This is a genomic window from Promicromonospora sp. NPDC019610, assembly GCF_044389365.1.
In the GTDB taxonomy this organism is placed as follows: Bacteria; Actinomycetota; Actinomycetes; order Actinomycetales; family Cellulomonadaceae; genus Promicromonospora.
Genome location: NZ_JBIRXX010000004.1, coordinates 56,553 through 170,583, shown reverse-complemented (window position 1 = coordinate 170,583; position 114,031 = coordinate 56,553). Strand labels below are relative to the sequence as shown.

General features: G+C 73.5%; 101 protein-coding genes, 2 tRNA genes and 1 riboswitch (2 of these 104 only partly in view). Of the genes, 39 read left to right on the top strand and 64 right to left on the bottom strand.

Features of this window, described 5'->3' with window-relative positions; all coding sequences use genetic code 11:
* Positions 1-152, top strand: partial view of an isochorismatase family protein gene (locus tag ACH45N_RS25645; RefSeq protein WP_397398791.1) — the 3' portion only. 406 nt of this gene lie to the left of the window's left edge; the window shows 152 of its 558 coding nt (coding positions 407-558); its start codon lies beyond the left edge, outside the window; its stop codon occupies positions 150-152.
* 203 nt (positions 153-355) lie between these two features.
* On the top strand, positions 356-1,588 hold the full coding sequence (locus ACH45N_RS25640) for an MFS transporter (RefSeq protein WP_397398790.1): 1,233 nt from the start codon (positions 356-358) through the stop codon (positions 1,586-1,588).
* Positions 1,589-1,593: 5 nt separating this feature from the next.
* Here the strand turns inward: ACH45N_RS25640 and ACH45N_RS25635 are convergent, their stop codons facing one another.
* Positions 1,594-2,073: an SRPBCC domain-containing protein gene (locus ACH45N_RS25635; RefSeq protein ID WP_397398789.1), complete on the bottom strand. Its 480-nt coding sequence runs from the start codon at positions 2,071-2,073 to the stop codon at positions 1,594-1,596.
* Positions 2,074-2,340: 267 nt separating this feature from the next.
* Here ACH45N_RS25635 and ACH45N_RS25630 point away from each other — a divergent pair, with 267 nt between their 5' ends.
* The 4 genes from ACH45N_RS25630 to ACH45N_RS25615 all read left to right on the top strand — a co-directional run bounded on the left by ACH45N_RS25630 (position 2,341) and on the right by ACH45N_RS25615 (position 5,018).
* The gene (locus ACH45N_RS25630; protein WP_397398788.1) at positions 2,341-3,024 is read left to right on the top strand and encodes a YceI family protein; all 684 of its coding nucleotides are present in this window, start codon (positions 2,341-2,343) and stop codon (positions 3,022-3,024) included.
* A gap of 95 nt (positions 3,025-3,119) precedes the next feature.
* Positions 3,120-3,623 carry a sigma-70 family RNA polymerase sigma factor gene (locus tag ACH45N_RS25625; protein WP_397398786.1) on the top strand — a complete coding sequence of 168 codons (504 nt, stop codon included), beginning with the start codon at positions 3,120-3,122 and terminating at the stop codon, positions 3,621-3,623.
* Positions 3,620-4,408, top strand: a complete 789-nt coding sequence (locus tag ACH45N_RS25620; RefSeq protein WP_397398784.1) for an anti-sigma factor family protein — start codon at positions 3,620-3,622, stop codon at positions 4,406-4,408. Before ACH45N_RS25625 ends, ACH45N_RS25620 begins: the two co-directional genes overlap by 4 nt.
* 160 nt (positions 4,409-4,568) lie before the next feature.
* Positions 4,569-5,018: a PIN domain-containing protein gene (locus tag ACH45N_RS25615; protein WP_397398783.1), complete on the top strand. Its 450-nt coding sequence runs from the start codon at positions 4,569-4,571 to the stop codon at positions 5,016-5,018.
* A 116-nt stretch (positions 5,019-5,134) separates the two neighbouring features.
* Here the strand turns inward: ACH45N_RS25615 and ACH45N_RS25610 are convergent, their stop codons facing one another.
* A complete protein-coding gene (locus ACH45N_RS25610; RefSeq protein ID WP_397398782.1) occupies positions 5,135-5,905 on the bottom strand; it encodes an SDR family NAD(P)-dependent oxidoreductase in 771 nt (256 codons plus the stop codon).
* A gap of 65 nt (positions 5,906-5,970) precedes the next feature.
* Here ACH45N_RS25610 and ACH45N_RS25605 point away from each other — a divergent pair, with 65 nt between their 5' ends.
* On the top strand, positions 5,971-6,555 hold the full coding sequence (locus ACH45N_RS25605; RefSeq protein ID WP_397398781.1) for a TetR/AcrR family transcriptional regulator: 585 nt from the start codon (positions 5,971-5,973) through the stop codon (positions 6,553-6,555).
* 44 nt (positions 6,556-6,599) lie between these two features.
* On the opposite strand, the gene ACH45N_RS25600 is transcribed toward ACH45N_RS25605, so the two are convergent.
* From ACH45N_RS25600 to ACH45N_RS25560, 9 genes are all read right to left on the bottom strand, one after another.
* Positions 6,600-8,108, bottom strand: coding sequence for a sulfatase-like hydrolase/transferase (locus ACH45N_RS25600; RefSeq protein WP_397398780.1), 1,509 nt, complete (start codon positions 8,106-8,108; stop codon positions 6,600-6,602).
* Between the two features lie 16 nt (positions 8,109-8,124).
* On the bottom strand, positions 8,125-9,126 hold the full coding sequence (locus ACH45N_RS25595; protein ID WP_397398779.1) for an aliphatic sulfonate ABC transporter substrate-binding protein: 1,002 nt from the start codon (positions 9,124-9,126) through the stop codon (positions 8,125-8,127).
* Positions 9,127-9,133: 7 nt separating this feature from the next.
* The gene (locus ACH45N_RS25590) at positions 9,134-9,976 is read right to left on the bottom strand and encodes an ABC transporter ATP-binding protein (protein WP_397398778.1); all 843 of its coding nucleotides are present in this window, start codon (positions 9,974-9,976) and stop codon (positions 9,134-9,136) included.
* On the bottom strand, positions 9,973-10,797 hold the full coding sequence (locus ACH45N_RS25585; protein ID WP_397398776.1) for an ABC transporter permease: 825 nt from the start codon (positions 10,795-10,797) through the stop codon (positions 9,973-9,975). The genes ACH45N_RS25590 and ACH45N_RS25585 overlap by 4 nt, the downstream gene beginning before the upstream one ends.
* Complete coding sequence (locus ACH45N_RS25580) at positions 10,794-12,065, bottom strand: ROK family protein (protein WP_397398774.1); 1,272 nt, start codon at positions 12,063-12,065, stop codon at positions 10,794-10,796. The genes ACH45N_RS25585 and ACH45N_RS25580 overlap by 4 nt, the downstream gene beginning before the upstream one ends.
* Before the next feature lie 175 nt (positions 12,066-12,240).
* Entirely contained in the window at positions 12,241-14,700 is a 2,460-nt protein-coding gene (locus ACH45N_RS25575) for a family 43 glycosylhydrolase (RefSeq protein ID WP_397398773.1), read from the bottom strand.
* Between the two features lie 149 nt (positions 14,701-14,849).
* Complete coding sequence (locus ACH45N_RS25570; RefSeq protein ID WP_397398772.1) at positions 14,850-15,686, bottom strand: carbohydrate ABC transporter permease; 837 nt, start codon at positions 15,684-15,686, stop codon at positions 14,850-14,852.
* Positions 15,687-15,688: 2 nt separating this feature from the next.
* The gene (locus tag ACH45N_RS25565) at positions 15,689-16,636 is read right to left on the bottom strand and encodes a sugar ABC transporter permease (protein WP_357482351.1); all 948 of its coding nucleotides are present in this window, start codon (positions 16,634-16,636) and stop codon (positions 15,689-15,691) included.
* Positions 16,633-18,039: an ABC transporter substrate-binding protein gene (locus tag ACH45N_RS25560; protein WP_397398771.1), complete on the bottom strand. Its 1,407-nt coding sequence runs from the start codon at positions 18,037-18,039 to the stop codon at positions 16,633-16,635. Before ACH45N_RS25560 ends, ACH45N_RS25565 begins: the two co-directional genes overlap by 4 nt.
* 162 nt (positions 18,040-18,201) lie before the next feature.
* Between ACH45N_RS25560 and ACH45N_RS25555 the strand changes: the two genes are divergently transcribed.
* Positions 18,202-19,131, top strand: coding sequence for a sugar-binding transcriptional regulator (locus ACH45N_RS25555; protein ID WP_397398770.1), 930 nt, complete (start codon positions 18,202-18,204; stop codon positions 19,129-19,131).
* 50 nt (positions 19,132-19,181) lie between these two features.
* Here ACH45N_RS25555 and ACH45N_RS25550 read toward each other — a convergent pair whose 3' ends face one another.
* Both ACH45N_RS25550 and ACH45N_RS25545 read right to left on the bottom strand, forming a co-directional pair.
* On the bottom strand, positions 19,182-20,678 hold the full coding sequence (locus ACH45N_RS25550) for a mannitol dehydrogenase family protein (RefSeq protein WP_397398769.1): 1,497 nt from the start codon (positions 20,676-20,678) through the stop codon (positions 19,182-19,184).
* An 81-nt stretch (positions 20,679-20,759) separates the two neighbouring features.
* Complete coding sequence (locus ACH45N_RS25545) at positions 20,760-21,644, bottom strand: SDR family NAD(P)-dependent oxidoreductase (RefSeq protein ID WP_397398768.1); 885 nt, start codon at positions 21,642-21,644, stop codon at positions 20,760-20,762.
* A gap of 59 nt (positions 21,645-21,703) precedes the next feature.
* Between ACH45N_RS25545 and ACH45N_RS25540 the strand changes: the two genes are divergently transcribed.
* Positions 21,704-22,399 (top strand): TetR family transcriptional regulator, encoded by a 696-nt coding sequence (locus ACH45N_RS25540; RefSeq protein ID WP_397398766.1) that lies wholly within the window; start codon positions 21,704-21,706, stop codon positions 22,397-22,399.
* Between the two features lie 6 nt (positions 22,400-22,405).
* On the opposite strand, the gene ACH45N_RS25535 is transcribed toward ACH45N_RS25540, so the two are convergent.
* From ACH45N_RS25535 to ACH45N_RS25525, 3 genes are all read right to left on the bottom strand, one after another.
* Entirely contained in the window at positions 22,406-22,753 is a 348-nt protein-coding gene (locus ACH45N_RS25535; RefSeq protein ID WP_397398765.1) for a hypothetical protein, read from the bottom strand.
* 19 nt (positions 22,754-22,772) lie between these two features.
* The gene (locus tag ACH45N_RS25530) at positions 22,773-23,462 is read right to left on the bottom strand and encodes a hypothetical protein (RefSeq protein ID WP_397398763.1); all 690 of its coding nucleotides are present in this window, start codon (positions 23,460-23,462) and stop codon (positions 22,773-22,775) included.
* A gap of 135 nt (positions 23,463-23,597) precedes the next feature.
* A complete protein-coding gene (locus tag ACH45N_RS25525; protein WP_397398761.1) occupies positions 23,598-24,548 on the bottom strand; it encodes a helix-turn-helix transcriptional regulator in 951 nt (316 codons plus the stop codon).
* A gap of 91 nt (positions 24,549-24,639) precedes the next feature.
* Here ACH45N_RS25525 and ACH45N_RS25520 point away from each other — a divergent pair, with 91 nt between their 5' ends.
* Entirely contained in the window at positions 24,640-25,785 is a 1,146-nt protein-coding gene (locus ACH45N_RS25520; RefSeq protein ID WP_397398760.1) for an epoxide hydrolase family protein, read from the top strand.
* An 88-nt stretch (positions 25,786-25,873) separates the two neighbouring features.
* Here ACH45N_RS25520 and aztD read toward each other — a convergent pair whose 3' ends face one another.
* A complete protein-coding gene (gene aztD / locus ACH45N_RS25515) occupies positions 25,874-27,151 on the bottom strand; it encodes a zinc metallochaperone AztD (RefSeq protein WP_397398758.1) in 1,278 nt (425 codons plus the stop codon).
* Between the two features lie 147 nt (positions 27,152-27,298).
* Positions 27,299-28,189, bottom strand: coding sequence for an alpha/beta fold hydrolase (locus ACH45N_RS25510; RefSeq protein ID WP_397398757.1), 891 nt, complete (start codon positions 28,187-28,189; stop codon positions 27,299-27,301).
* Positions 28,190-28,297: 108 nt separating this feature from the next.
* On the opposite strand from ACH45N_RS25510, the gene ACH45N_RS25505 reads away from it, so the two are divergent.
* Positions 28,298-28,954 carry a TetR/AcrR family transcriptional regulator gene (locus tag ACH45N_RS25505; protein WP_397398755.1) on the top strand — a complete coding sequence of 219 codons (657 nt, stop codon included), beginning with the start codon at positions 28,298-28,300 and terminating at the stop codon, positions 28,952-28,954.
* Here ACH45N_RS25505 and ACH45N_RS25500 read toward each other — a convergent pair.
* Entirely contained in the window at positions 28,939-29,562 is a 624-nt protein-coding gene (locus ACH45N_RS25500; protein WP_397398753.1) for a DUF6518 family protein, read from the bottom strand. The two genes, ACH45N_RS25505 and ACH45N_RS25500, sit on opposite strands and share 16 nt — an antisense overlap.
* Positions 29,563-29,645: 83 nt before the next feature.
* Positions 29,646-30,131, bottom strand: coding sequence for a MarR family winged helix-turn-helix transcriptional regulator (locus ACH45N_RS25495; RefSeq protein ID WP_397398752.1), 486 nt, complete (start codon positions 30,129-30,131; stop codon positions 29,646-29,648).
* Positions 30,132-30,177: 46 nt separating this feature from the next.
* On the opposite strand from ACH45N_RS25495, the gene ACH45N_RS25490 reads away from it, so the two are divergent.
* On the top strand, positions 30,178-31,578 hold the full coding sequence (locus ACH45N_RS25490) for an MFS transporter (RefSeq protein WP_397398751.1): 1,401 nt from the start codon (positions 30,178-30,180) through the stop codon (positions 31,576-31,578).
* Positions 31,579-31,742: 164 nt separating this feature from the next.
* On the opposite strand, the gene ACH45N_RS25485 is transcribed toward ACH45N_RS25490, so the two are convergent.
* Positions 31,743-32,378, bottom strand: coding sequence for a GyrI-like domain-containing protein (locus tag ACH45N_RS25485; RefSeq protein ID WP_397398750.1), 636 nt, complete (start codon positions 32,376-32,378; stop codon positions 31,743-31,745).
* A 154-nt stretch (positions 32,379-32,532) separates the two neighbouring features.
* Between ACH45N_RS25485 and ACH45N_RS25480 the strand changes: the two genes are divergently transcribed.
* Both ACH45N_RS25480 and ACH45N_RS25475 read left to right on the top strand, forming a co-directional pair.
* Positions 32,533-34,884: a glycoside hydrolase family 3 N-terminal domain-containing protein gene (locus ACH45N_RS25480; protein ID WP_397398749.1), complete on the top strand. Its 2,352-nt coding sequence runs from the start codon at positions 32,533-32,535 to the stop codon at positions 34,882-34,884.
* A 36-nt stretch (positions 34,885-34,920) separates the two neighbouring features.
* Positions 34,921-34,993: transfer RNA gene (locus ACH45N_RS25475), tRNA-Ala, on the top strand.
* Positions 34,994-35,078: 85 nt separating this feature from the next.
* Here ACH45N_RS25475 and ACH45N_RS25470 read toward each other — a convergent pair.
* Positions 35,079-36,020 carry a cupin domain-containing protein gene (locus ACH45N_RS25470; protein WP_397398748.1) on the bottom strand — a complete coding sequence of 314 codons (942 nt, stop codon included), beginning with the start codon at positions 36,018-36,020 and terminating at the stop codon, positions 35,079-35,081.
* An 85-nt stretch (positions 36,021-36,105) separates the two neighbouring features.
* Here ACH45N_RS25470 and ACH45N_RS25465 point away from each other — a divergent pair, with 85 nt between their 5' ends.
* Positions 36,106-37,086, top strand: coding sequence for an NADP-dependent oxidoreductase (locus ACH45N_RS25465; RefSeq protein WP_397398747.1), 981 nt, complete (start codon positions 36,106-36,108; stop codon positions 37,084-37,086).
* A 146-nt stretch (positions 37,087-37,232) separates the two neighbouring features.
* Positions 37,233-37,859 (top strand): superoxide dismutase, encoded by a 627-nt coding sequence (locus ACH45N_RS25460; protein WP_397398746.1) that lies wholly within the window; start codon positions 37,233-37,235, stop codon positions 37,857-37,859.
* 49 nt (positions 37,860-37,908) lie between these two features.
* Here ACH45N_RS25460 and ACH45N_RS25455 read toward each other — a convergent pair whose 3' ends face one another.
* Together ACH45N_RS25455 and ACH45N_RS25450 are read right to left on the bottom strand one after the other, a co-directional pair.
* Positions 37,909-39,318, bottom strand: coding sequence for a hypothetical protein (locus ACH45N_RS25455; RefSeq protein WP_397398745.1), 1,410 nt, complete (start codon positions 39,316-39,318; stop codon positions 37,909-37,911).
* Positions 39,319-39,428: 110 nt separating this feature from the next.
* The gene (locus ACH45N_RS25450) at positions 39,429-40,394 is read right to left on the bottom strand and encodes an alpha/beta hydrolase family protein (protein ID WP_397398744.1); all 966 of its coding nucleotides are present in this window, start codon (positions 40,392-40,394) and stop codon (positions 39,429-39,431) included.
* A gap of 87 nt (positions 40,395-40,481) precedes the next feature.
* Between ACH45N_RS25450 and ACH45N_RS25445 the strand changes: the two genes are divergently transcribed.
* Positions 40,482-41,327, top strand: coding sequence for a helix-turn-helix transcriptional regulator (locus ACH45N_RS25445; RefSeq protein WP_397398743.1), 846 nt, complete (start codon positions 40,482-40,484; stop codon positions 41,325-41,327).
* 133 nt (positions 41,328-41,460) lie between these two features.
* Here the strand turns inward: ACH45N_RS25445 and ACH45N_RS25440 are convergent.
* From ACH45N_RS25440 to ACH45N_RS25385, 12 genes are all read right to left on the bottom strand, one after another.
* A tRNA-Ala gene (locus ACH45N_RS25440) sits at positions 41,461-41,533 on the bottom strand.
* 92 nt (positions 41,534-41,625) lie between these two features.
* Positions 41,626-42,291 carry a histidine phosphatase family protein gene (locus tag ACH45N_RS25435; protein ID WP_397398742.1) on the bottom strand — a complete coding sequence of 222 codons (666 nt, stop codon included), beginning with the start codon at positions 42,289-42,291 and terminating at the stop codon, positions 41,626-41,628.
* A complete protein-coding gene (rsfS, locus tag ACH45N_RS25430; protein ID WP_397398741.1) occupies positions 42,288-42,725 on the bottom strand; it encodes a ribosome silencing factor in 438 nt (145 codons plus the stop codon). Before rsfS ends, ACH45N_RS25435 begins: the two co-directional genes overlap by 4 nt.
* The gene (locus ACH45N_RS25425; RefSeq protein WP_397398740.1) at positions 42,722-43,909 is read right to left on the bottom strand and encodes a hypothetical protein; all 1,188 of its coding nucleotides are present in this window, start codon (positions 43,907-43,909) and stop codon (positions 42,722-42,724) included. Before ACH45N_RS25425 ends, rsfS begins: the two co-directional genes overlap by 4 nt.
* Positions 43,902-44,516: a nicotinate-nucleotide adenylyltransferase gene (gene nadD / locus ACH45N_RS25420; RefSeq protein ID WP_285108607.1), complete on the bottom strand. Its 615-nt coding sequence runs from the start codon at positions 44,514-44,516 to the stop codon at positions 43,902-43,904. Before nadD ends, ACH45N_RS25425 begins: the two co-directional genes overlap by 8 nt.
* 45 nt (positions 44,517-44,561) lie before the next feature.
* A complete protein-coding gene (locus ACH45N_RS25415; RefSeq protein ID WP_397398739.1) occupies positions 44,562-44,714 on the bottom strand; it encodes a hypothetical protein in 153 nt (50 codons plus the stop codon).
* Positions 44,715-44,840: 126 nt separating this feature from the next.
* A complete protein-coding gene (locus ACH45N_RS25410; protein WP_397398738.1) occupies positions 44,841-46,232 on the bottom strand; it encodes a glutamate-5-semialdehyde dehydrogenase in 1,392 nt (463 codons plus the stop codon).
* Between the two features lie 190 nt (positions 46,233-46,422).
* Positions 46,423-47,610, bottom strand: a complete 1,188-nt coding sequence (gene proB / locus ACH45N_RS25405) for a glutamate 5-kinase (RefSeq protein WP_397398737.1) — start codon at positions 47,608-47,610, stop codon at positions 46,423-46,425.
* 338 nt (positions 47,611-47,948) lie between these two features.
* Positions 47,949-49,466: a GTPase ObgE gene (obgE, locus tag ACH45N_RS25400; RefSeq protein WP_397398736.1), complete on the bottom strand. Its 1,518-nt coding sequence runs from the start codon at positions 49,464-49,466 to the stop codon at positions 47,949-47,951.
* Between the two features lie 200 nt (positions 49,467-49,666).
* Positions 49,667-49,924: a 50S ribosomal protein L27 gene (gene rpmA, locus ACH45N_RS25395; RefSeq protein ID WP_020013784.1), complete on the bottom strand. Its 258-nt coding sequence runs from the start codon at positions 49,922-49,924 to the stop codon at positions 49,667-49,669.
* Between the two features lie 87 nt (positions 49,925-50,011).
* Positions 50,012-50,320, bottom strand: a complete 309-nt coding sequence (rplU, locus tag ACH45N_RS25390; protein ID WP_377228594.1) for a 50S ribosomal protein L21 — start codon at positions 50,318-50,320, stop codon at positions 50,012-50,014.
* 252 nt (positions 50,321-50,572) lie between these two features.
* Positions 50,573-53,287 (bottom strand): glycine betaine ABC transporter substrate-binding protein, encoded by a 2,715-nt coding sequence (locus tag ACH45N_RS25385; protein WP_397398735.1) that lies wholly within the window; start codon positions 53,285-53,287, stop codon positions 50,573-50,575.
* 117 nt (positions 53,288-53,404) lie between these two features.
* Between ACH45N_RS25385 and ACH45N_RS25380 the strand changes: the two genes are divergently transcribed.
* Together ACH45N_RS25380 and ACH45N_RS25375 are read left to right on the top strand one after the other, a co-directional pair.
* Positions 53,405-53,995: a protein-L-isoaspartate O-methyltransferase gene (locus tag ACH45N_RS25380; protein WP_397398734.1), complete on the top strand. Its 591-nt coding sequence runs from the start codon at positions 53,405-53,407 to the stop codon at positions 53,993-53,995.
* A 209-nt stretch (positions 53,996-54,204) separates the two neighbouring features.
* Positions 54,205-55,314 (top strand): fatty acid desaturase family protein, encoded by a 1,110-nt coding sequence (locus tag ACH45N_RS25375; protein WP_397398733.1) that lies wholly within the window; start codon positions 54,205-54,207, stop codon positions 55,312-55,314.
* A gap of 55 nt (positions 55,315-55,369) precedes the next feature.
* Here ACH45N_RS25375 and ACH45N_RS25370 read toward each other — a convergent pair whose 3' ends face one another.
* Entirely contained in the window at positions 55,370-55,975 is a 606-nt protein-coding gene (locus tag ACH45N_RS25370) for a thymidine kinase (protein WP_397398732.1), read from the bottom strand.
* A 35-nt stretch (positions 55,976-56,010) separates the two neighbouring features.
* Here ACH45N_RS25370 and ACH45N_RS25365 point away from each other — a divergent pair, with 35 nt between their 5' ends.
* A complete protein-coding gene (locus tag ACH45N_RS25365; protein WP_397398731.1) occupies positions 56,011-56,673 on the top strand; it encodes an alpha/beta fold hydrolase in 663 nt (220 codons plus the stop codon).
* Positions 56,674-56,703: 30 nt separating this feature from the next.
* Here ACH45N_RS25365 and ACH45N_RS25360 read toward each other — a convergent pair whose 3' ends face one another.
* Together ACH45N_RS25360 and ACH45N_RS25355 are read right to left on the bottom strand one after the other, a co-directional pair.
* Positions 56,704-57,858 (bottom strand): acyltransferase family protein, encoded by a 1,155-nt coding sequence (locus tag ACH45N_RS25360; RefSeq protein ID WP_397398730.1) that lies wholly within the window; start codon positions 57,856-57,858, stop codon positions 56,704-56,706.
* Between the two features lie 185 nt (positions 57,859-58,043).
* Entirely contained in the window at positions 58,044-61,922 is a 3,879-nt protein-coding gene (locus tag ACH45N_RS25355) for an Rne/Rng family ribonuclease (protein ID WP_397398729.1), read from the bottom strand.
* 450 nt (positions 61,923-62,372) lie between these two features.
* Between ACH45N_RS25355 and ACH45N_RS25350 the strand changes: the two genes are divergently transcribed.
* The 4 genes from ACH45N_RS25350 to cydC are packed head-to-tail and all read left to right on the top strand — an operon-like array spanning position 62,373 to position 69,130.
* Positions 62,373-63,869 carry a cytochrome ubiquinol oxidase subunit I gene (locus tag ACH45N_RS25350; protein ID WP_397398728.1) on the top strand — a complete coding sequence of 499 codons (1,497 nt, stop codon included), beginning with the start codon at positions 62,373-62,375 and terminating at the stop codon, positions 63,867-63,869.
* Positions 63,870-63,913: 44 nt separating this feature from the next.
* Complete coding sequence (cydB, locus tag ACH45N_RS25345) at positions 63,914-64,963, top strand: cytochrome d ubiquinol oxidase subunit II (protein WP_397398727.1); 1,050 nt, start codon at positions 63,914-63,916, stop codon at positions 64,961-64,963.
* Positions 64,964-64,997: 34 nt separating this feature from the next.
* Entirely contained in the window at positions 64,998-66,929 is a 1,932-nt protein-coding gene (gene cydD / locus ACH45N_RS25340; protein ID WP_397398726.1) for a thiol reductant ABC exporter subunit CydD, read from the top strand.
* Positions 66,926-69,130, top strand: coding sequence for a thiol reductant ABC exporter subunit CydC (gene cydC / locus ACH45N_RS25335; RefSeq protein ID WP_397398725.1), 2,205 nt, complete (start codon positions 66,926-66,928; stop codon positions 69,128-69,130). Before cydD ends, cydC begins: the two co-directional genes overlap by 4 nt.
* 108 nt (positions 69,131-69,238) lie before the next feature.
* Here cydC and ACH45N_RS25330 read toward each other — a convergent pair whose 3' ends face one another.
* Positions 69,239-70,336, bottom strand: coding sequence for a sensor histidine kinase (locus ACH45N_RS25330; RefSeq protein ID WP_397398724.1), 1,098 nt, complete (start codon positions 70,334-70,336; stop codon positions 69,239-69,241).
* Positions 70,337-70,376: 40 nt separating this feature from the next.
* Complete coding sequence (locus ACH45N_RS25325) at positions 70,377-71,057, bottom strand: response regulator transcription factor (RefSeq protein WP_397398723.1); 681 nt, start codon at positions 71,055-71,057, stop codon at positions 70,377-70,379.
* Positions 71,058-71,145: 88 nt separating this feature from the next.
* On the opposite strand from ACH45N_RS25325, the gene ACH45N_RS25320 reads away from it, so the two are divergent.
* Together ACH45N_RS25320 and ACH45N_RS25315 are read left to right on the top strand one after the other, a co-directional pair.
* On the top strand, positions 71,146-71,949 hold the full coding sequence (locus ACH45N_RS25320; RefSeq protein WP_397398722.1) for an ABC transporter ATP-binding protein: 804 nt from the start codon (positions 71,146-71,148) through the stop codon (positions 71,947-71,949).
* On the top strand, positions 71,949-74,495 hold the full coding sequence (locus ACH45N_RS25315) for an ABC transporter permease (RefSeq protein WP_397398721.1): 2,547 nt from the start codon (positions 71,949-71,951) through the stop codon (positions 74,493-74,495). Before ACH45N_RS25320 ends, ACH45N_RS25315 begins: the two co-directional genes overlap by 1 nt.
* 151 nt (positions 74,496-74,646) lie before the next feature.
* Here ACH45N_RS25315 and ACH45N_RS25310 read toward each other — a convergent pair whose 3' ends face one another.
* On the bottom strand, positions 74,647-76,452 hold the full coding sequence (locus ACH45N_RS25310; RefSeq protein WP_397398720.1) for a phytoene desaturase family protein: 1,806 nt from the start codon (positions 76,450-76,452) through the stop codon (positions 74,647-74,649).
* A 128-nt stretch (positions 76,453-76,580) separates the two neighbouring features.
* Positions 76,581-76,760, top strand: a riboswitch (cyclic di-AMP (ydaO/yuaA leader).
* Here ACH45N_RS25310 and ACH45N_RS25305 point away from each other — a divergent pair.
* Complete coding sequence (locus ACH45N_RS25305) at positions 76,761-77,645, top strand: C40 family peptidase (protein ID WP_397398719.1); 885 nt, start codon at positions 76,761-76,763, stop codon at positions 77,643-77,645.
* Positions 77,646-77,766: 121 nt separating this feature from the next.
* Positions 77,767-78,744, top strand: a complete 978-nt coding sequence (locus ACH45N_RS25300) for an NAD(P)-dependent oxidoreductase (RefSeq protein ID WP_397398718.1) — start codon at positions 77,767-77,769, stop codon at positions 78,742-78,744.
* Positions 78,745-78,839: 95 nt separating this feature from the next.
* Here ACH45N_RS25300 and mutM read toward each other — a convergent pair whose 3' ends face one another.
* From mutM to ACH45N_RS25255, 9 genes are all read right to left on the bottom strand, one after another.
* Positions 78,840-79,958: a bifunctional DNA-formamidopyrimidine glycosylase/DNA-(apurinic or apyrimidinic site) lyase gene (mutM, locus tag ACH45N_RS25295; RefSeq protein WP_397398717.1), complete on the bottom strand. Its 1,119-nt coding sequence runs from the start codon at positions 79,956-79,958 to the stop codon at positions 78,840-78,842.
* The gene (gene rnc, locus ACH45N_RS25290) at positions 79,951-80,691 is read right to left on the bottom strand and encodes a ribonuclease III (RefSeq protein ID WP_397398716.1); all 741 of its coding nucleotides are present in this window, start codon (positions 80,689-80,691) and stop codon (positions 79,951-79,953) included. The genes mutM and rnc overlap by 8 nt, the downstream gene beginning before the upstream one ends.
* A gap of 1 nt (position 80,692) precedes the next feature.
* Positions 80,693-80,887, bottom strand: a complete 195-nt coding sequence (gene rpmF, locus ACH45N_RS25285) for a 50S ribosomal protein L32 (protein WP_108495103.1) — start codon at positions 80,885-80,887, stop codon at positions 80,693-80,695.
* 2 nt (positions 80,888-80,889) lie between these two features.
* Positions 80,890-81,444 carry a YceD family protein gene (locus ACH45N_RS25280; protein ID WP_397399497.1) on the bottom strand — a complete coding sequence of 185 codons (555 nt, stop codon included), beginning with the start codon at positions 81,442-81,444 and terminating at the stop codon, positions 80,890-80,892.
* A gap of 186 nt (positions 81,445-81,630) precedes the next feature.
* Complete coding sequence (gene coaD, locus ACH45N_RS25275; RefSeq protein WP_397398715.1) at positions 81,631-82,143, bottom strand: pantetheine-phosphate adenylyltransferase; 513 nt, start codon at positions 82,141-82,143, stop codon at positions 81,631-81,633.
* Positions 82,140-82,949 carry an RsmD family RNA methyltransferase gene (locus ACH45N_RS25270; protein ID WP_397398714.1) on the bottom strand — a complete coding sequence of 270 codons (810 nt, stop codon included), beginning with the start codon at positions 82,947-82,949 and terminating at the stop codon, positions 82,140-82,142. The genes coaD and ACH45N_RS25270 overlap by 4 nt, the downstream gene beginning before the upstream one ends.
* Before the next feature lie 173 nt (positions 82,950-83,122).
* Positions 83,123-84,088 (bottom strand): endonuclease/exonuclease/phosphatase family protein, encoded by a 966-nt coding sequence (locus ACH45N_RS25265; protein WP_397398713.1) that lies wholly within the window; start codon positions 84,086-84,088, stop codon positions 83,123-83,125.
* Positions 84,089-84,191: 103 nt separating this feature from the next.
* Positions 84,192-86,477 carry an ATP-dependent DNA helicase RecG gene (locus ACH45N_RS25260; protein WP_397398712.1) on the bottom strand — a complete coding sequence of 762 codons (2,286 nt, stop codon included), beginning with the start codon at positions 86,475-86,477 and terminating at the stop codon, positions 84,192-84,194.
* A complete protein-coding gene (locus tag ACH45N_RS25255) occupies positions 86,474-88,243 on the bottom strand; it encodes a DAK2 domain-containing protein (RefSeq protein ID WP_397398711.1) in 1,770 nt (589 codons plus the stop codon). The genes ACH45N_RS25260 and ACH45N_RS25255 overlap by 4 nt, the downstream gene beginning before the upstream one ends.
* A 359-nt stretch (positions 88,244-88,602) precedes the next feature.
* Between ACH45N_RS25255 and rpmB the strand changes: the two genes are divergently transcribed.
* Complete coding sequence (rpmB, locus tag ACH45N_RS25250; RefSeq protein ID WP_119143026.1) at positions 88,603-88,800, top strand: 50S ribosomal protein L28; 198 nt, start codon at positions 88,603-88,605, stop codon at positions 88,798-88,800.
* 152 nt (positions 88,801-88,952) lie between these two features.
* Positions 88,953-89,462 carry a GNAT family N-acetyltransferase gene (locus ACH45N_RS25245; protein ID WP_397398710.1) on the top strand — a complete coding sequence of 170 codons (510 nt, stop codon included), beginning with the start codon at positions 88,953-88,955 and terminating at the stop codon, positions 89,460-89,462.
* A 278-nt stretch (positions 89,463-89,740) separates the two neighbouring features.
* On the opposite strand, the gene ACH45N_RS25240 is transcribed toward ACH45N_RS25245, so the two are convergent.
* A complete protein-coding gene (locus ACH45N_RS25240; protein ID WP_397398709.1) occupies positions 89,741-90,820 on the bottom strand; it encodes a thiamine-phosphate kinase in 1,080 nt (359 codons plus the stop codon).
* Positions 90,821-90,957: 137 nt separating this feature from the next.
* Here ACH45N_RS25240 and ACH45N_RS25235 point away from each other — a divergent pair, with 137 nt between their 5' ends.
* Together ACH45N_RS25235 and ACH45N_RS25230 are read left to right on the top strand one after the other, a co-directional pair.
* Complete coding sequence (locus ACH45N_RS25235) at positions 90,958-91,449, top strand: DUF3515 domain-containing protein (protein WP_397398707.1); 492 nt, start codon at positions 90,958-90,960, stop codon at positions 91,447-91,449.
* Positions 91,446-92,225, top strand: coding sequence for a TetR/AcrR family transcriptional regulator (locus ACH45N_RS25230; protein WP_397398706.1), 780 nt, complete (start codon positions 91,446-91,448; stop codon positions 92,223-92,225). The genes ACH45N_RS25235 and ACH45N_RS25230 overlap by 4 nt, the downstream gene beginning before the upstream one ends.
* A 13-nt stretch (positions 92,226-92,238) precedes the next feature.
* On the opposite strand, the gene ACH45N_RS25225 is transcribed toward ACH45N_RS25230, so the two are convergent.
* The 4 genes from ACH45N_RS25225 to ACH45N_RS25210 form a co-directional block, all read right to left on the bottom strand.
* A complete protein-coding gene (locus ACH45N_RS25225; RefSeq protein ID WP_397398705.1) occupies positions 92,239-92,772 on the bottom strand; it encodes a hypothetical protein in 534 nt (177 codons plus the stop codon).
* Between the two features lie 93 nt (positions 92,773-92,865).
* A complete protein-coding gene (locus tag ACH45N_RS25220) occupies positions 92,866-94,047 on the bottom strand; it encodes a D-alanine--D-alanine ligase family protein (RefSeq protein WP_397398704.1) in 1,182 nt (393 codons plus the stop codon).
* A 24-nt stretch (positions 94,048-94,071) separates the two neighbouring features.
* Positions 94,072-95,670, bottom strand: a complete 1,599-nt coding sequence (locus ACH45N_RS25215) for an AMP-binding protein (RefSeq protein WP_397398703.1) — start codon at positions 95,668-95,670, stop codon at positions 94,072-94,074.
* 69 nt (positions 95,671-95,739) lie between these two features.
* Positions 95,740-97,443: an aldehyde dehydrogenase family protein gene (locus ACH45N_RS25210; protein WP_397398702.1), complete on the bottom strand. Its 1,704-nt coding sequence runs from the start codon at positions 97,441-97,443 to the stop codon at positions 95,740-95,742.
* A gap of 168 nt (positions 97,444-97,611) precedes the next feature.
* Here ACH45N_RS25210 and ACH45N_RS25205 point away from each other — a divergent pair, with 168 nt between their 5' ends.
* Together ACH45N_RS25205 and ACH45N_RS25200 are read left to right on the top strand one after the other, a co-directional pair.
* Positions 97,612-98,886: a PucR family transcriptional regulator gene (locus tag ACH45N_RS25205; protein ID WP_397398701.1), complete on the top strand. Its 1,275-nt coding sequence runs from the start codon at positions 97,612-97,614 to the stop codon at positions 98,884-98,886.
* Between the two features lie 9 nt (positions 98,887-98,895).
* Positions 98,896-100,071, top strand: a complete 1,176-nt coding sequence (locus ACH45N_RS25200; RefSeq protein ID WP_397398700.1) for an acyl-CoA dehydrogenase family protein — start codon at positions 98,896-98,898, stop codon at positions 100,069-100,071.
* A gap of 164 nt (positions 100,072-100,235) precedes the next feature.
* Here the strand turns inward: ACH45N_RS25200 and ACH45N_RS25195 are convergent, their stop codons facing one another.
* Both ACH45N_RS25195 and ACH45N_RS25190 read right to left on the bottom strand, forming a co-directional pair.
* Entirely contained in the window at positions 100,236-101,486 is a 1,251-nt protein-coding gene (locus ACH45N_RS25195) for a trans-sulfuration enzyme family protein (RefSeq protein WP_397398699.1), read from the bottom strand.
* Between the two features lie 117 nt (positions 101,487-101,603).
* Positions 101,604-102,926, bottom strand: coding sequence for an MFS transporter (locus ACH45N_RS25190; RefSeq protein WP_397398698.1), 1,323 nt, complete (start codon positions 102,924-102,926; stop codon positions 101,604-101,606).
* A gap of 83 nt (positions 102,927-103,009) precedes the next feature.
* Here ACH45N_RS25190 and ACH45N_RS25185 point away from each other — a divergent pair, with 83 nt between their 5' ends.
* Together ACH45N_RS25185 and ACH45N_RS25180 are read left to right on the top strand one after the other, a co-directional pair.
* Positions 103,010-104,095, top strand: coding sequence for a GlxA family transcriptional regulator (locus tag ACH45N_RS25185; RefSeq protein ID WP_397398697.1), 1,086 nt, complete (start codon positions 103,010-103,012; stop codon positions 104,093-104,095).
* 179 nt (positions 104,096-104,274) lie between these two features.
* Positions 104,275-104,997, top strand: coding sequence for a hypothetical protein (locus tag ACH45N_RS25180; RefSeq protein ID WP_397398696.1), 723 nt, complete (start codon positions 104,275-104,277; stop codon positions 104,995-104,997).
* Positions 104,998-105,007: 10 nt separating this feature from the next.
* Here the strand turns inward: ACH45N_RS25180 and ACH45N_RS25175 are convergent, their stop codons facing one another.
* The 3 genes from ACH45N_RS25175 to murA form a co-directional block, all read right to left on the bottom strand.
* Positions 105,008-106,057 carry an NAD(P)H-dependent glycerol-3-phosphate dehydrogenase gene (locus ACH45N_RS25175; RefSeq protein ID WP_397398695.1) on the bottom strand — a complete coding sequence of 350 codons (1,050 nt, stop codon included), beginning with the start codon at positions 106,055-106,057 and terminating at the stop codon, positions 105,008-105,010.
* Positions 106,054-106,782 (bottom strand): lysophospholipid acyltransferase family protein, encoded by a 729-nt coding sequence (locus ACH45N_RS25170; protein ID WP_397398694.1) that lies wholly within the window; start codon positions 106,780-106,782, stop codon positions 106,054-106,056. The genes ACH45N_RS25175 and ACH45N_RS25170 overlap by 4 nt, the downstream gene beginning before the upstream one ends.
* Before the next feature lie 133 nt (positions 106,783-106,915).
* On the bottom strand, positions 106,916-108,232 hold the full coding sequence (gene murA, locus ACH45N_RS25165; protein WP_020013735.1) for a UDP-N-acetylglucosamine 1-carboxyvinyltransferase: 1,317 nt from the start codon (positions 108,230-108,232) through the stop codon (positions 106,916-106,918).
* Positions 108,233-108,514: 282 nt separating this feature from the next.
* Between murA and ACH45N_RS25160 the strand changes: the two genes are divergently transcribed.
* Positions 108,515-109,897 carry an MFS transporter gene (locus ACH45N_RS25160; protein ID WP_397398693.1) on the top strand — a complete coding sequence of 461 codons (1,383 nt, stop codon included), beginning with the start codon at positions 108,515-108,517 and terminating at the stop codon, positions 109,895-109,897.
* Between the two features lie 80 nt (positions 109,898-109,977).
* On the opposite strand, the gene ACH45N_RS25155 is transcribed toward ACH45N_RS25160, so the two are convergent.
* From ACH45N_RS25155 to ACH45N_RS25145, 3 genes are read right to left on the bottom strand one after another with little or no spacing between them, the layout of a single operon-like run.
* Positions 109,978-110,877 carry a hypothetical protein gene (locus tag ACH45N_RS25155; RefSeq protein WP_397398692.1) on the bottom strand — a complete coding sequence of 300 codons (900 nt, stop codon included), beginning with the start codon at positions 110,875-110,877 and terminating at the stop codon, positions 109,978-109,980.
* Positions 110,874-111,926, bottom strand: a complete 1,053-nt coding sequence (locus ACH45N_RS25150) for an ABC transporter ATP-binding protein (protein WP_397398691.1) — start codon at positions 111,924-111,926, stop codon at positions 110,874-110,876. Before ACH45N_RS25150 ends, ACH45N_RS25155 begins: the two co-directional genes overlap by 4 nt.
* Positions 111,923-113,110 carry an outer membrane lipoprotein carrier protein LolA gene (locus ACH45N_RS25145; protein WP_397398690.1) on the bottom strand — a complete coding sequence of 396 codons (1,188 nt, stop codon included), beginning with the start codon at positions 113,108-113,110 and terminating at the stop codon, positions 111,923-111,925. The genes ACH45N_RS25150 and ACH45N_RS25145 overlap by 4 nt, the downstream gene beginning before the upstream one ends.
* 154 nt (positions 113,111-113,264) lie before the next feature.
* On the opposite strand from ACH45N_RS25145, the gene ACH45N_RS25140 reads away from it, so the two are divergent.
* On the top strand, positions 113,265-113,948 hold the full coding sequence (locus tag ACH45N_RS25140) for a response regulator transcription factor (RefSeq protein WP_397398689.1): 684 nt from the start codon (positions 113,265-113,267) through the stop codon (positions 113,946-113,948).
* Positions 113,948-114,031, top strand: partial view of a sensor histidine kinase gene (locus tag ACH45N_RS25135; RefSeq protein ID WP_397398688.1) — the start only. 1,263 nt of this gene lie beyond the right edge of the window; only the first 84 of its 1,347 coding nucleotides appear in the window; its start codon is at positions 113,948-113,950; its stop codon lies beyond the right edge, outside the window. The genes ACH45N_RS25140 and ACH45N_RS25135 overlap by 1 nt, the downstream gene beginning before the upstream one ends.

Here is a 114,031-nt window from a genome sequence, read left to right as displayed (position 1 = left end):
CCACCGGCGACACCGTGTGGGACGGCGTGGCGATCACCGGCGATCAGATCGTGGCCCACACCAACATGTACTTCTCGGGCCTGCGGTACCCGGGCCGCGCGTTCGGCGTCGCCCGGCACGACGAGGTTCCGCTGACCAGCCAGGCCTGCTAGCGTCCCTGGCAGTCGTCCGGGTCCGCATCGGCCCGGGCACCACGTTTGTACCGCCCGGTGTCGGGGGCGGCGGCAGGGGCGCGTGTCCCGTCCCACCGCAGTCCTGGATGTCCCCTGGCGGGCCACGGGTCGCACCCCATCGCAGTTTCAGGCGCCGGCGACCCTGGGTGGCCCGTCCCGCCGGGCGGCGACGAAGGACACCCATGCCTGCGGCCGGCTCCGGCTACCGTTCCCTGCTGCGCGCGCCCGGCGCCGCCGCCTTCTTCCTCGCCGCGACCACCGGCCGGGTCGGCATCGCCATGACGGGCCTCGGCCTGGTGTGGCTGCTGCACGACCGCACCGGCTCGTACGCCACGGCCGGCCTCGCCGCGGCGGCCTTCGCCCTGGCCGAGGCCGTGGTCGGCCCGCAGCTCGCCCGTCTGGTCGACCGGTTCGGCCAGACCCGCCTGCTCCCGCTCCACCTGGTCGCGCACGGCGCCGCCGTCGTCGGCATCCTCCTGGCGACGACGCCGACGGCGGCGGTGATCGCCGCGGGCTGCGCGGGCGCGGCCGTCCCCCAGCTCGGCGCCCTGTCCGCCGCCCGCTGGGCGCACCTCCTGCGGGGCGATCGCGCCGACGACCTGCCCGGCGCGTTCTCCCTGGAGTCGCTGGCCAACGCCACCAGCTTCCTGCTCGGGCCGGTGCTGGTCACGGCGCTGGGCGCGGCGGGCCACGCGACGGCGGCCACCCTCACCGCGGCGGCCCTGATCCTGGGCGGCGGCACCGCCCTGACCCTCCAGCGCCGCACCGCGCCCCCGCCGCGCGCCGACGCCGGGCGCGCCCGCGGCGCACGGTCCGGCCTGCTCGCGCCGGCGTTCCTGCTCCTCGCGCTCCTGAACCTCGCGATCGGCCTCTACTTCGGCACCATGGGGGTGGCGGTCACCGCCTTCGCCGTCGGCCACGGGACGCCCGCGGCGGCGGCGCCGGTCATCGCCGCCGGGAGCGTGGCCGGCCTCCTGTCGGGCTGGCTCTACGGACGACGACGCCGCAGCACCCCGGCCCCGCTCCAGCTCGTGGTCGTCACCGCCTGGCTGACGGCGGCCGCCGCGCTGCTGCCGTTCGCGCCGTCCGCCGTCTGGCTGGGTCTCGCCCTGGTGCTCGCGGAGGCCGCCGTGCCGCCGACCCTGGTGCTGCTCACCGTGCTGACGGAGCGGGCGGTCCGCCCGGCGGTGCTCACGCAGGCGTTCACCTGGAACAACTCCGCGAGCGCCGCCGGATCCGCGCTGGCGGCGTCGCTCGCGGGCCGGGCCGCGGACGCCTGGGGCGCACCGGCCGCACTCGCCCAGGCGCCGGCGGCCGGGGTGCTGCTCATGGCCCTCGCGATCGTCCTGCTCCGTACCGGACGCGGGGGCGCGGGACGCCGGGGAGCCGGACGCCGGGGCGAGAGGCGCCGGTGACGGCGTCAGCGGCCCGCCACGAACCCGGCCATCTTGTCGAGGCACGCCTCCAGGCCCTGCTGCGACATGTCGCGGGCCGCGGCGGACGTGTACCCGTGCTCGACCATGTGGATGCGGCTGCGCCCGTCGCCCAGGCCGGTGATCTCGACCTCGTGGTGCCCCTCGGAGGGCACGTCGTCCATGGGCGGGTCCTGCGGCGCGCCGTCGCCGTCGCTGAACCGGAACGTGTACTCGATGCGCCGGACCGGCTCGACGAGCGTGAAGTCCCAGGTGGACCAGGTGTCGCCGCCGCCGTACTCGGCGGGGGCGCGCATCGCGATGAGCGCGCGGCCGCCCACCCGCAGGTCGACCTCGGCCGCGGGGCAGGTGAACGGGCCGGGCCCCCACCAGGCGCGCAGGCCCTCGGGGGTGCTCCACGCGGCCCAGGCCGCCTCGACGGGTCCGTCGAGGTCGCGGGTCACGTCGACGTCGAAGGTGTCGGTCATGATGCCTCCAGGTGTGGTCGTGCGGGCGCGCGACACACGCCCTTACGGCTACAGACGGCCCGGTGCGGCGGAACTCATCACGGGGGGCAGACGAGATCGGTCGGTTGCCCTGACACCGGTCGCACGATGGACCGGTCTCAGGGCAGGAGACCGAGGTCGATCAGTCGGCCCGAATCTGATCCGACCCGATTGAACCGATACGCCCTTTCACCCGTCGTACGGGGCAGAGGCCGATATCCGGTCGGCCTGCGAACGAGAGGGGCGGACGTGCGCACTGGGGCAAAGGTAGGCATCGGCGTCGGAGCGGCCGTGGTCGTGATCGGCGGGGCGGCGGCGATCTTCGGTCCGGGCCTGTACGCGGACTGGGCCAACGAGGCTGCCGCGGAGGCGCCGAGCCTGGCGACGTCGGCGGCACCGCTGCCCGACGCCGAGGCGGCCGCCGGGACCTGGACGGTGACCGACGGGTCGTTCGCCGGCTACCGCGTCGAGGAGGTGCTGCAGGGCGAGGACGTGACCGTGACCGGGCGCACCGAGGACGTCACCGGGTCGGTGACCGTCGCGGACGGCGCGATCAGCGCCGCCGACATCGAGGTGGACATCGCGAGCGTGGCCACCGACGAGGCCAACCGCGACGGGTACTTCCGCGACACCGCGATGGAGGTGGGCCAGTTCCCGACCGCCACGTTCGTGCTCACCGAGCCGGCTCCGATCGAGGCGGGCGCCACGGCCGTGGAGCTGACCGGCGACCTCACCGTGCACGGAGTCACGCAGTCGGCCACGTTCGACGCCGAGGTCGCGGGCGACGCGACCAGCGGCGACCCGGTGCAGGTGGTGGGCAGCGTGCCGATCACGTTCGAGGACTTCGGCGTCGAGGCGCCGGACCTCGGGTTCGTGACGGTGGAGGATGAGGGCAGCATCGAGTTCTCGCTGCAGCTGGCCCCCGGCCAGTGACGCGGTAGCGAACCGACCGCCGGACGAACACACCGGGCAACCGACACACCAACAGCCGGCACACCAGCAATCGACACACACGGAAGGAGCCGCTCGTGGGTGCCGAGGACGAGCTCCTCGAGGCGGTGCACGACACGCACGCCGACGCGCTGTACCGGTACGTCGTGCGCCGCACGGGCGACGAGGAGGAGGCGCGCGACGTGGTGCAGGAAACCCTGCTGCGCGCGTGGCGCCACCCCGAGGTGCTGGAACGGTCGGACGACTCCGTGCGCGCCTGGCTGTTCACGGTGGCGCGGAACCTGACGGTCGACCACCTCCGCAGCGCCCGCCGCACCCGCGAGCACTCCACCGGGCACCTGCCCGACCGCGAGGAGCGCGACACCACCCAGTCCGTGCTGGACTCGTGGCTGGTGGCGGACGCGCTGCTGTCGCTCTCGCCGTCGCACCGGGCGGTGGTGGTCGGCGCGTACTACGGGGGACGTTCGGTGGCCGAGCTCTCGACCGAGCTGGGCGTCCCCGCCGGGACCGTCAAGTCGCGGCTGCACTACGGGCTGCGGGCGCTGCGCCTGGCCCTGCAGGAGAAAGGAGTCACGGCATGATCCCCGCGGCAGAGTCAGGGGGTGGCGGCGACCGGTACGCCGAGTGGGACGCGGCCTACGTGCTCGGCGCCCTGAGCCCGAGCGACCGGCGCGTCTACGAGCGGCACCTGGCCGAGTGCGCCGCGTGCCGCGCGGCGGTGGCGGAGCTCGCGGGCCTGCCGGGCCTGCTCGGCACCATCAGCCCGGCGCACGCGGAGGCGCTCGTCGCCGAGGCGCCCGGGACGCCGGCCGACGTCGTGCCGCTCACGAGCCTCGCCCGCGTCGCCCGCCGGTCCCGGTTCCGGCGGCGGGCGCTGGGCGCCGTGGCCGCGAGCGCCCTGGTGGTCGCCGGGGCGGTGGGCGGTGCGGTGCTCACCGGCGGCCTGTTCGGCGCCCCGGACGGCGGGGTGCCGGACGCCGGGGGCGCCACCCCGCCGTCGGCCACCGCCACTACCGCCACCACGGCCCGGACCATCGAGCTGCGGCCCGTGGCCGGGGCGGACATGCGCGCGGAGGTGGTGGCGACGCCCACCACCTGGGGCACCAAGTTCCGGTGGAGCTGCCACTACCCGCCCGATCCCGGGCAGCAGCCGCCCGAGAGCGCCTACGTGCCGCGGGAGCCCGTCAGGTACGAGCTCGTGCTGGTCGGCCGGGACGGCGCGCGGACGGTCGCGGCGACGTGGTCGTGGTCGGGCGGTCAGACGACGGGCCTGGACGCGTCGACGGCCGTGTCGCTCACCGACATGGACCGCATCGAGATCACGCTGGACGGGCACGAGGAGGCGCTGGCGTCGGCCACCCTGTGACGGCGGGGGGGGTTCCGCGGTCCGAAGCTGCGCCCGCTGCGGCGCCAGCGTTTTGTCTCTGCCCAGGCCGCGGTGGAGCTGTTCCGTCACGCGCCGAAGCTCGACTGGGGCTCTGTCCGGGACGACGTCGACGAGTACGTGGACCAGGACATCGAGCCTCGTGGCTGAGCGACTGCCTCAGGGACTCCTCGACACCTCGGTGGTGATCGACCTGGAGAACATCCCGCCCGCCGATCTACCTGTCGAGGTAGCGATCTGCGCGATCACGCCGGCGGAGCTCGCGGCGGCGCCCGCGGCCACGACCGAAGCGGCCGAGCGGGCTCGCCGTCAGGATCGGCTCCAGAGAACCGGAGCCGCGTTCGACCCCATCCCGTTCGACCTCGAAGCCGCCCGCAGCTACGCCAGGGTCTATGCCGCAGTTGTCGCTCAAGGGCGCAAGCCCCGCCGCCGCCTCGCTGACCTGCTCATCGCCTCTGTCGCGCTCACCGAGGGCCTTCCGGTGATCACGCGCAACCCCGACGATTCGTCGGGCTGGAGAAGCTCGTCGACGTCGCGACCGTCTGCGACCCGGACGGAGACCGGGTTGCGGTTGTGCTGGAGCTGCTCGTAGACGACGTCGTTCCGGTTCGCCTCGACGGAGGAGACCGCCGCTCACCATGCACGTGCTGCCAGAACCAGGCAGATCCTGGCAGCAGGTGCATGGTCCCCGCCCGCGCTCAGCGGCGCTCAGCCGGCGACGACCGCCACGTTGGCGCGGCCGCCGTCGACGTCGAGCGTCGCGCCGTGGACGAAGGCCGCGTCGTCCGAGGCGAGGTAGACCACCGCCGCGCCGATCGCTGCCGGGTGCCCCGGGGCGCCCGCCGGGGTGCCGGCGGTCATCGCGCCCGCGAAGTCGGCGGCGGGGTCCAGCTCCGGCGGCCGGATGACGCCCGGCGAGACGGCGTTGACCCGCACGCCCTGCGGGCCGAACTCGGCGGCCCACGAGCGGGTCAGCGACTCCAGCGCGCTCTTGGTGGAGGCGTACAGGCCGCCGAGCGGCGTGGCGAGGCGGGCCACCCACGAGCCGAGGTTGATGATCGTGCCGCCGCCGTCGGCCACCATGCGCGGCGCCACCACCTGGGTGAGGAAGTAGGGCGCCTTGACGTTGACGGCGTAGTAGCGGTCGAACGTCGCGGAGTCGGTGCCGGCCAGGTACACGGTGGGCGCGTAGATCCCCGCGTTGTTCACCAGGATGTCGAGCCGCCCGCCGAGCGCCTCGGTGGCCGCGGCGGCCAGGCCGTGGCTGGCCTCCGGGCTGCCGTCGAGGTCGGCCGCGACGAAGTCGGCCTTGCCACCCTGAGCCCGGATCCCGGCCACGACCTCCTCGCCGCGTTCCGCGCTGCGCCCCGAGACGACCACGTGCGCGCCCTCCGCGGCGAGCGCCTGGGCGATCGCGCGGCCGATGTTGCTGGTGGATCCGGTCACCAGGGCCGTGCGGCCCTGCAGTCTCTGTGTCATGCCCGCGACGCTAGGAACCCGTTTTTGGACTAGCAAGTCCAGAAGATCGGCCGTACCGTCGCCGTGTGAAGCTCACCCCGAAGGGCCAGGCGACCCGGCAGCGCATCATCGAGGGCGCCGCCGCGTACCTGCGCGGCAACAGCCCGGGCAGCGTCACGCTGGACGACGTCGGCGCGGTGACCCGCACCAGCAAGGGCCAGATCTTCCACTACTTCCCGGACGGCAAGGAGGGGCTGCTGCTCGCCGTCGCCCGGTACGAGGCGGACGGCGTGCTGACCGACCAGGAGCCGCACCTGAGCGCGCTCGACTCGTGGGAGTCGTGGACGGCGTGGCGCGACAGCGTGGTCGCCCGGTACCGCGCGCAGGGCCGGCACTGCCCGCTCGGCGCCCTCATGGACCAGATGTCGGGCTCGCCCGGCACCGCCGAGGTGATCACGGAGCTGCTCGGCCAGTGGCAGCGCGCGATCCGGGCCGGCGTCGTCTCGATGCAGCGCAGCGGCCAGGTGCGGGCGGACCTGGACCCCGACCGGACGGCGGCGGCCTTCGTCGCCGGGATCCAGGGCGGGGTCCAGGTGCTGCGCGCCACGGGCCGGTCCGATCAGCTCGAGGCGGCGTTCGACCTGCTGATCGACTACCTGCGCCGGGCCTGAGCGGCACGCGGTCCAAGCGCACGCGCACCCACCGTGCGCCCGGTCTACCGCGCCGCGTACGTCGTCTCGTCCAGCCCCGACTGGGTGGGGTCGTGGTCCACCTCGCCGACGTCGTACATCGTGGTCATCCAGTGGTAGAAGTTGTCGCCGCGGTCGCGGAGCAGCCGGTACAGCCGCCCCATCATGCGGTGCCGCACGTCCGCGAGCGCCGGGTCGCCGTAGGCGTTGGTCAGCTCGTCCGGGTCGGCGTGCAGGTCGTAGAGCTCGTTGACGGAGTCCGGGTTGACCACGAGCTTGTACCGGTCCTCCCGCAGCATGCGCTGCGGGTAGGGGAAGTGGTGGCCGTGGAACTCGCACACGATGTCCGGCTGCCACTCGACGTCGTCCCCGTGAGCCAGCGGCAGCAGGCTGCGCGAGTCCACGGCGGGGGCCGGGTCGATCCCGGCGAGCTCCAGGATCGTGGCCGTGCAGTCCAGCAGGCTCACGAACTCGGTGCGCACCTGGCCCGCCGGGCCGCCCGGGACCCGCAGCAGGCCGGGCGTGCGGTAGATGTCCTCGTACATGGCCGGGCCCTTGTCGTGCAGCCGGTGGGCGCCGGTGAACTCACCGTGGTCGCACGTGAAGAACACGGCCGTGTCGTCCACGAGCCCGAGCCGCTCCAGGGCGTCGAGCACGCGGCCGATCTGCTGGTCGATGAGCGTCACGTAGCCCCAGTAGACCGCGACGAGCTTGCGCGTCACCTCGATCGGCATGGTGTCGAACGTCCAGTGCGCGCTGTAGTTGGCCTGCACGGGCGGCTTGCCCTCGAACGTCTCGGCGATCGAGGCGGGCAGCTCGACGTCGGCCGGGTCGAACAGGTCGAAGTACTCGTACGGCACGATGTACGGCAGGTGCGGCCCGAAGAAGCTCAGCTCCAGGAAGAAGGGCCGTTCCCCCGACCGGAAGTCGTCGGCGTACCGCTCCAGCAGCTCGATGGTGCGCGTGGCCAGGTAGTGCTCGAACGTGGCCTCGACGGGCTGGTGCAGCCGGGCCGCCAGCAGGTTGCCCGGGCCGCCGTTGGGCAGCGTGCCGCGCACGCGGTCGCTGATCTCGTACGGCGGCAGGTCGCGTTCGGCCAGGTAGGCCAGGTAGTCCTCGTTGTCGACCGGGTTGTGCCAGCCCGGCAGGTCCGGCCCGTCGAACCCGAACGACGCCGCGTTCCGCTCCGTGCCGGCGTGCCACTTGCCCACGAGGCCGGTGTTGTAGCCGTGCTCGCGCAGCGCCTCGACGAACGTGAACGTGCCGTCGGCCAGGTCCTCCTGGTAGCCCACGTTGCGCTCGTGGTTGGCCAGCACCCGGTGCCGGAACGGCGCCTGGCCCGTGAGCAGGCTCGCGCGCGACGGCGTGCAGATCGCCGTCGGCGTGTACCACCGGTCGAACCGGGTGCCCGACGCCGCGAGCCGGTCGAGCACCGGCGTGGACGCGCGCGGGTTGCCGTAGGCGCCCAGTGTGTCGGCCCGGTGCTGGTCGGTCATGAGGAACAGGACGTTCCTGGCCCCCACCACTTCACTCACCGCGTCACCCACCGCGTCACTCACCGGCCGCGACGAACTGGTCGCCGAGGTAGAACTCGGAGGGGTCCACGGCCTCGGGGAGCTGCCCGGAGCCCACGAAGTAGTCCTGCATGCCGGTCAGCCAGGTGTCGGCGGTGCCGTCCTGCGTCAGCGCGTCCACCTCCTCCGCCGAGAGGACGTCCACGTTGGCGGCGTCCGCCTCGACGTCGGCCGGCTCGAGGTCGTTGAAGGCGGCGGTGAGCGCGATCGCCTCGTCCAGGTGCTCCGAGCGGTAGTCCATGGCCTCGCGCAGCACCTGCAGCACGGCGTCCACCTTCTCGGGCTCGTCGGCCACCACGTCGTTCCCGGCCACGAACGCCGTCGGGAAGGCGACCGTCTCCTCGAAGTCGGTGTTCTGGGCGAGCTCGACCAGGTCCGGCACCTGCTCCTTGACCGTGGCGAGGGCCGGGTACCAGAAGCCCGCGGCGTCGACCTGCCCGGACGACAGCGCGGCCACGATGGCCGGCGGCTCCATGGGCACCAGCTCGACGTCGTCCTTGGTCATGCCGGCCTCCGCCAGGGCGAGCGTGAGGATCATGTCGCCCGACGTGCCCTCCGGCACGGCGACGGTCTTGCCCTGGAGGTCCTCGACGGAGTCGATGCCGGGCTGCGCCACCACGCGGTCGGCCCGGCCGAGGGTGTTCAGCGCGACGATCTTGGCCTGCCCGGAGGCGGGCAGCCAGAACGCGCCGGGGCCGATGTAGCCGAAGTCGAGGTCGCCCGTGCCGAGGGCCTGGATCTGGAGCGGGCCGTTGGTGAACGACGACGTCGTCACGTCGATGCCGTGCTCCTCCCACAGGCCCTGGTCCTCGGCGATGGCCAGCAGGCTGGTGCCGTTGAAGTCGGGGATGTAGCCGAAGTTGACCTCGACGGCGCCGTCCTCGCCCGCGGCGGCGCCGCCGGACGAGCAGGCGGCCACCGACAGCACGAGGGCGAGGCCGGCGGCGGCCGCGCCGAGGGTCTTCCTGGTCAGTCGCATGAGGTCCTCAGTTCTGGGTGGGGTTCGGGGTCCGGGTCTCGGTGGCCGACGGCGGCGCACCGGGGGTCTGGTGGTACACGGCCCGCCACACCCGGTTGCGCAGCTCCGCGAACTGCGGGCTGAGCCGCACCTCCTCGGTGCGCGGGTAGGGCAGGCCGACGTCGATCACCTCGTGGATACGGCCCGGCCGGGCGGCCATGACCACCACCCGGCCCGCGAGGAACACGGCCTCGTCGACGTCGTGCGTGATGAACAGGACGGTGCGCTTCTCGGTGCTCCAGGTGTCCAGGAGCTGCTCCTGGAGACGCACGCGCGTCAGGGCGTCCAGCGCCCCGAACGGCTCGTCCATCAGCAGGATCGACGGGTTGACGGCGTAGGCCCGGGCGATGGCGCACCGCTGCCTCATGCCGCCCGAGAGGGTCTTGGGCAGCGCGTCGGCGAACTGCTCCAGGCCCACGAGGCGCACGTAGTGCTCGGCGCGCTCGCGCCGCTCGGCGGCGGGCAGGCCCGCGACCTTGAGCCCGAACTCGACGTTCTTGCGCACGGTCAGCCACGGGAACAGCGCGTACTGCTGGAAGATGACGCCGCGCTCCGGGCCGGGCCCGGTCACGTCCGCGCCGTCCACGAGCACCCGGCCCGACGTCGGCGTCTCCAGGCCCGCGACGATGTTCATCAGCGTGGACTTGCCGCAGCCGGAGGGGCCGACGACGGTGACGAACTCGTTGTCGGCCACGTCGAGGTCCACGCCGTCGAGGGCGACGAACTCCTGGTCCTTGAGGGCGAAGGTCTTGCGGGTGTCCCGCACGGAGATCTTGGCGGTCCCCGTCAGGGTGGGGGTGTCGGTGGTCATCGTCGTTCCTGCCATCCGGTCAGCCGGGTCTCCGCGAGCAGCAGCAGCCGGTCCATGACCAGGCCGAGCACGCCGATGGCGACGATGGAGACGAAGATCGTCGCGAGGTCGTAGTAGGTCTGGGCCTGCTGCATGCGGAACCCGAGGCCCGCCTGCGCGGCGAGCAGCTCGGCGGCCACGAGGGTGGCCCACGCCGAGCCGAGGCCCACGCGCATGCCGACGAGGATGAACGGCGAGGAGGCCGGCACCACGACGCGCAGGAAGATCGTGCCGTCCTTGGCCCCGAGCACCCGGGCCGCGTTGATGAGCGTGCGGTCCACGCTCACCACGCCCTGGTAGGTGGAGATCACGCAGGCCAGGAACGCCGCCAGGAAGATGACGAACACCTTGGGCAGCTCGCCGATGCCCATCAGCACCAGCACGAGCGGCAGCAGGGCCAGCGGCGGGATGGTGCGGAAGAACTGGATCCACGGCTCGAACAGGCCCCGGGCCGCGGTGTACCAGCCCATGAGGAACCCGACCGGGACCGCGGCGGCAGAGCCGAGCAGGAACCCGGCCAGCACCCGCCCCAGGCTGGCCAGCAGGTCCTCGGCCAGCGTGCCGCTGACCGCCAGGTCCACGGCCTTGGCCAGCACCTCGGGCGGCGTCGGGAGCTGGAGGCCGCTCAGGGACAGGACCCACCAGATCCCGATGCCGCCCACGATCGAGACGACGTTCAGCGCGAGCAGCGTGGTGCGCTTCCCCGCCCGGCGGCGCGGCGGTGAGACGTTCCGCGCGGGGGTCGGGGTCGACGGCGCCGCCGACTCGGTGGACGTGGTCACAGGGCTCTCCTCAGGCGTGCGTGCAGGGGTGCGGGCGTCGGGGTGCGCAGCGTGCCGCGCAGGTCCCCGACGTCGTCGGCGGCCTCGGGCCGGGGGTAGCCGGCCAGCAGCGGGGACAGGTGGAAGGCGGCGGCCAGCGCGCCGAGCGCGCCGTCGGTGTCGCGCAGGCGCCCGGCCCGCACCACGAGCGGCTCGTCCGTGGGCAGCGGGTGCAGCTCGTAGCGCAGCGTGGCCGCCGCCTGCTCGACGATCACGGGCGCCACGTGCACGATCTCGCCGCCGATCACGATCTCGTCGGGGTCCAGCGTGAGGGCCGCGGTGCTGAGCACCCGGCCCACGGCCGCGCCGACGTCGCGCAGCACGCCCTCGACCACCGGGTCGCTGGTCGCGACGGCGGCGGCCAGGTCGTCGAACGTGGTGACGTCGGCGCCGCGGGCGCGGCACGCCGCGAGCACGGCGGGCGCGGACGCGGCGGTCTCCAGGCAGCCGCGCTTGCCGCACCGGCACCGGCTGCCCGCCGGGTCCACGCAGATGTGGCCCAGCTCGCCGGCGAACCCGTGCGCCCCGGTGCCGATCCGCCCGCAGACGACGAGGCCGCCGCCCACGCCGTCCGACAGCCGCACGTACAGCAGGTCGGTGGTGCCCTCGGGCTGGGACACGGCCTCCGCGAGCGCCGCCAGGCGCGTGTTGTTGTCGACGACGACGGGCGCGCCGAACCGTTCGGCGAACGCGCGGTGCACGTCGTGCGGCGCGGAGCGGCGGGCCCACGAGACCTGCCGGCTGTCGACACGCCAGCCGCCGTACGGGCCGACGACGCCGATGCCGACCGCCTGGAGCTCGCCGAAGTGCAGGTCGTGCTCGCGCGCGAGCCGGTCGACGAGCCGGAAGGCGAGGTCGAGACGCTGCGGCCAGGGCGTGTCGTCGTCGTAGTGCTCGACGCCGGAGGCGACGGTCTCGCGGGCGGCGTCCGCCACGGCGGCGCGCACGCGGCGGTGGCCGAAGTCGACGCCGAGGTACTGGCCGGAGCCGGGGTCGAGCGCGAGCCGTTCGGCGGGTCGGCCGCTGCCGCGCCGGGTCGCGGCGTCGGTGTCCACCACCACGACGGCGCCCCGGCGCAGCAGCTCGGCCGTGGTCTCGGAGAGGGTGGTGCGGGACAGGCCCACGCGGCGGGCGAGCTCGGCGCGGCTCAGGGGCCCGTCGCGGAGCGCGGCCAGCACGCGGCCCTCGTGGGCGCGGCGCGCGGAGCTGCCAGTTGTCGTCGTCGACATGCTGACGACCATAGGAACCTCCACATTTTTCCGTCTACGACCCGACAAAAAACCAGACCAATTCGGTCGGATCCAATCAGAACCCGCTCCCCGCCCTCGTTGAGTGCTGGGTATTTGTTGCCTGACGGCCGGAAAATCAACAAATACCCAGCACTCAACGAAGCGGGTGGACTGGTCAGGGCTGGGTGTAGGTGCGGACGTAGTCGAAGGTCGCCGTCGCGCCGGCCGTGTTCATCGAGACGAGGCCGATGCGCAGGGGCTGGTCGTCGGGCAGGGTCCAGACGCCGCCCCACCGCCAGGTCTGCCCGTCGGTGCTGGACGCCATGCGCACCTCGTACTCGCCGTTGGCCGCGTCCCGGTGCACGGCCAGCCGCAGCCACGTGGTCCCGCCGGGGGCCGCGCCGAACATCGGCGCGCTGTACGCGGCGACGGGCGGGTTGCTGGTGGTCCGCGCGGCCTCCTTGGTGAACTCCACCATCTGGGCCACGCTGCCGGGCTTGCGCAGCAGCCCGAGCTGGGAGTGCACCAGCTTCACGAACTGGTCGTCGTCCGCAAAGAGCACCAGCCCGGCCTGCCGGTTCACGCCGACGCCGTCGAGGTCCAGCTTGGTCTCCACCAGGTAGTCCCCCGCGGGCGCGGCCCGCGTCAGCACGGACGCCGTGTTGGTGCCCTGGTAGAGCTCGGCGTTCTGGGTCGGCCACACGAGGGCGCCGTCCTCCAGGCGGACGCCGGACGCCGGGCCGCGCACCCAGTCCCAGCCGGTGTCCCCCGCGCCGGGGCCGCCAGCCCCGGGCACCACGTCGCCGTCGAACTCGTCCGAGCTCTCCGGCACCAGCTCACCCGGCTCGGGGTCGGGAACACGCTCGGTCACGGGACGCGCGGCCCGCACCAGGCTCACGTTGTCGGCGTCGGCCCCGCCGCGGGCGGTGACGCCCACCGGGACGCGGCCGGCGCTCCCGCGCACGTCGAGGGTGACCGTGCCGAGCGGCTCCTTGAGGTTGTCTGCGGAGACGGCGGCCGTGTACGTGCCCGACCGCGCGTCCCGGTCCAGGGTCACGACGTTCCAGTCGGCGTACGGGAAGTCCGGCGGCAGCGGCGCCGCGGCACGCTCGGCCCGCGGTCCCCGGCCCGACTCCACGCGCAGCTCACCCGCGGCGCGGTCGACCCACGCCGTCACCCGGCCCGCGCCCGTGCCCGCACCCGTGCCCGTGCCCGTGCCCGTGCCCGTGCCCGTGCCCGTGCCCGTGCCGAGGATGAGCCCCGCGGCGCCGTCGCCGTCCGTGATCCGCAGGTCCGCCTGGGCGCGCAGGTCGCCGGCAGCCCGCTCCCGGCTGGTCAGGGTCGAGTCCGCCAGGGCCGCGTACGGCCCCGCGTCCGGTTCCTCCCCGACGACGACGTCGCCGTCGGCCCGCCAGCCGGCGAGGGTGCCGGCCACGAACGTGGTGCGCACGGCGCCGTCCGCCACGGGCGCGGCCTGCGGGGACGACGACGGCCCGGCGCCCGCGTTGACGACCGGCCAGCCGTCGATCCAGTCGAGGCGGTCGATCATCAGGGGGCGCTTGGTCAGGTTCAGCACGCCGTTGCGGGTGTCCACGGGCGGGAAGTCGGGGTCCGCCGTCGGGATCGCGTGGTACGCCATCCAGTCCTGGCCGGCCAGGTCGGTGACCACCGAGTGGTGGCCGGGGCCCGCGAACCCGTTGCCGTTCGACGTCAGCACGTAGCCGCCCTTGCTGGACTCGGCCATGAGGTCGGTGCCGTCGTCGTCCACGAAGGGGCCGCGCGGGCTCGTGCTGCGGCCCACCTTGACGGTGTAGCCGCTGAACGCGCCCTCGCAGCAGCCCGCGTCGGAGTACATCAGGTAGTAGAGGTCGTCGTGCCGCACCACGTACGCGCCCTCGGCCCGTCGCCCCTGCGCCACCTGGGTCACGGGTCCGGTGAGCTCGCCCGCGCCGGGTGTCAGCTCCGAGACGCAGACGACGTCGTAGCTGCCCCAGTACAGGTAGAGCGTGCCGTCGTCGTCGGTGAACAGGGCCTGGTCGATGTTGCCCGTCGGGCAGCCGTCGATCGGCGCCGACGGGACGAGCAGCTCGTCGCGGTGGGTCCACGGCCCCGTGGGCGTCGGCGCGGTGGCGACGGCGAGGCCGCCCGTGGACAGCCCGTAGGTCAGGAGGTACTCGCCGGCGACGTAGCGGATGTCGGGCGCCCAGGCGCGCGAGTTGGCGCGCCACGTGGGCGGGATGTCGTCCGGCTGGATCACCTCGCCCGCATACTCCCAGCTCACCAGGTCCGTGGAGCGCAGGATCGGCAGGATCCGCTCCCCCGCCTCGCCCTGGCTGTTGAACACCGGGTTCTGCGTGCCGTAGGCGTACCAGGCGCCGTCCTTGCCGCGGATCACCGCGGGGTCGGGAAAGGTGTCGGCGACCCCGGCGGTGACGGGGTTGGTATAGGTGTCGGGCGTGGTGGTCGGCGGGGCGGCGGACGTCGCGACGTCGGCGGTAGCGATGCCGACGTCGGCGGCATCGACGTCGGCGTCAGCGACGGCGGCCGGGGCGAGGCCGCCGGCCAGCACCGCGGCGGCGCATGCCGCGACCCACCCGGTCCGGACCGGTCTCCGTTGATCTGATCCAAGGCGCATGCCACCCATCGAACGAGCGTCGATTTTCTCCGGCAAGTACCCGACAGAAAAAGTAGGGAATTCTGCCGACATCCGGCACTTCGACCCCACCGCGCGGGGCCCGAAACCACCGTGGTTCCGGGCCCCGTCACGGGGTAGGCGGCCAGCTCCTACTTGATCGCGCCCATCGACAGCCCTCGCACGAGCTGCTTCTGCGCCACCCAGCCCGCGATGATCACGGGCAGCGACGCCAGCAGCGCCGCCGCGCACAGCCGGGCGAGGAACAGGCCCTCGCTCGTCATGGTCGACACGATGAGCACCGGCACGGTCGCCGCCCGCGAGGCGGTGAGGTTCAGGGCGAAGAAGAACTCGTTCCACGAGAAGATCACGCAGATCAGCGCGGTCGCGGCGATGCCGGGCGCCACCATCGGGATGAGCACGGACCGCAGGGTCCGCAGCAGCCCGGCGCCGTCGACGGACGCCGCCTCCAGCACCTCCCCCGGCACCTCCAGGAAGAACGACCGCATCATCCATACCGCGATCGGCAGGTTCATCGCGGTGTACAGGACCACCAGGGTCCAGATGTTGTCGAGCACCTTGAGCTGCCCGGCCACCACGTAGATGGGCACGATGACGGCCACGACGGGCAGCATCTTGGTGGAGATGAAGAAGAACAGCACGTCGCTGACCTTCTCCACCGGCCGGATCGACAGCGCGTACGCCGCCGGGATGCCCAGCAGCAGCACCAGCACGGTCGAGACGCCGGTCGCGATGGCCGAGTTGGCCACGTAGACCCCGGACCCGCCCTCGATCACGGCCCGGAACTGGTCGAGCGTGGGCGTGAAGAACCAGGTGGGCGGGTCGGACGCCGCCTGGTTCTCCTGCTTGAAAGCCGTCATCGCCATCCAGGCGACCGGGAAGAAGAAGGCGAGCGCCAGCAACCAGGTCAGCGTCGTCAGCACACCACCGGTGGTTCGACGGCGGTACGCGCGCGTCACGTCGGACATGCTCACTCCTTGACCTCGAAGCTGCGGAAGATGAGGCGCAGCGCGGCGGAGGCCACGATGATCGTGGCGATCACGACGACGACGCCCATGGCGGCGGCCTGCCCGATGTCGAACCCGAGGAACGCGCGCTGGTAGATGTAGAACGGCAGGTTGGCGCTGGCGGTACCGGGGCCACCCGCCGTCATGAGGTAGATCTGGTCGAACGTGTTGACCACGTAGATGACGCCGAGCAGCACGCCCAGCTCGATGTACCGCCGCAGGTGCGGCAGCGTGATCGAGCGGAAGGTGCGCCACGGGCCGGCGCCGTCCACGGACGCGGCCTCCAGCACGTCCTTCGCCTGGGCCTGGAGCCCGGCGAGCACGAGCAGCATCATGAACGGCGTCCACTGCCAGACCAGCGCCATGAGGATCGCGATGATCGGGTAGGTCGAGGTCCAGTCGACGGCCTCGATCCCGAACAGCCCGAGCGTCCAGTTGAGCAGGCCGTAGGTGGGGTTGAGCAGCGCGACGGACCACAGCACCGACGTCGCCACCGGCATCACCAGGAACGGCGTGATGAGCATGGTGCGGGCCACGCCCCGGCCGAGGAACGGGCGGTCCAGCAGCAGCGCCAGCACGATGCCGAGCACCATCGCCACGAGCACGCAGCCGAGGGTGATGACCACCGAGTTCAGCGCCGTCTGCCGGAACGTCGAGTCCTGGGCGATGTCCACGTAGTTGGACAGGCCCACGAAGAGGTCCTCACCCGGCCGCAGCAGGTTCTGCGAGCGCAGCGAGTACCAGATCGTCACGAGGAACGGCAGCTGCGTGACGATGACGGTGAAGATCAGGGCCGGCAGGAGCGGGCCGCGGCGACGCCACCCCTCGGCCTTGCTGATCGAGCGTTCGGACGCCGACGCGCGGGCCGCCCGGCGCGAGCTCTCCAGCCGGTCGATGGTCGAGGTGCTCATTTCCCCTCCTGGGCCCGGTAGGTCTCCGCCACGGTCTCGGCGTAGCGCTGGGACTGTGCGATGGCCTCGTCCACGGTCACCTGGCCGGCGATCGCCGCCGACATCTGCTGGCCCACGCGGGTGCCGAGGTCCTGGAACTCGGGGATGCCGACGAACTGGATGCCCGGGTAGGGCACCGGGTGGGTCATCGCGGCCTCCTGCGTCGCCCCGCCCATCGACTCCAGCGTGGCGTCGGCGTAGGCCTGCGAGACCTCCGCGTACTCGGGGATCTCGTAGGTCGACAGGCGGCTGCCCGGGGGCACCCGCTCCCAGCCGATCGTGTTGCCGACCAGCTCGATGTACTCCTTGTTCGTCATCCAGGACACGAAGTCCCAGGCGGCGTCCTTGTGCTCGCTCGTGGACGGGATGGCGAGCGACCAGCTGTAGAGCCAGCCCGCCGACTCGGTGTCCGCCACGGGTGCGGGCGCGTAGCCGACCTTGCCCGCCACCGTGGACGACGCCGGGTCCTCGATGGAGGAGACCATCGACGTGGCGTCGTACCACATGGCCGACTGGCCCTGGGCGAACCGGGTGAGGCAGTCGCCGAAGCCGGACGTCGCCGCGCCGGGCTGCCCGGAGGTCTGCACGGTGTCGACGTAGGTCTCGATGGCCTCGCGGCTCTCGGGCGAGTCGAGGGTGGCGTTCCAGTCCTCGTCGAACCAGCCGCCGCCGAACGTGTTGATCGCGGTGCTCATCGGGGCCATGACCTCGCCCCAGCCGGCCAGGCCGCGCAGGCAGATGCCCGAGAAGTCCGCGGCCGGGTCGTTCAGCTCCGCGGCCAGCTCCTGCACCTCGTCCCAGGTCGGGTGGGCGGGCATCTCCAGCCCCGCCTCCTCGAACAGGTCGGCGCGGTAGGCCAGGAACGACGACTCGCCGTAGAACGGCACCGAGTACATGTCGCCGTCGCGCGAGAGCGCCTCGCGGACGCTGGGGACGAAGTCCTCGGCGTCGTAGCCCTCCGTGGCGTCGATGTACGGCTGCAGGTTCTCGATCCAGCCGTTCTCGGCCCACATCGGCGTCTCGTAGTTGGAGATCATGACGACGTCGAACTCACCGCCGCCGGTCGCCACGGACGCCGTGATCTTGGCGCGGGCCTCGTTCTCGGGCAGCGACACGAAGCGCACGTCCACGCCCGGGTGCGCGGCACGGAACTCGTCCTGCAGCGAGATCGCGTCCTGCATCTGCGGGTTGGAGACGATCGCGACCACGATCTGCTCGCCGTCGTCCCCGCCCACGGCGCCCGCCCCGGCACAGCCGGACAGGGCCAGCGCGACGGTGGCCGCCGCGGCGGTCGCCGCCGAGCGCACCGGAGAACGTCGTGCCGAGCTGCCTCGCGCCGAAACACCCCTTGGAGGTCGGAACATCCTCGTCCTCTCCTCGGCGCAGCCTCTCCGCCACGCTCATTTGAGAATATGGAACTGCTCATCTGCATCCGCAGAGTAGTTGGGTATGCTCAGGTGAGCAAGGCCCCCGCTCAGAAGTCGCTCGAATGGTTCCCGCTGCCGCCTGCGGGAGTGAGGACGCAGGTGCCCCAGAACGACACGAACCTCATGGTCGAGGTGAGTACGGACTACTATCTCGACGGCAAGTCCAAGGTGGACATCGCGCGTGACCGCGGCATCTCCCGCTTCCAGGTCGCGCGCCTGCTCGCGCAGGCCCGCGAGCAGGGCGTGGTGCGCATCGAGATCACCGCGCCCCGGGCCGACGGCGAGCGCGGGGCCCGCCTCGCCGCCCGGCTCGGCGCGCGCGAGATCCTCGTCGCGCCCAGCGGCGCCGACCCCGTCGCGACCCGCGAGAAGGTCGCGGTCGAGCTCGCCCGCGCGGTCCGGGAGCACATCGTCGAGGGCATGACCGTGGGCGTCTCGTGGTCGCGCACGGTCGAGGCCGCGGTGCGGCACATCGGGCAGCTCCCCCAGTGCGACGTCGTCCAGCTCGTCGGGGCCCTGCCCGTCGAGGGCAGCGGCAACTCGCTGGCCCTCATCAGCACGTTCGCCCAGATGCCGGGCGTGCGCACGTGGCCCGTCTGGTCGCCGCTGCTCGTGGCCGACGCCGCGACGGCCGCGGGCCTGCGCCGGCAGCCCGAGATCGCCGACGCCCTGGAGCGGGCCGACCACCTGGACGTCGCCGTCGTCGCGATCGGCCACTGGTCGGAGCGCAGCTCCACCGTGTTCCCGCAGATCAGCGCGGAGGAGCAGCGGGCAGCCACGGCGGCCGGGGCGATCGCCGAGTGCTCGGGCCGCCTGTTCGACGCCGCGGGCCGGCCCGTCCGGACCAGCCTCGACGAGCGCGTGGTGGGCGTGACGCTCGAACAGCTCGCCGCCACCCCCCGCGTGATCGCGATCGGCTACGGGTCCGCCGTCGCGCCCGGCCTGCTGGCCGCGGTCAACGGCGGCGTCGCCGACACCCTGGTGGTGGACGACGCCGCCGCGACCGCGCTGGAGGCCCTCACCCCCTGACGTGTCAGACGTACAGGTCCCCCGGGGGACCTGTACGTCTGACACGGGGGTCAGGTGCGGGCGACGAGCTCCTCGACCGTGGCGCGCGCGCCCTTCTGGTGCAACGAGTCCAGCGCCGCGAGGTAGGCGGCGGTGAACCGCTCGTCGTCCACCAGGTCGCCGAACACCTCGCGGTCGCGCAGGAACGCCAGCGGGTCCTCCGCCTGCGCCAGGGCGGCCCGGTGCAGGCGGTCGGCGAGGCGGTCGACGATCTCGATGGGCTCGCCCGCCTCGTCGACGCCCTCGTCGTACCGGGCCCAGGAGGCCACGACCAGCGCCGCGTGCTCGATCGGCCCGCCGTGCTCCAGGTGGTACCGGACCACGGGCAGGAGCCACTTGGGGATGCGGTCGGACGACTCGGCGCACAGCCGCGCCAGGGTGTCGGCCACGTGCGGGTTGGCGAACCGCTCGATCAGCGTGGCCTTGTACCGGTCCAGATCGATCCCGGGCACCGGCTCCAGCGTGGGCGTGCCCTCCCGGTCCATGTACCCGCGCAGGAACCGGGCGAACACGTCCTGGCCCGCGACCTCGTGCGCGTACCGGTGCCCGGCGAGGTAGCCCACGTAGCACAGGGCCTGGTGGCTGGCGTTGAGCAGGCGCAGCTTCATCAGCTCGTACGGCTCGACGTCCGAGACCACCTGCACGCCGGCGTCCTCGAACGGCGGGCGACCGGTGGGGAAGGTGTCCTCCAGCGCCCACTGCTCGAACGGCTCGGCCACCACGGGCCAGGCGTCGTCGACGCCGAAGCGTTCGGCCACCATGGCGCGGTCGGCGTCCGTGGTCACCGGGGTGATGCGGTCGACCATGGAGCTCGGGAAGGCGACGTTCTCGTCGATCCAGGCCGCCAGGTCGGCGTCCTTGGCGCGGGCGAACGTGGTGAAGGCGCGACGCGCCACCTCGCCGTTGCCCTGGATGTTGTCGCAGCTCATCACGGTGAACGGCGCAACGCCCCGGTCGCGGCGGCGGCGCAGGGCCTCGGTGACCAGGCCGAACGTCGTGGCCGGGACGGCGCCGTCGGCCAGGTCGGCGGCGACCGCCCGGTCGGCAAGGTCGAACTCGCCGGTCACGTGGTGGATGTTGTACCCGCCCTCGGTGACGGTGAGCGAGACGATGCGCACCTCGGGCGAGGCCATCTTCTCCAGCACCGCCTCAGGGTCGTCGGGGACCAGCAGGTACTCCTTGACCGACCCGATGACGCGCGCCTCCAGGCGCCCGTCCGGGTGCTTGAGCACCAGCGTGTAGAGGCCGTCCTGGGCGGCCAGCGCGTCGCGCATGCGGGCGTCGCCCGGTAGCACGCCGACGCCGCAGACCGCCCAGTCGAGCGCCTTGCCCTGCGCCATCAGCCGGTCGAGATACATCGCCTGGTGCGCGCGGTGGAAGCCGCCCACCCCCAGATGCACGATCCCGGTGGTGAGCCGGGACCGGTCGTAGGTGGGCACCGTCAGGTCCGCGCCGTCCGGCGCAGACGCCACCAGGCTGCCCACGGTCTCCTCGTCGAGTGCCGTCATCGTGCTCCTCCGCCGCCCTTCGACTCCGTTGAACAGCCGTCAGGCTAACAGATGAGCACGATGACCATCACAGATGAGCACTCATGCGACGGGGAGCCCCACGGACGGCTCCGCGGGGAGCTCCGCCGGGAACGGCTCGGCGAAGTCGGCGGACCGGCTCACGGCGCTCCAGCGCTGGTCCGACTCCAGGAGCCGGCGGTCCTGCGCCACGGACATCTCGGTGGCGTTCACGCCGAGCGGCAGGTTGTCGGGCAGGTCGTCGCGCGAGGCCAGCGCGACGAGGATCTGGGCGGCCCGCGCCGGGTCGCCCGCCGCACCCGCGCCGGCCTGGCGCATGCGGGCGTTCATGGCGCCCACGGTGGACTCGTACCCGGCGGGGACGTCGTGCACGGTCATGGACGCGCCGGCCCAGTCGGTGCGGAACCCGCTGGGTTCCACGACCAGCACCTTGACGCCGAACGGCGCGGTCTCGGCGCGCAGCACCCGGCTGAAGCCGTCGATGGCGAACTTGGCGGCCTGGTAGGACGCGATGCCCGGCGAGCCACCGACGCGCCCACCCACCGAGGAGAACTGGATCACGAGGCCGCCGCCCTGCTGCCGCAGCAGCGGGATCGCCGCCTTGGACACGTTGTAGACGCCCCAGAAGTTGGTCTCGAACTGGGTGCGGACGTCGGCGTCGTCCGCCGTCTCGATCGGGGCCACGTTGGCGTAGCCGGCGTTGTTGACGATGACGTCGACGCGCCCGAACCGGGCGGCGGCCTCGGCCAGCGCGGCGCGGGCGCCGTCCTGGTCGGTCACGTCGAGGCGGAGCGGGAGGATCCGCTCGCCGTACTCGGCGACGAGGTCGTCGAGCTGTTCGGGGCGGCGCGCGGTGGCGGCGACCCGGTCGCCGGCGGCGAGCGCGGCGAGGACGAGGGAGCGGCCGAAGCCGCGGGACGAACCGGTGATGAACCATGTCTTCTGCATGCCGTTAATAAAACACCGTTGCTCTAACTTACGCAACCCCGTTGCGCTAAGATGTGAGCATGACGACTCCCGACTTCCAGCGCGCCCGCTCCCCCGAGGCCAAGCTGCTGCGCGAGGCCGCCATCCTGGACGCCGCCCGCCGGCTCGGCGCCGAGCGGGGCATCCGGGAGGTGACGCTGACCGACATCGCCTCCGCCGTCGACATGCACAAGTCCGCGATGCTGCGGTACTTCGAGACGCGCGAGGAGATCTTCCTGCGGCTCACCGCCGAGGGCTGGCAGGACTGGGCCCCGGCCCTCGCCGCCCGGGTGCGCGCCCTCGCGCGACCGGACGCCGACGCACACGCCGCCGATGCCGCAGACGTCGTCGACACGGCCGATGCCGTCGCCGCCGCGTTCGCCTCGACCCTCGCGGAGCGCGGGATGTTCTGCGACCTGCTCGCGCAGACGCCGCTGAACCTCGAACGGAACGTGTCGGTGGAGAAGGTGCGGGAGTTCAAGCTGACCACCCGCGACGGCCTGGGCCAGATCGTGCCGGCGGTCCGCGCCGCGCTGCCCGGCCTGACGGAGCAGGACGGCGTCGACCTGGTCGCGGCCGCCACCTCGATGGCCGGCACCTTCCACCAGATCGCCACGCCTGGCCCGGAGGTCGCCGCGCTCTACCGCTCCGACCCGCGACTCTCCCACGCCCTGGTGGAGGTAGAGCCGCGCCTGGCCCGGATCCTCGGGGCGATGCTGCGGGGGCTGCTGACGTAGGCCGGGCTAGTTGTCGAGGGCGAGCCAGACCACCCCGTCATCGGCCGACCGGACGCCCCGCTCGACGCCACCGGTCAGATACTCCTCGGCGACGGCCTGCACGACGGCGTACATCACCCATTCCTCCAGCCCCGTTGTCGGATCCCACCTCGTCCAGAGCGGATCCGCGGCATCACGAGGCACAGGAATACGCGCGCCATAGGGTCCTGCGGTGTCGTCCGACGCACCCGCGAATCTCACGCGAAGAGTGGAGTCCTTGATCTCGGCGTCGAGCAGACCCAGTTCGCGGCCTGAGGGCGTCGATTCGAAGGCTCGACGCACCTCGTCGAGCAGCGTCGATGCATCTACGATCACGAAAGTAGCCCAGTTCCGATCAGGCGTTGACGGCATTCTTGACCCAGTTCGGGCACCAGGTCACTCCTTCACAATAGGCCGTGATCACGCCCTTGGCCTTACCGTCGGTCAAACGGATAGGGTTCGCGATCACTCGCACGGTCCTGGTTTCCACGATCCGGCAACCGATTCTGCCCACGGCACACTCCACCCGATGAACCGGAGTCCTGTACCGGATCGCACTCGGGCTCTCCACGACACGCGACTCGGGGTGCTTGGTCGTCGTGCGCGCCGCCGCAGTCGTGAGGTTGTGCTTGTTGGAGACCTTGAGCCAGCCCCAGCTGGGACTTCCCCAACGCATCGAGAGCGCCTTACCCGTGTTGTCGTTCCACGTCGCGACGATCTGGTACGGGTTGTTCGGGTCCGCCTTCGGCGCTGCAAGGGTCAACGATCGAGAAGGAACGACACCACGCGTAATCTGCGCCACCGCATCGTCGGTTACGCCGACCTGCCGAAACTCGTCTGCGGCAAACGGCTCCCGCGGCAATTCCCCGATCACTGAAAATCTGACGATCTCGCCCGGTGCCGACTCCGCTTCGGCCGAAGCGGAAACCGCGCCCAGGACAGCCATGAAGACGACGAGCGCCGCCGCCGCGCCGATCCTCCACCCCATCGCCCCTGCGAGTCCCTCCCGGCCAGACAGGTCACCTATCGCGACATCGCTATTCATCCCGCACCCCCGCGTTCCCACAGAACGATTCCCAGCGAATCACTCTCATCTCTATCCGAGAACTGCACCGACCACAACACGAACTCGTTGCACCCCGGGCGAAGGCCTGCCACGTTCTGATCTCCGCCGGACAGGTCAGCCCGACGCCGCCGCCGCGTACCGCCGGGACAGCACGTTCAGGTGGTCCAGGAGGCCCTGCGGTCCGGTGACCGTGAAGTCGAGGCCGAGCATGCCGATCCACACGGCCACCGTCTCGATGCTGTCCCCGCCGGTGACCAGCAGGCAGGACCGCTCGTCCCGCGGCTCCACCGTGCCCACGGCCGGGTTGATGCGGTCGAGCACCTCGTGCGCCGGGGCGTGCACGACGATCCGGGTGTGCACCGCCCAGCCCGTCCGCGCCACCTCGCGCACCACGAACTCGGTCAGGTCGAACGGCGGCTCCACGGGCATGAAGCGGCGTCCGCCGGGCCGGCGCAGCTCCAGCCAGTCCACGCGGAACGGCTCCCAGCGCCCCGAGCCGACGTCGCGCCCCACGAGGTACCAGCGGCGCTGCCACGCCACGAGCCGGACCGGCTCCACCTCCCGCGGCTCCTCGCGGTACCAGAAGCGCAGGCCCTGGTGGTCGCGGATCGCGGCGGCCAGCTCGGTGAGCAGCGCGGGGTCGACGGCAGGGTCCTCGACGTTGCTGTCCGTGTTCACCGGCCCGGCCTCCGTCGCGTCGCGCAGCGCGGCGACCTGACGGCGCAGCCGGTCGGGCAGCACCTGCTCCAGCTTGCCGAGCGCGCGGGCGCTGGACTCCTCGATGCCCGTCACGGCGGTCGCGGCCCGCAGCCCGACCGCGATGGCGACCGCCTCCTCGTCGTCGAGCACCAGCGGGGGCAGCTTGCCGCCCACCCCGAGGCGGTACCGCCCGCCCGGTCCCCGGACGGCGTCCACCGGATACCCGAGGTCGCGCAGGCGGGCGACGTCGTTGCGCACCGTGCGATCGGTGACGTCGAGGCGCGCCGCGAGCTCCGGCCCGGTCCACTCGGCACGCGACTGGAGCAGGCCCAGGAGGGCGAGCAGCCGCCCCGCCGTCGTCGTCATCGTGACTCCTCACCGGCAGCTGAAAAAAGGTCGGGAACCCGGTCAGAATAGAGGAAAGAACCGTTCCTGAACCGCTCGTAGTGTCGGAGACATGAACACCAACGACACCAGCATCCGCCCCTTCCGCATCGACATCCCCCAGGCCGACCTCGACGACCTGAACGACCGTCTCGCCCGCACCCGCTTCGCCCCGGCCGCGCCCGGCGACTCCTGGGACTACGGCACGCCCGAGTCCTACCTGCGCGAGTCGGTCCAGCAGTGGCGCGACGACTTCGACTGGCGCGCGGTGGAGCAGCGCGTCAACGCGTTCCCCCAGTTCCTGACCGACATCGACGGCCAGAACGTCCACTTCCTGCACGTCCGCTCGGCCGAGCCCGGCGCGCGGGCGCTGCTGCTGACCCACACCTACCCGGGCTCGGTGCTCGACTTCCTCGACATGATCGGCCCGCTCACCGACCCCGTGGCGCACGGCGGGCGCGCCGAGGACGCGTTCGACGTGGTGATCCCGTCCATCCCCGGCTTCGGGTTCAGCACCCCGCTGAGCGAGCCGGCCGACGGCGGCACCTGGACCATGGCGCGCGTCGCCCGCACCTGGGACACCCTGATGCGCCGGCTCGGGTACGAGTCCTACGGCACCCACGGCAGCGACGCCGGCGCGATGATCGGCCGCGAGCTGGCGGTGCTCGACCCCGAGGGCTTCCAGGGGGCGCACCTGCTCCAGCTCTTCTCGTTCCCGTCGGGCGCCGAGGGTGAGATGGACGGGTTCGGCCCCAAGGAGTTCGCGGCGCTGGAGCACCTGCAGTGGTTCCAGAGCGTGGGCGCGTACAACACGATGAACGGTTCCCGGCCGCAGACCGTGGCCGCGGCCCTGAGCGACTCGCCGGTCGGGCAGCTCGCGTACAACGAGCTGTTCGAGAGCTTCGGCAACGGCACGAGCCTCGTCTCCCGCGACCAGGTCCTGGCGCAGGTCAGCCTGTACTGGCTGACCAACACGTCGGCCACCTCCGTGCGGTACCACTACAGCGAGGCACGGTCCGGTGCGGAGCCGGTGGTGAGCCAGGGCCGGATCGGCGTCGCCGTCTTCGCCGACGACTTCAAGACCATCCGGGCCTTCGCCGAGCGCGACAACGCCCGCATCGAGCACTGGGCCGAGTACCCGACGGGCGGCCACTACGCGGCAATGGAGGTCCCGGACGTCCTGGTCGAGGACATCCGCACCTTCTTCGCCCAGCCCTGACCCACCCAACAACCCGTTGAGTGCTGGCTATTTGCGCCTCCCGAGGCTCGGGAGGCGCAAATAGCCAGCACTCAACGGGTTGTTGGGGTCAGTGGGTGTGGGGCTCGCCGCCCGTGACGCCGTTCAGCTCGTTCGGGGTGACGCCGAGGTCGGCCGACTTCCAGACCTCGCCCGTCTCGACGTCGACCGCGTGGATCGAGTCGGTCGCGGGGTCGGTCACGTAGACCGAGCCGTCCAGCGCGAGGATCGCCGGACGCGGCTCCTGCCACTCGGTCGGCTCCTCCCACTCGTCGATCACCGGGATCGACTGCGTGAGCTTGCCGGACCCGGGGTCGATCACGTGCACCTGGCCGTCGGTGCCGAGCACGAGGGCCTCGCCCTCGTCACCGCGCGCGAGCGACCGGAAGGTGTACGACGACGGCAGGTCGACCAGCTGGAGGTCGCCGGTCCGCGTGTCGATCAGCGACACCTGCGTGGGCCGCTCCAGCTCGGCGTCCTTGTCGGTCTTGTAGTCGCCGAGCACCACCGGCGACGCCTCGGTGCCGGCCTGGTTGCCGATGCGGCCGTAGTCGTCCGGAGACTGGACCTTGGTGATCTTGCCGTCCGCGTAGACGACGGCGCCGTCCTCGCAGCCGATGACGACGGCCTCGTCGGCGGCCACGGCCTCCCCGTGCACGCCGGGGCACTCGTCGGACGCCGCGATCTCCTGGTTGTCACCGTCGAGCGCACGGATGCCGGTGCGCGCGTCCTCGGTGCCCTCGGAGACCACCAGGGTGTCGTCGGTCAGCTCGACGGCCACACCGTGGTGGGCGGACGGCGTGGTGTACTCGCGGGCCGCCGCGTCGGCGTCGGCCACGTGCGCCGAGTCGAGCACGCGCACCAGGCCGGTGCCATCGTCGAACAGCGCGGTGCGGCCCTCGTGGACCACGACGTGACCGGGCTCGGACGCCTCGTACGTGACGTCGGTCAGGGTCGGCTCGGCCGTCCAGTAGTGGGAGTGGTCGCCGTGCGCCTCGGCCCAGGAGCCCAGGTCGAGGGCCTGGAACCCGCCGGTCGTGGAGACCATCAGGTGCCGCTCGTCGCCCGCCGCGTTGAGGCGGGTGAAGCCCTCCAGCTCGATCTCGCCCACGGGTTCGAGGCTCATCGCGTCGAGCACCAGGACGCCGCCGTCGTACGTGACCGCGACGCGGGGCGTGCGCGCCTGGGCCTCGGTGGCGTCGGGTGCCGCGTGCTCCTCGTGCTCGTCGGCCTCCGCGGACTCCGAGGCCGAGCCGGACGCCGAGCCCTGCGCGGCGCAGGCGCTGAGCAGGACGAGGGACAGTGCCGCGCCGAGGCCTGCGGCCGCGCGGGTGGGGTGATTTCTCATCGTCGGTCGGGCGGCCGGGGCCGCCCGCTCCTTCCATCTAGAATGACAATCATTCTCGTTACCGAGGAGGAGTCAACCAGAAGTGAGAACGATTCTCAAACAGCCGTGAACGACTCGCCGACCCCCAGGCCTGGAAGCCCCTGAGGCTCAGCCGTCGACGCGCACCGACGGGTCGTGCTGCCCGACGAACCGCGCGACCCGCGCGCTGACCTGGCCCGGGACCTGGCCGCGCACCCCGTGCCCGCCGCCGGGGACGATCTCGACCTCGGCCCCGGGGAGGCGTTCGGCGAGCCGGCGCCGCGCCGCGTCCGGCTCCGAGAGCACCGACTCGGCGCCGTAGACCGCCAGCAGCGGCGCGGCGATCGAGGCCAGCTCGGCATCCTTGAGCGGGCGCGCCCAGCCGGCGGCGGTCCGGTAGCCCTGGGCGGCCTTCAGGCACGCCAGCTCGACGTCGGTCGGATCGGTCCCCGGGGTGAGCCACTCGCGCATCCGGCGCCAGCCCTCGTCGGTGGAGCCCGTCGCCCCGAACCGGAGCATCCTGAACAGGGCCCGGACCGGCGTCCGCGTGAACACGCCGTTGGGCTCGATCAGGGACACGCTCGCCACCCGGTCGGGCGCGTGCAGCGCCGTCAGGGTCGCATGCCAGGCGCCCAGGGACTCCCCCAGCACGTGGGCGCGGTCCAGGCCGAGGCCGTCCAGCACCTGCGCGAACCAGGCGCCGTAGTCCGCGTCGCGCGCCAGGGGCGCGGCCTGCACGCTCCGCCCGGCCGAGCCGACGGTGTCCAGGGCGACGACGACGCGGTCGCGCGCCAGGTCCTCGACGACGTCGTACCAGTACAGCCCGTTGCCGCCGAACCCGTGGAGCAGCACGAGCGGCAGCCCGGCACCGGCGCCCGAGCGCCGCACGTGGGTGCTCCCGTAGGCGGTCGGGACGTCGGACACCGTCGACGGCAGCGGCCAGAGCCCCTCCATCGCCGCGTAGGCGCGCAGGTACTCCTCGCGCGCCGTCTCGTTCCTGAACCGTCCGATCCTGGCCATGGTGCCTCCCGCCCGTCGCCTTGGTGGTACGAACGTATCACTTATGATGGTGCAGGCATACCACTACCGGTCCGGACGGGCCGCGCAGAGCAGGAGAGGACGGACCGCATGCCCCGGCTGGCCGACCACGATCAACGGCGTACCCAGATCACGGACGCCGCACGACGCGTCGTCGCCCGCGCCGGGCTGGAGGCCGCGACCTTCCAGTCGGTGGCCGCCGAGGCGGGCATCTCGGTGCGCCTGGTCCAGTACTACTTCGGCACCAAGCGGACGTTCCTCCTGGCCACCCACCAGGCCGTCGTGGCCGACGCCGGCACCCGGTTCACCCGCCGCCTCGGCACGCTCGGCGAGGACCCGGTGCCGCGCGAGGTCGTCCGTGCGCTCCTCGTCGAGCTGCTGCCGACCGACGACGCCCGGCGGCAGGACACCGTGGTGCTCAACGCGTTCCACACGGCCGCGCTCACCGCCTCCGACGTCGACGGGGAGGACACGCTGGGCGCACCGCGCTATCTGGTCGCGGCGATCGCGGACCAGCTCCGCCGCGCCCGCGCGGGCGCGGCGCCGTCCGACGACGGTGCGGAGCACCGCGCAGGCCAGGACGGGGACCGGGGCGCGGACCTGGACGCCGAGCTGATCGTGGCCGCGGCGAGCGGGCTGGCCCAGACCCTGCTGGTCGACGAGAGCGCCGGCGAGCGCGTGGAGCAGCTCCTCGACCGGCTGCTGGACCGGCTGGTCGCGCCCCCGGCGTCCTACAAGCTGGAGTAGGCCAGGTAGAAGGCCGCCGCGACGAGCACCGTCCCGCCCCCGGCCAGGGCCACGGGCAGCGCGCCGCGAACCCGGCGGACCAGCTGACCGGCCAGGAGCGCGAGCCCCGCGACGCCGATCACGGTCCAGTAGACGGGGCTGGTCGTCTCCCGGATCACCGTCAGCCCGTAGGCCGCCTCCCCCACCCCGATGCCCGCGAGCAGGGCGGTGCCGAGGGCAGCGCGGACGCCGGTGGCGCGCAGCCAGGACGCGGCGACGCCCACGAACGGGCCGGCGACGACGCCCACCACCGAGAACAGGAGCGGGTCGTACACGTAACCCCGCACCTGGGCCGCGACCGTGTACCCGAGCACGAGCAGCACGAAGCTCACGGCACCGAGCACGGCGGCGGGCGCGGTGCGGAGCCGGGACCAGAAGACGAGCAGGGCCGTGAGCACCGTCCAGCCGCTGGCCGAGTTGGCGAACGACGCGAACGCGTCCGGCAGGAACCCCTGGGCGTACGACGTCAGCCCGCCGAGCACGAAGCTCAGGGCCACGACGACCCCGGCGCGCGCCAGCGGGTGGGTCGGGCGGGCGTGGGCGGTCGGGGTCCGGGTGATCGCGGTCATGGCCACGAAGCTACCGACCGGCGGCGCCGCCGGCATCGGGCCCAGGGTGGACGTCGCCGTCGTCCCCAGGGTGGACGTCGCCGTCAGTCGCCGGCGGGCGGCGGGCCCGCGGCGTCGGCAGCGGCCGCGTCGTCGGCGAGCAGCACCCGGCGCAGGAGCTCCGTCAGCGTCGCCAGCTCGTCGGCGCTGAGCACGGCCAGGTCGGCCGCCTCGCCGGCGCGAGCACCCTCGATCAGCTCGGCCGTGAGCCGCTCGCCCGCGGGTTCGAGCCGCACCTGCTGACGCCGGCGGTCCCCCGGGTCGCGGAGCCTGCTGACCAGGCCCGCCTCCTCGAGCCGGTCGAGGTATCCGACCAGATGGCTGCGGTTGAGGCCGAGCCGGTCGGCGAGCTCGTGCTGGCCGAGCGGGCCGAGGTCGTGCAGCCCCGTGAGCACCGCGAAGTGCGGCAGCCGGAGCCCGTGGCGCGCGAGGTCCCCGACGAGCGCGCGATGGCCGATGCGCGAGACGTGCCCGGCGAGATACGACGGCAGGCCCAGCAGCGTCGGGGGTCGGCCAGCGGGTTGTTCCACGGGGGGACACTATCACTCTGACGTTACGTAGTGTAATGATGTCGCCATGACATCAATTCGTGGGGCGGCCCGCCGAGGCACCGCCGGACCGTTCGTCGCACTGCTGCTGGCCGTCCTCTCGTTCTCCCTGCTGCAGACCATGGTCGTGCCGGCGCTGCCCGACCTGCAGCGAGAGCTCGACGTCTCGCCGACGACGACGGCGTGGCTGATCAGCTCGTTCCTGCTCACGTCGTCGGTGGGCACGGTGATCATCGGCCGCCTGGGCGACATGTTCGGCAAGCGCCGCCTGCTGCTCGTGAGCCTGGCGATCCTCGCGGCCGGGACGCTGCTGGCCGCCCTCGCCGGCGCGCTGCCCGGGTCGATCGGTGTACTCGTCGCCGCCCGTGCGGTCCAGGGTCTGGGCGCCGGGACGTTCCCGCTGGCGTTCGGGATCGTGCGCGAGACGTTCCCCCGGGACCGCGTGCCGGTGGCGATCGGGACCGTCAGCGCGATCTTCGGCATCGGTTTCGGGGTGGGTCTCGTGGTGCCGGGCCCGATCATCGACGCGCTCGGCTGGCCGTGGCTGTTCTGGGCCGCGCTCGTCGTGATCGTGCTCGCCCTGGCCGCGGTCGCGGCGTTCGTCGGCCCCGACCGGCCGGGGCTCGGCGGCCGGGTCGACTGGGCCGGCGGCGGCGTGCTGACCGTCGCGCTCACGGCCCTGCTGCTGGCGATCAGCCAGTCCCGCCTGTGGGCGCCCGGCGTCGTCGTCGCCCTCGCCGCCGTGGCGGTCGCCGCGTTCGCGGGCTTCGTGCTGCTGGAGTCGCGCCTGGCCGAGCCGTTGGTCGACCTGCGCGTGCTGCGCCGCCGGACGCTCGTCACCGCGAACCTCACCGCCCTGATCATCGGCTTCGGCATGTACGGCGCGTTCACCCTGGTGCCGCAGCTCGTACAGACCCCCGTCGAGGCGGGGTACGGGTTCGGCGCCACCGTGACCGAGTCCGGGCTCTACCTCCTGCCCATGGCGGTGACCATGCTCTTCGCCGGCCCGCTCGCCGGGCGCCTCGGTCCGCGCCTCGGGTTCACCGCGACGCTGGTCGCGGCCTGTGTGATCGGCGCGATCGGCTTCGCGGCCTTCGCCCTGGGCCACCAGCACCCGTGGGCCGTCGCCACGGGGGCCGGGGTGCTGGGCATCGGCATCGGCTTCGCCTTCTCGTCGCTCGCCAACGTGGTGGTCGGCGCCGTCGAACCGCACGAGACCGGCGAGGCCACGGGCGTGAACACCATCGTGCGGACCATCGGCGGCTCCCTCGGGGCACAGCTCGCGACCGCCGTCGTCGGCGCGACGACGCTCGCGGCCACCGGGCTGCCGACCGCGGCCGGCTACACGACGGCGTTCGGCGTCTCGGCCGTCGCGCTCGTGGCGGCGGCGCTCGTCGCACTGGCGGGAGGCCACGGGCAGGCCAGGTGACGCAGGATCTCCCGCCCCGCGCCGTCCCCCACCGCGCGGTCCAGGGCGTCGGTCCGGTGCCCAGCCAGAACGGATCACGCGGTTCCTCGACCTGGCCGCCACCACCCCGCGCGCGGCGGTCCGCGCGCTGGCCGACGCCGTCGGGACCGCAGGCTGACCGGGCACTACCCGCCGGACACCTCGACCGGCTCGACCGGCTGCCGGAGGATCGTCCGCTGCTTCTCCGGCGCGACCCTGCGGAAGTCGCTGAGGTAGATCTCGTGGTGCCTGCCGGTCCGGCGCAGCCCGTGGGCGGGGAGGAACTCGTCGTGCATCCGCGCGAGGATGGCGGCCTCGGCGTCGAAGGGGCCGACGTGCAGCGTCTGCACGCAGCGCCCCTCGGCCAGGGTCTCCAGGCGGACGTCGTCGAGCCGCACCGGGCCGCCCTTGGCCCGGACCTGCTCCACCGCGGCCGCGAACGCCTCCTGGTCGGTCCAGTCCGGGACCATGATCAGCAGCGTCCAGTCCCAGCGGGACTTGTCGCGCGCCGTCGTGAAGGCGGTCATGTCCTCGGCCCACCACTGCCCCTCCAGCGGCATGACGACGTAGTCGCGCCCGAGCTCGCGCTTGCTGGCGAACTTGAGCGTGTAGGCGACGGGGTACAGCGCCTCGACCGCCGCCGTGAAGGCCGGCGAGCTGTTCGGGTCGCCGTGACCGTCGATCATCAGGTACCGCAGGTCGGGCACGTCGACGATCCGGAACTGGTCCCGCGTGGCCCGGTAGGCGTCGAGGGTCTTCTTGAGGTCGGTCTTGTCGGCCATGGGCACCTCGCGGGTCGGTATCGGCGTCGGCTCCGTCACAGGGACAGTAGCCGCCGTGCGGCGGCCCGGACCACGGCAGGTGAACGGCCCGGCGGTCCTTACCTAGCGACTGGTAGGTTTCCGGCGTGCGAACACAGACCGACAGGAGCGCCCGATGACCAGCGTCCACGACACGTCCGCCCCGGCACAGGCCTACCTCGACCCCGGCCTCCCGGTCGCGGAGCGGGTGGCCGACCTGCTGGCCCGGATGACCGTGGCGGAGAAGGTGGGGCAGATGCTCCAGCTCGACGCCCGCGGCGACTACGAGGGCGACATCCTGCGCAAGCACGTGGGATCGATCCTGCACACCTCGCCGCACCGGGTGGGGCTCGCGCACGACCTGGTGGAGCAGACCCGGCTGCGCATCCCGCTGATCGTGGGCGAGGACTGCATCCACGGGCACTCGTTCTACGAGGGCGCGACCATCTTCCCGACGCAGCTCGGGATGGCCGCGACGTGGGACCCCGCGCTGGTGGAGCAGGCCGCGCGGATCACCGCGGTCGAAGCGTCCGCGACGGGCGTGCACTGGACCTTTAGCCCTGTGCTGTGCGTCGCCCGCGACCTGCGCTGGGGACGCGTGGACGAGACGTTCGGCGAGGACCCGTACCTGATCGGCGAGCTCGCCTCGGCGATGGTGCGCGGCTACCAGGGCGCCGGCCTGTCCGACCCGACGGCGATCCTGGCCACCGCCAAGCACTTCGCCGGGTACTCCGAGACGCAGGGCGGGCGCGACGCGTCCGAGGCCGACATCTCCCGCCGCAAGCTGCGGTCCTGGTTCCTGCCCCCGTTCGAGCGGGTCGCCAAGGAGGGCTGCGCCACGTTCATGCTGGGCTACCAGTCCATGGACGGCGTGCCGATCACGATCAACGACTGGCTGCTGAACGACGTGCTGCGCGGCGAGTGGGGCTACACCGGCACGCTGATCACCGACTGGGACAACGTGGGCCGGATGGTCTGGGAGCAGAAGGTCCAGCCCGACCACGCCCACGCCGCCGCGGCGGCCGTCCGGGCCGGCAACGACATGGTGATGACCACCCCGCAGTTCTTCGAGGGCGCCCAGGAGGCCATCGACCAGGGCCTGCTCGCCGAGTCCGACCTGGACCGCGCCGTGGCCCGCATCCTGACGCTGAAGTTCGAGCTCGGCCTGTTCGAGAACCCGCGCCGGCCCACCCTGGAGCGCGACGGGGCGCTCATCGGCTCCGCCGCGCACGCCGCCGTCAACCTCGACGTGGCGCGCCGGTCGCTGGTCCTGCTGCGCAACACGGACGCGGCGCTCCCGTTCGCCGGCGGTTTCACGGGCGTGGACGACGCCGGCCGCGCAGCCGGTCGCGCGGACGACCGGCCCCGGCGCGTCGCCGTCGTCGGACCGCTGGCCGATGCCGCCCAGGCCCAGCTCGGCGACTGGGCCGGCAGCTCGGGGCAGGCCGACTGGCTGCCCGACGGGCACCCGCGGGAGATGATCACCACCGTGCTCGACGGCCTGCGCGCCCTGAGCCCGCAGGACTGGACGGTCACCAGCGCGCTCGGCGCCGAGATCGTCACGCTGGTCTCGCCGCCCGAGGGCGACACCCTGCCCGACGGGCAGCCCCGGCCCAAGATCGCCGTCCCCCGCGACCCCGACCCGGAGCTGATCGCCGAGGCCGTGGCCCAGGCGCAGGACGCCGACCATGTCGTGGTCGTGGTCGGTGACCAGGTCGAGCTGGTCGGCGAGTACAGGTCCACCGCGACGCTGGAGCTCGTCGGCGGGCAGGTCGCCCTCCTGGACGCGCTGGCCGCGACCGGGACGCCGATGGTCGTCGTGGTGATGGCGTCCAAGCCGCTCGTCCTGCCGGAGTCCGCGCTGAACGCCTCGGCCCTGATCTGGACGGCCAACCCGGGCATGGAGGGCGGCCGGGCCGTCGCCGAGCTGCTGCTCGGGCTGATCGAGCCGTCCGGCCGGCTGCCGATCTCGTTCGCCCGCCACGTGGGCCAGCAGCCGGTGTACTACAACCAGATCCGCGGCCAGCACGGCGCCCGGTACGCCGACCTGACGCAGGAGCCCGCCTTCGTGTTCGGGCAGGGCCTGTCCTACAGCACGGTGGAGTACTCCGACCTCGGGGTGCGGGACGCCGAGCTGGGCCCCGACGACACCGTCCGCGCCCGCGTGACCCTGACCAACACGGGCTCCCGCCCGGCCCGCGAGACCGTGCAGGTCTACGTCAGCGACACCGTGACGTCCGTGAGCTGGACCGACAAGGAGCTCAAGGCCTACCGCCAGGTCGACGTCGCCCCCGGGCAGAGCCTCGTGGTCGAGCTCGACCTGCCGGTGGCGGACTGCACGATCGTCGACCAGGCCGGCGACCGGGTGGTCGAGCCGGGCGGTTTCGAGCTGCTCGTCGGCTCGTCGTCGCGCGACGCGGACCTGCTGCGGGCGCCGTTCACGGTGGTCGCCCGCCCCGCTTTGGTCTCCGGGGCGGGATCGGTCTAGACTGACGGCGCTCGCCCACCTGGGCGAACGCTGTTCGGGGCTGTGGCGCAGCTGGTAGCGCACCTGCATGGCATGCAGGGGGTCGGGGGTTCGAGTCCCCCCAGCTCCACCGAACCATCTGGTCAGAGGCCGTTCCGGAATCCCGTCACACGGAGGAAGGAATGGCCTCTTGCCATGAGCCCACCAGCCCGGGCTCAGGCCGACAGGCGGCCGTCGTCGCGCGCGGCGGTGCGGTATCGCCCAGGAGTCATGCCGCGGGAGCGGGCGAACGCCCTGCTGAAGGCCGGGACCGACTGGTAACCGACCGCCGCGGCGACGGACTGCACCGGGTCCTGGGTCCCGCGCAGGCGAACCGCCGCCAGGTCCAGGCGCCACTGCGTCAGATAGGCGGCGGGGCTCTGCCCGACGGCGGCCACGAACCGGCGGGACAGGGTCGCCCTGGACACGTCGAGAGCGCGGGCCAGCCGTGTCGTGGTCCACGGCAGTGCGGGCTCGGCGTGCAGACGTTCCATCGCTTTGTGCACGAGGGGGTCGGCGAGCACGCCGAGCCAGGTGCCGTGCTGTCCGGACCGGGTGGGCAGCCAGGCCCGCACGAGCTGCACGAGCAGGACGTCGACCAGGCTGTTCAGCACCGCCCTCCCCCCGAGCTGTGGGTGGCTCAGTTCGCGCCCGAGCATCCGGACGGTGTCGTCGAAGCCGTCCTCGCCGCCGTCGCCGCGGATGTGCACCACCTCCGGCAGCGTGCCGAGGATCTGGGTGTGCACGGTGTGGTCGCACTCGTAACCGATGGTCACGATGCGGGTGTCGGCGGGCTGTGAGCCGAGGCGAACCACCTCACCCGACCCGAGCGCTCGGCTCACCACCTCCGGACCGGCTACGGGGGTGCCCGTACCCGGCCCACTGCTCACCACGTGCGCCGGCCCGCCCGGCATGAGGACCACGTCTCCCGCCACCAGCTCGCGCCAGCGCGGGGAGGAGCCCGGAAGACCGAGCCAGGCGCTGCCGGCGGTGACGACGTGCACGACCGCCACGGCACAGCCCGCGACGGGGACCGACCAGTCCCCGCCTGCCTCCGTGCGCGCGCCGATCGCGCCCCGGACGCCGGAGATCTCCAGCACGTCGGCGACAAGATCCATGCTGGCATGCTAGATGAGTCAAACGAGCAATGAAGTGAGCGTTCCGGGCATCGACTGCTCACCGACCCGTTCCTACGGTGGGTTCATGACAGCCGACACCATGCGGGCGCTCGTCGCGACCGGCTACGGAGCTCCCGAGCAGCTCACGATCGCCGACCTGCCCGTGCCCCAGCCCGGCCCGGGACAGGTCCTGGTGAAGATCGCCGCCGCGACGCTCAACCCCACCGACCTGCGCGTCGTCACCGGCGGGTTCCGCGACCTGGTCGATCTCCAGTTCCCGTACACGCTCGGCAACGAGTTCGCGGGCACCGTCACCGAGGCCGGGCCGGGCGTCACCCGCTTCCACCCGGGTGACGAGATCTTCGGCATGGCGATGCCCCGCCAGCTCCGCGCCGCCGCCGACCCCCTGCGACCGTCACTGAGCACCGGCGCCCTCGCCGACTACGCGGTCTTCGAGACGGACACGCCCGCGCTGGACCACCGCCCGGCCGGTCTCGGCGCGGATCGGGCCGCGGCGCTGGTCATCGCGGGTGCCACGACACTGGCACTCCTGGACGCTGCGAAGATCCGGCCCGGCGAGTCCGTCCTCGTCATCGGCGCCACGGGCGCGGTCGGCCTGACCCTCATCCCGGTGCTGCACACCGCCGGAGCCGAGATCACGGTGACCGCCCGCACCGCCGAGGCCGCCGAGCTGCTGCACGGCCTGGGCGCCCGCCGCGCGGTCGCCTACGACGAGTACCCCCTCGGCGTCGACGTCGTGCTCAACCTCGCGCTCCTTGCCGACGGCCTGCCCGCAGCGGCGCGCAGCCTGCGTCCTGGCGGCCGGTTCGTCTCCATCATCTTCCCGCCGCCGGCGCCGGCGCAGCTCGGACGCGATGACGTGGAGCTGGCGTTCGTGATGAACACGGGCGGTGGGAGCAACGGCACCCGGGCCGTGGCCGAAGCCGCGACGGCGGGCCGGCTCTCCACGCCGATCGCCCGACGGTACTCGCTCGACCACGGCGTCGAGGCGGCGGTCCACTACGCCCGCCGGCACCCGCTCGGCAAGATCGTCGTCACTCCCTGATCCGCGACCGCCGGGCCGCAGCGCCTCCATCCGTGCAGGCGTTCACCGGGTGTGTCGACCGTCACCACCGCGCCCGACCTGGGTCCGTTGACCTGAACCGCGGTTGAGGTTCTAGCGTCGGAAGGACTCGACGAGAGGACCCGGAAATGCCCGTCTACACCCTGCCTGACCTGCCCTACGACTACGCCGCGCTCGAACCGCACATCAGCGGCCGGATCATGGAGCTGCACCACGACAAGCACCACGCCACGTACGTGGCCGGAGCCAACGCCGCGCTCGACGCCCTGGCCCAGGCCCGCGAGTCCGGCGACCTGGCCGCGGTGAACCTGCACGAGAAGAACCTCGCGTTCAACCTGGGCGGCCACACCAACCACACCGTCTTCTGGAACAACCTCTCGCCCGACGGCGGCGGCGAGCCGGACGGCGAGCTCGCGGCGGCGATCGCCGACCAGTTCGGCAGCTTCGCGGCGTTCCAGGCACACTTCACCGCCGTCGCGACGGGCATCCAGGGCTCGGGCTGGGCGGTGCTCGGCTGGGACAGCATCGGCGGGCGGCTGCTGGTGTTCCAGCTCTTCGACCAGCAGGCGAACGTACCGCTGGGCATCACCCCGCTGCTCATGCTCGACATGTGGGAGCACGCCTTCTACCTGGACTACCTCAACGTCAAGGCCGACTACGTCGCGGCGTTCTGGAACCTGGCCAACTGGGCCGACGTCGGCACGCGCCTCGACAAGGCGCGAGCGACGACCGGGGGCCTCCTCACGCCTGCGTGACCTGGCACGACGTGGGCGAGGGCCCGGCCGGTGGCCGGGCCCTCGCCCGTCAGCGCCGTACGGTCCGGGGTTGAGGCTTCGGCTTCGGCGTCAGGGAGGGTCCAGTCGACGCCGGGTCCGGCCGCTTCTTCCCGTCCTCACCGATCATCCGCGGCGAGGGCTTGACCGGCCAGCGCGCCACGACCCGGCTCCGCAGCTCGTCACCCCGAGCGGCGGCGACGACGTCCCACACGATCGCGCCGACGACGAGGGCGGCCGAGACGGCGAGCGTCACGAGAGCCTGGGGCACGAAGGCGCGGAAGGTCTCGTCGGCGTCCCCGTACAACGTCGCGACGTCCTCCATCCCGCCCGTGCCGAGGCTGTACACGCCCCAGCCGAACGTGGTCCCGAGGGCGGCGAGAAGAGCCAGGGCCTGGACGAAGATCACCGGCTGATGGTTGGCATACTTGCGGAGCAACCCCCGCGGCGGGCGTGGGGCCGCCGGATCTGCCAACGCCTGGCGCAGGACCTCCCGCTCGCGCCGCTGCACCACCGAGTCGGCGAAGAACCCCACCACCAGGAGCCCGACGGCCACGACGACGAGTGCCGCGAAGACCCAGACGCCGGCGACGAGCACCGTCTCGATCCCGTCCGCGTACTCGACCCGGGGCCCGGCGTCCGTGGTGGAGCGGAACGGGTGGGTGACGAACAGCCAGAGCTGCAGCAGGCTGAACCCGAGCGCGAGGCACACGATGCCCACGTACTCGTACCAGGCGGCCGTGCGCCGCTTGCGCAGGAGGTCGGGCGGCAGCGCCGGCTCGTCGTCGTCCTGGGACCTCGCGGGAGCGGCCCGTCCCCAGGCCGCGCCCTCGTCGCTCGTGGTCCAGTGCGCCGCGATCGCCAGCCGACGGCGGTGGTGTGCGGGACGGCCCGCCAGCGCGAGGAGCACGAACGCTCCGGCGACCCCCGTGCCCACGAGCGAGCCCCACAGGATGTACATCTCGCTGCCGTTGACGGTGAAGGCCGCCACCACGGTGAACAGCAGGCCGGTCCCGGCAAGCAGGACGGAGACGACGAAGAACGGGGCGAACGGCGGCTGGACCACCACCAGGTCGACCTGGCTCGGATGCGGCACGGCCGTCCTGGGGGCACCGTCGCGGGCCGCCCGCGCGACGGCGCGGGAGGTGATCACCTCGCGCAGCGCGGACAGGACGGTGGTCAGGAGGCCGACACCGAGCGCGAGGACGAGCACCGGGGCCATGGACGCCCGGGCGAGCTGATCGAGCGCACCGCTCACCGCCGGCTCGTCGGACAGGGCCTCCTCACCGACCATGGCGACGGCCAGGAGGAGCACGAAGGCGGCGCCGATGCCGACGAGGAACGGGGCGAGCGCGTTGATCGTCGCGTTCACCAGGCTTCCCGCGGCACTCACCGGGTACACGCGCCAGTGCGGCTGATCTGCTCGAGGTCGCTCGGTCATGTGCCGGCAGCCTATCCACGGCGAGCGACCCACGGCCGGCTCACACGCTGGCACGCGTCGTGCTGCGGGATCAGGTGTCGCCCCGCCGGCACGCGCTCGGACGGCGTCGGCTACCTCGTCTGCACGCTCGCGAGCGACGGGTGGTCGCGGACGGCGCCGACGGCCCGCTGCCATGCCGGGTCACCGGCGTCGAGTGCCGACCGCAAGTAGGCCCACGTCATCCGCTGGGTGACGGCGAGCCGTTCGGGGTCCTCGTCGTCGGTCTCGGCGAGGTCGTAGCCCATGATGCCGCCGAGGTAGTGCTTCGCCCCGGGCAGGGTCAGGAGGGCGTCGGCGCCCGGGCTGAGGTGGTAGGGCTCGGCGGACCAGTCGGCGCCACGGGTGGTGGCGGCCGGGTTGTCGTCCTGGTCGCCGTGGACCACCAGCATCCGCGTGGTCAGGTGCGAGAAGTCGGTGTCGAGCTCCGGATACCGCGCACGCATGGCGTCGGTCATGCCCTCGGCGCTGCCGGTCGAGGCGAGCAGCACACCGGCGCCGATGCGGGGCTCGCGCAGGTCGAGGACGGCGCCGTCGGCCGGATCGGTCGCCCGTGCGCCGAGCAGCGCGCTGACGGTACTGGCGCCCGCGGAGTGGCCGACGGCGGCGACACGCGCCCGGTCGAGCCGCCCGGCGACGACGACCGCCTGGGCCTCGATCGCGTCGAGGCCGTCGAGGATCCGCGTGAGGTCGTCGATCCGTGAGCGCCAGAACAGCGGGTGACCGGGAGCGTCCGGGTCCAGGCCGAGTCCCCCGCCGGGCGAGCTCAGGTGGGTCGGCTGGAGGACGGCGAATCCGTGGCTCGCCCAGAAGTCGACCAGCGGCGAGTACCCGTCCTTGGACCGCAGGTGGTACGAGCTGCCGCCGCCGTGGGACACGAGCACGATCGGCAGCCCGTCGCCGTGCAGGGGCGCCGTGACCCGCAGCTCCAGGGGGAGACCGCGGTCGGGCGCCGGCAGGGTGACGGGGTTGACCGAGACGGTCGGTACCGCGGGCGGGACGGGGATGTGCCGGGCGAGCCCGATGTGGTTGATGGTCATGTCCCCACCGTGCGTCCGGTCGCCGTGGTTCATCCAGGACCGGTCCGGTCCTGGCTGCGCTCGCGACCGCAGGGACATACTGGGGCTGTGATCGACCGGCCCGGGCTCGCCCAGTTCCTGCGCCGACGGCGTGCGGCGCTCTCGCCGTCGGACGTCGGCCTCCCGGAGACGTCGCGCCGCCGGACGCCGGGCCTGCGCCGCGAGGAGGTCGCCGTGCTGGCCGGCGTGTCCAGCGACTTCTACGCGCGGCTGGAGCAGGCACGCGGCTCCGACCCGTCGCAGTCGGTGGTAGCCGCGCTCGCGCGGGCGCTGCGGTGCACCCCGGACGAACGGGACCACCTCTTCCGCCTCGCCGGTGTGCCGACCCCGTCGCGGCGGGTGGGCCGCCGTCTCGACCCGGGACTGCGCCAGCTCGCCGAGCACCTGGACGACCTGCCGACGTGCGTCTACAACGATCTCGGCGACGTGCTCCACACCAACGCGCTCGACGACGCCCTGCACTGCCGGGGCGAGCTGCTCCCAGGCCGGGACAGCAACGTCTACTGGCGGTGGTTCACCCGCCCGGCGTCCCGCGACCTCGTGCCGGAGGCGGACCGTGCCCGCCTGTCGCGGGCTCATGTCAGCGACCTTCGCGCCACCTCCTCCCGCCGCGGCGAGGACCACGAGATCACCGAGCTCGTCGCCGGCCTCGCCGCGCACAGCGCGGAGTTCGGGATGCTGTGGGACCAGCACGACGTCGCGGTCCGCCACAGCGACCTGAAGGACGTCCAGCACCCCACGGTCGGGCTGGTCCGGCTACGGTGCGAGATGCTCGTGACGCCCGGGACCGGCATCCGGGTGCGGGTCCTCCTGCCGCTGGAGGGCACGGACGCCGCCGACAAGCTCGACCTGCTCCGTGTCATCGGCACGCAGCGGTTCGCGGAGGCGGAGTGAGTACACGGGCGGAGTGAGCACGTGGGCGGAGTGAGCACCGCAGGCGGAGTGACCACGCGGGCGGAGCGAGCCCACCGGGCACGAGAAAGGCCGCTGACCCGCACTCTCGTGCAGGTCAGCGGCCCTCAGCGGGTGGAGCTGGGGGGACTCGAACCCCCGACCCCCTGCATGCCATGCAGGTGCGCTACCAGCTGCGCCACAGCCCCAGATTGGTCTCTCCCAGCCGTTGGGCCGGGCGAGCGTCGTTAGTCTATGCAGACCGACGCCAGGGACCAAATTCAAACCGGCGTGCCCTCGGTCACTGCCGGGCCTCGGGCCCGGACTGCCACGTGTCGAGCGGGTAGCCGGCGCCCACGTTGTGCGCGACGAGGCGCCACGCCGGGGCCGCGCCCGGTCCGGAGGCGCGCAGGTGCGACCAGTGGACGTTGTGCAGGCCGTGCAGGCCGCGCCACGTCGCGGGATCGAGGCCGAGCAGGCGGGTGATCGCCTGCGTGATCGCCGAGCCGTGCGACACGACCACGAGCGTCTCCCCCGAGCCGAGGGTCTCGGCGTGCCGCAGCACCGCCTCCTCCATGCGCCGGGCGGTGACCGCCTTGGACTCCACGCCGTTCGCCTCGGGCTCGCCGCCGCTGCGCCAGACGGCGTGCTCCTGCGGCCACCGCTCGGCGATCTCAGCGTCGGTCATCCCCTCCCACTCGCCGAACGACCGCTCGCGCAGCCCGGCGTCTGTCAGGACCTCCAGGTCGAGGTGCCGCGCGTACGCGGCCGCCGTGTCCCGGGCCCGCTGCAGGTCGCTGGAGACCACGAGGGACCCCTTGTGCGACGCCGCCAGCGCCGTCGCGCCCTGCTCCGCCTGCCAGCGGCCCACCTCGTCGAGCGGGATGTCGATCTGGCCCTGCAGGCGCAGGCCCGCGTTGTACGCCGTGCGCGCGTGGCGCAGCAGCACGATCGTCCCTGCGGTCACAGGCGGGAGTCCCCGGCCAGGTGGATCGCGCCGTCGTCGGGGTCGCGGAACTCCGTCGCGTCGCCGCCGCCCTGGGCGTCCTCGGGCAGCGGGATGGCCGGGCAGTCCTTCCACAGGCGCTCGAGCGCGTAGTAGGTCCGGTCCTCGGCGTGCTGCACGTGCACCACGACGTCGCCGAAGTCGATGAGCACCCACCGGGCCTCGGACTTGCCCTCACGCCGGATCGCCTTGACGCCCTCCTTGAAGAGCGCCTCCTCGACCGCGTCGACGATCGCCGAGACCTGACGCTCGCTGGCGCCCGAGGCGATGAGGAACACGTCGGTCAGCACCAGCTGCTCGCTGACGTCGAGCGCGATGATCTCCTGCGCCTTGATGTCGCTCGCCGCCCGCGCCGCGATGATCGCGAGCTCGGTGGCCCGCTCGGTCGCCGTCATACCGCATTACCTCCCGTGAAGCCGGGCAGGCCGCCCGGCAGAGCGCCCAGCAGGGCCGCCGCCTGGTCCGTCTGGTACGGGACGCTGTCCCCCTCGAGCACGAGCTTCCAGATCAGGAGGCCGAGCACGAACGCCACGACCACCAGGATGATGTAGTGCAGCCAGGTGTACTGCGGGCCCTCGTCCTCCTCCTCGTCCCACTCCTCCTCCACCTCACGGCGGGAGGCACGGGACGGGGCGATCGGGCCGGCGCCGAACTGGCCGGGAGCACCGGGGTGCTGCTGACCGGGGCCGCCCATCTGGCCCGGGCCACCGATCTGACCGGAGCCGGGACCACCCGGGCCGCCGGGAACGGGCTGGCCGGCCGGCCCGCCGCGGCGTCCGGGGAAGGGCGAGCCGGGGGCCCCGGGCGCGCCGCCCGGGGGCGCGGACGGCGGAGCCGCCGGGCCGCCGGCCTCCCAGGGCAGCGCGGGGGCGCTGCCGGAGACGGCACCGCTGGGCGGGGCACCGGACGGACGGCCCGGCGCACTGGGGCGCTGCTGGCCGAGGCCGCCGGGCGCCCCGGGCGCGGTCGGCGCACCAGGACGGGCGCCGAACGGCGACGGCGGCTGCTGCTGGGCCGGGGCGGGAGCGGGCGGTCCCCACTGTGTCGTCTGGCCGACGTCGGCCGGCCCCGCGGGCGCGCCGGGCGCCTGCGGCGGGGCGAACCGCGCGGAGCGGCCCTGCTGCGGCGCGGGCGGCACGGGTGCGCTCGCCGGGCGCGAGCCGAACGGGCTCGGCGGGGCGGTCTGTCCGGGGCCGCCCGGCGCACCGCGGCCGCCGGGGGCACCCTGGCCGCCCGGTCCGGACGGGGCGCCCGGACGGTTCTGGCCGCCACCGGGGCCGAAGGGCGACGGGTTGCCGCCGGGCTGCTGCACCGGCGTGAGCCGGCCCGTCGCGTCCACGCCGCGCGAGCCGCCCGTCGCCTGCGGGGGCCGGGCGACCGGCGGGTTGCCCGGGTTCGGCGACCAGCCTCCCTCGGGAGCAGGGGCGGGTGCGGGCGCGCCACGGTGCGGAGGCTGCTGTCCGCCCTGCGGCGGGTAGGAGCCACCACCGGCACCACCGCCGGCAGCGGCAGCCGCGGCGGCAGCCTCACGCTCGCGGATCTCGCGGCGCGTCATGGGACGACCCTTGTTGTCACTCATCGTGAAGACCTCGATACAGTCCGTGCTTGGCGATGTACTGGACCACGCCGTCAGGCACCAGATACCAGACCGGCAAACCCTCCTCGGCCCGACGACGACAGTCGGTCGAGGAGATAGCTAGTGCAGGAACCTCGAGTGTCGTCACGCCGTCCCGAGGAAGCCCGTCCACGGTGAGCATGTGCCCTGGCCGTGTGACAGCGACGAAGTGTGCCATGTCCCAGAGCTTCTCGGCATCCTTCCACGAGAGAATCTGCTGGATGGCGTCCGCTCCCGAGATGAAGTACAGGTCCGCGTCCGGGCGCTGCGTCCGCAGGTCCCGGAGCGTGTCCACCGTGTAGGTGAGGCCCGCCCGGTCGATGTCGACGCGGCTCACCGTGAACCGCGGGTTCGACGCCGTGGCGATCACCGTCATCAGATAGCGGTGCTCCGCCGGGGTGACCCGCTGCTTCTGCTTGAAGCCCGGACGGCCGGTGGGAACGAAGACGACCTCGTCCAGCTCCAGCTGCGCGACCGCCTCGCTCGCGGCCACGAGGTGACCGTGGTGGATGGGATCGAACGTGCCGCCCATCACCCCGATGCGCGGCCTGGTCCCAGTGGGGGCACTCATGCGGTGCGTGCACTCATCTGGTCGTCAGGCTCCCGTCTAGATGGATCAGTGCCGGTTGCCGACGTTGCGGAACGCGTACGTGACGAGCAGCGCGGCCACGAGCGCGCCGAAGGCGATCAGGCCGAGCGCGATCGGGGCGATCGGCTCGTTGGCGTGCTCCGAGGCGGCCTCGGCAGCCAGGACGGCGGTGTGCAGCACGGGTGTTCCTCCTAGTCGAACAAGCTCAGGTGGGCTTTAGTCTCTCACGGACGAATTGCGGCGGGCGCACCGCGGGACCGGGTCGCAAGGAGATCCTGCGGAGGTCTCCAGGACGCCAAAGTCCCCTCAGGGCTTGACGTGGCCGTCGCCCGTGACCACCCACTTGGTGGTGGTCAGCTCGGTCAGTCCCATGGGACCGCGCGCATGCAGCTTTTGCGTGGAGATGCCGATCTCGGCACCCAGGCCGAGCTCGCCGCCGTCGGTGAACCGGGTCGACGCGTTCACCATCACCGCGGCGGAGTCCACCTCCGCGACGAACCGGTCCGCCGCCGCGATGTCCCGCGTGACGATCGCCTCGGTGTGCCCGGACGACCAGGTGCGGATGTGCTCGATCGCCTCGTCCAGCGACGGGACCACCCGCACGCCGAGCTCCAGCGCGAGGTACTCCGTTGCCCAGTCCTCGTCCGTGGCGGGAAGCACGGTGGCTCCCGCGGGGGCAAAGGAGAGGGCTGCCGGGTCGCCGTGCAGCACCACACCGGCGTCGGCCAGGGCGGCGAGCGCCGCCGGCAGGAACGCCGGGGCGGCGTCCTCGTGGACGAGCAGCGTCTCGGCCGCGTTGCACACGCCGACGCGCTGCGTCTTGGCGTTCATCACGATCGCGACGGCCATGTCGACGTCGGCGGTCGCGTCCACATAGACGTGCACGTTGCCGACGCCCGTCTCGATGACGGGCACCAGGGACTCGCGCACGACGGTCTGGATGAGGTCGGCGCCACCGCGCGGGATCAGCACGTCCACCAGACCGCGGGCGCGCATGAGCGCCACGCCGCCGGCGCGGCCGTAGGCGTCGATCGACTGGACCAGGTCGGCGGGCAGGCCGCGCGCCGCCAGGGCGCCCTGCATGACCGCGACGATCACCGCGTTGGACGACGCCGCCGCGCTGCCCCCGCGCAGGATCACCGCGTTGCCGGACTTCAGGGCCAGGCCCGCGGCGTCCACGGTCACGTTGGGCCGGGCCTCGTAGATCATGCCGACCACGCCCATCGGGACGCGGACCTGGCGCAGGCGCAGGCCGTTCGGCAGGGTCTGCCCGCGCACCACCTCGCCGACCGGGTCGGGCAGGGCGGCGACGTCGCGCAGCGCGGCGGCGATCTGGCCGATCCGGTCGGGGGTGAGGGCGAGCCGGTCCAGCAGGCCGTCCGACATCCCGTTCGCGCGGCCGCGCTCCAGGTCCTCGGCGTTGGCCGCGACGATCTGGTCGGCGGCGGCCACCAGGGCGTCCGCGACGGCGCCGAGCGCGGCGTCCTTGGTCATGCGGTTCGCCGTGGCCAGGGTGCGCGAGGCGACCTTGGCCCGCCGGGCGACGTCGTGCACGGCGGCGGTGACGTCCGTGCCCGTGACGTCCGTGCCCGCGACGTCCGTGCCCGCGACCTCGGGGGTGCCCGACGGCGGCGGGGTGCCGGCCCCCGCCGAATCGCCCCCGGCAGGTGTCGCCTCGTACTGGCTCACGATCGTCATGCGTCGAGAGTACGTCGGGTGCGGGCGAATGCCGAGGACGATTCCGTGGTACGGACGCGGGCAAGAGACCGAAGTCGCGAGATCGGTCCGTTGCTCCGAGATCGGTCGGTCAACTGACCGGTCTCGGAGCAACGGACCGAAGTCGAAGGACCGTCCGGGCAAGGGGCTGAGGTCGTGCCCGGCGGTCAGCTCATCGGCCGGTCTGCAGCACCAGGTCGTCCCGGTGCACGACCACGCGGTCGTACCCCTCCCCCAGCTCCTCCCGCAGCGCGTAGGTGGAGCGGCCCAGCAGCGCGGGCAGGTCGCTCGCGTCGAAGGCGACGAGCCCCCGGGCGACGACGGCGCCGTCCGGCGCGACGAGCTCGACCGGGTCGCCCGCGTCGAACTGGCCCTCGGCCCGCGTGATCCCGGCCGGCAGCAGCGACGCGCGGCCGCCGAGCACGGCGCGCGCGGCGCCGTCGTCCAGGTGGAGGCGGCCCTGCGTGCGAGCGGCGTGCGCGATCCAGAGCCGGCGCGCCGAGGTGCGCCGGCCGGTGGCGGCGAAGAACGTGCCGACGTCGTCCCCCGCGAGCGCGGCGGCCGCGTTGGCGGCGAGCGTCAGGACGGCGGGCACGCCGGCGCCGGTCGCGATCCGCACCGACTCCAGCTTGGTGACCATGCCGCCCGTGCCGACAGAGCTGCCGCGCGCCGTCACCTCGACGGCCGCGATCTCCGCCAGGTCGTCGACCAGCGGGATCCGGCGGGCGCCGGGCCGCGACGGCGGGGCGTCGTGCAGGCCGTCGACGTCGGTCAGGAGCACCAGGGCGTCCGCGCGGACCAGGTGCGACACGAGCGCGGCGAGGCGGTCGTTGTCACCGAACTTCAGCTCGTCGGTGGTGACGGCGTCGTTCTCGTTGATGACCGGCACGACCCCGAGCGCGAGCAGCCGCTCCAGCGCACGCTGGGCGTTGCGGTAGCGGGCGCGGCGGACCGTGTCCTCGGCCGTGAGCAGGATCTGCCCGATCTGGATGCCGAACGCCGCGAACTCCTCCTGGTACCGGCCCGCGAGCTGGCCCTGGCCCACGGAGGCCGCGGCCTGCATCGTGGCGAGGTCGCGCGGCCGGCTCCCCAGACCCAGCGGCCCGATGCCCGCCGACACCGCGCCCGACGTGACGAGCACGACCTGGGCCCCCGCGGCCTGCCGGGCGGCAAGCACCTCGACCACCCCGCGCAGCGCGTCGACGTCGAGGTGCCCGTCCGGGCCGGTGAGCGACGACGAGCCGATCTTGACCACCACGCGCCGGGCGGTGGCGATCGCGGACCGCGGGCCCGGGACGGCCGGGCCGTCCTGGAGTTCCGAGGCGTCGTGGGCGTTCACCGAGGGGTCGAGGGGGTTCACACCCTCATCCTCTCCGGAGGCATGCCGGGAACGCTCGCTCATTCCACGAGCCGGGCACCCGACCCGGACGTGGGGGGCGGACAGGGGACCACGGGGGCCCGGACCGCTGAGAACCCCCCCGCGCCCCGCCCCCCCCGCGCCCCGCCCCCCCCCCCCCCCCCCCCCCGCCCCCCCCCTCGCCCGCCGGGCAACGCTCGATATTCCCACCCCCCGGGAACCCTCCCGGTTGGTGTCAGACGTACAGGTCACCAGGGGGACCTGTACGTCTGACACGGCTCCGGCTCCGCTCCAGGCGCGTGCCTCGTTCCTCGGCCCGCACCCTGCGCTGCGCCTCCGGCTCAGTCGTCTTCCGGGTCGGTCCAGTGGCCCGCCTCGCGCTCGGTCCACAGCTCGCGCCGGGCCTCGGCCTTGGCGTCCATGCGCTCGGTGAACTCGCGCCGCTTGTCGCCGCGCGTGGGCCGCTCGTTCTGGTCGAGCCGCAGGTCGGTCCCGCGTCCGCCCAGCAGCTCCGCGCCGGTCTGCAGCGTGGGCTCCCAGTCGAAGACGACGGCGTTGTCCGGGTCGCCGATGCGCACCTCGTCGCCCGCGACGGCGCCCGCCTTGAACAGGCCGTCCTCGACGCCGAGCTTCGCGAGCCGGTCCGCGAGGAAGCCGACGGCCTCGTCGTTGTTGAAGTCGGTCTGCTTCACCCAGCGCTCGGGCTTGGTACCGCGCACCTCGAACCAGTAGGCGGTCTCGCCGCCCAGCCGGCGCACGGTGAACTTCGACTCGTTCACGGCGCGCGGGCGCAGCACGATCGGCGCGGGCTCCGGCGCGGGGGCGTCCGCGCGCGCCTTCTCGACGACCTCGGCCAGGGCGAACTTGAGCTCGCGCAGGCCCTCGTGGGACGCCGTCGAGATCTCGAAGACGCGCAGCCCGCGCGCCTCGAGGTCCGCCTTGACGAAGTCCGCGAGCTCGCGCGCCTCGGGCACGTCGATCTTGTTGAGCACCACGAGGCGGGGACGCTCGGCGAGCGGCACGCGGCCGCCCGCGATGCCGATGTCGCCCGAATAGGCGGCGAGCTCGGCCTCGATCACGTCGAGGTCGCTGATGGGGTCGCGGCCAGGCTCCAGCGTGGCGCAGTCGAGCACGTGCACGATCATCGCCGTGCGCTCGATGTGCCGCAGGAACTCCAGGCCCAGGCCCTTGCCCTCGCTCGCGCCCGGGATCAGGCCCGGCACGTCCGCGACGGTGAAGCGCGACTGGTCCGCCTGCACGACGCCGAGGTTCGGCACCAGCGTGGTGAACGGGTAGTCGGCGATCTTGGGGCGCGCGGCGGAGATCGCCGCGATCAGCGACGACTTGCCCGCGCTCGGGAAGCCCACCAGCGCGACGTCGGCGATCGTCTTGACCTCGAGCTCGACCTCCGCGGTCTCACCCTCCTCGCCGAGCAGCGCGAAGCCCGGGGCCTTGCGCCGCGGCGAGGACAGCGCGCGGTTGCCCAGCCCGCCCTTGCCGCCCGCGGCGACGACGTACTCGGCGCCCGCGCCCACGAGGTCGGCCAGGACGTTGCCGTCGAGATCCTTGACGACGGTGCCGTCCGGCACGGTCAGGACGAGGTCGCCGCCGTTGGCGCCGTCCCGGTCGTCGCCCATCCCCTGGGTGCCCGACGTCGCCCGCCGGTGCGGCGAGTGGTGGTACTCCAGGAGGGTGGTGGTGTTCGGGTCGACGACGAGCTTGACCGTGCCGCCGTCACCGCCGTTGCCGCCGTCGGGCCCCGCCAGGGGCTTGAACTTCTCCCGGCGGATCGAGGCGCAGCCGTTCCCGCCGTTACCGCCGGCGGCATGCAGAACCACCCGGTCCACGAAGCTGGCCATGTCTCGATCCTCTCAGGTACTGCTCAGGTGGAGCGGCCCGGGGCCGCTCATGAAAAGACGTGAGGGGGCGCACCGTCACCGGTGCGCCCCCTCACGCGAAAGCCGAAGCTCAGGCGTCGCTCGTGGACGCCTGAGCCTGCGGATCGGCTACGGGCGAGTGCCTTCGTTCCTCGGCTCTCACCCTGCGCCTCACCTACGTCTCAGGCGTCGGCGGCGACGATGTCGATGACCTTGCGGCCACGACGGGTGCCGAACTGCACGGCGCCGGCGTCGAGGGCGAACAGGGTGTCGTCCTTGCCGCGGCCGACGTTCACGCCGGGGTGGAAGTGGGTGCCGCGCTGGCGGACGATGATCTCGCCGGCCTTGACGACCTGGCCACCGAAGCGCTTCACGCCGAGGCGCTGGGCGTTGGAGTCACGACCGTTGCGCGAGGAGCTCGCGCCCTTCTTGTGTGCCATCTGGCTGACCTGTCTTTCGGGACGAAGGAGAAGAAGAAGTATCTAGCTCGCGCGGGCTCGCTCGTCGGAGCAGGCCCGCAGCGGAAGTCACTTGATGCCGGTGACCTTGAGGCGGGTCAGCGACTGGCGGTGGCCCTGGCGCTTCCGGTAACCGGTCTTGTTCTTGTACTTGAGGATCGTGATCTTGGGACCCTTCTCGTCCCGCACGACCTCAGCGGTGACCTTGACCTTCGCCAGCTTCTTCGCGTCGGTGGTCACCTTCTCCCCGTCCACGAGCAGGAGGGCCGGGAGCTCGACGGTCTCACCGGCGCTCGCCTGGACACGGTCCATGACGACGATGGTCCCGACGGACACCTTCTCCTGGCGGCCACCGGCCTTGACGATCGCGTAAACCACGTTCAACTCATCTCTCTAGTCTTGGCGTGCGCGCACGACGGAGATCATCGGCTTTGCTGTGACTCGCTCCGCCGCGGCGGTCGAGTGCGATGCGCCATGGGCACGCAGGACGGGTGCGCAGACAGCACACCGAAGCACAAGGTTACGCGATGCCCTCAGCGGGTTCAAACCGGCGGCGACGTGGCCTTGCCCACGTCGGGGCCCACGCCAAGCCCGCACCGCACCGCACCGCACCGCACCGCACCTCCGGCATCATCCGTCGGCCCGTCCCCAGCCCGCCACCCGCTCGCGGTTCTCGGCCAGCCACCGCTCGGCGACCTCCTCCGGCTCCTGCCCGTCGTGGTCCACGGCCGCGATGAAGCCGCTGAGGTCCTCGTCCGTGAGGTCGACGTCCCGCAGGATCCGGACCGCCGCGGGGGAAGTCTCCGCCAGCGCGGACGCCCAGGCGACGTGCACGTCGACGCTCTCGTCGCCCTGGTCCGCCGCCCACGGGATCGACGCGAGCCGGCGGAGCGAGAACTGCTCGTGGATGCCGTCGGGCTCGTACCCGTAGAAGAGCAGGGGGCGGCCGGAGGCGGCCTCCTGCTCGATCCGCGCCTTGAAGATGGTCGCGGAGTACGACTCCCCCTCGATCGACTCGTGCCCGCTCCGCTCCAGCCACGCCGCGAGGTTCTCGGTCGAGGCCCAGCCGCGCGGCCCGATCCACATCTCGCCCCGACCGTCGCCGTCGCTGTCGAAGAGCGCGGAGACCTCCGGGTCGAACAGGTCCTCCGCCTCCGTCAGCACCTGCTCGGAGCCGGCCGCGTCGAGGACGTAGACGCCCTGGGTGCCGGTGTAGGAGTGCTCGCTGAGCTGGATGGTCCCGGCGGCGACCCACTCGCGCACGGCCACCCCCTGGTTCTGGAGCCACAGGTCGGGGTGGACCTGGACGGCCGGGTTCTCGGCGCCCATCCCGGCGACGGCGTCGACGTGGTCCATCTCCTCGACCTCGACCGTCACGTCCGCCGCCGCGAGCGCGCCCTTGAGGACCTCGGCCGTGACGCTCGCGCCGGGCCAGCCCGGGTCGGCGACGGTGACGGTGGCGTCCTCGGTCTCGGGCGCCGCCTGTACCTCACCCGGGCGCGGGGCGGAAGCGGCGACCGACGTACCGATCTCACCGTTGAACGCGGTGGGCATGAGCACGACGGCGAGGATGACCAGGGCCGCCGTGCCCAGGTAGAAGGCGTTGAAGCCCCGGCCGGCCGGGAGGGACTCGACCACGCGGATCGGCCCGTCGCCGTCCCGTGTCCGGATCCCGTCCCGCACCTGCGCGGCCGTGAACTCGCCGGATTCGAGGATCTCCGAGGGGAGGTAGTACTTCTTGCCGATCTCGCGGAAGCCCTGCTCCAGCCGCCAGATCTGGCTGCTGAAGCCGTGGATGTTGTTGCGGTCGTAGTCCCGGATCGCGAACATCGCCAGGAACGCGCCGCCCGCGAACACGATCGCGCCGGCGTTGCCCAGCGGGGAGTCGCCGCGCAGCAGGAGCACGAACACGATGGAGCCGAGGCCGGTGAGCCACAGGGCCGCCCGCTCACCGAGCGACAGCCGGTCCAGGTGGATGGAGAGCCAGCCGTTGAAGGCGTCCAGGGCGCTCTCCTGCGCTGGGGTACGCGTCCCGGCCTCGCCGGACAGGGCGTGCTTGATCCGCAGCGCCCGGGCCTCCTTGCCCTCGGCGGTGGTGTCGTACTCCAGCTCGATGAGGTCCTGGAGCAGCTCGTCCGCGGCGTCCTTGCCCGGCGCGTCGTCGGTGGCGATCAGCCGCCGGACGACGGTGGCCCGCGCGTCGAGCTCCTGCGTGCGCCGGCCGGCCACCTGGGCGAGCGTGAAACCGGCGAGGATCGCGAACAGCCCGGTGATCGCCGCGGCCATCTCCGGCACCGAGCTCAGCACGTCGCGCGGCAGCACCTGGGCGGCGAGCGCCACGTACACCGTGGCGACGAGCGACAGGGACAGCGCGTTCATGGACCGGTGCCGCGCGTGCAGGGTCAGGTTGGAGAAGAGGATCAGGACCAGGCCCACGATGGCGATCGGGCGGACCGGCTCGTCGAAGAGCAGGTACAGGAGCACCACGGAGACCGCGGGCGAGAAGTAGGGCAGCGAGGACAGCGTGAGCGACTTGTACTCCTGGAACGCCCAGGTCCATGTGATCTCGGCGACCAGGTAGGTGCCGATGCCGATGAGGCCGCAGACCAGCAGCACCTGGGCGTCGAAGGCGTAGAAGCGCAGCGTGTGCCCGCTGACCCACAGCCCCACCAGCACGGCGGCGAGGGCCGTGGCGTTGGCCACCGAGATCGCGTAGAAGGTGGCGATCGGGCGGGAGCCGACCACCCGGTCGAACGAGCGGGTGGAGTTGATCGCGAAGGGCAGGTAGAGCCCGCTACCGACTGCCGCGACGAAGGCCCAGACGATCTCGCCGCTGTCGCCGCTGCCGGCGTGCGCCACCCCGACGTTCGACACCCCGATGGCGGCCGCCCCCACGAACGAGGCCAGCACCATGAGCCACTCGTTCCACCGGAGCCGGGCCGCCGTCGCCGGGGAGAAGACGCGCATGGCGACCACGGCGATCAGGGGCCAGGTGAAGGCGATGATCGTCGCGTCCACCTTCGGCGCGCCGTAGAGGGCCCGGTAGAAGCCGTAGTACCAGAGGGCGAGGAAGAGGCCCGACACGGCCGCCGAGCCGACGCCGGAGAGGCTGTTCCGCCCGCCCCGGAGGACGGCCGCGGTCCTCCTGCGCAGCACGAGAGCGCCCACCAGGCTCGTCAGCACCGAGATGGCGCCGGCCACGACGTAGACCTCGGCGTAGTCCCCGCGGTCGCCGATGATCGAGATGAAGACCGGTTTGAGGGACCAGAACGCGACCGCGGTGAGCGCTGCCACGGTGACGGCCGCTACGGACAGCTTCGGGGGGACGGACGTCTCGGTGGCCAAGGCCTCTCCTGGTGGACGCGGTCGGGGCGGGCCGCAGTCTATGGGCACGCCGGACCGGAACAGGGCACGTGGCGGGCGGGATCCGCGTGTGTCTACCCTGGGCTCAGGTGATACCTGATGGTTTCCGAGCCGGCCGCCGAGCACGACGACATCGCACGCGCGATGCGCGCCATACCCCGCCGCGACTTCCTGCCCCGCTCCCAGCGGCCGTTCGCCGGCCAGGACCAGCCGCTGCCGATCGGGCGTGGCCAGACCTCCTCCCAGCCGACGACGGTGGCCGCGATGCTGCGCCTGCTGCGGGTCCCGCTGGGCGCGCGCGTGCTCGACGTCGGCGCGGGCTCCGGCTGGACCACGGCCCTCCTGGCCTACCTGACGGGGCCGCAGGGCTTCGTGCTGGGCGTCGAGCGCGACAGCCGGCTCGCCGAGTGGGGCTCCGCCAACGTCGGACGCACCGGGATGGGCTGGGCGACGCTCGTGCAGTCCGCGCCCGGCGTGCTCGGCCACCCCCAGGAGGGCGGCTGGGACCGCATCCTGGTGTCGGCGTCCGCGGCCGCGCTCCCCCGCACGCTGGTGGAGCAGGTGGGGATCGGCGGCCGGATGGTCATCCCCGTCCGGACGACGCTGCTCCTCATCGAGCGCCTGCCCGACGGACGCACCCGCGCGACCGACCACGGTGGCTACCGCTTCGTGCCCCTGATCGAGGACTGACGGATCGAGGACTGACGGATCGAGGACGGACATCCTCACCCGAAATGTCAGGCGAAGGTAAACACATCGTCTTCAACCCTTCGCGAGGCGTCCACAACTGCCCCTCGGCACGCCAACCTACGGTCCCGTAGGCTCAGGGGCATCTGCATGACGGGCGGCACCGTCCGACTCCACGGCTGGGAAGTCGACCCCGAGCATCTGAGGTCCAGATGGCCCCAACGGCCCCCGTCGTCCGCGACGGCTTTCGCCCGACCACACCCCGCGATCCCAACGCCCAGCCCGTCACCAGCACGTACTCGTCCCTGGCTCGCACCGTGCGCGACGCCGGGCTCCTGCGCCGGGCCCACGGGTACTACGCGTGGACCCTCGGTACGCTCACCGTGGCGCTCGGCGGGATCGTCACCGGGTTCGTGCTCCTGGGCGACTCGTGGTTCCAGCTCCTGATGGCCGGCGCGCTCGGCCTCGTCCTGACGCAGTTCGCCTTCGTGGCGCACGAGGCCTCGCACCGGCAGGTCTTCGAGTCCGGCCCGCGCAACGATCGCGTGGGACGCCTGCTGGCCAACGCCGCCGTCGGCATCAGCTACTCGTGGTGGATGACCAAGCACACCCGACACCACGCCAACCCCAACAAAATGGGCAAGGACCCGGACATCGAGAACGACACGATCGCGTTCACCGAGGAGGGCGTCCGGCAGCACCGCGGTCTGAAGCGGTGGATCAACCGCTACCAGGGCTGGCTGTTCTTCCCGCTGCTCACGCTGGAGGGCCTGAACCTGCACGTCCTCTCGATCCGCTCGCTGTTCACGGGCGGCCCCGAGACGCTGCGCGCCCGCATCCGCGAGCTCGTCACCATCACGGTGCGCCTCGCCGCCTACGTCGCGATCCTGTTCTGGGCGCTGCCGCCCGGCCTGGCGTTCGCGTTCCTCGGCGTGCAGCTCGCCGTGTTCGGCGTCTACATGGGCGCCTCGTTCGCCCCGAACCACAAGGGCATGGCGATCATCCCCGCCGACAGCCGGATCGACTTCCTGTCCAAGCAGGTGCTCACCTCCCGGAACATCCGCGGCGGGCGGTTCATGAACATCCTCATGGGCGGGCTCAACTTCCAGATCGAACACCACCTCTTCCCGAGCATGCCGCGCCCGCACCTCATCCGGACCGCGGAGATCGTCCGGGAGCACTGCGCCACCCTCGGCATCCCGTACACGGAGACGAGCCTCGCGCAGTCGTACGTGATCGTCGTCAACTACCTCAACACGGTGGGGCTCGCCGCGCGGGACCCGTTCGACTGCCCGCAGTACAAGCTCATGCGCAAGGTCTGACGGCGGCGCCGGCGGCGGCCCCGCGCCGGTAGTTCCGCGCCCGCGCCCGCGCCCGTCACGGCACGACGGCGGCGTGCCTCCGGCAGCGGGCCTCGTACGACTCCGACCCGCCCACGTGGGCCGCGACCGGCACGAGGGCGTCGTCCGGCCGGGCGGAGCCGGCGTCGGGCACGGGCGGCGCCCCGGAGAGCCGGACGTGGAACGCGGCGTCCGCCCCGCAGACCGAGCACACCGCCGTGAGCTTCTCCACGGACTCGGCCAGCGCCATGAGCTCGGGCAGGGGCGCGAAGGGCTGCCCGTCGAAGGTGACGGACAGCCCCGCGACGACCACCACGAGCCCGCGGTCCGCCAGGCCGGAGACGACGGGCACCAGACCGGCGCCGAAGAACTGGGCCTCGTCGACGGCGACGAGCTCGGTCCCGGGACCGAGCAGGCCGGGAATCTCCCCGGCGTCCGACACCGTGTGCGACGGCACGCCCTGACCGGAGTGCGACGTCACCCGGCCGACGCCGCGCCGGTCGTCCAGCGCGTGGCTCACCACCACCACCTCGCGCCGCGCGATCCGGGCGCGCCGCACCCGGCGGAGCAGCTCCTCGGACTTGCCCGCGAACATCGGGCCGGCGATGACCTCGAGGCGCCCGGCGCCCAGACCGTCTTCCATGGGCGCCAGTCAAGCATTCCGTTACGTTGTCCGGCATGGCAGCCGACGTCGACACCGTACTGTTCCTGCCCGGCCTGGGCGCCGGCAAGGACCCCTGGGCCGCCCAGCTCCGCAGCCTGCCGGCCGGACTGACCGGGCTGGCGCCCGACATCCCGGGCCTCGACCGGGCCGCCGAACCCGGTGCGTTCACGCTGGCCGACGCCGCTCGCGAGCTGTGCCGGCTGCTCGACGAACGGGGCCTCGACCGGGTCCACGTCTGCGGCCTGTCGCTCGGCGCGATGACGGCGACCCGGCTCGCGCTCGACTTCCCCGACCGGGTCGCGTCCCTCGTGCTGTCGGGCAGCCAGGTGCGGCCCCACCCGGCGCTCATGGCGATCCAGCGCACGATCGTCCGGATGCTGCCGGAGAGCACCGCCGCCGGCATGGAGATGACCAAGGCACAGTGGCTCGGCGCCCTCCGGGTCGTCGCGGACACGGACTTCCGGGCCGGGCTGCCGAGCATCGAGGCGCCGACGCTCGTCCTGTGCGGCAGTCGCGACGCCGCGAACATCCCGGCGGCACGTGAGCTGGCCGCACGGATCCCGCACGCGGAGCTGCGCATCATCCCGCGCGCGGGACACCCCTGGAACGTCCAGCTCCCCGAGCTCTTCTCGCAGACGATCGCCGACTTCTACGGGCGACTGTCGCGGGACGGCTGACGCCGCCCCGCGACCTGAGGCAACCGCGACCTACAGCACCCGCGCCACGCCCGGGATGCGCCGCAGCAGGTAGGCGGCGCCCCAGCACAGCGGCACCGACAGGGCGAGCAGCACCAGGAACTTCACGCCCGCGGGGGCCACGAGCGGCGACAGCAGCACCGCGACGCCCACCAGCACCAGCGGGTGGATGACGTACACCGCGAACGAGTGCTGCGCTGCGAACCGGGCCCAGGCCGGCTGACCGGAGAACCGCTCCCGGAACAGCACCAGCAGGCCCACGACCGCGCCGATCGCGACGACGTTCTCGGCGAGGCTCTGGCCGAGCAGCGCGAGGATACCGGCGTCCGGCGCGCTCGCGAGGGCCGACAGGCCCAGCGCCGGCGCCACGCCGACGAGCGCCACGATCAGCGCGGCCCGGCCCTGCCGCGCCGTGAGCGAGGTCAGCCAGCCGCGGCGCGCGGCGAGCAGCCCCGCGACGAAGAGCAGCACGTACTGCGGCAGGTAGGCCGGCGACGGGAGGCCGACGCCCACCCAGTACGTACCCATCGGCACGGCGAGCCGCCAGAGGGCGGTCACGACGGTCAGGACCGCGACGAACCCGGCGATCGCGCGGAAGCTCAGGGGCTGGGCCACCAGGGCCGGAGCGGCGTCAGCGGCGACCTCCGGACCGACGAGCGCACCACGCCGAGCCGCCGACCGTGCCCGCAGGGCGCGGAACGCGGCGTAGGCGAGGGACAGCACGAGGAGCACCTCGACGAACCACATCGGCCCGGGGTCGCCCACGCTGAACCAGAAGTGGAGGAACGACTCCCCCGCCGCGCGGCGCTCGGGCCAGCCCGGCAGGGACAGCGCCGGCCGCGCCACGAGCCAGAAGGCGACCAGGGGGACGCCCAGCCGGACGATCCGGTCGCGGGCGAACGCGCCCGGCCCCTTGCGGTCCACCGAACCGGGGACGAACAGGCCGGAGAGCAGGAAGAAGGAGCCCATGAACCAGAGCTGGTTCGCGATCACGAACACCATGAGCGCGAGCCCGGACACGCTCTCGCTGGGCTCGGTCCAGTACCAGATCGGGAGTGCGCCGTAGGTCAGCGCGCAGTGGTGGGCCAGGACCAGCACGGTCAGCAGGATCCGCAGGTTGTCGACGTACCCCAGCCGGGTGGTCGGCCTCGCGGCGATCGTTGTCATCTCGGTCTCCGTCGTCTCGGTCGCGCTTCATTGGTTCATTACTCGACTAATGAACCACAGAACGTGCGCGGCGCGCAACAAAACCCGGGGCGCAACAAAAAACGAGGGCCGCCACCTCGCGGTGGCGACCCTCGTCCGGATCAGGTCAGCGGCCCAGCAGCCGCGCCCAGAATCCCTTCTTCTGCTCAGGCGACCTCGTCGCCAGCTCCTTTGGGCGGTTCCGGCTGCCCAGTGCCGGAGCCCCCCTCCGGCGCGTCGCTCGCCGACGTCGCGGCGTCCGCCGGCGAGTCCGCGGAGGCGGAGGTGTCTGCGCTGGCCGGCGAACCGGCGGAGGCGGACGACGCGGGGCTCGACGCGCCCGACCCGGCGGCGGGCAGCTGGATCTCGTCCAGCGTGGACGGCCCGCCCTCCGTCGCGTCCTGCGTCTCGTGCGCGTGCTGCGCCGCGGCGGCGATCGTGGCGAGCGTGGCCTTGACGGCCTCGCGCGCCTCGGACCGCTCCTCGGGCAGGCTGGCGACCGGCGCCGTCTGCTCCGGCGCGGGGGCCACCTTCTCCTTGGCCTCCTTGCCGCGCTTGCGGCGCGACCGCGCGGCGCGCGGGCTCTCCTCGACCGCGGCGGAACCGGGGCCGACGCCGGAACCCGGCTTCTCGACGGGCTCCTCGTGCACGATGAAGCCGCGGCCCTTGCAGTGCTCGCAGGTCTCGGAGAACGCCTCGACCAGACCCTGACCCACGCGCTTGCGCGTCATCTGGACCAGGCCCAGCGAGGTCACCTCCGCCACCTGGTGCTTGGTGCGGTCCCGGCCGAGGCACTCGACGAGGCGACGCAGCACGAGGTCACGGTTGGACTCCAGCACCATGTCGATGAAGTCGATGACGATGATGCCGCCGATGTCGCGCAGGCGGAGCTGCCGCACGATCTCCTCGGCCGCCTCGAGGTTGTTCCGCGTGACGGTCTCCTCGAGCGTGCCGCCCGCACCGGTGAACTTGCCGGTGTTGACGTCCACGACGGTCATGGCCTCGGTGCGGTCGATGACCAGCGAGCCGCCCGAGGGCAGCCAGACCTTGCGGTCCATGCCCTTGGCGAGCTGCTCGTCCACCCGGTGCACCGTGAACACGTCAGTGTTCTCGACCCACTTGGACACGCGCTCGCGCAGGTCCGGGGCCAGCTCCTCGACGTAGTGCGCGATCTCGTCCCACGCGCCCTCGCCCTGCACCACGAGCGACGAGAAGTCGTCGTTGAAGATGTCGCGGACCACGCGGATCGCCATGTCCGGCTCACCCTGCAGCAGCGCCGGGGCGTTCGCCTTCTTGGACTTGGCCTGGATGGCGTCCCACTGGCCCTGCAGGCGCTCGACGTCGGCGCGCAGCTCGTCCTCGCTGGCCCCCTCGGCGGCGGTGCGCACGATGACGCCTGCGCCGTCGGGCACGACCTCGCGGAGGATCTTCTTGAGGCGCGACCGCTCGGTGTCGGGCAGCTTGCGGCTGATGCCGGTCATGCCGCCGCCGGGCACGAACACGAGGTATCGGCCCGCGAGCGTGACCTGGCTGGTGAGCCGGGCGCCCTTGTGGCCGATCGGGTCCTTGGTGACCTGCACCAGGACCGAGTCGCCCGACTTGAGCGCCTGCTCGATGCGGCGCGGCTGGCCCTCCAGGCCCGCCGCGTCCCAGTTGACCTCGCCCGCGTACAGCACGGCGTTGCGGCCCTTGCCGACGTCGACGAACGCGGCCTCCATGGACGGCAGCACGTTCTGCACGCGGCCCAGGTAGACGTTGCCGGCCATCGACGCCTGCGACTGCTGCGAGACATAGTGCTCCACGAGCACACCGTCCTCCAGCACCGCGATCTGCGTACGGCCGTCCTTCTCGCGCACGATCATCGACCGCTGCACCGACTCGCGGCGGGCCAGGAACTCGGCCTCGGTGATGATCTGGCGACGACGGCCGTGGTCGCGGCCCTCGCGGCGCCGCTGACGCTTCGCCTCGAGACGCGTCGAGCCCTTGAGCGCGGTGACCTCGTCGCTGCGGCTCGTCCGGGCGGCCGCGGCCTCGGCCCGCTCGCCGCGGGTGCCCCGGCGACGCCGACGCCGACGACGGCTGCCGCCCTCGCCCTCGCCCTCGCCCTCGTCGCCCTCGGCGGCGTCCTGGCCGGCGTCCTCGGCGTCGCCGTCCTCGTCCGCGGACGACTGGGCGTCCTCCTCGGACTCGTCGTCCTGGTCCTCGTCCGCCGAGTCGTCCATGTCGTCCGAGCGCGTGCGGCCGCCACGGCGGCCGCGGCCACCCCGGCGACGACGGCGGCGCGACGGGCGCACCTCCTCGTCGTCGTACTCCTCGAAGTCCGCCGGGGCGAGCTCCTCGAGCTCGACACCCTCGGCGACGAGCTCCTCCTCGATGGCACCGACCTCGTCGACCGCCGCCGCGTCGTCCTCGCTCAGCTCGGCGGCGATGAACTGCGGGGCCGCCGGGACCGCGGCCTCCGGGGCGGCCGTCTCGACCGGGGCGTCACCCGTGGGCTCGGCGTCGGACTGCGTGCTCTCTCGCGCGACGTCCGGCGTGCCGGCCTGCGTCGTGGACTCGGCAGCGGGCTGCGCGGCCGGCTCACCCGTGCGGCGCACGGCCCGGCGCGAACCGGACCTGCGGGTCCGGGGCTCCGGAGCGGCCTCGGACGGAGCCTGGGCGGGCGCGTCGACGGCGGGCGCCGCGGCGACCGGCGCCTCGGCAGCCGGGGTCGCGGGGACCTCGGCCCGGGGCGCGCGGCGCTCGGGCGCGGCCTGCTCGGGCGCGGGCTCGACGGGGCGGGCGACCGGACGGGCGAACGTCGGGGTCAGGTCCTGCGGACGCGGCGGCCCGGCGGGAGCCTGCGCACGGCGCGCACGGCGCGCCGACGAGTCGTCCGGCGCCTGGAACAGCAGCGCCGTGGTGGCCAGCCGCGGCACGCGCGTGCCGGCCGTGGTCGCGGCGGGCGACGTCGCGGGCTGCGCGGGCGCCTCGGGCTGCTCGAACGCCGGGCGGCGACCGCCGCGGCGCGTGCGGGACCGGGTGTCGGGCTCGGCCGGGGCCTCGGCGACGGGCGCCTCGGCAGCCGGCGCCTCCGCCGCATCCGGCTCGACCGGGGCGGCGGCCGCCGGCGTCTGCTCGACGGCCTGCTCTGCGGCGGGCTTGCGGCGCGCGCGGCTGCGCTTGGGAGCCGCCTCGGCCGCGGGCTCCGCGGCGGTCCCGGCGGACGGCTCGGCCGTGGCGGCCTCCGCCGTCGGCTCGACCTTCCTGCGGGTCCGGCGCTTCGGCGCGGTCTGCTCCGTCGCGGCGGGCTCGGCGGACGGACCGCCGGGCAGCACGATGTCGTCGAGGCTCGCGACCCCGCGGGCCGGCGCCTCGGCGGCAGCCGGCTCGGCGCCCGCGACGGGCTCCGGCAGGTCGAGGTCGAGCGGGGCGGCCTGCTCGGCCGGGGCCTCGGGCTGGACGGCCTCGGGCTCGGGCTCGGGCTCGGGCTCGGGCGGAGCCTCTGCCTCGGCCGGAGCCCCAGTCTCCGTGGGGACAGTCTCTGCGGGGACCTCGGGCTCCGCGGCCACGACGGCCTCGGGCTCGACGGCGGTGGCCGCCTCCGTGATCTCCGTCTCGGCGGGCGCGGCCTCCTCGGCCACGACGGCCACGATGGGCTCGGCGGCGACCGGCTGGTCCGCCGTCGGCTCCTCGACGGGCGCGGGAGCGGCAGGCGTCTCGACCGCGGTGGGCGACGAGACGCCGCGCGTGGCGCGCCGGCGCGGGCGCTTGGCGGTGGGCTCACCGGCCGTGGGGGCAGCGGAGGTCGCGACCGCCGCGGTGCCGCCCGTGGTCACGGGCTGGCTCTCCGCCGGGGCTGCGGGGGCGTCGGACGGGCCGACGACGATGGGCTCCACGTTCGTCGCCGTCGAGACGACGGACCGCGTGGCCCGACGACGCGGGCGCTTGGCGGGCGCAGCGTCCGCCGGAGCCTCCCCACCAGTGGTGACCTGGGCGTTCGCCTCAGGTGCGTCGTGATCATCCTGTGACCCGATGGTCGAACCGGTGGTGCTGGAAGGCGTCACGTGAGGTGCTCCTGTAGCCGGCGTCCGCTCCACACCATGCGGACCGCCAGGCGGTCGGTCGTCCGGTGGATGCATCGCGGCGAAGCGACACATCTGGACGGAAGTCTCGGCTGCGGCCCTGTTCCTGCGATCTTCGCGGACGCCTGCGGCCACGTTCTGTCGTGACTGCGGCACCGCGTGCGGATCGCGGGCAGTGTTGGACTCTGCAGTCCACGCAGGGATGTGGCCTGCGCGGGTTCGACCAGTATCGCACAGGAGACCATGCCTGCACCGCCCACATCTGAGCCTTGGGCAACAAAGAGCCAAACCGCGCTCCAAGTCCGTGTACAGTGCCTTGTGAAGACATTCACAAGCGACGGTCTCACCCCGCGGCAACGCGCGGACCTGGCGGATCAGGCCTAGCGTCCCAAGGGAAGAAGCCGTTTCGGAGACACACCTCAGGAGCCCGGAGTGGAAGCTCTCGACCTGGCACGCTGGCAGTTCGGCATCACCACCGTCTATCACTTCATCTTCGTCCCGCTCACGATCGGGCTGGCCCCGCTCGTCGCCATCATGCAGACCGCCTGGGTCCGGACGGGGAACGAGCGCTGGCTGAGGCTGACCAAGTTCTTCGGCAAGCTCTTCCTGATCAACTTCGCCCTCGGCGTCGTGACGGGCATCGTGCAGGAGTTCCAGTTCGGCATGAACTGGAGCGAGTACTCCCGGTTCGTGGGCGACGTGTTCGGCGCCCCGCTGGCGATGGAGGCCCTCGCCGCGTTCTTCGTGGAGTCGACGTTCCTCGGCCTGTGGATCTTCGGCTGGGACCGCCTCAACAAGAAGGTGCACCTGGCCTGCATCTGGGCCGTGGCCATCGCGGTGAACCTGTCGGCCTTCTTCATCCTGGCCGCCAACTCCTGGATGCAGCACCCCGTGGGCGCCCGGTTCAACCCGGAGACCGGCCGCGCCGAGATGGAGTCCATCTGGGCGATCCTCGCCAACAACACGCTGTGGGCGGCCTTCCCGCACGCCGTCTCCGCGGCGTTCCTCACGGCCGGGACCTTTGTGGCGGGCATCGCCGCCTGGTGGATGGTGCGCCTGGCCCGGACCAGGAAGCCGGAGTCCGTCGAGCTCGCCCGGAACGTGTACCGCCCCGCCGTGATCCTCGGCACAGTGGTGATGCTGGTGGCCGGCGTCGGCGTGGCGCTGACGGGCGACGCCCAGGGCAAGCTGATGTTCGAGCAGCAGCCCGGGAAGATGGCGTCCGCCGAGGCGCTGTGCGAGGGCGAGGAGGCGGCCAACTTCTCGATCCTCACGATCGGCGACCTGTCCAACTCCTGCGAGGGCGTGCGGCACATCCTGGAGGTGCCCGGCCTGGCCAGCTACCTCGGCACCGGCCACTTCTCGGGGCCGGAGAGCTTCCTGCCCGGCGTCAACGACGTGCAGCAGGAGTACTCCGAGCGGTACGGCGAGACCGACGACGCCGGCAACGCCATCTCGTACACGCCCAACCTCGCCGTCACCTACTGGAGCTTCCGGCTCATGATCGGGTTCGCGGCCGGGTCCGTGCTGCTCGCCCTGGCCGCGCTCTGGTTCACGCGCGGCGGCCGGGTCAGCGACAACAAGTGGCTCGCCCGCATCGGCATCATCGCGATCCCCACGCCGTTCCTCGCCTCGTCGTTCGGCTGGATCTTCACGGAGATGGGCCGCCAGCCCTGGGTGGTGGCCCCGAACCCCACCGGCATCGACGAGATCCGCCTGCTCACCATGCGCGGGGTCTCGGAGGTGGTGAGCCCCGGCATGGTGCTCACCTCGATGATCGTCTTCACCCTGCTCTACGGCGTGCTGGCCTTCGTCTGGTACCGGCTCATGCACCGCTACACGATCGAGGGCGTGCCCGCGACCGTCCGCGACGAGTCGCCCGAGGCCGCCTCGGACGACTCAGACCGGCCCCTCTCCTTCGCCTACTGACCCCCGTCCGCAAGACCTGACCTGACTCAGACAAGGAAGTGACCGTGGACCTCGCACTCCTGTGGTTCTTCATCATCGCGATCCTGTGGACCGGGTACCTCGTGCTCGAGGGGTTCGACTTCGGCGTCGGGATGCTCATGTCCCTGCTCCCGCGCGGCCGGGCCGAGCACCGGGAGAAGGAACGGCGCGTCCTCCTGAACACCATCGGACCCGTCTGGGACGGCAACGAGGTGTGGCTGATCACCGCGGGCGGCGCCACCTTCGCGGCGTTCCCCGAGTGGTACGCCACCCTGTTCTCCGGGTTCTACCTGCCGCTGCTGCTGATCCTCGTGGCGTTGATCGTGCGCGGTGTCGCCATCGAGTACCGCGGCAAGATCGCGGACGCCGTCTGGTCGCGGCGCTGCGACCTCGCGATCCAGGTGGGCTCCTGGGTGCCCGCCGTGCTCTGGGGCGTGGCGTTCGCCAACCTGGTGCGCGGCGTCCAGCTCGACGAGGCGCACCAGTACGTGGGCGGCTTCTGGGCCCTGATCAACCCGTTCTCGCTGCTCGGCGGCGCCACGACGCTCGTGCTGTTCCTGCTGCACGGGTCGGTGTTCGTGGCGCTCAAGACCGACGGCGACATCCGCGCCCGGGCCCGGCGGTGGGCCGGCGTGCTGTCCCTGGTGGCCGTGCTCGTGGCCGGCGGCTGGGCGGTCTGGGCGCAGGTCGCGTTCTCCGCCACCTGGACGTGGGCCGCCGTCGCGGTCGCCGCGCTGGCCCTGATCGGGGTGGTGCTGACGAACCGGGTGGGGCGCGAGGGCTGGGCCTTCGGCCTGTCGGCCGTGACGATCGTCGCGGCCGCGGTGCTCATCTTCGGCTCCATGTACCCCGACGTCATGCCCGGCCTGGACGGCGGCAACTCCCTGACCATCGCCGAGGCGTCGTCGACCCCGTACACCCTGACCATCATGACCTGGGTGGCCGCGTTCCTCACGCCCCTGGTGATCCTGTACCAGGGCTGGACCTACTGGGTCTTCCGGCGCCGGCTCACGGTGGACCACATCCCCGCGCCGGTGGGTCTGACCTGGAAGAAGATCAAGGAGTCGGCGTTCTGAGCCGGACGCCGGACACGTACGGGAACATCACGTCATGAAGCCCCTCGACCCCCGCCTGCTGCGCCACGTGCACGCGGCCCGCTGGTACGTGGCGCTCACGGTCGGGCTCGGCGTGGCTGCCGCCGTGCTGATCGTGGCGCAGGCGCTGCTCATCGCGGCGATCCTGACGCCGGTGGTGCGCGGGGACGGCGTGTCCGGGCCGGAGCTGGTGCGGTCCGTCACGTGGCTGGCCTTCGTCGTCGCGGGGCGCGCCGCCGTCGCCTGGGCCCAGGAGCGGTACGCGCTGCGCGCGGCCGCCCGCACCATCGCCGAGCTGCGCCGCGCCGTGGTCGAGGCGTGGGCGCTGCGCGGCCCGCGGGCGAGCTGGCCGGCGGCGGACGGCGGTGGTGTCGCGGGCGGTCCGGCGGCGGACGGCGGTGGTGTCGCGGGCGGTCCGGCGGCGAAAGGCCCCGCCGCGACGTCCGGCAGCGGGAGCGGGGCGAGCCCCGAGGCCGAGGTCGCGACCCTCGCGACCCGCGGCCTCGACGCACTGGAGCCGTACCTCGTGCGGTACGTGCCGCAGCTCGTGCTGACGGCGCTCGTCACCCCCGCCCTCGTGTGCGTGGTGTTCGGCCTGGACTGGGTCTCCGCGGTCATCGCGATCGTCACACTGCCGCTCGTGCCCGTCTTCATGGTCCTCGTGGGGCGACTGACGGCGGGCACCTCCGAACGCCGCCTCGCCACCGTGGAACGGCTCGGCGCCCAGGTGCTCGACCTGGTCGCCGGGCTCCCGACCCTGCGCGCCTTCGGTCGGTCGTTCGGGCCGGGCGAACGGGTGCGCGCGCTGGGCGACGCCTCACGCAAGGCCACGATGGGCACGCTGCGGATCGCGTTCCTGTCCTCGATGGTGCTGGAGCTGCTCACCACGCTGTCCGTCGCGATCATCGCCGTGGGGGTCGGGCTGCGGCTCGTCGAGGGCGCGATGCTGCTGGAGCCGGCGCTGGCGGTGCTGGTGCTGGCTCCGGAGATCTATCTGCCGCTGCGGCGGGTCGGGGCCGAGTTCCATGCTTCCGTGGACGGGGTTGCCGCTGTGGATCGGGCTTTTGCTCTGGTCTCTGGCTCTTCTGGCTCTGGTTCCGTCCGGTCGGAGGGCGACTCGCCTTCTGGGCTGCGCGGCGGAGAGGTGCGGGGCGTGGTGCTGGAGGGGGTTTCCGTGCGCGCTGCCGGGCGCGGGGTGGTGGCGCCCTCCGGGTTGTCGGCGCGGATTCCGGTGGGGTCTGACGTCGGTGGTGGGGGCGGTGTGGTCGTTGCGCTGCGGGGGCCCAGCGGGGCCGGGAAGTCGACCGCCGTACTGACCATGCTCGGGCTGCTTTCGCCGGATGCCGGGCGGGTGGGTCTGGTCACCGGTGACGGCGCGTTCCGCGACCTGGCCGACGCGTCCGCCGACGAGCTCGCGGACTGGTGGGGCGGGCTCACCTGGGTTCCGCAGCGGCCCGCGCTGCCGCCGGGGCGGTTGCGCGACGTCGTCCTGGAGGGCGCCTCGGGGTTCGACGGCGTCGCGGACGCGGACCGGGCGCTGGCCGGGGCGGCGCGGCTGACCGGGCTGGACGGTGTGGTCCGCACGCTGACCGACGGCTGGGACACCCGCGTCGGGCTCGGCGGGGTGGGGCTGTCCGTGGGGCAGCGCCAGCGCGTCGCGCTGACGTCGGCCCTGCTCGACGACGCGGCCGCCCGGCCCTTGGTGATCCTCGACGAGCCGACCGCGCACCTCGACGCGCGCGGCGAGCAGGCCGTGCTCGACACCGTCCGCGCCTGGCGCGACGCGGGCCGGACGGTGCTCGTCGTCGCGCACCGGGCCTCGCTGCTCGCCCTCGCCGACCAGGTGATCGACGTCCGCTCGGCGGTGGACCAGGCCCCGCCGGAGGCCGGGCCGACGGAGCACACGTCCGGGCCGGCGTCCGGCCTCGCGAGCAGGGAGGCACGATGACCACGACCCTGACCCACGACCAGGCCCGCCCGGCTGTGCCCCGCCCGGGCACGGGCGGAGACCCGCTGCGGCGCGTCCTGCCGCTGCTGGAGGTCCGGCCCGGCAAGGTCGCCGCCGCGATCGGCCTCGGCGTGCTGGCCCTGGCCTGCGCGATCGGGCTCGCGGCCGTCGCCGCCTGGCTGGTCGCCCGGGCGTCGCAGATGCCGCCGGTGCTCACGCTCTCCGTGGCGGTCGTGTCGGTGCGGGCCTTCGGGATCGGGCGCGGCGTGCTGCGCTACTGCGAGCGCCTCGCCTCGCACGACGTCGCCCTGCGGGCCATGGCCGCCCTGCGCGCCAACCTGTACGAGCGGCTCGCCGCGGACGACCGGCCGGTGACCGTGCGGCGGGGCGAGCTCCTGGCGCGGATCGGGCAGGACGTCGACGACGTCGGCGACGTCGTGGTGCGCGCCCTGGTGCCCGCCGGCGTCGCGGTGGTGACATCGCTCGGGTCGGTGATCCTGCTGGGCGTGCTGCTGCCCGCCGCGGGCGTGGCGCTGGCGTTCTGCCTGGTGCTGGCGGGTGTCGTGACGCCGTGGCTCGCCGCGCGTGCCGCCGCCCGGACCGAGGCGCGGGGCGCGACGGCCCGCGGCGAGGTGACGGCGTTGACCCTGGAGCTCCTGGAGGAGTCGGCGCCGCTGCGGGTCGCGGGGCGGTTCGACGCGCGGCTGGCCGATCTGGACGCGGCGGACGCGCGGCTGTCCGCCGTGGCCGACGACGGTGCCCGCACCTCCGGCCGCGCCGCCGCGCTGGGGGCGCTGGCCCAGGGCCTCGCGGTGCTCGCGTCGCTGGCGTTCGGCATCCCGGCGGCGCTGGCGGGCACGCTGTCGCCCGAGGCACTGACGGTGATCGTGCTGACGCCGCTCGCCGTGTTCGAGGCGACCGCGGGGCTGCCCGCCGCGGCGGTCCAGCTGCACCGGTCGCGCGAGGCGGCACGGCGGCTGCTGGCGCTGCTGCCGGAGCCCTCCCCCGTGTCAGGCGTACCGGTCGCTCGGGTGACCTCGGCGTCTGACATGTCGCTGGTCGAGGGGCGCGAGGGCGAGCGCGAGGGCGAGGGCGAGGGTGATGGTGAGGGGGGTCGCGTGGACGACGGCGGGGCGCTGCTCGTCCTGGACGACGTCGCCGCGGGCTGGCCCGGCACCGACGGTCGGCCCGTCGTTGCGGTCGAGGGGGTGTCCCTCACGCTGGGGCCGGGCTCGGTCGTGGCGCTGGCGGGGCCGTCCGGCGTGGGCAAGACGACGCTGCTGATGACGGCGGCGGGGCTGATCCCGCCGGTGAGGGGGACGGTCGGCGGAAGGTCGGCAGCTCGTCAGGTGGTCGGCAGCTCGGACTACCGAACACCTGACGGTCTACCGACCGCGCGGACCGAGGGCGCGCAGGGTGGGGATGCGCACGGTGGGGATGCGCACGGTGGGGACGCGCACGATGAGGACGCACGCGGTGGGGCGCTGTTCGTCGCCGAGGACGGGCACGTGTTCGACACCACCGTGCTGGAGAACCTGCGGGTCGCGCGCGGCGATGTCACGCACGACGAGGCCCGCGCCGCGCTGGACGCCGTCGGGCTGGGCAAGTGGCTTGCCGCGCTCCCGGCCGGCCTGGACACCGTGGTGGGCACGGACGCGGCCGCGGTGTCGGGCGGCGAGCGCCGTCGGCTGCTGGTGGCCCGCGCGCTGCTGGCGCCGGCCCGGGTGCTGCTCGTGGACGAGCCTGCCGAGCACCTCGACGGCGCGACCGCCGACGCGCTCGTGGACGCCGTCGCGGCGCACGCCCGCACGACCGGCCGGGCGGTGCTGCTGGCGACCCACCGGCTCACGCCGCTGGCCGTCGCGGACGAGGTGCTGCTCCTCGCGGACGGAGCGACGGACGGGACCCCGGACGGGGCGGCGGACGGGACCCTGGATGGGGCGGCGGACGGGACCCCGGACGGGGCGGCGGACGGGGCCCTGGACGGGGCGGCGGGCGGACTGGCAGACGGGACGGCGGACGGGACGGCGGCCGAGCCTGCGGGCGGGACGGCCGGCGGAGCAGTGGGCGAGACGGCGGGCGGAGCAGTGGGCGGGACGGCCGGCCGCGGCTCTCCCGCGACGGTAGCGGCTCGCGGGCGGCACGCGGACCTGCTCGCCGCTGACGCGGCCTACGCCTGGTCGGCGGCCCAGGAGGCCTGATGACTTCGGACCATGCAGCCGCTGCCACGCGGGGCGCGCTCCTGGCAGCAGCTGCATGGTCGGGCGACGCCGGCCTCGCCACGGCAGCCCGACCGACGCCAGCAGCGTTCAGCCGGCGGGCAGGCGGACCGTGGCGCGGAGGCCGCCGCCGGCCCGGGGTTCGAGCGCGAGGGTCCCGTCGTGCGCCTCGGTGATGCTGCGGACGATGGCCAGGCCCAGGCCGACGCCCACGTGGTCGCCGTCGGACCGCCGGGCGCGCGCCCGCTCGGTGCCCCGCTGGAACGGCTCGGCGAGGGTGGCCACGAGCCCCGCGGTGAGCCGCTCGCCCGTGTTCTCAACCGTGAGCGTCGGCCCGTCGGGCCCCGCGGTGGTGCGGACCAGGACCGTCCCGGGCTCGGCGGCGCCGTCCGGCAGGTTGTGCACGATCGCGTTGTGCACCAGGTTCGTCGTGAGCTGCAGCAGGAGCGTCGGCGACCCGGTGGTGGGGGCGACGTCGCCGGAGGTCTCGATCGTGACGCCGCGACGGCCCGCCAACGGTAGGAGCGTCTCGGTGGCCTCCTCGGCCAGGAGCGACAGGTCGATGCGTTCCGGGATGAAGGAGCGCTGGTCGGCGCGGCTGAGCACGAGCAGGGCCTCGGTGAGGTCGATCGCGCGGGAGTTGACGGCGTGCAGCCGCTCGACGAGGTCGCCGGCGTCGCCACCGGGGTTGCGGCGTGCCACGTCGAGGAACGTCTGCGTGATCGCCAGCGGGGTGCGCAGCTCGTGGGACGCGTTGGCGGCGAACCTGCGCTGCTCCGCGACGTGCGACTCCAGCCGGGCGAGCATGGCGTCGAAGGTGTCGGCGAGCTCGCGGAACTCGTCCCGGCGGCCCGGCAGGTGGATCCGGTGCGCGAGCGACCCGCCAGCGGCCCGGCGTGTGGCGTCGGTGACCTGCGCCAGCGGGGCGAGCATGCGGCCCGCGAGGAACCACCCGCCCACCAGGCCGAACACCAGCAGGAACACCATCACCAGGAGGGCGGCCGGCAGGAACACCCGCGGCCCCCATCCGCCGATGAACACCCCGGGGTTGAGGAGCTCGCGCAGGGAGTCGATCCCGTCCTGGGGCGAGTACCGCAGCAGGAACGCCCACACGACGCCGAGCACGAGGGTGCCGGCCAGCATGAGGAACCCCGTGTAGCTCAGCGTGAGCTTGAGCCGGACGCTCATGCCGGGCGCCCTGTCCGGCGGCCTGTCCATGGTTGGCGCCCTACGCATGATCGGCGTCCTCGGTCTCGTCGATGCGGTACCCCACCCCGGCCACCGTGGCGATCACCCACGGCTCGCCGAGCCGCTTGCGCAGCGCCGAGACCGTGATGCGCACGGCGTTGGTGAAGGGGTCGGCGTTCTCGTCCCACGCCCGTTCGAGCAGCTCCTCGGCGCTGACGACGCCGCCCTCCGCGCCGACGAGGACCTCCAGCACGGCGAACTGCTTGCGGGTGAGCGGCACGTAGCGGCCGTCCCGGTAGACCTCGCGGCGGAACGGGTCCAGCCGTAGCCCGGCGATCTCCCGTACGGGCGGGCGGTGGTGGGCCCGACGGCGGTCGAGCGCCCGGAGCCGGAGCACCAGCTCGCGCAGCTCGAAGGGTTTGGTGAGGTAGTCGTCGGCGCCGAGCTCGAACCCGGAGGCCTTGTCGTCGAGCCGGTCGGCCGCGGTGAGCATGAGGATCGGCATACCGCTGCCGGACGCGACCACGCGCCGCGCGATCTCGTCCCCCGAGGGCCCCGGGATGTCGCGGTCGAGCACCGCGATGTCGTACCCGTTGACGCTCAGCAGCTCCAGCGCGGTGTGGCCGTCGCCCGCGATGTCGGCGGCGATCGCCTCCAGGCGCAGGCCCGCGCGGATGCCCTCCGCCATCTCGGGTTCGTCCTCGACGATCAGCACACGCATGTCATCGATGCTACGGAGCCCCGGTATATCGGGGGCATATGGAAAACCGCATACGTCCCGGCAACGGCGTGCCGACTTGGCTGGCGCCATGTCCTCCAGCAGACGAGCACCGGCGACGGCTGCCGACCGGCCGGCCGCCGCGACGCGCACCGCCACGCCCAGCACCACGACCGCCACCACGCCCGCCCCGGAACCCGCCCCGGCGCCCGGGGCCGACCCGTCCCTCGCCGCCGCCGCGCGCGGCCTGACCAAGACCTACGGCCGGGGCGAGGCCCAGGTGCACGCCCTGCGCGGCGTCGACCTCGACGTCCCCCGCGGGCGGTTCACCGCGATCATGGGCCCGAGCGGATCGGGCAAGTCCACGCTCATGCACTGCCTCGCCGGGCTGGACCGCCCCAGCGGCGGCACCGTGGCGGTGGGCGGCACCGACCTCGGGTCGCTCGACGACGACGCCCTGACCATCTTTCGCCGCGAGAACGTCGGCTTCGTGTTCCAGTCGTTCAACCTGCTGCCGATGCTCACCGCCCGCCAGAACATCCTGCTCCCCCTGGAGCTGGCCCACCCCCGGATCGACGACGCCGCCCGCGAGCGTGCCGAGGAGCTCGCGGACAGCCTCGGCGTGGCCGACCGGCTCGACCACCGGCCCGCCGAGCTGTCGGGCGGCCAGCAGCAGCGGGTCGCGATCGCCCGGGCTCTGGTCACCCGGCCGAGCCTGCTGTTCGCCGACGAGCCCACCGGCAACCTGGACAGCACCACGTCGGCCGAGGTGCTGGACCACCTGGCGCGATCGGTGCGCGAGCTCGGGCAGACCGTCGTGATGGTCACCCACGAGCCGGACGCCGCGGCGTACGCCGACGACGTGGTCACCGTGCAGGACGGGCTGATCGCCTGATGCGCACCGTCCTGTTGCAGTCGCTGCGCCGCCACCTGCGCCGGTACGTCGCGGCCGCAGTCGCCGTGGTGGTCGCGGTGGCCTTCGTCGTGGCGGTCGGCGTGCTCACGGCCGGCGTCCGGACCGGGATCACGGCCGGTGCCGGGGCGCAGTTCGCGGGCGCCGACCACGTGGTCCGGGACCTGGGCACCCAGAACGCGATCACCTATGCCGCGCAGCACGGCGACGACGTCGCCGTCCTCGGCTCGGCCACCCTGCCGCTGCGCGCCGGCGCCGAGCAGGCCCCCGGCAAGTTCGTCGCGAACATCGCCGCCGCGCCGCGGCTGCGCTGGCAGACGCTCGACTCGGGCCGCTTCCCGGAGCGCACCGGAGAGGCCGTGGTCGACGTGTGGACCGCCCAGGACATGGAGATCTCCGTGGGCGACCGGATCACGCTCGGAGCCGGGTCCACCGCCGTCGACCTCGACGTGGTGGGCATCGTGGCGGCGTCCGCCAACCTGGGCCAGGCCGCGGTCTACGTCACCTTCGACCAGCTGCTGCACTGGCGCGACGACGAGAGCCTCCTGCTGGACCGGGCCGTCGTCCTCGGGGACCCCGGTCGGCTGCCCGAGGGCGCGACGGCGGTCACGCCCGAGGAGCACGTCGCCGAGAGCATGGCCCAGCACACCAACAATGTGAACACGCTGTCGCTGCTGCTCCTGGTCTTCGCGGGCATCGCGGTCTTCGTCTCGGTGCTGGTCATCGCGAACACGTTCGCGATCCTGTTCGCCCAGCGGGTGCGCGACTTCGCGCTGCTGCGCTGCGTGGGCGCCACACGCCGCCAGGTCATGGGGTCGGTGCGCCGGGAGGCCGCCGTCGTCGGGGCGCTCGCCTCGCTGGTCGGGGTCGCGGCCGGCGCCGGCCTCGGCTACGGCCTGATCGCCCTGGTCGACGCGCTCACGCGGCAGAGCCCCCTGACGGCGCCCGCCCAGATCCCGGGCTGGTGGCTGCTGGGCGGGTTCGCGGTCGGGCTCGTGGTGACGGCGGTCGCGTCCTGGTTGCCGACCCGGCGTGTGGTCCGGATCAGCCCGCTGGCGGCGCTGCGTCCCGACGGCGCCGTGGACGTGCGGTCGGGCGCGGGTGCCGTCCGGGTCTCGCTCGGGGCGCTGCTCGTGGCCGGCGGCGTCGCACTGCTCGCGGTGGCCGCCGTCGGGGACAGCACGGTGAGCATGGTGGCCGGCGGCGGGGCGCTGTTCGCGGGCGTGCTCCTCCTCGGGCCCCTGCTGATCCCGCGGGTGGTGCGGGTCGTCGGGGCACTGCTCGGCCCCGGCGGCCGGCTCGCGACGGAGAACGCCGTGCGCAACCCGCGTCGGACCGCCACCACCGCAGCGTCCCTGCTGGTCGGCGTCACGCTGACGACGGCGGTGCTCACCGGACTGGCCACCACGCGCGCCTCGGTGGACGCCAACCACGGCACCGCGCACCCGCTCGACGTCGCGCTCACGTCGTGGACCGGGCCGCTGGACGCCGACGTGCTCGACCAGGTGCGGGCCACGCCCGGCGTGGGCGCGGCGATCGCCGTCGACGGCGTGCTGGTGGACGTGGCCGGCGGCGACACGGCCGGGGAGGGAGGCGAGGCCACGGACGGCGGCGACGCGACTGGAGGCGGAGGCAACGCGGCCGGGACTGGAGGCGACGCGGCCGGAGGCGGGGGCGAGGTGACCGCGGCCGACCGGCCGCTCCTGCTGCTCGGCGCGCCCGACGCGAGCGCGGTCGCCCGGGACGGCGGGGCGTTCGCCCGCGTCGAGCCGGGCACGGTCGCGCTGGACGCGGACGTGTACGGCGAGGACCCGGCGGAGCGCCTCGGCGACGCGACCGCCGGCACGGTGACGGCGAGCGCCACAGGGGACGGCGGGCACGACGTCGCCGCGCCCGTGGACCTGCGGGTCACCACGGGCTCGGGCTGGGGCGGGGCCGGCATCGTCGCACTGGAGACGCTGGCATCCCTGGGCTCGCCGCGGACGTACGCGGTATGGGTCCGCGCCGCGGCCGACGCCGACCCGGTCGCGCTCCTCGCCGACCTGGATGCTCTGGCCGACGCGGCGGGCGCCGACGTCGACAACGGGCTGCGGGCCGAGGTGGCCGACAACCAGATGCTGGGGATCATCACGGGCGCGACGCTCGGGCTGCTGGGCATCTCCGTGGTGATCGCGCTGATCGGGATCGCGAACACGCTGGGGCTGTCGGTGCTGGAACGGGTCCGCGAGCACGCGATGCTGCGGGCGCTCGGGCTCACCCGCCGGCAGCTGCGGCGGATGCTGGCGGCCGAGGCCGTGCTGCTGTCCGTGACCGCGACCCTGATCGGCACGGTGCTCGGCGTGGGGTTCGCCTGGGTGGGCTACGAGACGTTCGTGCGGACGGCGCTCGACGCCGCGACCTGGCGCGTCCCGTGGGCCGAGCTGGCCGCCGTCGTGCCCGTGGGCGCTCTGGCGGGGCTGCTGGCCGCCGTCCTCCCGGCGCGCCGCGCGGCCGCCGTCACCCCGACGAGAGCCCTGACCCTCGACTGAGGCCCGCCTGGCTGAGCCGAGCCGAGCCGAGCTGAGCCACGACGTCGCCCGGTGGCGCCGTTGAGCACAGCAGTTGCTGCCAGCAGAGGCCCCGACCTGGCAGCAACTGCTGTGGTCAACACCCGGGGTCGGTCGATGGGTCGGGCGCGGGTCAGGGCGCCGGGGTCTCCAGCACTGCCATGGCGGCGGCTCGGCCCGGGATGCCGCTCACGCCGCCGCCGCGGCGGGCGCCTGCACCCGCGAGCAGCACTCTCGGGTGCGCCGTCGCGACGCCCCAGCGTTCGGCGGCGGACGGCGCGGAGCCCGGGTCGACCCAGGTCGCGGCCCCGCTCGCGGACCGGGCACCGGCCCCGGCGTCGGACCCGGACCCAGCCCCCGCCGCGGCGGCGGCCCCCGTGTCGTCCCCGGACCCAGCACCGGACACAGCCCCAGCACCGGACCGGTCCTCCGCGAACGGCCAGCTCAAGTCGCGGTGGAAGATGTGTCCACCCGGCAGCCCGACGTCGCCCTCCAGGTCCACGGGGGTGCGGACCTCCAGGCAGGGCGCGCCGTCGGCGTCGAGGGCGAGCACGTCCTCGATGGGCTCGGCCAGCACCGAGTTCAGGGACGCGAGGGTGGCCCGCAGTGCCCGCTCGCGGGCGCCGTCGGGGTCCGCGCGGAAGAGCCGGGCCGGCATGTGCAGCCCGAACAGCGTGATGGTCTGCGCCTCGGTCGCGGCAAGCTCCGGGCCGAGGATCGTCCGGTCGGACAGGGTGTGGCAGTAGATCTCGCTCGGCGGCACGTCGGGGATGCGCCCTGCGGCTGCCTGCGCGTACGCGTCCTGGAGCTGGGTGAGTGACTCGTTGACGTGCAGCGTGCCGCTGAACGCGGCCACGGGGTCGACGTCGTCCCGCAGCCGGGGCAGCCGGCGCAGCAGCATGTTCACCTTGAGCTGGGCGCCCTCGGGCCTCGGCCCGGCAGCCCTCTCCCCCGCAGTCCTCTCCCCCGCGGACGCCTCCCCCGCGGACACCGACCCGGAGGCGGCGCCCCGGCCGGCCGCGGCGAGCAGCCGCTCCAGCTCGGCCGGCGCGCACCCGGCGAGCACGTGCCCGGCGGTCACGCCCCGGGTGCGCCCGGCGGCGTCGGTCCAGGCCACCTCGGCCCCCACGGCTCCGGGGTCGACGGCGGTGACGGTCGCCGAGGTGACGATCGTGGCGCCGGCCGCCACCGCGGCGTCGCGCAGGGCACCGGAGACGGCCCCCATACCGCCCACGGGCACGTCCCAGTCGCCGGTCCCGTTGCCGATCACGTGGTAGAGGAAGCAGCGGTTCTGCCGCAGGGACGACTCGTCGACGTCGGCGAACGTGCCGATCAGGCCGTCCGTGGCGGCGACGCCGCGCACGACGTCGTCAGCGAAGGTGCGGCGCAGCACCTCGCCGAGGGGCTCCTCGAAGAGCGCGCGCCAGGCCTCCTCGCCCACGCCGTCGGCGACGAGGTGCCGGACGGCGGAGCGCGGGAGCAGGGGTTCGGTGAGCGTCGGGGCGAGGCGGCGGGCGACCTCGGCGGTCATGGCGTAGAACCGGCCCCAGGCCTCGAAGTCGGCGTCAGAGCCGGTGAGGCGCCGGAACGAGGCGCGGGTGGCGGCGTCGTCCTGGGTGTCGACCAGCAGGCCGCCGTCGGCCACGGGGGTGTACGACGACCAGCGGCGCCGGACGAGCCGGACCGGGAGGCCGAGCTCGTCGATGATCCGCCGGGGCAGGAGCGAGACGAGGTAGGAGTAGCGCGACAGACGGGCGTCGACGCCCGCGAACGGGCGGGCCGAGACGGCGGCGCCGCCCACGTGGTCGGCGCGCTCCAGGACGAGGACCGAGCGTCCGCCGCGGGCCGCATAGGCCGCCGCGGTGAGGCCGTTGTGACCGCCGCCCACGACGACGACGTCGTACCGGGCGCGCAGGGTGTCGGGCAGGGAATCGGGCATGCACGCCATGGTGACACGCGGCACTCATTGCCAGGAACGTTCCACCACAAGACGGTATGTGACCTAATCGTGACATTTACGCAACGGACGAGTACGGTCGATCTCGCCGCTCCAGCAACGGGGAGGTCCAGGCCCGGACGCCGAATCCTGTCACCGGTCCTGAGCAGCCAGAACGTGACAGGGGCGGGGGAACCAGGTAAGCCGGGCACGCGAGTGTCCTCGGGGTGAAGCCTCCTTGTGAGGCCGGGTGATCGCTCTCCCCATCCGAACCCGACAGCTCACCTCGTAGGCGTCCGAGGAGATCACTGGTGACCGTACTCACCGACCGCACCCACGACTGGGCGGACGACCAGGCAAACCGACCCAGCAACCGGGGGCGGCACCGCGCCGAGGGCCCCGCCCTCACCCCCTTCACCGCTCTGACCCAGACAGCAGCCGAGAATGCCGCCCGTACCGGCGCCATCGCGGTCGTCACGTCCGGCATGCTCGCGTCGGTCTTCACCCAGACCGCCCACACCGCGCCTGCCGAGTCCCACACCCAGACCACGCTCGCCAACAAGACGTTCGACACCACGACCCGCGCGGGCCTGGCCGAGAACCTCGTGACCAAGGTCCAGGTCGCCCACGACGCCGACTTCCAGGCCGAGCGGGGCCGCGTCACCGTGACCCCGTACGCCGAGACCGAGGCAGGCATCGCCGAGGCCAGGGCGAAGGCGGAGGCGGAGGCCCGCGCCAAGGCCGAGGCGGAAGCCAGGGCGAAGGCCGAGGCGGAAGCCAAGGCCGCCGCTGAGGCCGCGGCGGCAGCAGCAGCCGAGGCCGAGGCCGCCGCCGCGGCGGTCGCCGAGTCCTCCGCGGGCCTCGGCCAGCAGGCCGTCAACCTCGCCCTCGAGTACGTGGGCGTGCCCTACGTGTGGGGCGGAGCCTCCCCCAGCGGCTTTGACTGCTCCGGGCTCATCCAGTACGTCTACGGCCAGCTCGGGGTCAGCCTCCCGCACAGCTCGGCCTCGATGTCGACCGTCGGCTACCAGGTCTCCGCCGCGGAGGCCCAGCCGGGCGACATCGTCTGGACGTCCGGCCACGTCTCGCTCTACGCGGGCGACGGCATGGTCGTCGAGGCGCAGCAGGAGGGTGTCCCCGTGCACTACACGGAGATGTGGCAGACCAACCCGGTGTTCATCCGGGTGACGGGCTGACGCCTCCCGGGCCGCACGTCGGACCGCACGCCGGAGCGCCCGTCCGGCCGTCCCGAGGAGGTTCCTCGGGACGGCCGGACGGGCGCTCTGCTCCGTGGCCCGGTCGGGTAACGTCCCCGACGTGAAGATCCTCGTACCGGACGTGCCCTTCGACCTCGACTTCCCGTCCCTGCTGCCCGACGGCGGAGCCTCCTTCGCGCCCGGCGGCACCGACACCGTCGCCACCTACGCGATGAACGAGCCGATCCCCGCCGAGCACACCGACGCCGAGCTGCTCGTCACCTGGTCCAGCCCGCCCAAGATCGTCGCCGACGCCGCCGAGCGGCTGACCGGCCTGCGCTGGGTGCAGACCCTGTCGGCGGGCCCGGACGTCGCGCTGCGCTCCGGATTCGCGCCCGACGTCGTCATCTCCTCCGGGCAGTCCCTGCACGACGACACCGTCACCGAGCACGCGCTGGCCCTCATCCTGGCGTCGGTCCGGCGGATCGACGTGTCCCTGGCCGCGCAGCAGGAGCACCGCTGGGCCAAGGAGATCGCGTTCGCCCAGGCCGACGGCGTCACCGGCCGCGAGTACTCGCTCGACGGCGCGCGCGTGACGATCTGGGGCTTCGGCTCGATCGCCCTCCGGCTCGCGCCCCTGCTGACCGCGCTCGGCGCACAGGTCACGGGTGTCGCCTCGCGGGCGGGCGAGCGCTCCGGCTACCCCGTGGTCGACGCCGGCGGCCTCGACGCGCTGCTGGCCGAGACCGACCTGCTGGTCTCGCTGCTGCCGGCCGTGCCCGCGACGCGGCACATCCTGGATGCCCGGCTGCTCGGCCTGCTGCCGCCGACCGCGCGGTTCGTCAACGTCGGCCGCGGCGCGACCGTCGACGAGGCCGCCCTGGAGGACGCCCTGCGCTCCGGCCGGCTCGCCGGCGCGGCGCTCGACGTCATGGAGACCGAGCCGCTGCCCGCCGACTCGCCGCTGTGGGACGTGCCGAACCTGATCCTCACGCCGCACGTCGCGGGTGGGCGCCCGCGCGGCGCGGCCCGCTTCCTGGCCGAACAGCTGACGGCCTGGCGCACGGGCGGCACGCTCCGCAACGTCGCGACCCGCTGACCCGACCCCGCCCGACCCTTCGTTGAGTGCGGGCTACCTGATGTCCCGGGCGCTCCGATTCGACAGATAGCCAGCACTCAACGGGCGGGGCGGGGTCAGAGGCTGCGGGGTCTCGGTTGGCAGACCGGGCAGGTGAAGGACGACCGGTTCATGAACGCGTCGCGGCGCACCAGCGCGCCGCAGCGACGGCACTCCTCGTTCTCCCGGCCGTACACGGCGAGCGACCGGTCGAAGTACCCCGACTGGCCGTTCACGTTGACGTACAGCTCGTCGAAGCTCGTGCCGCCCTGTGCCAGCGCCTCGCGCATCACCTCGGCCGCCGCGTCCAGCACGCGGCGCACGTCGGCGGCCTTCAGCTTGTCCGTGGGTCGTGCCCAGTGCACCTGCGCCCGCCACAGTGCCTCGTCGGCGTAGATGTTGCCCACACCGGACACGACGGTCTGGTCCAGCAGGGCGCGCTTGATCTGGGTCCGACGACGGCGGACGCGGCTCACCAGCGCGTCCAGGTCCAGGTTCGGGTCGAGCAGGTCGCGCGCGATGTGCGCCACCGGCTCGGGCAGCACGGGCAGGCCGGAGCCGTAACCGGCGGGGACGCTCGCACTCGTCGCGTCGGGCACCAGGTCCTGGACGCTCAGGTGTCCGAACGTGCGCTGGTCCACGAAGTCGAGGTACCGCGCGCCGGAGGGGGCGCCGGCCAGATGCAGGCGGACCCGCAGGTGGGGGTGCTGCCAGTCGTCCGCCGGGTCGGCGGCGCCGGTCGGGGTCCGGGCTGGTTCCTTCTGCGGCGCGTCGATCAGGGCTGCGCCGGGCGCGGTGCTCGGGGCGGTGCCGGGCTCGGTGCTCGGGGTGTTGCCGGGCTCGGTGCTCGGGTCCGCGACCGGAGCGTCGCTCGGCTCGGCGCCGCGCACGAGGAGCTGGCCCGACATCCCGAGGTGCGCCAGCAGCGCGGCCGCGGGGACGACGTCGCCGGCCGGGCTCGCGGGGCCCTCCGGGGATCCGGGGCCCGCGGGCAGGAGCGGCAGCCAGAGGAACTTGCCCCGGCGCACCGCCGCTGCCAGACGCCGCCCGGTGAGCTGGTCGCGGAAGGAGTCCGGGCCGCCGTCGTGCCTGCGCACGCTGTACTCGCGGAAGACCTCGACCTCGCGCACGACGGCCCCCACGACGAGCCGGTCGAGACCGTCCCGGACGGTCTCGACCTCGGGAAGCTCAGGCACCGCCGGCCGGCGCCTTGGGCAGCGGGAACTTCTCCAGCAGGGCCCGGTAGGTCTCCTCCGCGGCGCCCTGCTCGGCGTGCTTCTTCGCGGTGCCGGAACCGGACCCGTAGGTGACACCGTCGATCACGACGGTCGAGTGGAAGATCCGCGCGTGCTCCGGCCCCTCGAACGTGGCGATGTAGTCCGGCGAGCCCAGGCCACGCTCGGCCGACGCCTCCTGCAGCGACGTCTTCCAGTCCAGGCCCGCGCCCAGGCCGGCGGCGACGTCGAGCGTCGGGTCCACCAGCCGGTGGACCAGCTCGCGCGAGGTCTCCAGGCCGTGGGACAGGTACGTGGCGCCGATCAGCGCCTCGACCGTGTCGGACAGGATCGAGTCCTTCTCGAAGCCGCGCGTGCGGATCTCACCCTTGCCGAGCAGCACGTACTTGCCCAGGCCGAGGGTGCGCGCGATCGCGGCGAGCGCACGCTGCGACACCGTGGCCGCGCGCATGCGCGCCAGGTCGCCCTCCGACTGGTCCGGGTGGCGCCGGTACAGCGCCTCGGTGACCACCAGCCCCAGCACCGTGTCGCCCAGGAACTCCAGGCGCTCGTTGGTGGGGATGCCCCCGGCCTCGTGCGCGAAGGACCGGTGGGTCAGTGCCAGCACAAGAAGCTCGGGGTCCAGATGGACCCCGAGCTTCTCGAGCAGCGCGGTGGGTTCCGGCCTTGCCGGGGCCGTCCCGCCCTTGGCCACGTCAGCCCGCGTGAACGGTCTTCAGGGCGTCGCGGTAGGTGCGACCCTTGTAGGTACCGCACGTCGGGCACGCCGTGTGGGGCAGCTTGTTGCCCTGGCACTGCGGGCAGGTCGTGAGGGTCGCTGCGGTGGTCTTCCACTGCGAGCGACGCGCACGGGTGTTGCTGCGCGACATCTTGCGCTTCGGAACAGCCACGGCTAGCTCTCTTTCGTCTCGTCCGACACGCCCGTAGATTCGAGCATGCTCTGTAGCGCCGACCAACGAGGGTCGACCACGTCATGGTGATGACCGGGGTCATCCGCCAGGCGCGCTCCGCACTCGGAGCACAGGCCCGGGCAGTCCTCCCGGCACAACGGTTGAAATGGTAGTGCAGTCACGACCGAATCCCGAAGCGAGGGCTCCAGGTCGGCCATGTCGTCCTCCAGCACGGACTCCTCGTCCTGGACGTCGTCGTCCCCCGCCTCGGCCGACGCGGCGGCCTTCTCGGGGTAGGCGAACAGCTCGGTGACGTCGACCGTGATGTCACGGGAGATGTCGTCGAGGCAGCGGCTGCACTCGCCCTTGACCGTGCCGCGGACGGTGCCGGAGACCAGCACGCCCTCCATCACGGACTCGAGCCTCAGGTCCAGCTCCAGGTCAGAGCCTTCCGGGATACCGATCACGGCGGTGCCGAGGTCCGACGGCGCCTGCACGGTCGCGCTGTGCGTACGCATCGTTCCGGCACGCCGAGAGAGCTCGTGCGTGTCGAGCACGAGCGGCGATTTCGGTTCGCGGGAAATAACAGGCTCCGATGAGGGCAGAACGAGGACAGCGTCCGGATGGACGATGAGGGGGGTGGACCGGCTCTCAGCCACGCAGAGGAGGTTGACGCCAGGGGCCAAAAAGCAATCCTACGACATGGAACGGGCATGACGCGCGCCTGCGCGGGGTGACAGGGCTCACGAGCCCGTGGCGGGCTGCCCGAGCGCGGCCCGCAGGGCCTCCGTGACCCCCGCCGGGACCAGGTCGTCGACCGGGCCACCGTGCCGCACGATGTCCTTGACCAGCGACGACGCGACGTGCGCGTACCGCTGGTCGCCCGGCAGGAAGATCGTCTCGACGCCCGACAGGTGCCGGTTCATGAGCGCCATCGGCTGCTCGGCGTCGAAGTCCGCGCCGCCGCGCAGGCCCTTGACGACGGCGACCGCGCCGATCTCCCGGCAGAAGTCCACGAGCAGCCCGGGCACCACGGCGACCCGGACCCGGGCCAGCTCCGGCTCGGTCGCGGCCGCGGACGCCAGGGCCGCGCGCACGAGCCCGGCACGCGTCTCCAGGTCGAGCAGGCCGGACTTGCCGGGGTTCTTGGCGACGCCGACCACCACGTCGTCGAACATCGTGGTGGCGCGGCGGACCACGTCGAGGTGGCCGAGCGTGATGGGGTCGAACGAGCCGGGGCAGACGACGGTGGTCACGCGCCCACGCTATCCGACGGCGCGGGGCCCTCGTCCCCGGGAGCAGAGTCCTTGGGAGCAGAGTCCTCGGGAGCGGCGTCCTCAGGCTCGGCGTCCTCCGGAGCGGTGCCCGACGGCTCCGCGTAGTAGACCGCCGTCTCGCCGTAGTCCTTGCGCGCGAACGGGGCCAGGCCGTGCGGCCAGGCCGGCTCCGGGGTGCGGGTCGACCGCTCGACGACCACGACGGCGCCGTCGGAGAGCACCCCCGGCGTCGCGAGGTGCGTCAGGACGACGGCCAGGTCGTCCTCGGCGAGGTCGTACGGCGGGTCGAGGAACACGAGATCGAGCCCGCCGGCAGCGGCGGCGGCCGCGGGCGCGGGGCTGGCGGCGGTGGGTACCGGGCGGGCGGCCGCGGCACCGGCCGGGCCGGCTGCGCCGCCTGCCGCCCTGCCCGCCGCGCCGCCTGCCGCCCTGCCCGCCGCGCCGCCCGCCGCCCGGCCCGCCAGCGCGGCGGCGTACCGCTCGGCGCTCTCCGTGGTGACGCGCACCCCGGTCAGGCCGAGGGCGGCGACGTTCTTGCGCGCGACGTCGGCCGCGGCACGCGCGCTGTCCACGAGGGTCACCGACACCGCACCCCGGCTGGCGGCCTCCAGCCCGAGCGCACCGGAGCCGGCGTAGAGGTCCAGCACGCGGGCGCCGTCGAGCACGTCGAGGTGCTCCAGCCGGGAGAAGATCGCCTCGCGGACGCGGTCGCTGGTGGGGCGGGTGCCCTTCGCGGGCACCGCGATGGACCGCCCGCCCACCGACCCCGCAACGATCCTGGTCACGCCCAAAACCCTAACCCGCCCGCCCGACCGCCCACCCGCACGCTGAGTGCTGGGTATTTGCGCTCCTGGCCCACGAAGAAGCGCAGATAGCCAGCACTCAGCGGTCGGGCGGGGCGGTCGGGCGGGGCGGTCGCGTGGGCCGTGGGGCGGGGCAGGACCGGGTGTGGGGTGGGTCAGGACCAGGGGGTGTCGACGTGCGCGACCACCGGGAGGTGGTCGCTGCCCGTGCGGGGCAGGGCGCGGACCTCCGTCACGGTGGCGCCGCGGGCCAGGACGTGGTCGATCTGCGCCACCGGGAACACCGCGGGATAGGTGAACTCGAATCCTGTGGTCGGCGCGCTGACGAGGTTGGTCAGCGGCGCGATCGCGTCGTCGGCGAGGACCGCGTTGAGGTCGCCCGCCACGATCACCGTCTCGTTCTTCTCGGCCGCGACGGCGTCCGCGAGCCGTTGGGCCGCGGCGTTGCGTTCCGCGGTCTCGAAGCCGCCGCTCCCGACCCGGACCGAGGGCAGGTGGGCCGCGTACAGCGCCACGCTCGCCCCGTCGTGCTGGACCACCGCGCGCAGGCAGCGGTTCCAGGACTCGCCGAGGATGTCCACGGACCGCACACCCTTGAGCGGGTACCTCGACCAGATCCCGACCGTGCCGTCGGACTCGTGGTACGGCAGGGCCTCGGCGAGCGCCTCGTCGTACTGCTCGGCCACGTCGTCGGGCACTTCCGTGAGCGTCACGACGTCGGGGTCCGCCGCGAGCAGCACCTCGGCGGTGCCCGCCACGTCGGCGTTGGCGGCGTTGACGTTGTGCTGCACGACGGTCAGGTCGCCCGGCGGCGTAGCCTCGGCGCGGATCTGCGGCAGGAAGACCCAGATCCAGGCCGCGAGCGGCAGCAGGACGGCGAGGACCGCGAGCGCCGACCGCCGCAGCAGCGCCGCGAGGATGCCGAGCGGCACCGCGACGCCGAGCCAGGGCAGGAAGGACTGGACGAGGCTGCCGAGGTTTCCCCAGCGGTTGGGCACGTACTCGTGGCCCACGAGGAGCAGGGCGACGAGGACGGATCCGAGCGCGAGCAGTCTCCCGCGCTGCCACGCGGTCTTCGCGGGCCTGCCCGTGTGGATCGCGTGCCTCGCATCGACCGTCACGGGCGGGGACTCTATCGGTTGTATGTTTCGGGCGTAAGGAGTGGGTCATCCTGTTCGGGGTGTTCCGTGCCCCGGATCCGACCGTCCGACCAGGTCAGCGAGGTCAGGTGCGCTCCAGGAACTCCTCCTGGTCCTCGTCGAGCTGGGCGCGGATGGCGCGCGCGAGCTCCGGGAACTCGGTGAGGTCGGGAGACGCCGCCACGACGTCGGCGGCCGCGGTGCGGGCCTCCTCGATGAGCCCGGCATCCTTGACCACGCGGAGCAGGCGGAGCGAGCTGGCCCGGCCGGACTGCGCGGCGCCGAGCACGTCGCCCTCGCTGCGCAGCTCCAGGTCGAGGTTGGCGAGCTTGAAGCCGTCGGTGGTCTGCGTCATGGCTTCCAGCCGGGCGAACGCGGGAGTGCCCGGTTCGGCGTCGGAGACCAGGAGGCACAGGCCCGGGTCGCTGCCGCGCCCGACCCGTCCGCGGAGCTGGTGGAGCTGGGAGATGCCGAACCGGTCGGCGTCGAAGATGACCATGGCCGTGGCCTCGGGGACGTCCACGCCCACCTCGACCACCGTGGTGGAGACCAGCACAGGTGCGGCCCCGGACGCGAAGGCGGCCATGGCGGCGTCCTTCTGGTCCGGCGGCATCTGCCCGTGCAGCACACCGACCTCGATCCCGGCGAGCTCGGGCCGCGAGCGCAGCTCCTCGACCACCTCGAGCACGGCGCGCAGGGGCGGGCGGTCCGTCGCGCCCACGACGCCGGGGTCCGCGGGGTCCAGGAACTCGGGCACGTCGTCGAAGTCCTTGGCCGGGGCCTTGGTCCTCGCGCCGCCCTTCTCGTCGCTCTCCTCGTCCGGGTGGATCCGCGCGCACACGACGTAGGCACGGCGGCCGGCGTCGACCTCCTCGCGCACGCGGGCCCAGGTGCGGTCGGTCCAGCGGACATTGCCCGCGGGGACCGCGACGGTCGTGATGCCCGCGCGCCCGGCGGGCACCTCCGTGAGGGACGACGTCTCCAGGTCGCCGAACACGGTCATCGCGACGGTGCGCGGGATGGGCGTGGCGGTCATGACCAGGAGGTGCGGCGACACGCGCCCCTTGGCGCGCAGCGCGTCCCGCTGCTCGACGCCGAACCGGTGCTGCTCGTCCACCACGACGAGACCCAGGTCGGCGAACTGCACCTGCTCCGACAGCAGAGCGTGCGTGCCGACCACGATCCCGGCCTCCCCGCTCGCGGCCTGCAGGAGCGCCTCCTTGCGGGCCTTCGCGCCGAGCGACCCCGTCAGCAGCGCCACGCGGGTGCTGGCGCCCGTGCGCTCGGCGCCGAAGAGGGTGCCGCCGTCCGCCAACGGGCCCAGGAGGGCGTGCAGGGTGCGGGCGTGCTGCGCGGCGAGCACCTCGGTGGGGGCGAGCAGGGCCGCCTGGCCGCCGACATCGACCACCTGGAGCATGGCCCGCAGCGCGACCACCGTCTTGCCGCTGCCGACCTCGCCCTGCAGCAGCCGGTGCATCGGGCGGGGCCGGGCGAGCTCGGCTGCGATCTCGTCACCGACCTCGCGCTGGCCGTCGGTGAGGGAGAACGGCAGGGCGGCGTCGAAGTCCGCGAGGATGCTCGGCTGCCCCGCGGGCAGCGGCGGGCGGGCGGTCGCGTCCTCGGCGGCGGTGCGGGCGCGGCGCTGGGCGAGCGCGGCCTGCAGCACGAACGCCTCCTCGAACCGCATGCGGTGCCGGGCCTGGTAGGCCTCCTCCAGCGTCGCGGGCCGGTGCAGGCTGCGCAGGGCGGCGGCCCGCGCCGGCAGGCCCTGGCGCTGCCGCACCTCGTCGGGCACCGGGTCGGGCACGTCGGCGTCGGTCAGCGTGTCCAGGACGACGCGGAGCGCACCCTGCACCTTCCAGCTCGGGATGCCCGCGGCGGCCGGGTAGATCGGGATGGGCTTGCTGGCGTGCTCCAGGAGCGCCTCGTCGCTGTCGAGGTCGGACTCCTCCCCCATCAGCGTGAAGTCCGGGTGGGTGAGCTGGCGCGTCCCCCGGTACAGGCCGACGGTGCCCGTGAACAGGCCCTTCGCGCCCGGGACGAGGCGCTTCTCGTGGTTGTAGAGCGAGCCGCGGTGCTTGCCGAAGAAGGTGAGCGACAGCCGGCTGGTGCCGTCCGTCACCACCACCTCCATGAGCGCGCCGTTGCGGTTGCGCATGGGCCGCACGGTGGCCTGCTCGACCCGCGCGAGGATCGTCACGTGCTCGCCCACCTCGAGGGCGGCGATGTCCGTGAGCGCGCCCGGGTCGGCGTACCGGCGCGGGTAGTGGCCGAGCAGGTCGCCCACGGTCTTCAGCCCGAGCTTGCCCAGGGCGGTCGCCGTCCGCTTGTCGAACGCGCGCTCCAGGCGCTCGTCCACCCGTTCGCTCATACGTCCGCCTCCGGTTCCGCGTCGTCCGGGTCCGGCGCGGCGGCCTCGACGCCGAGCTGCGCCCCGTCACCCGGCCGGCCGGTCTCCAGGACGACGAGCTCTGCGTCCGGCGCGCGCCCGGCGAGGGCGGCGGCGAGCAGGTCGGGCAGGTCGGCGGGCACGTCGGCGTCGGCCAGCACCGTCACCACGGTGGTCTCCGGTCCGGCGGCCTGCTCCAGCACGCCGACGGCGGCCGCGGCGGACGTGGCGTGGACGCTCAGCCCGGCGAGGGCCTCCCCCACGACGGCGTGCGCGTCGACGGGGTCGCCGCCCAGGTCCGGCAGCCCGACCGGCAACAGCGTGCCGAGGGCCGCCAGCGCCACGACGGCGTGCACGTCGGTGGGCGACGGCACGGTGATCAGCTCGTCGACGTCGAGGTGCGCACCGGCCCCGACGGTCACCCCGGGCGCCCCCAGGAGCAGCACGCGCCGGGCGCCGGTCGAGGCGGCGGCCCGCTCGACGTCGTCGGCCACCAGGGGCTCGACGGTGGCACCGACCCCGCCCGTGAGGAGGACGACGGCGCCCGCACGCGCGAGCTCCCCGGCCAGCCCCGGCGCCGACGTCGCCGCCACCACGCCCCACTCGTGCTGGCCGGCCGCCGCGAGGTGCCGCACGTGCACCTGCGCGAGCGTGCCCGCCTGCGCGGCGTCGGCCGCGATCACGAGTGCCCGGTCGAGGTGGTCGGTGTGCACGTGGGCCTGCCAGACCGCCGTACCGGTCCCGGCGTCCCCGCCGACGACGACCACCGAGTCGCCCACCTCCGCCAGGGCGCCGCGCAGCCCGGCGGCGACGGTGTCGGCCTGCTCGCCGGCCGGGCCGGTGAGGACGAACATGAGCTCGAGGGCGCCGGAGCCGGTGCCGTGCGGCTCGACCTCGCCGCCCGCCGCCGGCAGGGCGTCGACCGGGTCCGGCGCGCTCGGCAGCGCGCCGGCGTCGAGAAGCTGGTCCAGGGTCACGGCATCCATGCTGCCGCGCGCCACTGACACTCCGCCCGCCGCCGGGTCGTCGGCCGCCGGGTCACCGGCTCCGGCCGGGCCCGCCGCCGCACCGGCCTCCGCTCCGTTCCCGGCACCGGCCGCCGCGACGACCAGCGCGTCGAGCACGAGGACCAGGCCCAGCGCCCCGGCGTCGAGCACGCCCGCGGTGCGCAGCACGTCGAGCTCCTCCCGGCTGGCCCGCGCGGACGCCCGGGCGGCCGCCGCCGCGGCGGTCACCACGGGCAGCGGCCCGGCGTCGGGTCCGGCGGCGCGTGCTGCCGCCCCCGCGGCGTCGGCAGCCGAGAGGATGGTGCCCTCGGCGGGCGCCGCCACCGCGGACCGCGCCGACGCCGCAGCCCGCGTGAGCAGGTCCGCCGTGGTGCCGTCGCGCCGGGCGGCGACGGCCAGCCCGCGCAGCCACTCGCTGAGGATCACGCCGGAGTTGCCGCGCGCGCCCAGGAGCGCCGCCCGGGCGAGCGTGGCCAGGAGCCGCGCTCCCGTGGTGTCCCCGGGGGCCTCCGCGACTGCCCGGTCGCCCTCGCGGAGGGTCAGGTAGAGGTTGGTCCCGGTGTCGGCGTCCGCCACCGGGAAGACGTTGACCCGGTCGATCGCCTCGCGCTCGCGCCGGAGCGCCGCCGTGGCCCCGCGCGCCCACGCGCGCACGACGCCCGGGTCGTCGAGCCCGGCCCCGGGCGGGTACGCCTGGGGACCCGGCTCAGCCGTCCGGCTGCCGCTGTCGACGTCGGTCACGCTCTGCCCTCCTGCACCTGGTGTCACGAACAGTGTCACGAACGCCCGTGTCACGAACGCTCGTGCCACGAACGACCGGCTGCCCGGGCACCCGCACGGACGGATCCCACCGTACCCAGCGGGTGAGACGATCGCGTCCGGCCGTCCACAGGCCTGTGGGCAGCCGCCCCGTCCGGCCGGTGTGACGCAGCACCCCGCCGCTACGGTTTGAGGGCGCGGCCCGCCATCAGGTACTCTGTCGAAGTTGCCTGGAACGCCAAGAAGCGTTGATTGCTCCGAAGTCTCCAGGCGTTCCCTTTAGACCACCATCACGTCGTGCTGTCGTTATGCACAGGCGTGCACGACATTCAGGAGACACCGTGGCTGCCAACTGCGACGTCTGCGGCAAGGGCCCGGGCTTCGGGCACAGCGTTTCGCACTCCCACATCCGCACCAAGCGCCGCTGGAACCCGAACATCCAGCGCGTCCGCGCGATCGTGGGCGGGACTCCCAAGCGCGTCAACGTGTGCACCTCCTGCCTCAAGGCCGGCAAGGTCACGCGCAAGGTCTCGGCCTGACGCTGCCGCAGCCGGGTCGCTGACGCGACCCGCACATGCTTGACGAAGACGCTCGCCGGTTCGACCGGCGGGCGTCTTCGGCGTTTCCAGAACCTTCATCCGGTACCAAAGAAGTGGTTGCGCAGGGCCCCGCACGGTGAAAAGGTAAGGTCATGATGGCACCGGAAGACGTGACCATCCGCCCAGCAACGACGACCGACGCCGAAGCTATCGCTCGTGTCGACATCGCCTCTTGGCGTGGTGCTTACTCAGAGATCCTGTCCGACTCCTACCTGGCCTCGCTCGACATCACCGACCGGGCCGGGCAGTGGCAGGCGGCGGTGACCGCCCGAGATACCACGGTGCTCGTCGCCGAGGACGAGAGCGGACCGGTCGGGTTCACCAGTGTGGGGCCGTGCCGTGACGAGGACGCCGAGCCGGGCGACCTGGAGATCTATGCCATCTACCTGCACCCGCGCGCCTGGGGCAGCGGCGTGGCCCGCGAGCTGATGCGCACCGTGCTGGACGGCCTGGACTCGAGCTCCGTGACGCTCTGGATCCTGGAGGGCAACGAGCGCGCGCAGCACTTCTACCGGCGGCACGGGTTCCAGCACGACGGCACCGAGCGCATCGACGAGATCGGCGGCCAGCCACTCAAGCAGCTCCGCTTCCGCAAGCGCTGAGCTCCGCTTCCGCAAGCGCTGAGCTCGGCACTCCGCACCGCTGAGCTCGGCTCCGCAAGCGCTGAGCTCGGCACTCCGCACCACGATCCTCGGCCGACGAGGTCGGCACCCTGCGTCGAGGTCGGCAGCCCGCATCGAGGTCGGCACAGGGATGGACCGATCTCGACGCAAGGTCACGACCTCGCAGGAACGTGCCGACCTCACGACCCGACCGCACGACCCGACCGCACGACCCGACCTCCCGTGCCGAGCTCACCGCCGGACCTCACGACCGGACCTCACGACCGGAAGTGGTCCCAGCCCGAGCTCACGGCCGGCTTCTCTCCGCCGATCGTGACCGCCGGAGCACCGACACCTCCCGCCTGAGCCTCCAGCACCCGCCCGACGGCGGTCCAGCCCGTCGGCAGCGGCGCCTCGGCCGGGAACGTGGCGAGCAGCCCGTGGTCCTCTCCCCCGCCCCAGATCCAGCCGTCGAGCACGCCGTCGACGTCGGACCTGCCGGGCCCCCACCCGGGGTCGCCCAGGCCGGACGCCGCGGCGACCGCCCGCGCGGCCGAGCGCAGCTCCTCCCGGTCGGCGGGGAACGCATCGACGTCGAAGTCGATCGGCACACCGCTCGCGGTGGCGAGCCGCCCGGCGTCGCGGAGCAGACCGTCGGAGAGGTCGAGCATCGCCGTCGCCCCCGCCTCGGCGGCCGCGACCCCCGCGGCGAGCGGCGGCTCGGGCCGCAGGTGCGCGGACACCAGCCGCTCCCAGGCGTCCTCGAGCAGCACGCCCTCGCTGACCTCCAGGGGCACAGGCGACGGCGGCTTCTTGACCAGACCCGCCTCCAGGAGAGCCAGCCCGGCGGCCGACCACCCGCGCACCCCCGCGTGCGCGACGACGTCACCCGGCCGCGCGCCCGACCGGAGCACCGGCGGACGTCCTTCCAGGTCACCGTGCACGGTGACGCTCACGACCAGGCAGGGGCCGCCGGACAGGTCGCCGCCCACGGCGCCCGCACCGGCGGGGGCGCAGCCGTCGGCCAGCCCCCGGGCCAACCCCGTCACCCACTCCACGTCGGTGTCGCCGGGCACCACCAGGGACGTGACCAGCGCCGTCGGGCGGGCGCCCATCGCCGCGATGTCGGCGAGGTTCTGCGCGGCGGCGCGCCTCCCGACGTCGTACCCCGTGGACCAGCGGGCACGGAAGTGGCGGTCCTCGACGAGCACGTCCGTGGAGACCACGAACCGTCCGTCGGGGGCGGCGAGCACGGCGGCGTCGTCGCCCGGGCCGAGCAGCGTGGCGCTCCCCCGGGGCAGCAGGGGGATGATGCGTTCGAGGATCTGCTCCTCGGAGAGGTCACGGACGCGGGTCACTGGAAGACCTTAAGGTGCCGCCCCGCTCCGGCGCGGCATCCGGCCCGGCGCGCGGGGCGCGCACCGGTATGCGCACCGGCGCGCACCCCGGGCGGGCGCCGGGGCGGGCACGCTCACCGGGCGGGTAACGTATCTCCGTGCTTCCCGCCCGAATCGTCACCCCCCGGACCGTCGCCGTGCTGGCCGCCGCCGCCCTCACCGCCGTGGCCCTGGGTGGCTGCGCGCGGACGATCGGGGTGGAGGTCGCGCCGGACGCCGCCGACCCGCTGTGCGCGGAGGTGCTGCTCGCCGTGCCCGACGAGCTCGGCGAGGACCTGCCCAAGGTGCCGACCGACGCGCAGGCCACGGCGGCCTGGGGCGAGCCGGGCGGCGCCGTCACGATGCGCTGCGGCGTGGAGCAGCTCGGCCCGTCCGGGGACTGCCAGCACGTGGACTCGGGCGACGGGACCACCGTCGACTGGATCGTCACGACCGACGACGAGGGCACCTGGTCGTTCGTCACCTACGGCCGCGACCCCGCGGTCGAGGTGATCGTCCCGCCCGCGGTCACCGACGACCACTCGACGTCGTTCATCGCCGACCTCGCCGGCGCGGTGTCCCAGGTACCTGCCACGAAGGAGTGTCGGTGAGCCCCGCCGTGCAAGAACGACCCACCACGGCGCAGCCTGCGACCGTGGACCCGGAACCGCCCGTCCAGTCCCGGCGGGAGCGCCTGCGTGACGAGCTGCACCGCGAGGTGCTCGACGCCGCCCGGCACCAGCTCGCGGGGCAGCACGGCCTGAGCAAGCTCACGATGGCCGCGATCGCCAAGGAGGTCGGCGTCACGCCGCCCGCGCTGTACCGGCACTTCGAGAACCGGCAGGACGTCATCGCGCAGCTCTGCGTGCTGATCGTCGAGGAGGTGCTGGACACGCTCGGCGCCGCCGTCGCGCGGCAGGAGCCCGGCGACGTCGCCGCCGCGCTCGTCGCCTCGACCCGGGCCTCGCTCGACTGGGCGGTCCGCAACCCGGCGGAGTTCGACCTGGTCATCGGCTCGGGCATCAGCGCAGAGCTGCCCGAGAGCCACGACCTCCAGCGCCGCATGGCGGAGATGATCGGCGGCCACTACGTTCCGCTGTTCCGCGAGCTGGCCGCCTCCGGCATCCCGCACCTGGCGGACGACGAGATCGACCCCGAGCTGGCCGGCCAGGTGCGCCGGTACCGCGACGCCGTGGGCGGGCGGGACCTGCCGCTCGGCGTCGCCCACCTGATGGTGACGAGCTGGCGGCAGGTGTACGGCCTGCAGTGCATGGCCGTGTACGGGCACCAGGAGTTCGCGTTCGGCGACCACGTGGCGCTGCACGAGGACCTCGTGTCCTCGCTGCTGGTGCGGTTCGGCCTGGACCCGCACCCCACGGTGCACTGAACCCCGGACGGGCTCAGCGCACCATCGAGTCCCGCCCCGCCTCCAACGTGTGCAGCGAGTCGGCGTTCGAGATGAGCTGGATGCTGCCGTGGTACGAGATCGACGGGTCCTTCATCGCCGCGCCCACCAGCTCGGCCAGCGCGGCGAGGTGCCGGGCGTCGTGCGCGCAGATGCGGTGCACGTGCTGGGAGGCCGTGACCATCTGCAGGGCGAACACCGGGTACTTCCAGATCGGCTTCCAGAACCCGGTGCGCTGCCAGGCCCGGGTCGCGGGCCACGCGAGGCCCGCGCAGGCGGTGGCGAAGGCGGCCTCCCACGGGATGTCGTCGGCCCCGGCCAGGCGGAGCAGCAGCAGGACCACCGCGGCGATGCAGAACGGGTAGGCCACCTGGTTGGCCCAGGCCCCGATGGGCTGCGGCTTGGCCACGCCGATCACCTCGACCCGCATCACGTTGCCGAGGGCGAAGGAGGTCAGCCCGATGCTGAGCACCCCGTTCGCCACCCGCACGTCACGCACCGCGTAGCTGTAGCGGGGCTCGCCCAGCATCCTGCCTCCTCGAGCGCCCTCGTCTCGAGCGCCATCGCACCAAGCACCACCGCCGGACGGTCCCGGCCCTGGTCAGAGGCAGAGTACAGGCGATCAGCGCAGGCCGGTGGGCCGTTCGAGGGCGAGCTGGATCAGCTCGTCGATCAGCTCCGGATAGGGCACGCCGGACGCGTCCCACATGCGCGGGTACATCGAGAACGGCGTGAAGCCCGGCATGGTGTTGATCTCGTTGACGACCACCTCGTCGTCGGGCGTGACGAACACGTCCACGCGGGACAGGCCCTCGGCGCCCACGGCCTCGAAGGTCCGCACGGCGATCTCCTGGACCTCCTTGATGACGTGGTCCGGCAGGTCGGCCGGGCAGGTGAGCTGCACCGCGGACTCGTCGAAGTACTTGGCCTCGTAGTCGTAGAAGCCGTTCTTGGTCTCGTCCGTGACCACGATCTCGCCCGGCAGGGACGCCCGCGGACGCTCCCCGCCGCGTCCGCCGAGCACCGCGCACTCGATCTCGCGGCCCACGATGCCGGCCTCGACGATCACCTTGGGATCGTGCCGGCGCGCCTCGGCCACGGCGGCGTCCAGCTCGTCCAGCGAGTCCACGCGGGAGACGCCGAGCGACGAGCCCGCGCGGGCCGGCTTGACGAACAGGGGCAGGCCCAGCGGCTCGATCGTCTGCAGCACGACGTCGCGCCGCTTGTCCCAGTCGCCCGGCTTGATGACGGCGTACGGGCCGATCGGGAGGCCGTGTCCGGCGAACACCATCTTCATGAAGTGCTTGTCCATGCCGACGGCGGACGCCAGCACCCCGGACCCGACGTACCGCGCGTCGGCGAGCTCCAGGAGGCCCTGGACGGTCCCGTCCTCGCCGTACGGGCCGTGCAGCAGCGGGAACACCACGTCGACGTCCGCCAGGGCGGACGGGACCTGGCCCGGCTCGAGCACGCGCAGCGCGGAGTCGCCCACGGTGAGCGGGAGCACCACCTCGGCGTCGGACGCCGGCACCTCGGCCGCCTTGCCGTCGGTGATCGCCCAGCGCTCGGGCTCGTCGGCCGCGATGACCCACTGCCCCTTCGGGGTGATGCCGACGGGCACGACCTCGTACTTCGAGCGGTCGATCGCGCCCATGACGCCGCCGGCGGTGGCGACGGAGATCCCGTGCTCGCCGGAGCGGCCGCCGAACAGGATCACGACGCGGGTCTTGCGGGCAGCGCCCGGCGTCGGCACGAGGTTCGTGGAATCCCCGGCGGAGGCTGGTTCAGGAGTGTGGTGCGACATCGCGCCCGACCCTACCGGACCCGGCTACCCCGCCGTGGCCCGCAGGTCCTTGCGCAGGATCTTGCCGGACGCCGACTTGGGCACCGCCTCGATGAACTCGACGGAGCGCACCTTCTTGTACGGGGCCACCTGCTCGGCGACGAACGCGATGACCTCGGCCTCGGTCAGCGACGCCCCGGCCACCGGCACGACGAACGCCTTCGGGATCTCGCCGGCCTCCTCGTCGGGCAACCCGATCACGGCGACGTCCGCGACCTGCGGGTGGGAGAGCAGCAGCGCCTCCAGCTCCGCGGGCGGCACCTGGTAGCCCTTGTACTTGATGAGCTCCTTGAGGCGGTCCACGACCTGGAACACGCCGCCGGAGTCGACCGTGACGATGTCTCCGGTGTGCAGGAACCCGTCCGGCTCCAACGTCTCGGCCGTCGCCTCGGGGTTGCCGAGGTAGCCGACCATCACGTTCGGGCCGCGGCACAGCAGCTCGCCGGGGCCGGAGACGCCGTCGGCGGGCTGCTCGATCTCCGTGCCCGTCGCCGGGTCGACGATCCTGGCCTCCATGCCCGCCACCAGCAGCCCCACCGACCCGGACGGGATGTCCGCGCGTTCGAACGGGATGACGTGCGAGACCGGCGACATCTCGGTCATGCCATAGCCCTGCAGCACCCGCACGTGCTCACCGAGCCGGTCGCGGACGGCGGCCGCGAGGCTCTCGCCGAACGGCGCGGCCCCCGAGAGCACGGCCCGCACGCTGGTCACGTCGTAGGAGTCGACCAGCGGGTGCTTCGCCAGCGCGAGCGCGATGGGCGGCGCCACGAACAGGAAGGTCGCCCGGTGCTCCTGGATCACGCCCAGGTACTGGGCCAGGTCGAACCGGGGCAGCGTGACGAGCCGGGCGCGGGTACGCAGGGCCAGGTTGAGCAGCACCGTCATGCCGTAGATGTGGAAGAACGGCAGCACGCAGGGCACCACGTCGTCCGCCCCGACGCCGATGGCCATGGACTGCGCCACGTTCGCCACGAGGTTGGTGTGCGTGAGCATCACGCCCTTGGGGCGGCCCGTCGTGCCGGAGGAGTACGGCAGCACGGCGAGGTGCGTCGCCGGGTCGAACGTCACGTCCGGGGCCGGGCGCGGGTCGGCCAGCAGGTCGGCGAGGGACGTGCGGCCCGCCCCCGTGTCCGGGCCTGCGTCGAGCACCACGACCTGGTCGTCGCCGAGGCCCGCGTCCCGGGCCCCGGCCTCCCCCGCTGAGAGCAGCGCCGAGACCGTGATCAGCAGCCGCGCGCCGGAGTCGGCGAGCTGCTTGGTGATCTCCGGCGCGCTGGACAGCGCGTTGACGGTGGTCACGGTGACACCGGCGCGCAGCAGGCCGTGGAACACCGTGACGTAGGCCGGGACGTTCGGCGCGTGCAGGGCGACGACGTCGCCCACCCCGAACCCGCGTGCCGCGACGGCCCCCGCCACCGCGTCGATCTGGTCCCGCAGGGCGCGGAACGTCGTGGCCGCCCCGCTGACGCCGTCGACCACCGCGACGCGCTCCAGCTCCGCGTCCGTGATCGTGCCGAACAGGTACTCGTACACGCTGACGGGCGGGATCTCCACGTCGGGCAGCGAGCTGCGGATCACCATCGTCGGTCTCCCTGGGTTCGTCAGGCGCGGAAGTCGTCAGGCGCGGAAGGTTCTCGGGCGCGGAAGTCGTCAGGCGCGGAACGCGGCGAGCAGGACCGGCACCAGCCGCTTCCACGACGGCGCTGCCGCGTAGCGGGTGAGCTGCCGACCCGTGTCCGTCACGCTCCGGGAACCACTGAACCACGGCGGCTTCGGAAAGAGCGAGAGCTCGCCGTGCAGCACGCTGCGCGGGAACGGTCGGAACGGCCCGGTCACCACGGTCCGCTCGGGTCCGGACAGCAGGTTCCCGTTGTGCACCACGTCGATCCCGGAGCCGACGTCGGCCACCGTGTGCCCCGGGAACGCGCCCCAGGTCGCGCCCGGCAGCAGGAAGCCCACACCGGTCCACGCGTTGATCGCGACGGTGCCGTAGCGCAGGTCTTCGATCGCGTCGTCGAACGCGGTGCCCATCGCCCGGCGGTCCTGAGGCCGCACCACCACGTTGGCGCCCAGGGTGCCGTACAGGGAGTCGTTGGCGAAGCCGACGGCGGCGCGCAGGAACTCGGCGCCCGTGCCCGGAAGCTGCGTCCACGCCAGCACGGGCGCGAAGTACTCGTCGGAGCACGCCGGGTCGCCCGCGGCCACCTCCGTCAGGATCCGGCCGGCCAGGTGCTCGGCGTCCGGGTGCGTGTCGTCGGCGCGGGCGACCTTGTCCGCCGTGCCGGGGTACCAGGGGTCGCGGGCGGGCATCCGCGCGAGCGCGGCGCGCAGCTCGGCGAGGAAGTCGTCCTTCTGCGGCCAGTCCGCCGACAGCACGACGACCTGGCCGGCGATGCAGTTGTGGCCCGCGTTGTGCAGCCGCATCGAGACCAGGTGCTCGGCCTGGAACCGCAGGTCGGCGGCACTCCACCGCCCGGGCACCACGATCATCGGCGCGACGCCGCCCAGCTCGCTCGTGATCGGCACCTTGAGCCGCGGGTCGTCCGCGGCCCGGCGCAGCTCGGCCTCGTCACCGGTGCCCCACACGATCGCGTCGTGCGTCGCGGCGGAGCCGGTGATGTGCACCTTGTCGATGCCGGGGTGCCGCGTCAGGTAGGCCCCGACGGCGCCGTCCCCGGTGACGACCCGGACCACGCCGACCTCGATCAGCGGCGCGAGTGCCCGGCGGTACACGTCGAGCAGCGCGCCGAAGGTGGGGTTGAGCTTCACGATGGAGGCGCGGTTGTGCGCCACGAGCTCGTAGAACGCGTCCAGCGGGGCGATCGACGAGATGTTGCCGGCCCCCAGCACGAGCCCGACCCCGCCGTACTCGCCGACCTTCCCGGCGCCCAGCCCCGCCTCGGTGCGCACCTGGTGCCCGCTCACGCCCGGCGGCATCCAGACCTCGGCCCGGAACCCGTTGAACAGCACCCACTCCTGGGCGTTGCGCGGGAGCACCCGGACCGCCACGCGGCCGCCCGGGGCGGCTCCGATCCGCAGGCCCTCGGCCGGCGACCGGCCGGCCGCGAGCGCCTCGTACGAGCGCGCGTACGACGCGGCGCTCTCCAGCGCCCCGTACGGTCCGGTCATCCACTCCTCGCCCGCGTACGGCGCGGACGGGTCGACGTGCTTGACCCGGGCGGCGACGGTGGCCCACTCGTGGGCGACGTCGACGACCGCGGCGTGGACCTGCCGGAACAGCGCCGCCCGCTCCGCGACGGGCAGCTGCGCCCAACGCTCGGCGCCGACCTTGAGCTCGTCGACCGCCTGGTCGAGCTCGCGCTCGGTGGTGGCCTGCGCGTCCGTCACGCTCATCCGCTGTCTCCTTCGACCGCACTCTGCCTGCTCGACCGACGCGCCGGTCCTCGCTGACCGGCGCTCCAATAGCCTAGGGGTCGGAGCCGGTCCAGGGCGAGACCCCGTCGCTCCTTTACATTTCGACCTTCGATGCACAACGGGGACGCCGCGGCTAGGCTGCCTGGCATGTCGGACATCGCCGCGACTGGGCGTCATGACCTCCGCGACGCCCTGGATCTGCTGAGCGAACAGGTGGCCGACGGCATCCTGCACGCCGAGCCGGTGTACAGCGAGACCCGGCTCCCCGCCGCCGTCGTGCAGCCGCTGGTCCGGGCGAACGTCGCGGAGATCCTCACCGCCCTCGCCGGTGAGACCTCGTCGCTCGCACCCGCCCGGGAGACCGGCCGGGTCACGGCCGCCGAGGGCATCCAGCTCGACCTGCTCCAGGACGCCTACCGGCTCGCCGGGCTGCGCATCTGGGAGGAGCTCGCCCGGCGGCTGCGCCACCAGTCCGACACCGGCGCGCTGCTGCGCGCGTCCTCCCGGGTCTGGTCCGCGATCGACCGCTCGTCGAACGTCGCGGTCCGGAGTCACCTGGAGGCCGCGGCGGGCTTCGGCGAGAGCATGGCCCGCACCGAGCTGCTGCGCGGGATCCTGACCGGCGCCGTCCAGGACCTGGAGACCGCGCGGCGCGCCCTCGGGCTGCCCGCCGACGTGATGCTGGTGGTCGCGGTCACGGCGCAGGGTCCGGCGTCGGGCGGGGTGCCGGGTTCGATGGCGGGTTCGACGGCGGGTGCGGCGCGGGGTGCGCGGTCCGGCACGTCGCCGGCCGCGGCGTCCGACCCCGACCGGGTGACCACCCGGTGGCTGATCCACGAGGGCGACCGCCTCACGCTCGTGGCCGCCCCCACCTCCCCGGACGCCCAGGAGGCGCTGGCCGGCCTCGCCGCGGGTACCCGGACCGGCGCGAGCCGGCCGTTCACCAGCCTCGCCGACGCGCCCGCCGCCCTGGCCCAGGCCCGCACCGCGGTGCGGTCCCTGTCCCCGGGCCAGGCCGGGCTCTCCTGCTTCGGCGACCGTCCGCTCGACGCGCTCCTGGCCGCCGACGACGAGCGCGCCGGTGAGCTCGCCCTGGCCGTCCTCGGCGGGCTCCGCGAGCGCGACCCCCGGGACGAGGAGCTGCTGCTCGCGACCGTCGAGGCGTGGTTCGAGCACGGCGGGTCCGGCACGCGGGCCGCCGCGGCGCTGCACTGCCACCGCAACACGGTGCTCAACCGGCTGGCGCGGGTCGCCGACCTGACCGGCCGCGACGTCAACGATCCGCGGGCTGCCGCCGAGCTCTACGCGGCCGTGCGCGCGCGTCGGCTGCAACCCACCGTTCTCGGCACAATTCACCCTGCGGCGATACTCACCGCACTTCCAGCCGAAAACCAGCACCGCCCCGGCCCCTCCCAGGGTTAGCCTCGTGACGTGACCGATCTCCTGTCCGCTGAGCTGCTTGCCGACATTCGCGAACGTGCCGCCGACTACGACCGGGACAACGCCTTCTTCGCCGAGGACCTCGCCGACCTCCAGGCGTCCGGCTACCTCGGCGCGATGGTCCCCACGGCCTTCGGCGGCGCCGGGCTCACGCTGCAGGAGACCGCCCACGAGCAGGCCCGCCTGGCCGCGCACGCGCCGGCGACGGCGCTGGCCGTGAACATGCACCACGTCTGGGTCGGCGTGGGCCGCTACCTGCACGAGCGCGGCGACTCGTCGCTGGACTGGCTGCTGCGGGAGGCGGCGTCGGGCGAGGTGTTCGGCTTCGGCTACTCCGAGCCGGGCAACGACCTGGTGCTGCTCGGCTCGCGCACGGAGGCCCGGCCCGACGGCTCGGGCGGCTACACGTTCCACGGCCGGAAGATCTTCACGTCCAACTCCCCCGCCTGGACGCGGCTGGGCGTGCTCGGCCTCGAGAAGTCCGGCGGGCTGCGCGGTCGCAACGGCGCGCCGCGCCTGGTGCACGCCTTCGTCACCCGCGAGGGCGGCGGGTTCACGATCCTCGACGACTGGGACACCCTCGGTATGCGCGCCTCCCAGTCGCGCTCCACGCTGCTCGACGGCGCCCACGCGCCCGCCGACCGCGTGCTGCGCCTGCTGCCGCCGGGTCCGTCGCTGGACCCGTACGTGCTGGGCATCTTCACGTCGTTCGAGGTGCTGCTCTCGTCGGTGTACGCGGGGATCGCGGACCGGGCGCTGGAGCTCGCGGTCGAGACCGTGCACAGGCGCACGTCGATGAAGACCGGCAAGACCTACGCGCAGGACCCCGACGTCCGGCGCCGCATCGCCGACATGGCGCTCGCCCAGGACAGCGTCTGGCTGCAGATCGACGGGATCACCCGGGACCTCGACGCGTCGGCGGCGGACCCCACGCTGGACCGCGGCGCGGGCTGGTTCCGGGCGACGGCCGGGCTCAAGGTGCGCGTCACCGAGGCGGCGCGCGACGTCGTCGACCAGGCCGTGCGGGTCTCCGGCGGCTCCACGTACTTCACCGGCTCGGAGCTGGGCCGCCTGTACCGGGACGTCCTGGCGGGCATCTTCCACCCGTCCAGCGACGACGCCGCCCACGGCACGGTCGCCCAGTCCCTCCTCGGCCCGCTGGAGTAACCCCGCCGCACCACCCACCTGACTCACCAAGCCAACCCTGCCGAGTCAGTCGGGTGGTCCGACCACCTGGCTGACTCGGCGTGGCAACCCTGCCGAGTCAGTCGGGTGGTCCGACCAGCCACCTGACTCGGCGGGCCGTCGTCAGCAGGTTGGTCGGCGGTGGGTCAGGCGCGGAGCGCCGCGTCCAGGTCGCGCCAGAGGTCCTCGACGTCCTCGATGCCGACCGACAGGCGCAGCAGGTCCTCGGGGACGGTGTGCGCCTCGGTGCCCCACCGGCGGCGGCGCTCCAGCATGGACTCCACGCCGCCGAGCGAGGTCGCGGGCAGCCACAGTCCGACGGCGTCCACGACGGCGTCCGCCCGTTCGACCGGGCCGACGCCGGCGCGCGGCGCGGGCCGGACGCCGAGGATCGCGCCGAACCCGTTCATCTGCGCCTTCGCGCGGTCGTGCCCCGGGTCGCCGGGCAGCGAGGGGTGCCGCACCTCGGCCACGTCCGGGTGCTCCGCGAGCCGGCGGGCCAGCTCGGCGGCCGTCGCCTGGGCGCGCTCGAAGCGCAGGGCGAGGGTGCGCAGGCCGCGCAGCGCCAGCCACACCTCGAACGGGCCGGCGATGGAGCCGTGCAGCGTGCGGTGCTCGCGCAGGGTGGCGGCCAGGGCGGCGTCGCGCGTCACGAGCGCGCCCAGCACGACGTCGGAGTGTCCCGCCAGGTACTTGGTCACGGAGTGCAGCACGATGTCGGCGCCCTGCTCCAGCGGGTTCTGGCCCAGCGGCGTCGCGAACGTGTTGTCCACGACCGAGCGCACCCCGGCGACCCGGGCCGCGGCGAGCACGGCGGGCAGGTCCGCGACCTCCAGCATGGGATTGGTGGGCGACTCGGCCAGGAACAGGTCGGCGCCGTCGAGCGCCGCGACCACGGCCTCCGTGTCCGCGATGTCGACGTACCGCAGCGTCACGCCGTGCCGCTCGGAGATCTGCCGTGCCAGCACCATGCCCGCCTGGTAGGCGTGCCGCGGCAGCACGAGCGTGCCGCCGTCGGGCACCAGGGAGAAGACGGCGGCGATCGCCGCCATGCCAGAACCGAACACGATGCCCTCGCCGGGCACCCCCGCGCCCGCCTCCAGCGCGGCCAGCGCCGTCTCGAACGGGTGCCACGCGTCGTTGTCGCCGCGCGCGTACGAGAGCTCGCCGGAGGTGACCACGCCGCGCGACACGTACGTCGAGTTCAGCGGCACGGACGGGTTGATGTGCCCGCCCTGCTCGCGCGCCGGACGTCCGGCGGCGACGACGAGGGTGGCGGGGGCGAGCGCGCTCGGCCCGGTGTGCTGCGCGGCGCCGTGCTCTGTGGCGTCGTGCTGCGGGGCGCCGTGCTGCGCCGCGCCGTGCTGCGTATCGGGATGCTCAGGGGTGGTGCTCATGGTCGGGAGAATACGACCGCCCCGCGGACGGCGCCCCGCTCGTCCGCAGGACGACCTGTCAGACCCGGGTGCCGTCACCAGGGCGACCGGTCGGACCCACAGGCCACCCCCGGTGACCTACGCGGCCGGCACGTCCGGGGCGGTCTGCCGCACCCGGCGGATCACCATGGACATCAGCGCGGCGCCCGCGCACAGCGCGCCCGCGCCGTACCAGACGGCGTCGTACGAGCCCGTCATGTCCCGCACCAGGCCGCCCGCGAAGGCCACCACACCGGCCCCGACCTGGTGCGACGCGAGCACCCAGCCGAACACGATCGGCGCGTCCTCGCCGTAGAACTCGCGGCACAGGGCGAGGGTCGGCGGCACGGTCGCCACCCAGTCCAGCCCGTAGAACACGATGAAGAACAGCATCGGCATCTCGACGTGCGGGGCCATGAGCGACGGCAGGAACAGCAGCGCGACGCCGCGCAGCGTGTAGTAGACGCCCAGCAGCACGCGCGGCGAGAACCGGTCGGTGAGCCAGCCCGACCCGATGGTGCCGATCACGTCGACCACCCCGATCACGGCGAGCAGGCTCGCGGCGACCGTGATCGGCATGCCGTGGTCGTGCGCGCCGGGCACGAAGTGGGTGCGGACCAGCCCGTTCGTCGTCGCACCGCAGATCGCGAACGCCCCGGCGAGCAGCCAGAACGGGCCGGTGCGCGCGGCGTCGAACAGGGCGGTGACGGCACGCCGGGCCGCGCCGCGCGTCGCCGGGGGCTTGGGCGCGTAGGTGCCGCCGTAGGGCGCGAGGCCCATGTCCGCGGGGTGGTCGCGCAGCAGGAACAGCACGAGCGGGATGGCCACGAGCGAGGCGATGGCCACCGTGACCGACGCCGGGCGCCAGCCCTGGTTCTCGACGATCCACGCGAGCAGGGGCAGGAAGACGAGCTGGCCCGACGCCGTCGCCGCCGTCAGCACGCCGCTGACCAGGCCGCGCCGCGCCACGAACCAGCGCCCCGTCACGGTGGCCGTGAACGCGAGCGCCATGCTGCCGCTGCCCACGCCGACCAGGAGCCCCCAGCCGAGCACGAACTGCCAGGGCTCCGACATCCACACGGTCGACAGGGCGCCGCCCGTGATCACCACGAGCGCCACGGAGACCACGGGGCGCATGCCGAACCGGTCCATGAGGGAGGCGGCGAACGGCGCCGTGAGCCCGTAGAGCACCGACTGCAGGCCGACGGCGAACCCGATGGTGGCGCGCGACCAGCCGAGCTCCGCGTTGAGCGGGTCCACGAAGAGGCCGGGCGCGGCGGTGAAGGCCGCGGCGCACATGACGGTCACGAAGCTGACCAGCGCGACCCACCAGGCGGGGTGGATGCGCGGCGCCCGACGCGGGGCGTCCGGGGTCTGCGATGCGTTCTGGCCCGCCGGCACGGGGACGTCTGTCTGGGTCACGGGATCAGCATGCTGGGAGGCGGCGGCGAGAAACAGTGGCCCGAAGGACACACATCGCTGGATTCGGGCCATATGATCGGGAGATGGCCACGAGCACCGCTCCTCCGGCGCAGACGTCCCCGGCGTCCCCGACCCCGCGCCGGCACCGCGTCGCCGTCCTGATCCGGCCGGGCTTCATCCCGTTCGAGCTCGGCATCCCGCACCGGATCTTCGGCATCGCGCGCGACGCCGAGCACCGGCCCCTGTACGAGGTGGTGACCTGCACGCCCGGCGGCCCCGGCCTGGTGCGCTCGGACTCCGACGTGCTGGTCCAGGTGGAGCACGGGCCCGAGGCGCTGGAGACGGCGGACACCGTGGTCGTGCCGGCGTCGCACACCTCCGGGCCGGACGGCACGGACCCGGCCGCCGGCGAACCGCGGCTCGAGCCCGAGCTGGCCGCGGCGCTCGCCCGGATCAGGCCCGGCACCCGGCTCATGTCGATCTGCACGGGCGCCTTCGTGCTCGCGGCGGCGGGCCTGCTCGACGGCCGCCCGGCCACGACCCACTGGCTGGAGAGCGACCGCTTCCGGCAGCTCTACCCGCGCGTGCAGCTCGACCCGGACGTCCTGTACACCGACGACGGCGACGTGCTGACCTCGGCCGGCGTCGCCTCCGGCGTCGACCTGTGCCTGCACGTCGTGCGCCGCGACCACGGCACGGCGATCGCGCAGGACGTCGCACGCCGCACCGTGGTGCCCCCGCACCGCGACGGCGGCCAGGCGCAGTTCATCAGGCGCCCGGTGGTCGCGGGGCACGTCGCCGGCCCGGGGGCGGACGGCGTTCCCGGCGACCACCGGGCCCCCGGCGCGGGCACGGCCGCGACCCGGGCCTGGGCGCTGGACCGGCTGGACGAGCCGCTGACGCTGGCCGCGATGGCCCGGCACGCCGCGATGTCGGTCCGCACCTTCACGCGCCGGTTCCGGGACGAGACCGGCGAGAGCCCCGCCCAGTGGCTCACCCGGCAGCGTGTCGAGCACGCCCGCACGCTGCTCGAGACCACGGTGCTGCCGGTCGAGCAGGTCGCCCGGCGCTGCGGCTTCGGCACCGCCCAGTCGCTGCGCGCGCACGTGCAGGCGGCACTCGGCGTGACGCCGTCGGCGTACCGGCGCACGTTCCGCCGGGCGGCGTGACGGCACACGCTGGTCGACCGGCTACCACGGCTCGACCAGCGACGACGGGGTCAGGACTCCGGGACCGGGTACGGGGAAGGCGGCGGTGACGCCGATCTTGCCGTACTCCGTCGCGGAGGCGTCGACGTCGTCCTCCCCGTTGGCGTTCCCGGCGGCGCCCCAGGCCCTACGCTGAGCACATGGGACGAGCCGGACACCGCACAACCCTGCTGGTCGCCGCCTGCACGGCGCTGCTGCTGGCCGGGTGCACGGGCGCGCAGGGCACGAACGGTCCGGAGCTCAGCAACACCAGCCCCGTGCCGGTCGCCCCGGACTCCGACGCGGACCCGACGTCGTCGCCGTCGTCGAGCGGGTCAGGCGACGCAGGGTCAGGCGACGACACGTCAGCCGACGACGGGGACGACGCCCCTGAGCCGAGCGCCTCCGCGACCGAGACCGAGTCCGGCCCGGCCTTCCCGGCGGACACGAAGCCCGACACCGCGGAGCCCGCCGGGGAGGGCGAGACGTTCCTGAGCGTCACCGACGTGCGCGTCGCCGCGCACGACGGCTACGACCGCGTCGTGTTCGACCTCGACGGCACGGGCAGCGGCACGCCCGGCTGGCGTGTGGAGTACGTGGACCAGGCGTCCGACGACGGCTCGGGCGACGCCGTCACCGTGGACGGCGACGCGATCCTGCGGGTGTCGCTGTCCGGCACCGCCACCCCGATGGACAGCGGCGTCGACGAGTTCTCGGGCGACCGCATCGAGCCCGACGGCACCGAGTCGGTCGAGGAGATCGTGTACCGCTACTGGTTCGAGGGGTACACGACGGCGTTCATCGGCGTGGACGACGGCGAGCGGCCGTTCCGCGTCTTCCTCCTGGAGGACCCGATGCGCGTCGTGGTGGACGTGCGGCACTGACCGCCCGGGGTCAGCCCGCGACCTCGGACTTCTGCGGCCGGGCGAGCAGCGTCGCCGCGAGGTCGGACAGCGGCAGGTTGCCGGCCAGCACCTCGACGACGCCGGCCGTGATCGGCATCTCGACGTCGTGCGCCCGCGCGAGCTCCAGCACCGACTGCGACGACTTCACGCCCTCGGCCGTGCCGCCCGTGGCCTTGATCGCCTCGGCGAGCGTGAGCCCCTCGCCCACGTGCTTGCCGAGCCGGTGGTTGCGCGACAGCGGCGACGCGCACGTCGCCGTCAGGTCGCCCATGCCGGCCAGGCCCGCGAACGTGGCGGCGTCGGCCCCGAGCGCGAGGCCCAGGCGCGTGATCTCGACCAGGCCGCGGGTGATCAGCGTCGCGATGGTGTTCCAGCCGAAACCCTGGCCCTGGGCCATGCCGGCGGCCAGGGCGATGATGTTCTTCACCGCGCCGCACAGCTCGACGCCCACGACGTCCGTGTTCGTGTAGGGCCGGAAGTACCCGGTCCAGCACGCCGCCGCCACGAGCTGGGCCGTGGCCTCGCTGCGCGAGGCGACCACGGTCGCCGTCGGCTGCCGCTCGGCGATCTCGGGCGCCAGGTTGGGGCCGGAGACGATGGCGACCCGCTCGTCCGGAAGGTCGAGCACCTCGGCGATGACCTGGCTCATGCGCTTGTCGGTGCCGAGCTCGACGCCCTTCATCAGGGAGACGACGACGGCACCCGGCGCGGCGACGTCGTGCACCAGGTCCTTCATCGACTCCAGCGTGGCGCGGGCGACCTGCGACGGCACCGACACGACCACGATGGCGGCGCCCGCCAGGGCGACCGCCGGGTCGGTCGTGCCGTGCATCGGCGGCAGCTGCACGCCCGGCAGGTACTTCTCGTTGCGGTGCGTCGTCTCGACGGCGTCGAGCACCGCGGCGTCGCGACCCCAGAGGGTGACGTCGCACCCGGCGTCGGCCAGGACCATCGCGAACGTGGTGCCCATCGAGCCCGCGCCGAGCACGGCGACCCTGGGCTGGTTCGGGGCGCCCTGCGCTCCTGCTGCCGCGCTCACGGGCGCTCCACCGGGGGATAGGTCGTCATCTTGGCCTCGTAGTCGGGGTGCTTGCGGAGGTCGAAGCGCGGCTTGGGGGCCACCTCGCCGCGGATCTGCTCCAGCTCGGCGGTGATGGCGTCCATGATGCGGCTCGTGGCCTCACGCAGGGTGGCGGTGTCCTGGGGCCGGTCGTACAGGTCGCTCAGGTCCACGGGCGGGCCGGTCTGGATGGTCACCTTCTTGCGCGGGAACGGCTTGAGCACCCGGCTGTACCGGCCGAGGATCTCGGTGACGCCCCACTGCGCGACGGGCAGCACCGGCAGGCGCGTCGTCAGCGCGATGCGGGCCACGCCCGTCTTGCCCTCCATCGGCCAGTAGTCGGGGTCCCGCGTCAGGGTGCCCTCCGGCAGGATCGCGACGCAGGCGCCGTCGCCGAGCTGGCTCGCGGCGTCCTTCAGCGACTCGGCGGACTTCGTGGAGTCCCGGTCCACCGGGATCATCTTGGTGCCCCGCAGGGCCCATCCCGTCAGCGGCGAGTCGAACAGGCCGCGCTTGGCCAGGATGCGCGGCTCGCGGCCCATGTCGAAGAGGTAGTGCGCCAGCGTCAGCGCGTCGAGCTCGGTGACGTGGTTGGCCGCGGCGATGAACCCGCCCTTGGCCGGGAAGTTCTCCCCGCCCTTCCACTCGTACTTGCACAGCGCGAACATGAGGTTCCGCACGATGAACGCGACGAAGCGATACATGCGTGACTCAGGGCGTGGGATGGACACGGCCGAAAGGATACTCGGCCAAACTCCGAACCCCGCCCCCGCCCCGACGCGCCAGAGGCTCAGGTCCCCGAGGGGGCCTGAGCCTCTGACACGTGCGAGCGTCGGGTCAGCCGCGGACGACCTCGGCGCCCAGGGCCTCCAGCTTGTCCTGGAAGTTCTCGTAGCCGCGGTCGATCAGGCCGATGCCGCGCACCGTGGACTGCCCCTTGGCAGCCAGGGCCGCGATGAGGTGGGAGAACCCGCCGCGCAGGTCCGGGACCTCGATGTCGGCCGCGGAGAGCGGCGTCGGGCCGGAGACGACGGCGGAGTGGTGGAAGTTGCGCTGACCGAACCGGCAGTCGCGACCGCCCAGGCACTCCTTGTAGACCTGGATGGTGGCGCCCATCTTGCGCAGGGCGTCCGTGAAGCCGAACCGGTTCTCGTACACGGTCTCGTGCACGATCGACAGGCCGGTGGCCTGCGTGAGCGCGACGACGAGCGGCTGCTGCCAGTCCGTCATGAAGCCCGGGTGCACGTCGGTCTCCAGCACGATGGACTTGAGGTCGCCGCCGGCGTGCCAGAAGCGGATGCCGTCGTCCTGCACCTCGAAGCGGCCGCCGACCTTCCGGAAGGTGTTGAGGAACGTCATCATCTCGGGCTGCGTGGCGCCCTTGACGGTGATGTCGCCGCCCGTGGCCAGGGCCGCGGAGGCCCAGGACGCGGTCTCGATCCGGTCGTTCAGCGCGGTGTGGGTGTAGCCCTCGAGGCGGTCGACGCCCTCGATGCGGATCACGCGGTCGGTGTCGACCGAGATGATGGCGCCCATCTTCTGCAGCACCGCGATGAGGTCCATGATCTCGGGCTCGATCGCCGCGCCCGAGAGCTCGGTGATGCCGTCGGCACGGACCGCCGTGAGCAGCGTCTGCTCCGTGGCGCCCACCGACGGGTAGGGCAGGGAGATCTTGGTGCCCTGGAGGCGGCGCGGCGCGCGCAGGTGGATGCCGTTGGGCCGCTTGTCCACGACGGCGCCGAACTGGCGCAGGATGTCGAGGTGGTAGTTGATCGGGCGGTCGCCGATGCGGCAGCCGCCCAGGTCCGGGATGAACGCCTCGCCGAGGCGGTGCAGCAGCGGCCCGCAGAACAGGATCGGGATGCGGCTGGAGCCGGCGTGGGCGTCGATGTCGGCCACGTGGGCGGACTCGACGTTGGACGGGTCGAGGTCCAGGATGCCGGCGTCGGTGTCGTACTTGACGTTCACGCCGTGCAGGTCCAGGAGCCCCGAGACGACCTTGACGTCACGGATCTGCGGAACGTTCCGCAGCACGCTCGGGGTCTCCCCCAGCAGAGAAGCCACCATGGACTTCGACACGAAGTTCTTTGCGCCTCGAACGGTGATGGTCCCGTTCAACGGGTTGCCGCCGTTCACATACAGCAGATCGTTCATATCCTCGTCGTCGTCTCGTTCGTTCCGATGATGGATGTCCGATGGCGGAGCCTCCGGGAGCCCGGTCGATCCTGCCCCTCACCGCCGGTCGTGCCAACACGGCAGCCGGTGGGAGTATTCACCGTTCACCACACCTTCACTCGCGACGCACCAGGTCGCAGTTCGACACGCCGCTCGTGCACAGGGCCCGCGCATGCCGCCGTCGGCAGCCTACGTCAAGACCCCATCCGTATCGCGAGACGACCTTCCCGGATCGCGGACGCCGTGCCTAGTCTCGCGGGCATGAGCACCTCCGCAGCGCCGACCGCCGGGACCCCCGGCGGCGGGCAGAGCACAGCGCCGGCCGGCAATCCCCGCGGCCGTGTCGTCGTCGCCTCCCTCATCGGTACGTCCATCGAGTTCTACGACTTCTACATCTACGCGACGGCCGCCTCGCTGGTCTTCCCGACGCTGTTCTTCCCGAACGCCGAGGACCCCACGACGCAGCTCCTGTCGTCCTTCGCCGTGTTCGGCGTCGCCTTCGTGGCGCGGCCGGTCGGCTCGGTCCTGTTCGGGCACTTCGGTGACCGCATCGGCCGCAAGGCGACGCTGGTCGCGTCGCTGCTCACGATGGGTGTCGCGACGGTGCTGATCGGGCTCATCCCCGCGGCGTCGACGCCCGGCTGGGCCGTGGCCGCCCCGGCGGTGCTCGTGCTCTGCCGGTTCTGCCAGGGCCTCGGGCTGGGCGGCGAGTGGAGCGGCGCGGCCCTCCTCGCCACCGAGAACGCCCCCGAGGGGAAGCGCGCCATCTACGGCACGTTCCCGCAGCTCGGCGCGCCGATCGGCTTCATCCTCGCCAACACGGTGTTCATCGCCCTGTCCACGTCGCTCACGCCCGAGCAGTTCGCGGCCTGGGGCTGGCGCATCCCGTTCATCGCGTCGGCGATCCTCGTGATCGTGGGCCTGTGGGTGCGGCTCTCGCTGCTGGAGACCCCCGCGTTCCGCAAGGTGCTCGAGGCCGAGGCCGTCAGCAAGGTGCCGGTGGCCCGCGTCTTCCGCACGTCGTGGAAGCAGATCGTCTCGGGCACGTTCATCATGCTCGCCACGTACGTGCTGTTCTACCTGATGACGACGTTCACGCTGAACTACGGCGTCGCGCCGACCGCCCCGACCGACGGCTCCCCCGCGGGCCTCGGCTACGAGAAGATCGACTTCCTCTGGATGCTGATCGTGGGCGTCGTGTTCTTCGGCGTCTTCACGCTCGTGTCCGGGCCGATGGCGGAGAGGTTCGGCCGCCGCAAGCACCTCATCTGGGTCACCGTCGCGATCATCGCGTTCGGCGCCCTGTTCGTGCCGCTGTTCGGCGCGGGCGACGTCGGCGTGCAGACCCTGCTGATCCTCGGCTTCACGCTCATGGGCCTCACGTTCGGCCCGATGGCCGCCGTCCTGCCCGAGCTGTTCCCCGCCAACGTCCGGTACACGGGCTCCGGCATCGCGTACAACCTGTCCTCGGTGCTGGGCGCGGCCGTGGCCCCGTTCATCGCCGTGTGGCTGTGGGCCAAGGGCGACGGCTCCCCCGTGCTGGTGGGCGTCTACCTCTCCGCGATGGCCGTGATCACGCTGGTCGCGCTGCTCCTGGAGCGCGAGACGCGCGACGTGGACTACGCGGAGAACGTCGGCGACTGACCGGCGCGCCGCTCGCGCTCCGAACGCCCGACGCCGTCGCGCACCCTCCGCAAGGGGGAGGCGCGACGGCGTTCGTGCGCTCAGCCGTCGCGCGTCGTGAGGCGGGCGTAGGCCAGCGACAAACCGATCACGAGGTAGCACAGCGCCCGGAACGCGCCCTCGCCCAGGTCGCCGGTGGCCACGGGGTCCCGGATCAGGTCGACCAGGCTGCCCAGCGACTGCGGCAGCAGGTACGGGTGCAGCCAGTCCAGCGCCGAGATCTGCAGCAGCACCCCGGACACGATGAGCCCGCCGAGCACGCTGACGACCACCAGCATGGGGTGCTCGGTGGACGCCGAGATCGCCAGCGCCACCGCGCCCACCGCCATCAGGTAGAGCGTGGCCCAGGCGATCGCGACGGCCAGCCGCCCCAGCACCTCCGGGACGGACAGCTCGGTCCCGGACATCGACGCCAGGTTGTCCGTCCCCGCCAGGACCAGCCCGGTGACGAAGCCGGACGTGACGACGAGGGTGGCCGCGACCAGGGCGACCACCAGCACGCCCACAGCCTTGACCACGAGCAGCCGGCCGCGGGCCACGGGGGCGAGCAGCCAGCCGCGCAGCGCCCCGTGGGACTGCTCGCCGGCCAGCGCGTCCCCGGCCGCCATCGCAACCGTGAGCGGCAGCAGGAGCATCAGCAGCGTCATCAGGGAGCCCAGCGGCAGCACGAACGCGCTGGTCGCCATGGTCACGAAGATCGGCGGCTCCCCGCCCGGCCCGTCCGGGCCAGGTCCGCCCGTGGCCGGGGCGGCCCCGCCGCCCGCGGTCAGGTTCACGGCGATGCCCGTGATCACCGGGAGCACGGTGAGCAGGCCCAGCACCACGAGCGTCCGCGGACGCCGGAAGATCCACCGCAGCTCGGCCCGCAGCAGGCGGCCGACCGGGGCGCGCAGCCGGGCCGGCGCCGGGTCCGGGGTGGTGACCTGGGCCTGGGCGGTCATCGGACCGGCTCCCGGTCGGGCGCGTGCTCGGCGGGCCGGCCGGCGCCGGGCTCGGCGGCGGCGGGCTCGGCGGCGGCGCCGTCCCCCGTGGCCTCCCCGAGGTCGTGCGTGAGCCGCGCGAAGACGTCCTCGAGCCCGGTGCGCTCCCTGCGGGCCTCGTCGACCCGGACCCCGGCGCGGACCAGCGTCTCGATCACGGCCGCCGGCGTCGTGCTCGTGAGGTCGACGCGCACGCCTGCCGGGGCGAGCCACGCGGTGACCCGCCGGTCGCGCAGGGCGGCCGCCGCGGCGGCGCCGTCAGCGGTGGTCACGAGCAGCGTGGGGTTGCCGGACTCCAGCAGGTCGTCCAGCGGGCCCTGGGCCACGACGACACCCGCGTTCAGCACGACGACGTGGGTGCACGTGGCCTCGACCTCGGCCAGGAGGTGCGACGAGACGAGCACGGTCACGCCCTGGGCGTGCAGCTCCGCGATGATGCGGCGCACCTCCTGCGTACCGGCCGGGTCGAGGCCGTTCGTGGGCTCGTCCAGCACCACGAGCCGGCGCGGGACCAGCAGCGCGGAGGCGAGCCCCAGCCGCTGCTTCATGCCCAGCGAGTACGCGCGGTACTTCTTGCGGGCGGCACCCGCCAGGCCCACCCGCTCCAGCGCCGCGGACACGGCGCCGTCGAGCTCGCGTCCGGACAGCAGGGGCTCGGCGGCGGCGAACCGCAGCAGGTTCTCCCGGCCGGACAGGAACGGGTGGAACCCCGGCCCCTCGACCAGCGCCCCGACGTGCGGGAGCACCCGGTCGACCGCCCCCGGGACCGGCACGCCCAGCAGCTCGATCTCGCCCTCGGTCGGCTGGACCAGTCCGAGGAGCATGCGGATGGTCGTCGTCTTGCCCGAGCCGTTGGGGCCCAGCATCCCGACCACGGCACCCGCCGGCACCTCCAGGTCCACGCCGTCCACCGCGACCGTGCCGCGGTAGACCTTGCGCAGGCCTCGCGTGCGGGCGGCCAGGGCGGTCTGCCCCGCGGTGGCCGGTCCTGTCGCTGCCGCTTCGGTCACTGCTGGTCCAGGGCGTCGACGAGCACCTGCCGGGGCACCGCGCCGGCCGCGAACTGGCCGTCGTCGGTCACGATCGCGCCGCCGACGGCGATCCGGACGTACGAGCCGGAGCCGAACTCCCCGGACACCGGCCGGCCGATCTGGGCCAGGAGCCCGGCGACGTCCTGCTCGCCGCCCGCCGAGCCCGCGCCGCCGAGGAAGCCCTCGCTCCCGGCCGCGCCGCCGTCGGCCCCCGAGCCCGCAAGGTCCCGGCCCAGCGCGTCCGCGGGCACCGTGCCCACCAGCACCGCGTCCCAGCCGTCGCCGACCGTGGTCAGCTTCTCGGGGCCGCCCGGCTTGCCGGCCTGCCCCGCGTGCTCCCCGTGAGCCTGCGCGACGTCGCCCGCGTCCGTGGTCTCGACGTCGGCGCCCGCCGGCGGCGTGAACTCGAACAGGCCGGCGTCCTGCGCACCCACCTGGAACTCGGTGAAGCCGAGCGACAGGACCGGTTCGGACCTGCCGTTCGCGTACACGTCGAACCGCAGCGGCACGCGCGTCTGCTCGTCGATCGCCACCGTGACCTCGCGCAGCAGCGTCTTCTCCGACGGCTTGGGCGTGAGCACGAGCTCGTAGGCGGCGCGGTCGGCGACGCGCGCCGTGCCGTCCACGACGATGTCGCTGGTGGGGCGCAGGTGCTCGATGAGCTCGGTCGCCGCCTGCGACGGGTCCGCCATCCGCGCCTCGGCGTGGCCCCGGGCCTCGGCGTGCTGCGCCGCCTGCGCCTCGGCATGCTCACGGGCCGCCGCGAGGTCCGCGTCGTCCCAGGTGAGGTGCCGCGCGCTGTTCTCCTGCGAGTCGTAGGCCCACGCCTCGTCGGCGTTCTTGACGAACGTCAGCTCCGACGTCGGCCGCTCGACCTGGACCCGGGCGGACTCCGCGCCGTCGTGGAACACGCGCACCGACTCGAAGTCGAGGGCGTCCGCCCCGGGCACGGCGGGCAGCCCGAGCTCGTTACTCACCTCGGCCACGCCGTCGAACGCGGGCGGCGTGGCCTCCAGCGCGGACGTCACGAGCTGCTCGGCGTCGATCGTGGGGAGCACCGGGTCGTCGTCCGCGCCCGCGGGCAGCGCGGTGAGCGCCAACCCGCCGAGCCCGACCGCGATCCCCGACCCGGCGGCGACCAGCGCCTTCGTCCTCGGCCTCATGTCCCGCTCCTTCGCGTCGGTACCAGTCTGCTCCTTCTACGATCCCCCGCGGCGGCTGAGATCTCGCTGAGAGCCGCACGCCGAGCACCGACACGCCCCACCGGCGCACCCGCCCGTCTACGCACCGGCCGCCGCGTGCGGCATGCTGGCAGGCATGAGGCCGCAGATTCTCGTGGTCGACGACGAGCCGGGCGTGCGCAAGGCGCTGGACCGCGGCCTGCGCGCCGAGGGCATGGACGTCACGGTCGCGGCCGACGGCCCGACCGCGCTGCGCCTGGCCCGGACCGGGTCGTTCGACGCGGTGCTGCTGGACATCATGATCCCGGGCCTGTCCGGGTACCGGGTGCTGCAGGAGCTGCGGTCCGCCGGCGTCACCACCCCGGTGCTGCTCGTCTCGGCGAAGGACGGCGAGGTGGACCAGGCCGACGGGCTGGACCTCGGCGCCGACGGCTACGTGGTCAAGCCGTTCTCCTTCGTGGTGCTGCTCGCCCAGCTCCGCGCCGTCCTGCGCCGCGCGGCGCCGGGCGCCACGCGCGAGCCGATCCGGCTCGGACCGCTGACCGTCGACCGCGGGGCCCGCGCGGTCCGCTACGCCGACGTCGACGTGCCGCTGAGCCCCCGCGAGTACGCGCTGCTCGTGGCGCTGGCCTCGCGCGCGGGGACGGTGTGGACCAAGCAGGAGCTGCTGACCGAGGTCTGGGGCGACGAGCAGGCCGCGACCCGGAACGTCGTCGAGGTGTACGTGGGCTACCTGCGCCGCAAGCTGACGGCCGCCGGCGCCGGCGACCTCGTCCGGACCGTCCGGGGGCAGGGCTACCGGCTCGGAGGCGCGCCGTAGTGCGGGCGGCGCCCGGCGGGCACGGGGCGGGAACGCCCTGGGCGGGCGTCTCGCTGCGCCTGCGGATCACCGCCCTCGCCACG

Coding starts and splice junctions, on each gene's coding strand:
- ACH45N_RS25640 (WP_397398790.1), top strand. CDS start 356: ATGCCTGCGGCCGGCTCCGGCTACCGTTCCCTGCTGCGCGCGCCCGGC.
- ACH45N_RS25635 (WP_397398789.1), bottom strand. CDS start 2,073: ATGACCGACACCTTCGACGTCGACGTGACCCGCGACCTCGACGGACCC.
- ACH45N_RS25620 (WP_397398784.1), top strand. CDS start 3,620: ATGATCCCCGCGGCAGAGTCAGGGGGTGGCGGCGACCGGTACGCCGAG.
- ACH45N_RS25610 (WP_397398782.1), bottom strand. CDS start 5,905: ATGACACAGAGACTGCAGGGCCGCACGGCCCTGGTGACCGGATCCACC.
- ACH45N_RS25595 (WP_397398779.1), bottom strand. CDS start 9,126: ATGCGACTGACCAGGAAGACCCTCGGCGCGGCCGCCGCCGGCCTCGCC.
- ACH45N_RS25590 (WP_397398778.1), bottom strand. CDS start 9,976: ATGACCACCGACACCCCCACCCTGACGGGGACCGCCAAGATCTCCGTG.
- ACH45N_RS25580 (WP_397398774.1), bottom strand. CDS start 12,065: ATGTCGACGACGACAACTGGCAGCTCCGCGCGCCGCGCCCACGAGGGC.
- ACH45N_RS25575 (WP_397398773.1), bottom strand. CDS start 14,700: ATGCGCCTTGGATCAGATCAACGGAGACCGGTCCGGACCGGGTGGGTC.
- ACH45N_RS25570 (WP_397398772.1), bottom strand. CDS start 15,686: ATGTCCGACGTGACGCGCGCGTACCGCCGTCGAACCACCGGTGGTGTG.
- ACH45N_RS25565 (WP_357482351.1), bottom strand. CDS start 16,636: ATGAGCACCTCGACCATCGACCGGCTGGAGAGCTCGCGCCGGGCGGCC.
- ACH45N_RS25560 (WP_397398771.1), bottom strand. CDS start 18,039: ATGTTCCGACCTCCAAGGGGTGTTTCGGCGCGAGGCAGCTCGGCACGA.
- ACH45N_RS25550 (WP_397398769.1), bottom strand. CDS start 20,678: ATGACGGCACTCGACGAGGAGACCGTGGGCAGCCTGGTGGCGTCTGCG.
- ACH45N_RS25545 (WP_397398768.1), bottom strand. CDS start 21,644: ATGCAGAAGACATGGTTCATCACCGGTTCGTCCCGCGGCTTCGGCCGC.
- ACH45N_RS25540 (WP_397398766.1), top strand. CDS start 21,704: ATGACGACTCCCGACTTCCAGCGCGCCCGCTCCCCCGAGGCCAAGCTG.
- ACH45N_RS25530 (WP_397398763.1), bottom strand. CDS start 23,462: ATGAATAGCGATGTCGCGATAGGTGACCTGTCTGGCCGGGAGGGACTC.
- ACH45N_RS25525 (WP_397398761.1), bottom strand. CDS start 24,548: ATGACGACGACGGCGGGGCGGCTGCTCGCCCTCCTGGGCCTGCTCCAG.
- ACH45N_RS25520 (WP_397398760.1), top strand. CDS start 24,640: ATGAACACCAACGACACCAGCATCCGCCCCTTCCGCATCGACATCCCC.
- aztD (WP_397398758.1), bottom strand. CDS start 27,151: ATGAGAAATCACCCCACCCGCGCGGCCGCAGGCCTCGGCGCGGCACTG.
- ACH45N_RS25510 (WP_397398757.1), bottom strand. CDS start 28,189: ATGGCCAGGATCGGACGGTTCAGGAACGAGACGGCGCGCGAGGAGTAC.
- ACH45N_RS25505 (WP_397398755.1), top strand. CDS start 28,298: ATGCCCCGGCTGGCCGACCACGATCAACGGCGTACCCAGATCACGGAC.
- ACH45N_RS25500 (WP_397398753.1), bottom strand. CDS start 29,562: ATGACCGCGATCACCCGGACCCCGACCGCCCACGCCCGCCCGACCCAC.
- ACH45N_RS25490 (WP_397398751.1), top strand. CDS start 30,178: ATGACATCAATTCGTGGGGCGGCCCGCCGAGGCACCGCCGGACCGTTC.
- ACH45N_RS25485 (WP_397398750.1), bottom strand. CDS start 32,378: ATGGCCGACAAGACCGACCTCAAGAAGACCCTCGACGCCTACCGGGCC.
- ACH45N_RS25480 (WP_397398749.1), top strand. CDS start 32,533: ATGACCAGCGTCCACGACACGTCCGCCCCGGCACAGGCCTACCTCGAC.
- ACH45N_RS25470 (WP_397398748.1), bottom strand. CDS start 36,020: ATGGATCTTGTCGCCGACGTGCTGGAGATCTCCGGCGTCCGGGGCGCG.
- ACH45N_RS25465 (WP_397398747.1), top strand. CDS start 36,106: ATGACAGCCGACACCATGCGGGCGCTCGTCGCGACCGGCTACGGAGCT.
- ACH45N_RS25460 (WP_397398746.1), top strand. CDS start 37,233: ATGCCCGTCTACACCCTGCCTGACCTGCCCTACGACTACGCCGCGCTC.
- ACH45N_RS25455 (WP_397398745.1), bottom strand. CDS start 39,318: ATGACCGAGCGACCTCGAGCAGATCAGCCGCACTGGCGCGTGTACCCG.
- ACH45N_RS25450 (WP_397398744.1), bottom strand. CDS start 40,394: ATGACCATCAACCACATCGGGCTCGCCCGGCACATCCCCGTCCCGCCC.
- rsfS (WP_397398741.1), bottom strand. CDS start 42,725: ATGACGGCGACCGAGCGGGCCACCGAGCTCGCGATCATCGCGGCGCGG.
- ACH45N_RS25425 (WP_397398740.1), bottom strand. CDS start 43,909: ATGAGTGACAACAAGGGTCGTCCCATGACGCGCCGCGAGATCCGCGAG.
- nadD (WP_285108607.1), bottom strand. CDS start 44,516: ATGAGTGCCCCCACTGGGACCAGGCCGCGCATCGGGGTGATGGGCGGC.
- ACH45N_RS25410 (WP_397398738.1), bottom strand. CDS start 46,232: ATGACGATCGTGAGCCAGTACGAGGCGACACCTGCCGGGGGCGATTCG.
- obgE (WP_397398736.1), bottom strand. CDS start 49,466: ATGGCCAGCTTCGTGGACCGGGTGGTTCTGCATGCCGCCGGCGGTAAC.
- rpmA (WP_020013784.1), bottom strand. CDS start 49,924: ATGGCACACAAGAAGGGCGCGAGCTCCTCGCGCAACGGTCGTGACTCC.
- ACH45N_RS25380 (WP_397398734.1), top strand. CDS start 53,405: ATGGTTTCCGAGCCGGCCGCCGAGCACGACGACATCGCACGCGCGATG.
- ACH45N_RS25375 (WP_397398733.1), top strand. CDS start 54,205: ATGGCCCCAACGGCCCCCGTCGTCCGCGACGGCTTTCGCCCGACCACA.
- ACH45N_RS25370 (WP_397398732.1), bottom strand. CDS start 55,975: ATGGAAGACGGTCTGGGCGCCGGGCGCCTCGAGGTCATCGCCGGCCCG.
- ACH45N_RS25365 (WP_397398731.1), top strand. CDS start 56,011: ATGGCAGCCGACGTCGACACCGTACTGTTCCTGCCCGGCCTGGGCGCC.
- ACH45N_RS25360 (WP_397398730.1), bottom strand. CDS start 57,858: ATGACAACGATCGCCGCGAGGCCGACCACCCGGCTGGGGTACGTCGAC.
- cydD (WP_397398726.1), top strand. CDS start 64,998: ATGAAGCCCCTCGACCCCCGCCTGCTGCGCCACGTGCACGCGGCCCGC.
- cydC (WP_397398725.1), top strand. CDS start 66,926: ATGACCACGACCCTGACCCACGACCAGGCCCGCCCGGCTGTGCCCCGC.
- ACH45N_RS25330 (WP_397398724.1), bottom strand. CDS start 70,336: ATGAGCGTCCGGCTCAAGCTCACGCTGAGCTACACGGGGTTCCTCATG.
- ACH45N_RS25325 (WP_397398723.1), bottom strand. CDS start 71,057: ATGCGTGTGCTGATCGTCGAGGACGAACCCGAGATGGCGGAGGGCATC.
- ACH45N_RS25320 (WP_397398722.1), top strand. CDS start 71,146: ATGTCCTCCAGCAGACGAGCACCGGCGACGGCTGCCGACCGGCCGGCC.
- ACH45N_RS25315 (WP_397398721.1), top strand. CDS start 71,949: ATGCGCACCGTCCTGTTGCAGTCGCTGCGCCGCCACCTGCGCCGGTAC.
- ACH45N_RS25310 (WP_397398720.1), bottom strand. CDS start 76,452: ATGCCCGATTCCCTGCCCGACACCCTGCGCGCCCGGTACGACGTCGTC.
- ACH45N_RS25260 (WP_397398712.1), bottom strand. CDS start 86,477: ATGAGCGAACGGGTGGACGAGCGCCTGGAGCGCGCGTTCGACAAGCGG.
- ACH45N_RS25245 (WP_397398710.1), top strand. CDS start 88,953: ATGATGGCACCGGAAGACGTGACCATCCGCCCAGCAACGACGACCGAC.
- ACH45N_RS25225 (WP_397398705.1), bottom strand. CDS start 92,772: ATGCTGGGCGAGCCCCGCTACAGCTACGCGGTGCGTGACGTGCGGGTG.
- ACH45N_RS25220 (WP_397398704.1), bottom strand. CDS start 94,047: ATGTCGCACCACACTCCTGAACCAGCCTCCGCCGGGGATTCCACGAAC.
- ACH45N_RS25215 (WP_397398703.1), bottom strand. CDS start 95,670: ATGGTGATCCGCAGCTCGCTGCCCGACGTGGAGATCCCGCCCGTCAGC.
- ACH45N_RS25210 (WP_397398702.1), bottom strand. CDS start 97,443: ATGAGCGTGACGGACGCGCAGGCCACCACCGAGCGCGAGCTCGACCAG.
- ACH45N_RS25205 (WP_397398701.1), top strand. CDS start 97,612: ATGTCGGACATCGCCGCGACTGGGCGTCATGACCTCCGCGACGCCCTG.
- ACH45N_RS25195 (WP_397398699.1), bottom strand. CDS start 101,486: ATGAGCACCACCCCTGAGCATCCCGATACGCAGCACGGCGCGGCGCAG.
- ACH45N_RS25185 (WP_397398697.1), top strand. CDS start 103,010: ATGGCCACGAGCACCGCTCCTCCGGCGCAGACGTCCCCGGCGTCCCCG.
- ACH45N_RS25180 (WP_397398696.1), top strand. CDS start 104,275: ATGGGACGAGCCGGACACCGCACAACCCTGCTGGTCGCCGCCTGCACG.
- ACH45N_RS25170 (WP_397398694.1), bottom strand. CDS start 106,782: ATGTATCGCTTCGTCGCGTTCATCGTGCGGAACCTCATGTTCGCGCTG.
- murA (WP_020013735.1), bottom strand. CDS start 108,232: ATGAACGATCTGCTGTATGTGAACGGCGGCAACCCGTTGAACGGGACC.
- ACH45N_RS25160 (WP_397398693.1), top strand. CDS start 108,515: ATGAGCACCTCCGCAGCGCCGACCGCCGGGACCCCCGGCGGCGGGCAG.
- ACH45N_RS25155 (WP_397398692.1), bottom strand. CDS start 110,877: ATGACCGCCCAGGCCCAGGTCACCACCCCGGACCCGGCGCCGGCCCGG.
- ACH45N_RS25145 (WP_397398690.1), bottom strand. CDS start 113,110: ATGAGGCCGAGGACGAAGGCGCTGGTCGCCGCCGGGTCGGGGATCGCG.
- ACH45N_RS25140 (WP_397398689.1), top strand. CDS start 113,265: ATGAGGCCGCAGATTCTCGTGGTCGACGACGAGCCGGGCGTGCGCAAG.